The organism is Enterococcus sp. GC34, from assembly GCF_040886645.1.
In the GTDB taxonomy this organism is placed as follows: domain Bacteria; phylum Bacillota; class Bacilli; order Lactobacillales; family Enterococcaceae; genus Enterococcus; species Enterococcus faecalis.
The window spans coordinates 57,672-173,014 of sequence record NZ_JBFOEF010000005.1; the positions used below are offsets into that span (position 1 = coordinate 57,672).

The 115,343-nt window shown below is 37.7% G+C and carries 103 protein-coding genes and 1 other annotated feature (2 of these 104 cut by a window edge); of the genes, 77 read left to right on the forward strand and 26 right to left on the reverse strand.

All coding sequences use genetic code 11. From position 1 onward, the window contains the following. From AB3I72_RS06255 to AB3I72_RS06270, 4 genes are all read left to right on the forward strand, one after another. On the forward strand, positions 1-726 hold the 3' portion of the coding sequence (locus AB3I72_RS06255; protein ID WP_002356031.1) for a PTS mannose/fructose/sorbose transporter subunit IIC. The gene continues 78 nt to the left of window position 1, outside the view; the window shows 726 of its 804 coding nt (coding positions 79-804); its start codon lies off the left edge, out of view; the stop codon is at positions 724-726. Positions 727-748: 22 nt separating this feature from the next. Beyond that, positions 749-1,660 (forward strand): PTS system mannose/fructose/sorbose family transporter subunit IID, encoded by a 912-nt coding sequence (locus tag AB3I72_RS06260; RefSeq protein WP_002356032.1) that lies wholly within the window; start codon positions 749-751, stop codon positions 1,658-1,660. 161 nt (positions 1,661-1,821) lie between these two features. Continuing rightward, positions 1,822-2,199 (forward strand): DUF956 family protein, encoded by a 378-nt coding sequence (locus AB3I72_RS06265; RefSeq protein WP_002356033.1) that lies wholly within the window; start codon positions 1,822-1,824, stop codon positions 2,197-2,199. Positions 2,200-2,465: 266 nt separating this feature from the next. Continuing rightward, complete coding sequence (locus tag AB3I72_RS06270; protein WP_002383513.1) at positions 2,466-2,993, forward strand: HdeD family acid-resistance protein; 528 nt, start codon at positions 2,466-2,468, stop codon at positions 2,991-2,993. A 45-nt stretch (positions 2,994-3,038) separates the two neighbouring features. Here the strand turns inward: AB3I72_RS06270 and AB3I72_RS06275 are convergent, their stop codons facing one another. Next, positions 3,039-3,242, reverse strand: a complete 204-nt coding sequence (locus AB3I72_RS06275; RefSeq protein ID WP_002383512.1) for a hypothetical protein — start codon at positions 3,240-3,242, stop codon at positions 3,039-3,041. Positions 3,243-3,439: 197 nt separating this feature from the next. Between AB3I72_RS06275 and AB3I72_RS06280 the strand changes: the two genes are divergently transcribed. The 5 genes from AB3I72_RS06280 to mprF all read left to right on the forward strand — a co-directional run bounded on the left by AB3I72_RS06280 (position 3,440) and on the right by mprF (position 10,420). Continuing rightward, positions 3,440-4,210: a MurR/RpiR family transcriptional regulator gene (locus tag AB3I72_RS06280; protein WP_368023713.1), complete on the forward strand. Its 771-nt coding sequence runs from the start codon at positions 3,440-3,442 to the stop codon at positions 4,208-4,210. A gap of 148 nt (positions 4,211-4,358) precedes the next feature. Then, positions 4,359-5,927 carry a maltose/glucose-specific PTS transporter subunit IIBC gene (gene malX / locus AB3I72_RS06285; RefSeq protein ID WP_061100803.1) on the forward strand — a complete coding sequence of 523 codons (1,569 nt, stop codon included), beginning with the start codon at positions 4,359-4,361 and terminating at the stop codon, positions 5,925-5,927. Between the two features lie 14 nt (positions 5,928-5,941). Continuing rightward, positions 5,942-7,156: a MalY/PatB family protein gene (locus AB3I72_RS06290; RefSeq protein WP_061100802.1), complete on the forward strand. Its 1,215-nt coding sequence runs from the start codon at positions 5,942-5,944 to the stop codon at positions 7,154-7,156. A 99-nt stretch (positions 7,157-7,255) separates the two neighbouring features. Further along, on the forward strand, positions 7,256-7,636 hold the full coding sequence (locus AB3I72_RS06295) for a RidA family protein (protein ID WP_002356039.1): 381 nt from the start codon (positions 7,256-7,258) through the stop codon (positions 7,634-7,636). Positions 7,637-7,828: 192 nt separating this feature from the next. Continuing rightward, the gene (gene mprF, locus AB3I72_RS06300) at positions 7,829-10,420 is read left to right on the forward strand and encodes a bifunctional lysylphosphatidylglycerol flippase/synthetase MprF (protein WP_368023714.1); all 2,592 of its coding nucleotides are present in this window, start codon (positions 7,829-7,831) and stop codon (positions 10,418-10,420) included. 36 nt (positions 10,421-10,456) lie between these two features. Here the strand turns inward: mprF and AB3I72_RS06305 are convergent, their stop codons facing one another. The 3 genes from AB3I72_RS06305 to AB3I72_RS06315 form a co-directional block, all read right to left on the reverse strand. Then, positions 10,457-13,072 carry a YfhO family protein gene (locus tag AB3I72_RS06305; protein WP_002419443.1) on the reverse strand — a complete coding sequence of 872 codons (2,616 nt, stop codon included), beginning with the start codon at positions 13,070-13,072 and terminating at the stop codon, positions 10,457-10,459. Between the two features lie 543 nt (positions 13,073-13,615). After that, a complete protein-coding gene (locus AB3I72_RS06310) occupies positions 13,616-14,125 on the reverse strand; it encodes a ClbS/DfsB family four-helix bundle protein (protein ID WP_368023716.1) in 510 nt (169 codons plus the stop codon). A 7-nt stretch (positions 14,126-14,132) separates the two neighbouring features. Continuing rightward, positions 14,133-14,600: a VOC family protein gene (locus AB3I72_RS06315; protein WP_002383505.1), complete on the reverse strand. Its 468-nt coding sequence runs from the start codon at positions 14,598-14,600 to the stop codon at positions 14,133-14,135. 64 nt (positions 14,601-14,664) lie between these two features. On the opposite strand from AB3I72_RS06315, the gene AB3I72_RS06320 reads away from it, so the two are divergent. Continuing rightward, on the forward strand, positions 14,665-15,612 hold the full coding sequence (locus tag AB3I72_RS06320; RefSeq protein ID WP_368023718.1) for a helix-turn-helix transcriptional regulator: 948 nt from the start codon (positions 14,665-14,667) through the stop codon (positions 15,610-15,612). A gap of 91 nt (positions 15,613-15,703) precedes the next feature. On the opposite strand, the gene AB3I72_RS06325 is transcribed toward AB3I72_RS06320, so the two are convergent. Further along, a complete protein-coding gene (locus AB3I72_RS06325) occupies positions 15,704-16,957 on the reverse strand; it encodes a glutamate-5-semialdehyde dehydrogenase (protein ID WP_154064106.1) in 1,254 nt (417 codons plus the stop codon). Continuing rightward, positions 16,944-17,759 carry a glutamate 5-kinase gene (proB, locus tag AB3I72_RS06330; RefSeq protein ID WP_002389550.1) on the reverse strand — a complete coding sequence of 272 codons (816 nt, stop codon included), beginning with the start codon at positions 17,757-17,759 and terminating at the stop codon, positions 16,944-16,946. The genes AB3I72_RS06325 and proB overlap by 14 nt, the downstream gene beginning before the upstream one ends. Before the next feature lie 319 nt (positions 17,760-18,078). Here proB and AB3I72_RS06335 point away from each other — a divergent pair, with 319 nt between their 5' ends. From AB3I72_RS06335 to AB3I72_RS06430, 20 genes are all read left to right on the forward strand, one after another. Beyond that, entirely contained in the window at positions 18,079-18,564 is a 486-nt protein-coding gene (locus tag AB3I72_RS06335; protein ID WP_002361472.1) for a dUTP diphosphatase, read from the forward strand. Between the two features lie 78 nt (positions 18,565-18,642). Then, positions 18,643-20,013 carry a DNA repair protein RadA gene (gene radA, locus AB3I72_RS06340; RefSeq protein WP_002356050.1) on the forward strand — a complete coding sequence of 457 codons (1,371 nt, stop codon included), beginning with the start codon at positions 18,643-18,645 and terminating at the stop codon, positions 20,011-20,013. A gap of 100 nt (positions 20,014-20,113) precedes the next feature. Continuing rightward, the gene (locus AB3I72_RS06345; RefSeq protein WP_002383500.1) at positions 20,114-21,259 is read left to right on the forward strand and encodes a PIN/TRAM domain-containing protein; all 1,146 of its coding nucleotides are present in this window, start codon (positions 20,114-20,116) and stop codon (positions 21,257-21,259) included. A gap of 18 nt (positions 21,260-21,277) precedes the next feature. Further along, on the forward strand, positions 21,278-21,751 hold the full coding sequence (ispF, locus tag AB3I72_RS06350; protein ID WP_002367570.1) for a 2-C-methyl-D-erythritol 2,4-cyclodiphosphate synthase: 474 nt from the start codon (positions 21,278-21,280) through the stop codon (positions 21,749-21,751). A 52-nt stretch (positions 21,752-21,803) separates the two neighbouring features. Next, positions 21,804-23,261, forward strand: coding sequence for a glutamate--tRNA ligase (gene gltX, locus AB3I72_RS06355; RefSeq protein ID WP_368023719.1), 1,458 nt, complete (start codon positions 21,804-21,806; stop codon positions 23,259-23,261). Further along, positions 23,260-23,466 (forward strand) — a binding site (T-box leader). It overlaps the preceding gene by 2 nt. A gap of 64 nt (positions 23,467-23,530) precedes the next feature. Continuing rightward, positions 23,531-24,070, forward strand: a complete 540-nt coding sequence (gene epsC, locus AB3I72_RS06360; protein ID WP_002356054.1) for a serine O-acetyltransferase EpsC — start codon at positions 23,531-23,533, stop codon at positions 24,068-24,070. Beyond that, positions 24,063-25,475, forward strand: coding sequence for a cysteine--tRNA ligase (gene cysS, locus AB3I72_RS06365; protein WP_104806410.1), 1,413 nt, complete (start codon positions 24,063-24,065; stop codon positions 25,473-25,475). The genes epsC and cysS overlap by 8 nt, the downstream gene beginning before the upstream one ends. After that, a complete protein-coding gene (locus AB3I72_RS06370; RefSeq protein ID WP_002356056.1) occupies positions 25,472-25,870 on the forward strand; it encodes a Mini-ribonuclease 3 in 399 nt (132 codons plus the stop codon). The genes cysS and AB3I72_RS06370 overlap by 4 nt, the downstream gene beginning before the upstream one ends. Next, a complete protein-coding gene (rlmB, locus tag AB3I72_RS06375) occupies positions 25,860-26,717 on the forward strand; it encodes a 23S rRNA (guanosine(2251)-2'-O)-methyltransferase RlmB (RefSeq protein ID WP_368023720.1) in 858 nt (285 codons plus the stop codon). The genes AB3I72_RS06370 and rlmB overlap by 11 nt, the downstream gene beginning before the upstream one ends. A gap of 14 nt (positions 26,718-26,731) precedes the next feature. Further along, positions 26,732-27,262: an NYN domain-containing protein gene (locus tag AB3I72_RS06380; protein WP_002356058.1), complete on the forward strand. Its 531-nt coding sequence runs from the start codon at positions 26,732-26,734 to the stop codon at positions 27,260-27,262. An 85-nt stretch (positions 27,263-27,347) separates the two neighbouring features. Further along, on the forward strand, positions 27,348-27,914 hold the full coding sequence (locus AB3I72_RS06385) for a sigma-70 family RNA polymerase sigma factor (RefSeq protein ID WP_010816233.1): 567 nt from the start codon (positions 27,348-27,350) through the stop codon (positions 27,912-27,914). A gap of 57 nt (positions 27,915-27,971) precedes the next feature. After that, the gene (locus AB3I72_RS06390) at positions 27,972-28,274 is read left to right on the forward strand and encodes a Veg family protein (RefSeq protein ID WP_025189153.1); all 303 of its coding nucleotides are present in this window, start codon (positions 27,972-27,974) and stop codon (positions 28,272-28,274) included. A 180-nt stretch (positions 28,275-28,454) separates the two neighbouring features. Then, positions 28,455-29,306, forward strand: a complete 852-nt coding sequence (gene ispE, locus AB3I72_RS06395) for a 4-(cytidine 5'-diphospho)-2-C-methyl-D-erythritol kinase (RefSeq protein ID WP_002379846.1) — start codon at positions 28,455-28,457, stop codon at positions 29,304-29,306. Positions 29,307-29,472: 166 nt separating this feature from the next. Next, positions 29,473-30,426 (forward strand): metal ABC transporter substrate-binding protein, encoded by a 954-nt coding sequence (locus AB3I72_RS06400; protein WP_002364579.1) that lies wholly within the window; start codon positions 29,473-29,475, stop codon positions 30,424-30,426. A gap of 25 nt (positions 30,427-30,451) precedes the next feature. Further along, positions 30,452-31,144, forward strand: coding sequence for a metal ABC transporter ATP-binding protein (locus tag AB3I72_RS06405; RefSeq protein WP_002356064.1), 693 nt, complete (start codon positions 30,452-30,454; stop codon positions 31,142-31,144). A gap of 161 nt (positions 31,145-31,305) precedes the next feature. Beyond that, positions 31,306-32,145 carry a metal ABC transporter permease gene (locus AB3I72_RS06410; protein ID WP_002383493.1) on the forward strand — a complete coding sequence of 280 codons (840 nt, stop codon included), beginning with the start codon at positions 31,306-31,308 and terminating at the stop codon, positions 32,143-32,145. Positions 32,146-32,288: 143 nt separating this feature from the next. Next, complete coding sequence (gene purR, locus AB3I72_RS06415; protein ID WP_002381336.1) at positions 32,289-33,110, forward strand: pur operon repressor; 822 nt, start codon at positions 32,289-32,291, stop codon at positions 33,108-33,110. 201 nt (positions 33,111-33,311) lie between these two features. Then, the gene (gene glmU / locus AB3I72_RS06420) at positions 33,312-34,697 is read left to right on the forward strand and encodes a bifunctional UDP-N-acetylglucosamine diphosphorylase/glucosamine-1-phosphate N-acetyltransferase GlmU (RefSeq protein ID WP_368023721.1); all 1,386 of its coding nucleotides are present in this window, start codon (positions 33,312-33,314) and stop codon (positions 34,695-34,697) included. Between the two features lie 440 nt (positions 34,698-35,137). After that, positions 35,138-39,199, forward strand: coding sequence for a 5'-nucleotidase C-terminal domain-containing protein (locus AB3I72_RS06425; RefSeq protein ID WP_368023722.1), 4,062 nt, complete (start codon positions 35,138-35,140; stop codon positions 39,197-39,199). 135 nt (positions 39,200-39,334) lie between these two features. Continuing rightward, positions 39,335-41,014, forward strand: coding sequence for a peptide ABC transporter substrate-binding protein (locus AB3I72_RS06430; protein WP_368023723.1), 1,680 nt, complete (start codon positions 39,335-39,337; stop codon positions 41,012-41,014). 48 nt (positions 41,015-41,062) lie between these two features. On the opposite strand, the gene AB3I72_RS06435 is transcribed toward AB3I72_RS06430, so the two are convergent. Next, positions 41,063-41,287 carry a DUF896 domain-containing protein gene (locus AB3I72_RS06435; RefSeq protein WP_002356070.1) on the reverse strand — a complete coding sequence of 75 codons (225 nt, stop codon included), beginning with the start codon at positions 41,285-41,287 and terminating at the stop codon, positions 41,063-41,065. A gap of 14 nt (positions 41,288-41,301) precedes the next feature. Continuing rightward, entirely contained in the window at positions 41,302-42,288 is a 987-nt protein-coding gene (locus AB3I72_RS06440; RefSeq protein ID WP_368023724.1) for an LLM class flavin-dependent oxidoreductase, read from the reverse strand. 218 nt (positions 42,289-42,506) lie between these two features. On the opposite strand from AB3I72_RS06440, the gene ruvA reads away from it, so the two are divergent. The 5 genes from ruvA to AB3I72_RS06465 all read left to right on the forward strand — a co-directional run bounded on the left by ruvA (position 42,507) and on the right by AB3I72_RS06465 (position 48,973). Then, positions 42,507-43,121 (forward strand): Holliday junction branch migration protein RuvA, encoded by a 615-nt coding sequence (gene ruvA, locus AB3I72_RS06445; protein ID WP_002359241.1) that lies wholly within the window; start codon positions 42,507-42,509, stop codon positions 43,119-43,121. Positions 43,122-43,133: 12 nt separating this feature from the next. Then, on the forward strand, positions 43,134-44,150 hold the full coding sequence (ruvB, locus tag AB3I72_RS06450; RefSeq protein ID WP_002383488.1) for a Holliday junction branch migration DNA helicase RuvB: 1,017 nt from the start codon (positions 43,134-43,136) through the stop codon (positions 44,148-44,150). A gap of 141 nt (positions 44,151-44,291) precedes the next feature. Beyond that, on the forward strand, positions 44,292-44,990 hold the full coding sequence (locus tag AB3I72_RS06455) for an N-acetylmannosamine-6-phosphate 2-epimerase (protein WP_176944773.1): 699 nt from the start codon (positions 44,292-44,294) through the stop codon (positions 44,988-44,990). 178 nt (positions 44,991-45,168) lie between these two features. Further along, positions 45,169-47,508 (forward strand): alpha-glucosidase, encoded by a 2,340-nt coding sequence (gene ygjK / locus AB3I72_RS06460; RefSeq protein ID WP_002408165.1) that lies wholly within the window; start codon positions 45,169-45,171, stop codon positions 47,506-47,508. A gap of 547 nt (positions 47,509-48,055) precedes the next feature. Next, a complete protein-coding gene (locus AB3I72_RS06465; protein ID WP_002367583.1) occupies positions 48,056-48,973 on the forward strand; it encodes a helix-turn-helix transcriptional regulator in 918 nt (305 codons plus the stop codon). A gap of 40 nt (positions 48,974-49,013) precedes the next feature. Here AB3I72_RS06465 and AB3I72_RS06470 read toward each other — a convergent pair whose 3' ends face one another. After that, complete coding sequence (locus AB3I72_RS06470; RefSeq protein ID WP_002356081.1) at positions 49,014-49,667, reverse strand: Crp/Fnr family transcriptional regulator; 654 nt, start codon at positions 49,665-49,667, stop codon at positions 49,014-49,016. 273 nt (positions 49,668-49,940) lie between these two features. Here AB3I72_RS06470 and AB3I72_RS06475 point away from each other — a divergent pair, with 273 nt between their 5' ends. The 8 genes from AB3I72_RS06475 to AB3I72_RS06510 all read left to right on the forward strand — a co-directional run bounded on the left by AB3I72_RS06475 (position 49,941) and on the right by AB3I72_RS06510 (position 54,835). Beyond that, the gene (locus AB3I72_RS06475; protein WP_368023726.1) at positions 49,941-50,834 is read left to right on the forward strand and encodes an SDR family oxidoreductase; all 894 of its coding nucleotides are present in this window, start codon (positions 49,941-49,943) and stop codon (positions 50,832-50,834) included. 12 nt (positions 50,835-50,846) lie between these two features. Further along, the gene (gene amaP / locus AB3I72_RS06480; protein ID WP_176944775.1) at positions 50,847-51,419 is read left to right on the forward strand and encodes an alkaline shock response membrane anchor protein AmaP; all 573 of its coding nucleotides are present in this window, start codon (positions 50,847-50,849) and stop codon (positions 51,417-51,419) included. A gap of 12 nt (positions 51,420-51,431) precedes the next feature. Further along, positions 51,432-51,623, forward strand: a complete 192-nt coding sequence (locus AB3I72_RS06485) for a DUF2273 domain-containing protein (protein ID WP_002356087.1) — start codon at positions 51,432-51,434, stop codon at positions 51,621-51,623. Positions 51,624-51,635: 12 nt separating this feature from the next. After that, positions 51,636-52,148 carry an Asp23/Gls24 family envelope stress response protein gene (locus tag AB3I72_RS06490; RefSeq protein ID WP_002383483.1) on the forward strand — a complete coding sequence of 171 codons (513 nt, stop codon included), beginning with the start codon at positions 51,636-51,638 and terminating at the stop codon, positions 52,146-52,148. A gap of 58 nt (positions 52,149-52,206) precedes the next feature. Further along, complete coding sequence (locus AB3I72_RS06495) at positions 52,207-52,767, forward strand: Asp23/Gls24 family envelope stress response protein (protein WP_002356090.1); 561 nt, start codon at positions 52,207-52,209, stop codon at positions 52,765-52,767. 23 nt (positions 52,768-52,790) lie between these two features. Continuing rightward, a complete protein-coding gene (locus AB3I72_RS06500) occupies positions 52,791-53,033 on the forward strand; it encodes a GlsB/YeaQ/YmgE family stress response membrane protein (protein WP_002356092.1) in 243 nt (80 codons plus the stop codon). A gap of 366 nt (positions 53,034-53,399) precedes the next feature. After that, complete coding sequence (locus AB3I72_RS06505) at positions 53,400-54,635, forward strand: MFS transporter (RefSeq protein ID WP_002356101.1); 1,236 nt, start codon at positions 53,400-53,402, stop codon at positions 54,633-54,635. Between the two features lie 20 nt (positions 54,636-54,655). After that, complete coding sequence (locus AB3I72_RS06510; RefSeq protein ID WP_002381345.1) at positions 54,656-54,835, forward strand: hypothetical protein; 180 nt, start codon at positions 54,656-54,658, stop codon at positions 54,833-54,835. A gap of 355 nt (positions 54,836-55,190) precedes the next feature. Here AB3I72_RS06510 and AB3I72_RS06515 read toward each other — a convergent pair whose 3' ends face one another. Both AB3I72_RS06515 and AB3I72_RS06520 read right to left on the reverse strand, forming a co-directional pair. Further along, a complete protein-coding gene (locus tag AB3I72_RS06515) occupies positions 55,191-56,675 on the reverse strand; it encodes a helix-turn-helix domain-containing protein (RefSeq protein WP_061100790.1) in 1,485 nt (494 codons plus the stop codon). Further along, complete coding sequence (locus tag AB3I72_RS06520; RefSeq protein ID WP_061100789.1) at positions 56,669-58,156, reverse strand: helix-turn-helix domain-containing protein; 1,488 nt, start codon at positions 58,154-58,156, stop codon at positions 56,669-56,671. The genes AB3I72_RS06515 and AB3I72_RS06520 overlap by 7 nt, the downstream gene beginning before the upstream one ends. Before the next feature lie 710 nt (positions 58,157-58,866). Here AB3I72_RS06520 and fss1 point away from each other — a divergent pair. From fss1 to AB3I72_RS06555, 7 genes are all read left to right on the forward strand, one after another. Beyond that, positions 58,867-64,965 carry a fibrinogen-binding MSCRAMM adhesin Fss1 gene (gene fss1 / locus AB3I72_RS06525; protein ID WP_368023728.1) on the forward strand — a complete coding sequence of 2,033 codons (6,099 nt, stop codon included), beginning with the start codon at positions 58,867-58,869 and terminating at the stop codon, positions 64,963-64,965. Between the two features lie 282 nt (positions 64,966-65,247). Next, complete coding sequence (locus AB3I72_RS06530) at positions 65,248-66,162, forward strand: diacylglycerol kinase family protein (protein WP_002407569.1); 915 nt, start codon at positions 65,248-65,250, stop codon at positions 66,160-66,162. 81 nt (positions 66,163-66,243) lie between these two features. After that, on the forward strand, positions 66,244-67,749 hold the full coding sequence (locus AB3I72_RS06535) for a helix-turn-helix domain-containing protein (protein WP_368023730.1): 1,506 nt from the start codon (positions 66,244-66,246) through the stop codon (positions 67,747-67,749). Between the two features lie 340 nt (positions 67,750-68,089). Further along, positions 68,090-68,329: a hypothetical protein gene (locus AB3I72_RS06540; protein WP_279259458.1), complete on the forward strand. Its 240-nt coding sequence runs from the start codon at positions 68,090-68,092 to the stop codon at positions 68,327-68,329. Continuing rightward, a complete protein-coding gene (locus AB3I72_RS06545) occupies positions 68,326-71,421 on the forward strand; it encodes a glycosyl hydrolase family 28-related protein (RefSeq protein ID WP_368023732.1) in 3,096 nt (1,031 codons plus the stop codon). The genes AB3I72_RS06540 and AB3I72_RS06545 overlap by 4 nt, the downstream gene beginning before the upstream one ends. A 176-nt stretch (positions 71,422-71,597) precedes the next feature. Next, a complete protein-coding gene (locus AB3I72_RS06550) occupies positions 71,598-72,359 on the forward strand; it encodes a formate/nitrite transporter family protein (RefSeq protein ID WP_010714980.1) in 762 nt (253 codons plus the stop codon). A gap of 155 nt (positions 72,360-72,514) precedes the next feature. Further along, positions 72,515-73,300, forward strand: a complete 786-nt coding sequence (locus AB3I72_RS06555; protein WP_061100606.1) for a hypothetical protein — start codon at positions 72,515-72,517, stop codon at positions 73,298-73,300. A gap of 58 nt (positions 73,301-73,358) precedes the next feature. Here the strand turns inward: AB3I72_RS06555 and AB3I72_RS06560 are convergent, their stop codons facing one another. Further along, complete coding sequence (locus tag AB3I72_RS06560) at positions 73,359-73,979, reverse strand: transcriptional regulator (RefSeq protein ID WP_002383467.1); 621 nt, start codon at positions 73,977-73,979, stop codon at positions 73,359-73,361. 316 nt (positions 73,980-74,295) lie between these two features. On the opposite strand from AB3I72_RS06560, the gene AB3I72_RS06565 reads away from it, so the two are divergent. Genes AB3I72_RS06565 through serS form a run of 4 tightly spaced genes read left to right on the forward strand, consistent with a single transcriptional unit; the run spans position 74,296 to position 78,290 of the window. Next, positions 74,296-75,402 (forward strand): PTS sugar transporter subunit IIC, encoded by a 1,107-nt coding sequence (locus AB3I72_RS06565; RefSeq protein WP_002383466.1) that lies wholly within the window; start codon positions 74,296-74,298, stop codon positions 75,400-75,402. Further along, positions 75,389-76,084: an L-serine ammonia-lyase, iron-sulfur-dependent subunit beta gene (gene sdaAB, locus AB3I72_RS06570; RefSeq protein WP_368023755.1), complete on the forward strand. Its 696-nt coding sequence runs from the start codon at positions 75,389-75,391 to the stop codon at positions 76,082-76,084. The genes AB3I72_RS06565 and sdaAB overlap by 14 nt, the downstream gene beginning before the upstream one ends. Positions 76,085-76,098: 14 nt before the next feature. After that, on the forward strand, positions 76,099-76,992 hold the full coding sequence (gene sdaAA, locus AB3I72_RS06575) for an L-serine ammonia-lyase, iron-sulfur-dependent, subunit alpha (RefSeq protein ID WP_002356122.1): 894 nt from the start codon (positions 76,099-76,101) through the stop codon (positions 76,990-76,992). A gap of 26 nt (positions 76,993-77,018) precedes the next feature. Further along, positions 77,019-78,290 carry a serine--tRNA ligase gene (gene serS / locus AB3I72_RS06580; protein WP_002361511.1) on the forward strand — a complete coding sequence of 424 codons (1,272 nt, stop codon included), beginning with the start codon at positions 77,019-77,021 and terminating at the stop codon, positions 78,288-78,290. Positions 78,291-78,466: 176 nt separating this feature from the next. Here the strand turns inward: serS and AB3I72_RS06585 are convergent, their stop codons facing one another. Continuing rightward, complete coding sequence (locus tag AB3I72_RS06585) at positions 78,467-79,417, reverse strand: alpha/beta hydrolase (protein WP_061100610.1); 951 nt, start codon at positions 79,415-79,417, stop codon at positions 78,467-78,469. A 212-nt stretch (positions 79,418-79,629) separates the two neighbouring features. Here AB3I72_RS06585 and AB3I72_RS06590 point away from each other — a divergent pair, with 212 nt between their 5' ends. The 5 genes from AB3I72_RS06590 to AB3I72_RS06610 all read left to right on the forward strand — a co-directional run bounded on the left by AB3I72_RS06590 (position 79,630) and on the right by AB3I72_RS06610 (position 83,765). Further along, on the forward strand, positions 79,630-79,779 hold the full coding sequence (locus AB3I72_RS06590) for a hypothetical protein (RefSeq protein WP_002367605.1): 150 nt from the start codon (positions 79,630-79,632) through the stop codon (positions 79,777-79,779). Positions 79,780-79,865: 86 nt separating this feature from the next. After that, the gene (locus AB3I72_RS06595) at positions 79,866-80,327 is read left to right on the forward strand and encodes a hypothetical protein (protein WP_002383461.1); all 462 of its coding nucleotides are present in this window, start codon (positions 79,866-79,868) and stop codon (positions 80,325-80,327) included. 15 nt (positions 80,328-80,342) lie between these two features. Then, positions 80,343-81,020, forward strand: coding sequence for an ABC transporter ATP-binding protein (locus AB3I72_RS06600; protein WP_104806420.1), 678 nt, complete (start codon positions 80,343-80,345; stop codon positions 81,018-81,020). Further along, positions 81,017-81,649: a hypothetical protein gene (locus tag AB3I72_RS06605; RefSeq protein ID WP_256926461.1), complete on the forward strand. Its 633-nt coding sequence runs from the start codon at positions 81,017-81,019 to the stop codon at positions 81,647-81,649. Before AB3I72_RS06600 ends, AB3I72_RS06605 begins: the two co-directional genes overlap by 4 nt. Further along, positions 81,642-83,765, forward strand: a complete 2,124-nt coding sequence (locus AB3I72_RS06610) for a peptidase domain-containing ABC transporter (RefSeq protein ID WP_368023733.1) — start codon at positions 81,642-81,644, stop codon at positions 83,763-83,765. The genes AB3I72_RS06605 and AB3I72_RS06610 overlap by 8 nt, the downstream gene beginning before the upstream one ends. Before the next feature lie 155 nt (positions 83,766-83,920). Here AB3I72_RS06610 and AB3I72_RS06615 read toward each other — a convergent pair whose 3' ends face one another. Continuing rightward, a complete protein-coding gene (locus AB3I72_RS06615) occupies positions 83,921-84,400 on the reverse strand; it encodes an arginine repressor (protein ID WP_002356125.1) in 480 nt (159 codons plus the stop codon). Positions 84,401-84,618: 218 nt separating this feature from the next. Between AB3I72_RS06615 and AB3I72_RS06620 the strand changes: the two genes are divergently transcribed. The 6 genes from AB3I72_RS06620 to AB3I72_RS06645 all read left to right on the forward strand — a co-directional run bounded on the left by AB3I72_RS06620 (position 84,619) and on the right by AB3I72_RS06645 (position 90,956). Next, entirely contained in the window at positions 84,619-85,131 is a 513-nt protein-coding gene (locus tag AB3I72_RS06620) for an arginine repressor (protein ID WP_002383454.1), read from the forward strand. Positions 85,132-85,427: 296 nt separating this feature from the next. Next, positions 85,428-86,654 (forward strand): arginine deiminase, encoded by a 1,227-nt coding sequence (gene arcA, locus AB3I72_RS06625; RefSeq protein WP_002356129.1) that lies wholly within the window; start codon positions 85,428-85,430, stop codon positions 86,652-86,654. 25 nt (positions 86,655-86,679) lie between these two features. Then, positions 86,680-87,702: an ornithine carbamoyltransferase gene (argF, locus tag AB3I72_RS06630; RefSeq protein ID WP_160747730.1), complete on the forward strand. Its 1,023-nt coding sequence runs from the start codon at positions 86,680-86,682 to the stop codon at positions 87,700-87,702. A gap of 105 nt (positions 87,703-87,807) precedes the next feature. Continuing rightward, positions 87,808-88,740, forward strand: coding sequence for a carbamate kinase (gene arcC / locus AB3I72_RS06635; protein ID WP_002356132.1), 933 nt, complete (start codon positions 87,808-87,810; stop codon positions 88,738-88,740). Between the two features lie 24 nt (positions 88,741-88,764). After that, on the forward strand, positions 88,765-89,457 hold the full coding sequence (locus tag AB3I72_RS06640) for a Crp/Fnr family transcriptional regulator (RefSeq protein ID WP_002363490.1): 693 nt from the start codon (positions 88,765-88,767) through the stop codon (positions 89,455-89,457). Between the two features lie 47 nt (positions 89,458-89,504). Next, a complete protein-coding gene (locus AB3I72_RS06645; RefSeq protein WP_002383451.1) occupies positions 89,505-90,956 on the forward strand; it encodes a YfcC family protein in 1,452 nt (483 codons plus the stop codon). A gap of 90 nt (positions 90,957-91,046) precedes the next feature. On the opposite strand, the gene AB3I72_RS06650 is transcribed toward AB3I72_RS06645, so the two are convergent. Beyond that, entirely contained in the window at positions 91,047-91,727 is a 681-nt protein-coding gene (locus tag AB3I72_RS06650; RefSeq protein WP_002414088.1) for a type 1 glutamine amidotransferase domain-containing protein, read from the reverse strand. After that, complete coding sequence (locus AB3I72_RS06655) at positions 91,724-92,059, reverse strand: helix-turn-helix transcriptional regulator (protein WP_002356136.1); 336 nt, start codon at positions 92,057-92,059, stop codon at positions 91,724-91,726. Before AB3I72_RS06655 ends, AB3I72_RS06650 begins: the two co-directional genes overlap by 4 nt. Before the next feature lie 179 nt (positions 92,060-92,238). Between AB3I72_RS06655 and AB3I72_RS06660 the strand changes: the two genes are divergently transcribed. The 3 genes from AB3I72_RS06660 (at position 92,239) to AB3I72_RS06670 (ending at position 97,526) form a co-directional block, all read left to right on the forward strand. Next, positions 92,239-93,255: an NADP-dependent oxidoreductase gene (locus tag AB3I72_RS06660; protein ID WP_061100601.1), complete on the forward strand. Its 1,017-nt coding sequence runs from the start codon at positions 92,239-92,241 to the stop codon at positions 93,253-93,255. Positions 93,256-93,465: 210 nt separating this feature from the next. Then, on the forward strand, positions 93,466-95,973 hold the full coding sequence (locus AB3I72_RS06665; protein ID WP_368023735.1) for a family 20 glycosylhydrolase: 2,508 nt from the start codon (positions 93,466-93,468) through the stop codon (positions 95,971-95,973). 284 nt (positions 95,974-96,257) lie between these two features. Further along, positions 96,258-97,526: a Rid family hydrolase gene (locus AB3I72_RS06670; protein WP_368023736.1), complete on the forward strand. Its 1,269-nt coding sequence runs from the start codon at positions 96,258-96,260 to the stop codon at positions 97,524-97,526. A gap of 49 nt (positions 97,527-97,575) precedes the next feature. On the opposite strand, the gene AB3I72_RS06675 is transcribed toward AB3I72_RS06670, so the two are convergent. From AB3I72_RS06675 to AB3I72_RS06705, 7 genes are all read right to left on the reverse strand, one after another. Further along, on the reverse strand, positions 97,576-98,019 hold the full coding sequence (locus AB3I72_RS06675; protein WP_010816961.1) for a MepB family protein: 444 nt from the start codon (positions 98,017-98,019) through the stop codon (positions 97,576-97,578). Positions 98,020-98,033: 14 nt separating this feature from the next. After that, positions 98,034-98,579: an ATP:cob(I)alamin adenosyltransferase gene (locus AB3I72_RS06680; RefSeq protein ID WP_002385445.1), complete on the reverse strand. Its 546-nt coding sequence runs from the start codon at positions 98,577-98,579 to the stop codon at positions 98,034-98,036. A 166-nt stretch (positions 98,580-98,745) separates the two neighbouring features. Beyond that, positions 98,746-99,123 carry a hypothetical protein gene (locus AB3I72_RS06685; protein ID WP_016618560.1) on the reverse strand — a complete coding sequence of 126 codons (378 nt, stop codon included), beginning with the start codon at positions 99,121-99,123 and terminating at the stop codon, positions 98,746-98,748. A gap of 9 nt (positions 99,124-99,132) precedes the next feature. Beyond that, positions 99,133-101,484: a C39 family peptidase gene (locus AB3I72_RS06690; protein ID WP_104806424.1), complete on the reverse strand. Its 2,352-nt coding sequence runs from the start codon at positions 101,482-101,484 to the stop codon at positions 99,133-99,135. A gap of 102 nt (positions 101,485-101,586) precedes the next feature. Beyond that, positions 101,587-101,916, reverse strand: coding sequence for a hypothetical protein (locus AB3I72_RS06695; protein WP_176944789.1), 330 nt, complete (start codon positions 101,914-101,916; stop codon positions 101,587-101,589). Positions 101,917-102,108: 192 nt separating this feature from the next. After that, positions 102,109-102,573 (reverse strand): site-specific integrase, encoded by a 465-nt coding sequence (locus AB3I72_RS06700; protein ID WP_368023737.1) that lies wholly within the window; start codon positions 102,571-102,573, stop codon positions 102,109-102,111. Positions 102,574-103,049: 476 nt separating this feature from the next. Then, complete coding sequence (locus AB3I72_RS06705) at positions 103,050-103,196, reverse strand: hypothetical protein (RefSeq protein WP_368023738.1); 147 nt, start codon at positions 103,194-103,196, stop codon at positions 103,050-103,052. 269 nt (positions 103,197-103,465) lie between these two features. On the opposite strand from AB3I72_RS06705, the gene AB3I72_RS06710 reads away from it, so the two are divergent. The 7 genes from AB3I72_RS06710 (at position 103,466) to AB3I72_RS06740 (ending at position 110,902) form a co-directional block, all read left to right on the forward strand. Further along, positions 103,466-103,666 (forward strand): hypothetical protein, encoded by a 201-nt coding sequence (locus AB3I72_RS06710; protein ID WP_002396715.1) that lies wholly within the window; start codon positions 103,466-103,468, stop codon positions 103,664-103,666. Between the two features lie 304 nt (positions 103,667-103,970). Next, the gene (locus tag AB3I72_RS06715; RefSeq protein WP_368023740.1) at positions 103,971-106,196 is read left to right on the forward strand and encodes a P-loop NTPase fold protein; all 2,226 of its coding nucleotides are present in this window, start codon (positions 103,971-103,973) and stop codon (positions 106,194-106,196) included. A gap of 89 nt (positions 106,197-106,285) precedes the next feature. Next, positions 106,286-107,704 carry a toll/interleukin-1 receptor domain-containing protein gene (locus AB3I72_RS06720; RefSeq protein ID WP_368023741.1) on the forward strand — a complete coding sequence of 473 codons (1,419 nt, stop codon included), beginning with the start codon at positions 106,286-106,288 and terminating at the stop codon, positions 107,702-107,704. Positions 107,705-107,783: 79 nt separating this feature from the next. Continuing rightward, a complete protein-coding gene (locus AB3I72_RS06725; RefSeq protein ID WP_368023742.1) occupies positions 107,784-108,173 on the forward strand; it encodes a hypothetical protein in 390 nt (129 codons plus the stop codon). Positions 108,174-108,355: 182 nt separating this feature from the next. Continuing rightward, the gene (locus AB3I72_RS06730; protein WP_104671169.1) at positions 108,356-108,976 is read left to right on the forward strand and encodes a hypothetical protein; all 621 of its coding nucleotides are present in this window, start codon (positions 108,356-108,358) and stop codon (positions 108,974-108,976) included. Next, positions 108,976-110,178 carry a hypothetical protein gene (locus AB3I72_RS06735; RefSeq protein WP_368023743.1) on the forward strand — a complete coding sequence of 401 codons (1,203 nt, stop codon included), beginning with the start codon at positions 108,976-108,978 and terminating at the stop codon, positions 110,176-110,178. The genes AB3I72_RS06730 and AB3I72_RS06735 overlap by 1 nt, the downstream gene beginning before the upstream one ends. Next, positions 110,165-110,902 carry a TatD family hydrolase gene (locus AB3I72_RS06740; RefSeq protein WP_025187902.1) on the forward strand — a complete coding sequence of 246 codons (738 nt, stop codon included), beginning with the start codon at positions 110,165-110,167 and terminating at the stop codon, positions 110,900-110,902. The genes AB3I72_RS06735 and AB3I72_RS06740 overlap by 14 nt, the downstream gene beginning before the upstream one ends. 150 nt (positions 110,903-111,052) lie before the next feature. On the opposite strand, the gene guaA is transcribed toward AB3I72_RS06740, so the two are convergent. Then, a complete protein-coding gene (gene guaA / locus AB3I72_RS06745; protein WP_002356158.1) occupies positions 111,053-112,615 on the reverse strand; it encodes a glutamine-hydrolyzing GMP synthase in 1,563 nt (520 codons plus the stop codon). A 193-nt stretch (positions 112,616-112,808) separates the two neighbouring features. Next, positions 112,809-113,732, reverse strand: coding sequence for a type I pantothenate kinase (gene coaA, locus AB3I72_RS06750; RefSeq protein WP_002361524.1), 924 nt, complete (start codon positions 113,730-113,732; stop codon positions 112,809-112,811). Positions 113,733-113,886: 154 nt separating this feature from the next. On the opposite strand from coaA, the gene AB3I72_RS06755 reads away from it, so the two are divergent. Then, positions 113,887-114,474 carry an SGNH/GDSL hydrolase family protein gene (locus AB3I72_RS06755; RefSeq protein ID WP_002383835.1) on the forward strand — a complete coding sequence of 196 codons (588 nt, stop codon included), beginning with the start codon at positions 113,887-113,889 and terminating at the stop codon, positions 114,472-114,474. Positions 114,475-114,488: 14 nt separating this feature from the next. Beyond that, a complete protein-coding gene (locus AB3I72_RS06760) occupies positions 114,489-115,097 on the forward strand; it encodes a class I SAM-dependent methyltransferase (RefSeq protein ID WP_002356162.1) in 609 nt (202 codons plus the stop codon). A gap of 32 nt (positions 115,098-115,129) precedes the next feature. Here AB3I72_RS06760 and add read toward each other — a convergent pair whose 3' ends face one another. Continuing rightward, positions 115,130-115,343, reverse strand: partial view of an adenosine deaminase gene (gene add / locus AB3I72_RS06765; protein ID WP_002361528.1) — the 3' end only. The gene runs 818 nt beyond the window's last position; 214 of the gene's 1,032 nt are visible here — the last part of the coding sequence; the start codon falls outside the window, past its right edge; the stop codon is at positions 115,130-115,132.

The window sequence follows — 115,343 nt, forward strand, 5'->3', positions numbered from 1 at the left end:
TTCCACCAACCGTTAGTAGCATGTACATTAATCGGATTAGTTACTGGTAATTTAGAAGCCGGAATTGTTTTAGGTGGTACTTTACAAATGATCGCGTTAGGTTGGGCGAACATCGGGGCTGCCGTTGCACCGGATGCCGCTTTAGCATCTGTTGCCTCAGCAATTATTTTAGTTTTAGGTGGCCAAGGTGTTAAAGGTGTTCCTTCAGCGATTGCCATCGCAGTTCCTTTAGCGGTTGCAGGTTTGTTCTTAACAATGATCGTTCGGACAGTTGCGGTTCCAATCGTTCACATGATGGATGCGGCTGCTGAAAAAGGCAACATTAAACAAGTTGAAATGTTACACATTTTCGCTGTATGTTTACAAGGTATTCGTATTGCGATTCCAGCAGGTGCGTTACTATTCATTCCTGCTGACACTGTTCGTAATTTCTTAGAATCAATGCCAGCTTGGTTAACTGATGGTATGGCTATCGGTGGTGGTATGGTCGTTGCCGTAGGTTATGCATTAGTAATCAACATGATGGCAACAAAAGAAGTATGGCCATTCTTCATTATCGGTTTCGTAGTCGCAGCGATTTCTCAATTAACATTAATCGCATTAGGTGCTTTAGGTGTCGCTTTAGCTCTTATTTACTTGAACTTATCTAAAATGGGCGGTTCTTCTAACTCAAATGGCGGAGGCAACTCTGGCGACCCATTAGGCGATATTTTAAACGACTACTAATTCTGAAGGAGGAGCAAAGAAAATGGCAGAAAAAATTCAATTAACTAAAAAAGATCGTTTAGCTGTAGCTTGGCGTTCAACATTTATCCAAGGTTCTTGGAACTATGAACGTATGCAAAACGGCGGCTGGGCATTCTCAATGATTCCAGCAATCAAAAAATTATATAAAACGAAAGAAGAACGTTCAGCGGCGTTAAAACGTCACTTAGAATTCTTTAATACACACCCATACATTGCCTCACCAATTCTTGGTGTAACATTAGCTTTGGAAGAAGAACGTGCCAATGGCGCACCAGTTGATGACGTAGCGATTCAAGGGGTTAAAGTTGGGATGATGGGTCCTTTAGCCGGTGTCGGTGACCCAGTTTTCTGGTTTACTGTTCGTCCAATGTTAGGAGCTTTAGGTGCTTCCTTAGCAATGGGTGGTAATATCTTAGGCCCAATCTTATTCTTCGTTGCTTGGAACTTAATTCGTTGGTCATTCATGTGGTATACACAAGAGTTTGGTTACAAAGCAGGTTCTAAAATTACTGATGACCTTTCAGGTGGTTTACTACAAGATATTACAAAAGGTGCTTCTATTTTAGGGATGTTCGTACTGGCCGCATTAGTTCAACGTTGGGTATCGATTAAGTTCTTACCAATTGTCTCACAAGTTAAGTTAGACAAAGGTGCTTATATCGAGTGGGATAAACTTCCTGCTGGCGGTGAAGGAATGCATAAAGCCTTTGAACAAGTGAACCAAGGCTTGGCGCTTTCACCAACGAAAGTTACTACTTTACAAGATAACTTAGATCAATTGATTCCAGGTCTAGCACCATTACTACTTACATTCTTATGTATGTGGTTATTGAAGAAAAAAGTTAGCCCAATCGTTATCATTCTTGGTTTATTCGTAGTCGGCGTAGTCGGCCACTTAATCGGCTTATTATAAGAATGACGAGGTAAGTTTATTACTTCTAATCAAAAAAAGCGGAAGAGAAGTCGAGAAACTTTTCTTCCGCTTTTTTAAACAAAGATGTAATTTTGTTTGTTTCGATCAGGAAAGAAACGTATAATAAAGAGGAATTAGTCGAATGAAATGGAGCAGATAACATGGTACAATCATTAAACACAAAAGTTGATTTAGTTATAGATGCGACGGCATTTACAGGATTAACAGATTATGGACAAATTATGATAGGTGACCGCGGGTTTGAATTTTACCATGCCAAAGATCCACGTAAGTTTATCCAAATTCCGTGGGAAGAAGTCGATTACGTGTTGGCTTCAGTAATGTTCAAAGGAAAATGGATTCCTCGTTATGCGATTCAAACCAAGAAAAATGGGACGTATACGTTTGCTTCAAAAGAGCCGAAGCGAGTGTTACGAGCTATTCGTGAATATGTTGATCCAGATCACATGGTCCAATCTTTGAGTTTCTTTGATGTCATAAAAAGAGGGATCCTCTCGATTGGGAAAAAGAAAAAATAATTTATAACTGTTACTTTTTTATAAACTAGATGAAAAAGTAGCGGTTTTTTTGTGGGATAAATTGACGGAAAGCAATGGTGATGTTACTTTTATTTATACAAAAATGTCTGAATTTTATACAAAAAAAGATAATTAATGTTTTTTTGTTTTTTTAAATATGTTTATTGTAAGAGTGGTTTTTATAAAATATAAAAAATATTTGACAACATATAAAATAGTAGTAACATAATAAGTGTAATAAATTATTTTATAGAGGAGTGAGTGTCATGGAACAACGACAACATCATGGAATAGACTGGGGTTCATTAGTATTAGGAATTCTATTTGTTCTGACTGCATTAATTTCCTTCCAAAATCCTGCCGGTAATTTAATTGCCATTGTGATGGTTTTTGCGATTTTTGCTATTATTAAAGGGATTTTCGAAATTTTTGTACGTAATCGTATGAAAGAATTGCTAGGCTACAAAGCTTATGCACCAATCATCTTAGGGATTATTGATATCCTAATTGGTGTTTACTTATTGTTTAACTTAAATATTGGTGTCGCTGTGTTACCATTTGTTTTTGCAATTTGGTTTTTATTCGACTCAATTTTCGGCTTATTTACTTTAGATTTTGCTAAACGAGTAAGCACAGGTTACTTTTGGTTCACATTAATTGTTGACGTTTTAGGGATTATCTTAGGTGTAATGTTATTATTTAATCCATTGTCTTCAGCATTAACTTTAAGCTTCTTAGTTGGCTTTTACTTTATGATGTTTGGTATTAGCAATATTGTATATGCTTTTAGATAAAAGAAGTAAAAAAACAGGTTTTCCAAAAAGGAAAACCTGTTTTTTTTAATAACGACGGTGGCAGTTACCATTATTTCCCGAAATTGTTCGAACAAGCCACACGATAATCGCTACGGGAACTAAAATTTTTACTGCTAGCCACAATAAGCTTCCCACGATACCGACAACGGCACTAAAGAGTGAACCGACAACTAAAAATAAAAGGACCACTAAAAGAATATTTATAAACATTGGTCGTTGATTATTCATACGTACTACCTCCAAATTTTTCCTGTTTTCTATATACAGAGTATAGCAAGAAAGCGCAACAAGTACCTCCATCGGAAGGCTGATTTTTTTCTCTGGCGAATGATGGAGCCGCTGTTGGTTATTTTGGACTTTCTGATTGAAATAATCAGAATATTCTGGTGTATAATTATAAAAAAGGATTTAAAGTGAGGGATTGGATGTCGACTGAGGGATTAATCGCTTTGTTAGAAAAGAAACGAAATCATTTAAGTAAAATTGAAAATCAAGTACTGGATTATATTTTGACGCATATGACGGAAATTAGTTCACAAACCATTTATGAGGTGGCGCAGGCGTTGTTTGTCTCAACAGCCACTATTTCTCGAACAGCCAAACACTTAGGTTATCGAGGCTTCCAAGAATTAAAATACGCAATCGTCCAATCGGTGCAGAGCGAGAGCACAGAAAGCGATAGTCGTAGTTTTCAAGCTATTACGCAACAGTTGATCGCCAATGTGCAAGACAGTTTTCAACAAATGGATGAAGTCAAAGTCGCGGAAATGCTTAAAATGATTGAGGGTGCGAATACGATTGAAGTGTTCGGTGTTGGTGGCAGTTTTCCTATTTGTACTGATTTTGCACGAAAGCTAACATTTTTAGGAAAAAAAGCCTATGCACGATCTGATTGGGATGAACAAGCGGCAGCAGTTAAGAATCTGGACGGACAGGATTTAGCCATTTTTGTCAGTTATACAGGAGAAACTAAGGGAATTTTAGCGTATGCACGTGTAGCGCAGGAACAGCAAGTGCCGATGATTAGTTTGATTTCGACTAAAGGAAGCACCTTGGAAAAATTGTCGACGACGACGTTATTTGTCAAAGGGACGACACGTTATCATCAGCGCGTGGATTTAAGTTCAAGAATTGCTGTCATTTGTTTGTTCGATACGGTTTTATTAATGTATGCAGAGGCAAAGCAGCCGCGGTAATTTTATGCAACACCATACTAAATGATGTAAGGGGATACAGAAAGAGTGTAGCCTCTTTTCTCTTTGTTTTGGGCTAGTTATAATGAGGGCAATGAATGTAAACGCAATCATTTTTAGTTTTGTAAAGAATGAATGGAGGAGTTAAGAAATGGCAGTAAAGAAAAAGAAAGCGACTTTCTGGGAGTTTTTCCAAGGATTAGGCAAAACGTTTATGTTGCCAGTGGCTTTATTAGCTTTTATGGGGATTTTGTTGGGATTAGGAAGTTCTTTTTCCAGTGAATCTATGATTGAAACAATCCCGTTTTTAGGAAAGCCCGCAGTAAAAATTATTTTCCAATTTATGTCGACAATTGGTGGTTTTGCGTTTGCCTATTTACCTGTCATGTTTGCAATGGCCATTCCGTTGGGGTTAGTTCGGAAAGAAAAGGGTATTGCTGCGTTTTCAGGTTTCGTAGGCTATACGGTGATGAATTTAGCGATTAATTTCTATTTAGTGCAGACGAATCGCCTCGTGGATCCTGAACAGTTACGGGAAGCCGGCCAAGGAATGGTTTTTGGGATTCAAACGATTGAAATGGGCGTTCTTGGTGGAATTATCGCGGGGCTTATTGTCTATAAGTTGCATAATCGATTTTATACGGTGCAACTACCAGATAGTTTTGCCTTCTTTTCTGGCGCACGGTTTGTGCCAATTATTACTTCATTAGTGATGGCATTCGTGGGCTTAGTAATTCCGTTAGTTTGGCCACTTTTCGCGCTAATGATTATGGCGATTGGCCAACTTATCCAACGTTCTGGTATTTTTGGGCCTTTTCTGTTTGGGTCAGGGGAACGTCTACTGTTGCCGTTTGGGTTGCATCATATTTTGGTTTCCATGATTCGTTTTACTGAAGCAGGGGGTTCAGCGGTGGTGGCTGGCAAAGAAGTGTTTGGTGCGTTAAATATTTTCTATGCAGAATTGCAAAATAATTTACCGATTTCACCAAGCGCAACAGCTTTCTTGTCACAAGGGAAAATGCCGACCTTTATTTTTGGCTTACCAGCGGCGGCGCTTGCGATGTATCATACTGCAGCTCCGGCGAATCGACATAAGATTAAAGGCTTACTCCTTTCAGGTGTGATTGCAACGGCTATCACTGGCATTACAGAACCAATTGAATTTTTATTCTTATTTATTAGTCCATTATTATGGCTGTTTCATGTCATTATGACTGGTCTAGGTTTCATGGTAATGGCTTTATTAGGTGTTGTGATTGGGAACACTGATGGCGGGCTACTGGACTTTGTTATTTTTGGCTTGTTACAAGGAACTTATACAAAATGGTGGTGGGTTCTCATTGTCGGCGCTATCTGGTTTGTTGTTTATTATTTCGTCTTTAAAACAGTCATTGTAACCTTTGATTTAAAAACACCTGGACGAGACAAGGTCTTAGATGAGACTGAATATACCGATCAAGAAGTTCAATATAAGAAAACGGGTGGCTATGATGCGCCTGGGATTTTAGCGGCTTTGGGTGGGCAAGAGAATATTCAAGCTATTGATAATTGCATTACGCGTTTACGTTTAGTGTTAGCAGATGCTAATAAAGTAGATGATGAAAAATTAAAGCAATTAGGGGCTTTAGGCGTCGTGCATTTAGATGCGCAGAATGTGCAAGTGATTATCGGAACCAAAGTGACAACGGTCCGTAATCAATTAGAGATGATTTTAGGTTAGAAAAAAGACAGAAGGTGAAGAGTGTGTCGTTTGATAAAGCAATTGATCGACGAGGAACGTATTGTACACAGTGGGATTTTGTAGAAGACCGATTTGGGGAAGCGGACTTGCTTCCCTTCACTATTTCCGATACGGATTTTGCTGTGCCAGAGGCAGTTCTGGCAACATTACAGGAGCGTTTGAACCATCCAGTATTTGGCTATACGAGGTGGAACCATCCGCAATTAAAAGAAGCAATTCAAACGTGGTACCAGACAAGATTCCAGACGAAGATTGAAGAACACTGGATTATGTATACCCCGACCGTTATCTACGGGGTTTCTGCTTTGATTCAATTATTGACTAACGAAGGGGAGGGCATTATTTTACAAACACCTGCATATGATGCATTTTTTAAAGTCATTCAGGAAAATAAGCGGCAAGTAGTGGCGAATGAACTGCTTTATCAAGAGAAGCGCTACAGCATTGATTTTATTGATTTAGAAAAAAAACTAGCGCAACCAGAAAATCGCTGTTTGCTTTTATGTTCCCCGCATAATCCAACAGGACGTGTTTGGGAGCAATGGGAATTAGAGCGAATGGTTTCATTGTGCCAACAGTATGATGTGTTTTTACTTTCTGATGAAATTCATATGGATATCGTTAATAAAGGCCATGTTCATCGACCAATTACGCAATTTGATTATAAAAAATCTGCCATTATTACCAGTGGCACGAAAACCTTTAATTTTCCAGGGCTGATTTTTGCTTACGCCCTAATTCCAGATAACGAATTACGTGACGCTTTTCAGCTCAAATTAAAAAACGCCGATGGTCTATCATCAACAAGTATTTTGGGAATGCTAGCAACCATGACGGCCTATCAAAAATGTGGTACTTGGGTTGACGAGTTGAATGATTATTTAGCGGAGAACCAACGTTACGTGAAAGATTTTTTACAGACATATTTGCCAAAAATTAAAGTGACGGAGCTGGAGGCAACTTATTTAATGTGGTTGGATGTATCAGCGGCAGTTCCAGATGTGGCTCGCTTACAAGAGACTTTAGTTTCTGTGGGGAAAGTCGCTATTATGGACGGCTCGATATATGGTGGTAATGGGCAACGATTTTTACGGTTAAATATTGGCTGTTCGCAAGCAAAACTACACGAGGGACTTGAAAGGATGCGCCAAGGTTTTGAAGCTGTTTTACAAAAGGATGGCACAGCATCAGCGCTTGGAAATAATTGAGAAAAGATAGCATTCCGAAAATGGTTGCAGTACAATGGAAAAATAGAAACAAATAAAATAACAAAAAGTAACAACTTGTCATTTACTGGGGGAAAAGAAATGAAAACAATTAAAACAAAGCAAGCACCACAAGCAATTGGACCATATTCACAAGCAAAAATTGTTAATGGTTTATTGATTACTTCTGGTCAGATTCCACTGGATCCTGAAACAGGCAAGGTGGTTGGGACAACGATTAAAGAACAAACCAATCAAGTACTGAAAAATATTCAAGGGATTTTAACAGAAGCTGGTAGTGATTTTGCTCATGTAGTCAAAACGACATGCTATTTACAAAATATGGCGGATTTCACGGCATTCAATGAAGTCTATGCTGAGTATTTTAGTGCGGAATATCCTGCACGCACAACGATTGAAATCTCTAAATTACCGATGGATGTGTTGGTGGAGATTGAGATTATCGCAGAAGTAGTGGCGTAAAAAATACAGTTAAAAGAGTGAGAAAAAAATCGTCTTAGATTTTTTTCTCACTCTTTTTTTTCAATAAAACAATACGATTCAGCCAAAATGTCTAGCCGTGCTGGAAAATTTTCAGCAAATAGGCTACCATGGAAGAAAATCGATAAAACGAAAGTTAAATGAATAGAAAAGAGATATGAAAGAGGCTATAAGATGAAAAAAAATATTAGCCAACTAACGCAGTGGTTGAAAGAACACAGTTTATTATTGAAACTAATTTTTCTTGGTTCTGTATTAGTTTTCGTGGCTAACCAAGTGACACATATCGCTCAAGGCATGACCTGGGCGGATATTTTTTCCACGATGGAACAACAAAGTACGGGGCGTTTAATTGGTATGGTCTTGGCAGGACTATTAGGGGTTATTCCGATGCTCCTTTATGACTATGTAGTCGTTAAATTATTGGAAAAAGAAGGTAAGCCACCAATGAAACGAATGGATTGGTTAACTTCGGCTTGGGTCACTAATACCATTAATAACTTAGCGGGTTTTGGCGGCGTGGTTGGGGCAACGCTACGGATTAATTTTTACGGAAAAGATGTACCGCGGGGCAAGGTTGTAGCAACGGTCTCAAAAGTTGCTCTGTTCTTGATTTCAGGGTTATCTATTTTATCTTTTGTGGCGTTTGTTGATTTATTTTTTATTCGAACCCAAAATGTTTTTCGTGAATATTGGGTTTGGTTATTATTGGGCAGCCTGATTGCGCCAGCGCTCTGGTTTTTCACGTATTTAAAACGGCGAACATTGTTTAAAACATTTTTTCCAAAAGCGGTGCTCCTTTTATTCGGCGCTTCATTAGGTCAATGGCTAGGTGGGATGTTTGCTTTTTTGATGATAGGTCGCTTGATGCAGGTGCCAGTTTCGATGGTTTCTGTTTACCCAATGTTTGTTATCGCTACGTTGATTGGGATGTTAACTATGGTTCCTGGTGGTATGGGAACGTTTGATGTCTTAATGATTTTGGGCTTATCACAATTAGGGATTGATCGATCACAAGCGGTCGTCTGGTTGTTGTATTATCGTTTGTTTTATTATGTGACGCCTTTTATGACAGGAGTTATTTTGTTCTTGCAACAAGCAGGCATGAAAGTTAATCATTTTTTTGATAATTTACCTCGGTTATTTTCACAAAAAGTGGCGCATTTTATTTTGGTGGCGGCGTTATATTTTGCAGGAATTATGATGGTTCTATTATCGACTGTGACGAATTTGTCGAATGTCAGTCGTTTATTCCAAGTGTTACTTCCCTTTTCTTTTAATTTTTTAGATCAAACATTGAATTTATTTGTAGGATTCTTGTTATTAGGTTTAGCTCGAGGCATTTCTATGAAAGTGAAAAAAGCTTATTGGCCTACAATTATTTTACTAGGATTTTGTATTGTAAATACGGTGGCACGAACGACTTCGTGGCAGTTAATTGCTGTTTATGCCGTTATTTTATTGGCGGTTATTTTGGCTCGTAAAGAATTTTATCGTGAAAAGTTTGTTTATTCATGGGGCGCTTTAACGGTAGATAGTATTTTGTTTGGCTGCTTGTTTATCGGTTATGCGGTTGCTGGTTATTACGCCGCACGACCAGCTGGTGGCAATCAAGTTATCAATCACTTTTTGTTGTTTCCGTCAGATGATGTTTGGTTTAACGGATTGATTGGATTAAGTATTTCCTTGATTGGTTTATTCTTTTTGTATCAATATTTAGCCGAAACAACTGTTACTTTAGGTGAGGGATTTGAGGAAGCGCGGTTGACACGCTTTTTGGAAAAATTTGGTGGCAACGAAGGCAGTCAATTTTTATATTTAAAGGATTATGGTCATTTTTACTACCAAGAAGAAGGCGAAGATCAAGTACTTTTTGGGTTTCAAATGAAGTTTAATAAATGCTTTGTCTTGGCGGATCCGATTGGGCAACGAGAGAAATGGACAGCGGCGACACTGGCGTTTATGGATCAAGCTGATTTGTTAGGTTATCAATTAGTTTTTTATCGTATCTCGGAAGAATATGTTATGAATCTTCACGATTGCGGCTTTGAATTTATGAAAGTTGGGGAAGAAGGCTTGATTCAATTTGATGAGCCGTCAACAGTGAATCAAACAGCCTGGACGGAAACAGTGACTGAAAAAATAGCAGCAGAAGCAGCGGATTTTCAGTTTGAATTTTATCCCGAAACGATTAGTGATGCCTTATATCAAGAGTTAGAACGAGTTTCTGCGGACTGGTCACGGAATCAAAAAGAGCGCTACTTTATTGGTGGACGGTTGGATCCCGAGTACTTGAAATGCAGTAGTGTGGGCTTGGTGAGACAGAAACAAACGGTTATCGGTTTTATTACGGGAAAAGAAATGGAAAAAGGCAAAAGTATTTCGTATGATTTGTTACGTATTCGTTCAGAAGCACCTGCTTTTACTAGAGAATATTTGTTCACTCATTTTATTGAAACCTATCAACAGCAGGGCTATCAATTAATTGATATTGGGATGGCGCCGTTGGCTAACGTAGGGGAGAGCAAGTACTCTTTCTTAAAAGAACGCTTTGTTAATATTTTTTACAAATATAGTTATCAAATTTATGCGTTTCAAGATACACGCAAGCGCAAAGAACAATATGTCACTAGTTGGCAACCACGTTATTTTGCTTATCCTAAGCGGACCAGTGTACTCTTTGCTTTTGTGCAACTTTCCTTGTTGATTACGAAAGGAAGACATCAAAGTGTTTCGCTTGTGGAAGAAGCAATGACTGAAATTTAAAAAAATCACGCGATGACTTAGCCATCGCGTGATTTTTTATTTGTCTTCTTTTTTACGGTTTCGTCTAGCAGGAATCAAGGTTACGTATGCAACGAAACCACCAGTACATAGAACGAATAACACGATGCCAGGAATCAATCCTTCTGGTAAATAAGAGAACTGAATAGTATGGGTTCCAGCGCTGACAGGAACGCTTAGAAAGGCATCTTTAAAGGCTTTTGGGGTAACTTTTTTGCCGTCAATTTTGACACGCCAACCTTTGTCATAAGGAATTGTAGTGACGAGTACTTGATCTTTGTCGGCGGTAAAGGTACCTGAAGCAGAGCGTTTGCCAGTTGTTAAATCAACGCCTTTTTCTTGCACGGCGGAAATGGCTTTTTCAAATGCATTGGTATTTAAGCCAACCACTTGCGGCTGAACAAAACTTACTGCTTTGGTTCCATAAAAACTTACTTTGAAGTTAACAGTTGTATCTTTGGGATAGTAACCTAAATTATAATATTGGCCAGTAATGCCAATTTGTGATTGCTGACTCGAGCCGTTCACGGTGACCGTCGCAGTGGAACTTTCCAATTGAGCAAAATCCGTTGGGAATAAACTCAAATAAGCTTGCGTATTGGCGGGCACATTGACTGTATAAGAAATCTCTTTGGCTACGTTATGTTGTTTCTCCGTAAAAGTTACGCCAGCTGTATTTTGCGTAATTGTCACGTTATTTTGAAGCGTCATCGTTGGTTGATAAAAGGTAAAATACCGTTCATTGGTATTGGCTAAAGCATTTAGTAAATTTGTTTGACTACCTAAATTATCATTGAGAGGTTGCCGGACATTGTAAATCTCTTTGTCTGCTAAAAATCCTAACGGCAAAGCATTTTCGTTACGATAAAGCTGATATTTACCAGCAGCAGCTTGTCGTTCAAAGCCGAATTTCATTGGATTATTTTCAGCAATATTGTATTTAATGCCCATCAAAGCATCCATTAACAAGGTATTATTTTGGTAACGAATATTTAAATTCGTGCCTCGTGAGCGGAAACCTAAGGCGTTTAGGTATGTTGAAGAATGTCGGTTCCGCACGGAAGAAAACATGCTAATGCCACTGTAGCCATAGTTAATGCCGTCATTGGCAGAAACACCATTTAAATTTTCCAAGCGGTAAAAGGTATCATTTTCTTTTTTTGTCTGATCGACTAGATTTTTTAGGTCAGGATAAGGTTCAGAATACAAGCTACGTGATGCGTAGTTCCAATCATCTAAAATACCAGTGACCATCGCCCGTGTGTTAATGATTGCTTCACCAGAAACGAGCAGCAATAACAAAATCACTAAGTATTGCATAGGCGCTTTTTTCAATTGATAAAAAGCAATCCCGAAAAAGTATAATAGCAAAAAAGTTGCCGTTAATACGAAAGAGGTTAAAGTCACATACGTATAACTAGTAGCACCTTTTGTGCCCATTGCAAGAGCAAAAATTGCTAAAAGAATCAAAATCAAGCCGCTTAAGACGCCGAGATCATCCTTTTCAAATTTCTCCCAACCATAACCTGCAAGCAAAATAACTAAGAATGAAAAGAGGAAACTATAGCGGAAAAGAAACATGTTCGGCGCATGCATACCGTGCCAGAATAAATTTAAGGGCGTGATGTAAAAGCTAGCAATCAATAGGACAAACAAACTGCCAAAAAGTAGTTTGTTTTTCAATGGAACTTCTTTCGTAACGAAATAGAAGAGACAAAAAACCAAAGGCAACAACCCAATGTAAATAAAAGGAATGGACCCATATTTGGTTGTATCGTAAACACCAATCATATTTTTCATAATAATATCTAAAAAGGCAGTCGCTTCTGTTTTAAAGGTTGTAATTTCAGAAAGAGTTTCACCATTGGTTCGTAAATCTAAGACAGCAGGTAAGACCATAATCATAGATGCTCCACCAGCTAAAAGAGAAGTAGTAAAATACGCAACGATTCGAGATTTATATCGTTGCCAGTCTGTAAACGTTCGTGCAAAATAGTACAGGAAGGAAAACAACCCAATCATAAAGCCAAAATAATAATTTGTAATGAAAAGCAAGAAATAACTAACAAACAATAATGTCGGTTTTCGTTGGTCCATTAAACGATGAATTCCTAAAATTACGAGTGGCAGATAAATAAAGGCATCCAGCCACATAATTAATTCTGAATGGGCCACAATGAAGGACATTAGCGCATAAGACACACTTAAAGTCACATGGGACCATTTAGGAATCTTAAAGGTTTGTTTTGCCAAGAACCAAAAACTCAAGCCAGCACTCCCAATTTTCAACAACGTTAGGAAATAGAGCGCATCAGGCATGTTTTGATTGTTAAAGAAAAAGACGAGCGGCGTAAATAAGCCACCAAGATAATAGGAAATTAAGGACAAGTAGTTTAGTCCCAAAGAAGCATTCCACGTATAGAAAAGACTTTGTTTTCCATGAAGAACATTGTTAAAGCTTGCGTGAAAATTTGAAAATTGAGAAAAGGCATCGCTGGCTAAAACACTGCGACTACTTCCTGGATAAATCCCAATACTCAAATAGATAATTGCCATAATTAAAAATGGAATGAAGAAACTGGCTAACATATAAGGCCAGTTGTTTTTTAAAAACTGCCTACTTTTATTTTTCATAAATAACCTCACCTGATTTTTCGAAAGTACCTATAGTTTATCATACTCTTTATTTGATGTACCAATAGAAGAAAAACTTTAAAATTTTATTAGGATCCTAAGGGTGGAGTAAAGAAGAATTAGTAGTAAGGGATTGACATTCAAATGCTAAATCACCAGATTAAACAACGAATATTCTCCGAAAAATTGCTGAAAACGCCCTGTGGATAACTTTGTGCATAACTCTGTTGAAAACCACAAAAGAGCTTTTTATCTCGGTTTATCCACAAGGATAAGTTTTCGAGTTGCTAAAAAAAATAGACGCAAGTTCAGAAGTCCTGCTTGCTAAAAGTAAAGGAACCCATAAAGTTGAAAGAAGATGAAAACGTTATTAAAACAACGTTTTCATCTTCTTTTTTCTAGAATTTACAAAGATTTAATGTCGAACAAATAAACACTGTGGAAAAGTTTTTTGGAAAAAACAAGAAATTTCATCCACAAAGTTTTCTGTGGAGAATTTAAAAATGCTTGTCAAGCTTTTTTTGAAAAAATGTGGATAACTTTTTAAAGACACGCTTTTTTCCATTTGCGAATTTGCGTTCGGAAACTAGTAAAAGGGGCAACGCTATTAATGTGAATCCATTTCCAAAGAGGCCATTGTGCTTTGGTGGTCGCCCAAGCCCGTTGTTGAGGTAAAAATAATTCGTCTTCGGAAAGCGAGTCAATCCAATGAAGTAATTTTTCTAAGGTGTCTTGCAACGCAATCAGCTGACTTTCTAAACTCATTTGTCCATAGGTTTGATAAAATGATTGATAGAGAGCGCCCAGTTGATTCCATTTATAACCTTCAGCTGGCGTTTGAACAGTCAGACCACGTTGTTCTTGTTCTTCCCAAGAAAGCAGCAAGTTGAGCCAACCTAATTGATAGGCTAAGTTCTCTGAAGGTGTTTTAGCTACTGTTTCAATTCGGTGATTTTTAAGTGTTTCAGGAATTTCTGCAAATTCAGCTAAATATTTTTGTGAAGCTATTTGAATGGCCTCAATCAAGGCTTCTTTTGATTCATAGGTTCGCATTCTTCGGCTAACGTCCTTTCTTGGTAGGATCTGCTTGTTTTTCATGAGTAATTTGAGTGACTAAACCAAAAGGATCTTTCACAATCGCATAAAATGTTGCAAATTCATTTTCAATTGGTTCTTGGATAATACAGGATTCGGGATGGCACGTAAGTTTTTCAAAAATTGTTTTGGCAGAGTGACGGCTGTCGACGGTTAAGCTGAGGGTCAATTGTTCTGTGGGCGTGGTATTCATTCCTGCAAATAAAGGATTATCAGCTAGTTGTAATTGAAAAGTGTCCATTTGTAAAATCGAGTGAGAAAGCCAGTGTTCTTCGCCAGCGGGAATGGTCAAAGAAGGATTTAAGCGCTCTTTAAATTCTTGATTAGTAATTTTAAAAAGAATATCACCAGCAAAGGCTTCTTGGTAAAACGTCAAGGCTTCCGTTGCTCGTCCATTTAAGACCATAAAAAGGGCAAATTGTGTGTTTTTCATTGTTTGAACCTCCTAAGATTGATAAGATAAGCATAACAACAAAAGGTGTCAAAAAGTGACACCGATGGAGGGAAAAATGAAAAAATCAGAACGTTTAAATCAGGAACTTTTTTTCTTGAGAACCCATCCTCAGTTTAATTTAAATCAGTTAATGAAAACTTTTGGGATTTCTAAAAGCACAGCTTTGCGGGATATTGAAGCTTTGGAAAATTTAGGCGTACCGCTATATGTGGAGAATGGTCGTTATGGTGGTTATCGAGTTTTAAACAAACCGTTGTTGCCGCCGATTTATTTTAATGAAAATGAAGTGTTAGCGATCTTTTTTTCGTTACAATTACTGAAATTAGTCGCAGAGTCACCGTTTGGTCATTCCTATCAGCAAATTAAGCAAAAATTATTGCATTCTTTAGATGAACCAACCCAATTTAAAATCAGTCAAATGAGTAAGGTTGTCTATTACGAAGGAATTGAACAAGTAGAAGCACCAGGCAATTTAGAGCAGCTGTTTCATTGTATTTTGGCGCAACAAGTAATTCAGTTTAACTATACCAGATATGAAGCAACAACGAAAAAAATCTTACCAATCCGGTTAACTATTTTAGAAGGGTATTGGTATTGTTCAGGCTATGATGTGACTAAAAAGGCTTGGCGTACTTACCGCTGTGATTTTATGGAGGCTATTCAGCAGTTAAACCAAACACTGGATTTTACGACTGAAGAACTGAAAGAATCGTATCGCCATCAACAAACGACGGCACGTACGATTCCATTTAAAGCAATCATTACAGAAAAAGGCAAAGAATTTTTTTATAAACATCGCTTTGACAATATTCAGTTGGAAGAAACGCCCACGGAGTGTTTTTTAGTTGGACAGATTCATCCAACAGAAACACAATTTTTAGCCAACTATTTTATGGGCTTTGGTGAAGAAGTGACAATTTTAGAGCCAGTTCAAGTGAAACAAGCGTATGTAGAAAGTATAATGAGGATTCAAAAAAAATATCAAGAATAGATTGTGGGACTGTGAACAATCCCATGTGTAAAAATGCACATTGGAGAGGAGAAAGAAAAACCCTTGATTTTTAAATCAAGGGTTTTTCTTTCTAAGAACGTGCTTGCCCATTTCCATAAATAACATATTTTGTAGAAGTAAGCTCTGCTAGACCCATAGGTCCACGGGCATGTAATTTTTGCGTACTAATGCCGATTTCGGCGCCAAATCCAAATTCAAAACCGTCCGTGAAACGAGTTGAAGCATTCGCATAAACAGCGGCTGCATCCACTTGTTGTAAAAATTGTTGTGTGGCAAAGTAATTATCACTAATAATACTTTCAGAATGTTTTGTATTATAGCGATTAATATGCTGGATGGCTTCGTCTAAAGAATCAACGACTTTCACTGCTAAGATAAAGTCGAGAAATTCCGTTTCCCAATCTTGTTCAGTCGCTGGAATGGCTTCTTCAAAAATTGCTAACGCACGTTCATCTGCCCGAAGTTCCACGTGAAACTCCTTCAAGGCTTTTTCAATTGTTGGTAAAAAGGCTTCAGCCACTTCTTGATGAATTAATAACGTTTCGGCGGCGTTACAGACAGAAGGACGTTGACATTTAGCATTGACAATAATTTCAGTTGCCATTGTTAACTGGGCGTCTTTATCCACGTAAATATGACAATTGCCTGTGCCCGTTTCAATAACAGGAACAGTGGCCGTCGTCAAAACAGTTTTGATTAAGTTGGCGCCACCACGCGGAATGAGGACATCCAAGTAGTCATTTAAGCGCATAAGTTGTTGGGCTGTTTCTCTAGAAGTATCATCAACAAATTGAATGAGATGGGGAGAAATGGCTTCTTGTATTAGCGCTTCTTGTAAAATTGTCACCAATATCTGATTGGAGTGAAACGCTTCTTTTCCGCCTCGAAGAATAACAGCATTTCCCGATTTGAAACAAAGGCTAGCGGCATCTGTTGTCACGTTTGGCCGCGATTCATAAATGATCCCAATAACACCTAAAGGCACGCGTTGTTGCCCAATTAACAGGCCCGCTTCATTGCGCCACATTTTATCTACTTCCCCAATTGGATCGGGTAAAGTAGCGACTTGGCGTATGCCCTCGGCCATCGCTGTGATCCGTTCTTCTGTTAAACGTAAGCGGTCTTGCATTGTTTCAGAAATTCCGTGGGTAGCGGCTTGCTCTAAATCTAATGCATTTGCTTGTAAAATGCGGGGTGCATTGGCTTCAATGGCTGCGGCCATTTTGTTTAACAAAGTATTTTTTTGACGAGTATCCATCAAGCCTAGCGTATAAGAGGCTTCTTTAGCTTGTTGCCCTAGTTGCTTTAAATCAGTCACTTTCATGCCCTCCTTTAATAAATAACGTACCGATATCTTTTCCTTCTAAAATTTCAAAGATGATTTTTGGTTGTTTTCCGTTTGCTAAAATCATCGCCTGTTGATTAGCTAACACACGTTCAGCAGCTTTTAATTTACTAGACATCCCACCAGTGCCAAAGCGGCTCCCCTTGCCACCGGCTAATTGGAACAAGTCTTCATTAATTTCATTTATTTCAGAGAATAACGTGGCTTCTTTGTTGACAGTAGGGTTATCTGAAAAGAAACCATCAATATCTGATAACATAACTAACAAGTCAGCTTGAACAATTTGGCAGACAATGGCTGACAATTGATCGTTATCCCCGAACTTGGTTAAGTGATCCAATTCTTCAATTGCGACAGTATCATTTTCATTGACGATAGGAATAATATTCATTTTTAAGAGTTGTTCAAAAGTATTGGTAACATTATTGCGACTTTCAGGGTATTCAATAACATCACGTGTTAATAAAACTTGTGCCATTTGTTGGCTATAGGTTGAAAACCGCTGATTATAAATGTTCATTAATTCTGCTTGGCCGACTGCAGCGACTGCCTGTTGTTCTGGAATTGTCGTTGGGCGCACAGATAGATTTAATTTATTCAGTCCGACACCAATTGCGCCAGAAGAAACTAAAATAATTTCTTTGCCTTGGTTGCTTAAATCACTCAAAGTAAAGGCTAATTGATCAATTGCTTTTAAGTTAATATTGCCATTGGGATAAATCAGAGAACTGGTTCCGACTTTGATCACAATTCGTTTGGCCTGTTGGAGTTTGTTTCTCATAAGTGCCTCGTTTCTTTTTACAGTAAAATTTGACACTCATTATAACAAAATCAGCGGCTACTAGAAAGTGCTAAATAATGAATAGTAAAGAAAGTTTAATGAAAGTGTGAACTTTTTGAGGGAATCTTGGGACTTTTTGGAATTTGGTCTGTTTATTTTAAGAGAAGATGATAGACTAAAAGAAGGAAAATAAACAAAAATTCTCCTCTTTTTTGCGTAGTCTAGATTAACTGGGTTTTTAGAAATGAGAAACTTACTAAAAACAACCAGAGTATCAGAGATTATGGTAAAATAGGAGTAGTTTAGACAGTAGGGGAGAATGAATATGAAACAACGTGGTTTTGAGATTATTTCTAAGTATCAAGAAGAGGGCTTGAGTGTCCCACAACGAGCAACAAAAGGTGCCGCGGGGTATGATTTTCAAGCAGCCGAAACGGTCGTTGTACCAAGTCTTTGGAAGTTACAACAAGCTGGAGAAAATCCCAAACCAATTTTAGTTAAAACAGGAATTAAGGCGTATATGCCTGATTCTGAATATTTAGAATTGGTGAGTCGTTCTTCGAACCCGCTAAAACGGTTCCTACTTTTAGCGAATGGTGTCGGAGTCATTGACAGTGATTATTATAATAACGAGAATAACGAAGGACATATCATGTTCCAATTTTTAAACTTTGGATATGAAGATGTTGTCATTGAAAAAGGTGAACGAATTGGCCAAGGGATTTTTAAGCCGTTTTTATTAGCGGATGATGACCAAGTCGAGGCAGAAAGAACGGGCGGTTTTGGTTCGTCTGGACAAAAATAAAGCCCATTTTTTCAGTAGGCAACGTTATTCAAACCATTTAATAAATGTTAAAATAAACAACAGATAAGGAGATTCTACATGGCAAAAAAAGCAAAAGTTCAATTTGAATGTCAAAGCTGTGGGTATGTGTCTCCAAAATATCTCGGCCGCTGTCCTAATTGTGGACAATGGAATTCGATGGTGGAAGAGGTTATTCAAGATACTTCTGATCGTCGTGCTAGAGTAAGTTTGACTGGTAAAAAGACACAACCACAACGGCTATCTGAAGTCGTACCTAAAAAAGAGCCGCGTGTAAAAACTGAATTAGTGGAGCTGAATCGGGTTTTAGGTGGTGGCGTTGTCCCAGGTTCGTTAGTTTTAATCGGTGGCGATCCCGGAATTGGTAAGTCAACATTGCTCTTACAAGTATCGCAACAATTAGCAGCCACAGGTGGCACGGTTTTATATGTTTCTGGTGAAGAAAGTGCTGAGCAAATTAAATTGCGAGCGGAGCGTCTAGGCACCGTCAACGAGACATTTTACTTATACGCAGAAACAGATATGCACGAAATATCACGAGCCATTGAAAAATTAGAACCAGATTATGTCATTATTGACTCGATTCAAACAATGACGCAGCCAGATGTTACCAGCGTTGCTGGTAGTGTCAGTCAAGTCCGAGAAACAACTGCCGAATTATTGAAACTGGCAAAAACGAATGGGATTGCCATTTTTATTGTCGGACACGTAACGAAGGAAGGGTCTATCGCAGGGCCACGGATGTTGGAACATATGGTAGACACGGTTCTTTATTTTGAAGGAGATAAGCATCACACCTTTAGAATCTTACGGGCTGTCAAAAATCGGTTTGGCTCAACGAATGAGATTGGTATTTTTGAAATGCAGACACATGGATTGGTTGAAGTTATGAATCCTTCTCAGGTCTTTTTAGAAGAACGTTTAGAAGGAGCCACTGGGTCTTCGATTGTGGTAGCAATGGAAGGTTCACGCCCCATTTTGGTGGAAATCCAAGCGTTAGTTACCCCAACGATGTTTGGCAATGCCAAGCGAACGACCACCGGGTTGGACTTTAATCGCGTTTCTTTAATCATGGCGGTTTTAGAAAAACGGGCAGGCCTTTTATTACAAAACCAGGATGCGTATCTAAAAGCGGCTGGTGGAGTCAAAATTAATGAACCAGCTATTGATTTAGCGTTAGCAATCAGTATTGCTTCTAGCTATAAAGAAAAAGGAACCTCATCTTCAGAATGTTTCATTGGTGAGATTGGTTTAACTGGTGAAATTCGCCGCGTGAATAGTATTGAACAACGAGTGCGTGAAGCGCAAAAACTAGGCTTTACAAAAGTCTATGTCCCTAAAAATAACCTTGGTGGCTGGGAAGCGCCTGAAGGGATTGAAATTATTGGCGTTTCAACAATTGGTGAAACGTTAAGAAAAGTTTTTAAATAATGAAAGTAGAAATAATCCGTTTAGGTTGTTGGTGGCGTATGATTTTTATACGCCCCACAACACTAGACGTCTTTATTAAATAAACGAGGAGGATGGCTATATGCAAAAACGAATCATCACGTTGCTGATGATCATTGCTGGTGCAAGTTTAGGAATTTCTCTTTTCCCAATGGCTTGGGAAATGGCTAAGCAAGGCAATAACAGTTGGTTAAACAATAACTTTACGAACGGATTAATCGGTGCAATTATTTTCTTTATTTTATCTTTAGGGTTAGCAAAGTATATTGTTTCCGCTGTCAAAAAAATCGAAGCAGCTTTAAATGAAATGAGTTTAACCTATTTATTATTTGGAAGTATTGGTGCCATCATTGGTTTAACAATTGGCGTCATTATCTCCATTCCAATGTACAACTTACAAATTCCTGTCGTGAATAGTTTACTGCCAATTCTAGTTATGATTATTCTGGGTTACTTAGGTTTCCGAATGGGAACAACACGGATTGAGGAGTGGAAAAAAGTTTTCACACCTCGCCAAAAGAAAGCAAATACGGAAGACGCCGAAGGACAAATGTTGGAACGTAAAGTGGAAGACAACTTCCATAAATACAAAATTTTAGACACCAGTGTCATCATTGATGGCAGAATCTACGATATCGCGAAAACGGGCTTTTTAGAAGGTGTTTTGCTGATCCCTAACTTTGTTTTGTATGAATTACAATACATTGCTGATTCTGGAGACAGTTTAAAACGGGTGAGAGGTCGTCGTGGCTTAGATATTTTAAATGCTTTACAAAAAGAAGAAGGTATCTCTGTTGAGATGTATGACGGAGATTTCGAGGATATCTCTGAAGTAGACAGTAAATTAATCAAATTAGCAAAATTATTAGATGGCGTGGTTGTGACCAATGACTACAACTTAAACAAAGTCTCTGAATTTCAAAATGTGCCTGTTTTAAACATTAATGCTTTAGCTAATGCTGTGAAACCAGTGGTGATTCCAGGTGAAACGATGAATGTGATGGTTGTAAAAGCCGGAACAGAGCGTCAACAAGGGGTCGCTTACTTAGATGATGGCACAATGGTTGTGGTAGAAGATGGCCAGCATTACATGAATGAGCAAATCGAAGTGGTCGTCACAAGTGCTTTACAAACCGCCGCTGGGCGTATGATTTTTGCCAAACCGGCGCATGCGGGTCGCGGGATTAATGATCGCAAGGATAACCATCCTAAAAACGATAAAAATTAAGCAAAGTGAGGACTTAGTATGATTCGAATCGGTCAAGGTTTTGATGTTCATCAATTAGTTCCGCAACGACCTTTAATTATTGGTGGGGTTACTCTTCCTTATGAAAAAGGTCTGTTAGGTCACTCAGATGCCGATGTTTTAACACATGCAATTATTGATGCAATCCTTGGTGCCGCTGGTCTGGGTGATATTGGGCAACTGTTTCCCGAAACCGATCCGCAGTTCAAAAATGCGAATTCTGTAAACTTATTAAAAAAAGTAAATGAAAAAGTTGGGCGGTCGGGCTTTACTATTGGCAATATTGATTGTACAATTTTAGCGGAAGAGCCAAAGATGAGCCCATACTTGGCAGAGATGAAAAAGAATCTAGCCGCGAGTTGCCACTTAGCGGTCACACAAGTGAACATTAAGGCAACGACCATGGAAACGATGGGCTTTGTTGGTAAAAAAGAAGGAATCGGCGCAATTGCCGTTGCTTTATTGGAAAAATAACTGAAAACGACGTTAAACCGTCTGTTTTTAAAAAATGGAAAGAGGAATGAACATGACGAAAGTTCGTGTGCGTTACGCACCAAGTCCAACTGGACACTTGCACATTGGGAATGCAAGAACAGCATTATTTAACTACTTATTTGCCCGCCACAATGACGGAGAATTTATCATTCGTATCGAGGATACCGACCAAAAACGGAACATCGAAGACGGCGAGAAAAGTCAGTTGGAAAACTTAGCATGGTTAGGGATGGAATGGGATGAATCACCTGCTCATCCGGGAGAATATGGTCCATATCGTCAATCAGAACGTAAAGAAATTTACCAACCATTGATTGATCAATTATTAAGTAGCAATCGTGCGTATAAGTGTTATTGTACGCCAGAAGAATTAGAAGCAGAACGTGAAGCACAACAAGCTCGTGGGGAAATGCCTCACTACGCAGGCACTTGTGCGAATTTGACACCTTCTGAACAAGCAGCCAAAGAAGCGGCTGGTCTAGAACCAGTGATTCGTTTCCGTGTGCCACGTAATACAGAATACAAATTTGATGACATCGTGAAAGGTGAAATTACTTTTGAGTCAGATAACATTGGTGGCGATTTTGTCATCCAAAAACGCGATGGGATGCCAACGTATAACTTTGCCGTTGCAGTAGATGATCACTTAATGAAAATTTCTCATGTTTTACGTGGCGATGATCACATTGCGAACACACCAAAACAATTAATGATTTACGAAGCGTTTGAATGGACACCACCTGTCTTTGGCCATATGACCTTAATCATTAATTCAGAAACTGGCAAAAAATTGAGCAAACGTGATGAAACAATTTTACAATTTATTGAACAATACCGTGAATTAGGTTACTTACCAGAAGCCATGTTCAACTTTATTGCTTTACTAGGATGGTCTCCTGTTGGCGAAGAAGAAATCTTCTCACAAGAAGACTTGATTAAATTGTTTGATGAACAACGCTTAAGCAAGTCACCAGCGGCCTTTGATGCGAAAAAATTAGAATGGATTAACAATCAATACATGAAACAAATGGACTTAAGTGAACTAACAGATATGTGTCTTCCTTATTTAGTCGCTGACGGTCGTGTTGAAGAAAATCCATCTCCTGAAAAAATCGAATGGTTAAAACAATTAGTTAGCTTGTATCAACCACAAATGAGTTATGCAGCTGAAATTGTGGAACTATCAAACTTGTTCTTTAATGAACATCCAGTTTTAGATGATGCTGCGAAAGAATTCTTGCAAGGAGAAACAGTGCCAACTGTGTTACATGCGTTTAAAGAACAATTAGAAGCCTTGGAGGTTTTCGATGTGCCAAGTATTAAAGCAGCGATTAAAGCCGTCCAAAAAGAAACTGGCGTTAAGGGCAAAAACTTGTTTATGCCAATTCGAATTGCTGTTTCTGGACAAATGCATGGTCCTGAATTAGGCGAAACCATCGAGTTATTAGGCAAAGAAAAAGCTTTAGATCATTTAAATAAAGTGTTATAAAAACACAAAGAATAGAAGAAGTAGACAAGCAGATGGATTTCAGAGACGCTGTGGGTGGTGAGAACAGCGAGCATCTTTTGTCGAAATGCATCTATGAGTGGCTTCGGTGAAAAAAGTAACCGAAGACGTCGGCAGGCGTTAACTGTATCGAGGCAAGAGCTAGTTCTTGTGAAGAAAAGTGGAACCACGCATGGGCGTCTTTTAAGCAACGTTTTTTTGTTGCTTAAAAGACGTTTTTTATTTTTGTATAATAGAAAGGAGTTCACCCTATGAGTTGGTTGAAACGTAGCGTCGCAGCTGTTAAAAGAAACGATCCTGCAGCGCGGACTACACTAGAAGTTCTTTTAACGTATCCTGGCTTGCACGCCTTGTTTTGGCATCGCTTGTCTCATTTCTTATATAGGCATCAGTTGTTTTTATTGGCGAAGATTCATGCACAATTTTGGCGTTTCATAACGGGCGTAGAAATTCATCCCGGAGCCACAATTGGTGCGGGAGTTTTTATCGATCACGGCATGGGCATTGTGATTGGGGAAACCGCGGAAATAGAAGAAGATGTTGTTTTGTTTCACGGAGTGACGTTAGGTGGGACCGGTCGTGATACGGGTAAACGCCATCCAACAGTGAAAAAAGGAGCGATGATTTCGGCACGAGCTCAAATTTTAGGGCCAGTTGTGATTGGTGAACGTTCAAAAATTGGGGCAGGTGCTGTTGTTATTTCAGACATCCCAGCAGATGCCACAGCTGTGGGTGTTCCTGCGAAAGTCGTTCGTCTAAATGGAAGAAAGGTGGAAAAAGGGCATGATTAAAATTTATAATACATTGACCAGAGAAAAAGAAGTATTTACGCCAATTGAGGCGCATAAAGTTCGGATGTATGTCTGCGGACCAACCGTGTATAACTATATCCATATCGGTAATGCGCGCAGTGCGATCGCCTTTGATACAATTCGTCGTTATTTTGAATATCGTGGGTATGAAGTGAATTATGTCTCGAATTTTACAGATGTCGATGATAAAATTATCAAGGCAGCCAAAGAATTGAAAATTACTGCGCCGGAAGTGGCGGAGCGTTTTATCAAAGCCTTTGAAGAAGACACGCAAGCATTGAATGTCCAGCCAGCAACGTTACATCCTCGGGTGATGGACCACATGCCTGATATCTTAGCTTTTATCGACGTTTTAATTGAAAAAGGTTTTGCTTATGAGGTCGCAGGTGACGTGTATTATCGCACCCGTAAATTTCCTAATTATGGTAAATTAAGCCATCAATCGATTGATGAATTAGAAGTGGGGGCAAGTCAACGAACTGGCGTTGAACAACAATTAAAAGAAGACCCATTGGATTTTGCTCTTTGGAAAAGTGCCAAAGAAGATGAAATTTCTTGGGATTCTCCTTGGGGGAAAGGACGTCCCGGCTGGCATATTGAATGCTCTGTCATGGCGACAAAACACTTGGGAGAGACGATTGATATTCATGGCGGTGGACAAGATTTAGAATTTCCACATCATGAGAATGAAATTGCACAGAGCGAAGCCAAAACAGGCCATACCTTTGCCAATTACTGGATGCATAACGGCTATGTCACAATTGGTGAAGACGATGAAAAAATGAGTAAATCCCTAGGTAACTTCATTACTGTTCATGAAATGATTCAAAAAGTGGATCCGCAAATTTTACGTTTCTTTATGTCCACCACCCAGTACCGTCGCCCGATTCGTTATAGCGAAAGCACTCTAAAAGAGGCAGCAGCCAATTATCAAAAATTGAAAAATGCGTTTGAAAATTTACGTTTTAGACAAGCAGATGCGGTCGCAAGTTTGCCAGAGGATGAACACTATTTGGCTCAATTAAACGAATTAGAACAACGTTTTATTACGGAAATGGACGATGATTTCAATGCAGCTAACGGGATTACGGTCGTTTATGAATTAGCGAAGATGATGAATCAGTACAGTGAACAAGCGGCAGTTTCGGAACCAATTCTAGTGGCGATGGATAAGCTTTTCAGTGGCTGGTTAGCTATTTTTGGTTTATTCTTTAAAAACGAAGAATTAGTGGATGCACAAGTCGATGCGTTAATTGAAGAACGGAACCAAGCACGGAAAGACCGTGATTTTGCCCGAAGTGATGAAATCCGCGATTTATTAAAAGAACAAGGCATTGTTTTAGAAGATACTCCGCAAGGAACGAGATGGAGAAGAAGTGAATGAGAGATTACAAACAATTAAACGGTTTAGCTTTGGCCTATGTTGGCGATGCGATTTATGAAATTTACATTCGTGATTATTTAGTTTCCTTGGGACAAACGAAACCGAATGTTTTGCATCGCATGGCGACACACTACGTGTCAGCAAAAGCCCAAGCAAGCTTAATGCAAGCGATGTTAGCGGGAGAAATGCTAACGGAGGAAGAAGAAGTGATGTACAAACGCGGTCGGAATGCTAAAAGTCACACCTTTGCTAAAAATGCTGATGTGACGACCTATCGGGTAGCGACCGGTTTCGAATCCTTGATGGGTTATTTACATTTGACACAACAAAAAGAACGTTTAGAAGAATTAATTAACTGGTGTATCAAGAAAGTAGGTGAAACCAATGAAAAATGAAAAATCTCGTCCTTTTAAAAAAGGTAAGAAACGTCCAGAACGTTCAGATAAGCGTTCAAAAGAACGGAACCCACGACCAGCGACAGCAGGTGCTGATGGAACCTCAGAAGAGCTAGCAGATAACTTTGTCTTTGGTTTCCATGCCACTGTTGAGGCGTTGCAGCAAGGACGCGGGAATAAATTGTTTTTACAAGAAGATGCTCGTGGCGAGAAAATTGAGCAATTAAAACAAGCAGCGAAAGAACAGGCTGTTCCAGTCAAATGGGTGCCTAAAGCAAAATTAGATACGATGAGTGATCACGGCGTGCATCAAGGTATGGTTTTAGCAATCACGGCGTATCAATATTTAACTTTAGAAGAATTATTGGAACAAACAAAAGAAAAGACAGAAACACCATTTTTCCTAATTTTAGACAGTCTAGAGGACCCACATAACTTTGGCTCAATTTTGCGAACAGCTGATGCGACAGGCGTGGACGGTATTATCATTCCGAAACATCGTGCAGTGGGAATTACACCAACCGTAACCAAAGCGTCAACAGGGGCCGTGGAACATATTCCAGTGGCTCGTGTAACGAATCTAGCGCAAAGTATTGCAACGCTAAAAGAGAATCAATTTTGGATTTTTGGTACAGATATGTCTGGGACGGATTATCGTCGCTGGTATACACAAGGCGCAATTGCCTTAATCATCGGAAATGAAGGTCGTGGCATGAGTCAAGGTCTTCATAAAGAAGTGGATGAATTATTAACGATTCCAATGACTGGACACGTTCAAAGCTTAAACGCTGGTGTGGCTGCAGGCTTGCTAATGTATGAAGTCTATCGTGGCCGCAACCCATTATAGAAGAAGGCGATTGTATGAAAAAACAATTGTTAATCGTTGATGGCTATAATATGATTGGTGCTTGGCCAGAATTGGTCCAGTTGAAAAAGCAAGAGCGTTTAGAGGATGCGCGTGAACTGCTTCTTAGTCGTCTGTCCAACTATGCCAAATATGAAGGGTTGGAAATCATTGTGGTTTTTGATGCCCAATTAGTCCCAGGTATTCAGCAAACGTACAAAAAGTACCTTTTGACCGTGGTTTTCACCAAAGAAGATGAAACAGCAGATAGTTATATTGAACGTCTAGCTGGTGAAAAAAATGATCGTTTAACGCAAGTAACAGTCGCAACGAGTGATTTGGCTGAACAATGGGTGGTCTTTTCACAAGGTGCATTGCGGACTTCGGCCAATGAACTTTACAAAGCTGTCCAGAAAACAGAAAAGACGATTGCCATTCATGCAACGGATATCCATTTCCAGCAATTTCGTCGAAATTCTCCATGGAACGTGGAGCAGTTATCAAAACTTTCTGAGAAGCTAGAAGAATTGTCTCAAAAAAAAGATTAAACAAATGTTCGCTTAAGTCATAAATTTCTAACATGCTATGCTCTCCTAAATCATTCGATACGTTTATCGAAAAGGAGGGCTTTTTATGTTAGAACAGATTCAGCAAGCATTAGCAGGAGACCAAGAACAATTTCAAGCTTTATATGGGCAATATCAGCCAGTGATTTATAAGTGCATGAAAAAATACTATTTAAAAGATTATGATACTGAGGACTGGCTTCAAGAAGGGCGAATTGTCTTCTTTCGGACGTTAGAACGATTTGATTCAGAAAAACAAGCATCATTAGGAAAGTTTTTTAAACGAAATTTTGAAAATCACGTACATAGCTTAATTCGCCATCAATGCGCCTATAAGCGGCGAACAGATACCTTGTCTATTTCTCTGGAACAACGCTTAGAAAGCACTGGTGAAGAGTTAGTGGACTATTTAGGGACAGCGGCTACCGACCCATTAGGTCAATTAATGATTCAAGAAAAATTGGCAGCTTTTCCGACACGTCTTTCCTCGTTGGAACAACAAATTTTAAACGCATACTTAAAAGGCTACACGTTAGAAGAAATCGCTAAAGTACGTGGGGGAACTTTTTCAGCTGTCCGAAGTGCCTATGATCGTGCCAAAGCAAAAATGAAATATACATTAGAAAATGAATAAAAATTCGACAAAACAGCCGGTTTGTCGAGCAAAAGTAGTTGCAAACAGACTTCTAGTATGATAAACTTGAAATTTTTTAAAAAAAGTGATATAATATTTCTCGAGGTGAATGCAATGCCAACAACGTTATCGTCAATTAAGAAAGATTTGGAAGGCCGTATCGGCAGTGAAATTATGTTAGTTGCTCAGACTGGAAGAAAGCGCCAAACAGAACGTAAAGGAATCTTAACGGAGACTTATCCATCTGTTTTTGTTGTTGACTTGGATCCAGACGAGAACTCATTTGAACGTGTATCTTATAGCTATTCAGATGTTTTAACACGCACCGTTGAAATCGAATTCATCGGTCAAGCCGTATAATTTAGAAAGTCCGCTTAGGAGTGAAGGGAGAGCCCTTCGTTCCTAAGCTCTTTTTAATTTCAGCCATCTGTCGTCAGAGAAAGAGCAATCTTCGGTGTACTTCTTCATGGACATATGATAGAATCTAAAAGATTAAAATGTTGGTAGACAAAAGATTAAGGAAGGTGAATCAGGGAACCGATGGAAATAATCGAACGAGCTCCTGCGAAAATTAATCTTGGGTTAGATGTTCTGCATAAACGTGTGGATGGCTATCATGAAGTTGAATCTATTTTTGCAAGTGTAGATTTAGCCGATCATTTAACTTTTGAAAATCTAGAAGAAGACATCATTCGTATTGAAACGGACAGCTCTTTTTTACCCGTGGATCGACGGAATCATGTCTATCAAGCAGTTGACTTATTAAAGCGTACCTATAATATTCATAAAGGAATTAAAATATATATTGAAAAACGTATCCCCGTGGCAGCTGGTTTAGCAGGTGGTAGCAGTGACTGTGCCGCAGCATTACGAGGCTTGAACAAACTGTGGAATCTGGGGTTGACGATGGACGAACTCTGTGAAATTGGTAGCCAAATTGGTATGGATGTTCCTTATTGTTTAAGGGGCGGAACAGCCTTTGCAAACGGACGTGGGGAGAAAATTGAAACATTACCGACCATGCCTCAATGTTGGATTGTGTTAGTAAAACCAAGAATTAGTGTATCCACTAGTACCGTTTTTAATGATTTAGCGGTAGATGAATTGCACCATCCAGATATTGCTGGACTAAGAATAGCCATCGAAAATGGTGATTATACTGGGATGACCCAGACGGTCGGCAATGCGTTGGAAAGTGTCACGATTGCCAGACATCCGATCGTGCAACAAATCAAGGATCGCATGCTGAAGTACGGCGCTGATGCAGCGTTGATGAGCGGCAGTGGACCGACAGTCTTTGCTTTATGTGAAAAGAAAACACGAGCACAACGGATTTATAATGGACTCAAAGGCTTTTGCGAAGAAGTTTATTTGGTTCGGACATTGAAATAAATAAAAACAACAGAGCGTGGGACAAAAATCCAAAGTGATTTTTGTCCCACGCTCTGTTGTTTTTTTAAATTTATTCCTTGACGTCCCGTGATCCATTTGGTACATTATTCCTGGCAAATCGTAAATATTACGGTTTATAATAGGTAAATCGAAAAGAGGACAGAACATGACGAAAATCTACCGCCGTTTGATAATCGGCGTTACTTTAGCAATCAGTGCTTTTCTTTTAGCTAGCTGTGGGCAAACCACACAATCGCCAAAAGAGAAGAAAGAGCTCACGGTAATGACTACTTTTTATCCGATGTACGATTTCGCAAAACAAGTCGTTGGTGATGAGGGAGAGGTTGAGCTGTTGATTCCAGCTGGAACGGAACCACACGATTATGAACCAAGCGCAAAAGACTTAGCGAAAATTACTGATGCGGATGTCTTTGTTTATAATAGTAAAGAGCTAGAAACTTGGGTTCCGAATGTTATTGAAAACTTGGACACGAAAAAAGTTTCAATCGTGGAAGCCAGTCAATCCATTCAATTGATGCAAGGAACAGAAGAGGAAGAATCTGGCGAAGAAGGTCATGAAGGCCATAACCATTCCCACGAACTGGATCCGCATGTCTGGTTAGATCCCGTGTTAGCGCAAAAAGAAGTAACAGCGATTCGGGATGCGCTTATCAAAAAATATCCTGAGAAAAAAGCCGTATTTGAAAAAAATACCGCTGCTTATTTGGAAAAATTGACTGCGCTAGATAAGGAATACCAAGCTGCGTTTGCAGGCGCTAAAAATCGGACCTTTGTGACGCAACATGCTGCATTTGGCTATTTGGCAAAACAATATGACTTGACCCAAGAACCGATTGCTGGGATTTCTCCAGACCAAGAACCTTCGCCAAGTCGTTTAGCCGAATTAAAAAAATATATTAAAACAAACAATGTTTCTGTGATCTATTTTGAAGCATCGGCTTCTACAAAAGTAGCCAAAACATTGGCAGACGAGACAGGCGTCGAATTAGCTGTATTGAATCCTTTAGAGAGTTTAACTCAAAAAGAACAAGAAGCAGGCGAGAACTACGTGTCTGTCATGAAAGAAAACCTCGCTGCTTTACAAAAAAGCATTCATTAATCTGGCAACAGAAAGGAGCCAACTTATGCATTATATTGAAGTCGAAAATTTAACCTTCTATTATGATGATGAACCTGTTTTAGAAGATGTTTCTTATTATGTTGATCCAGGGGAATTCGTTATTTTAACAGGAGAAAATGGCGCTGCCAAGTCAACGCTGATCAAAAGTACCTTAGGGTTATTAAAACCAACAAGTGGCAAAATTACGGTCGCTAAAAAAAATAGTGCTGGTGAAAAAATCAGCATTGGCTACATTCCACAACAAGTCGCTTCTTTCAATGCGGGCTTTCCTAGCACCGTCATTGAATTAGTACGTTCAGGTCGCTTTCCCAGAAATCGTTGGTTCAAACCGTTGACGAAAAAAGATCATCTTCATGTGGAAAAAGCTTTGAAATCAGTGGACATGTGGGAAATGCGCCACAAACGAATTGGCGAGCTTTCTGGCGGGCAAAAGCAACGAATTAGTTTAGCACGAGTGTTTGCGACTGATCCAGATTTGTTTATTTTAGATGAGCCAACAACAGGTATGGATGAACAATCGCGAAACGAATTTTATCAATTGTTGCAACACAGTGCGCATGAACATGGAAAAGCTATTTTGATGATTACGCATGATCATGAAGATATCAAAACCTATGTAGATCGTCAAATTCGTCTTGTCCGCAAAGAAGATTCGAAATGGCGTTGCTTCCATATGAGTGAAGAATCGTATACGTAAATTTTCCAATAAAACGTTATCTGGCTCGATCATAACGAAAGCCAAGGAACGGCTTAAAGAAATGTTGGAAAAATTTAAAAAATAAGCAGGAATTAAAAAATTAATTCGCTTAAACGTCGCTACAATGGTAGTGTTCATTTTAGCGGTAAGGAGTGAATCGTATGGCAGAAATGCTTTCTTATGCATTTATGCAAAAGGCCTTTTTAGCAGCACTGTTTATCTCAGTGATTGCCCCAATGCTCGGCGTCTTTCTAGTTATTCGCCGACAATCTTTAATGGCAGATACCCTTTCACATGTGTCATTAGCCGGTGTGGCACTAGGCTTCTTTTTTAATTGGAATCCTAATTTAATGACCTTAATTGTCGTGATTGTGGCTGCAATCATTCTAGAATATTTACGAATGATTTATAGCACCTATTCAGAAATTTCGATTGCTATTTTAATGTCAGGCGGTTTGGCTTTGGCGTTAGTTTTAATGAATTTAACAGGAGGCAATTCAGCTGCTAGTATTCAATCGTATTTATTTGGTTCCATCGTCACGATTACGTGGGATCAAGTGGTTATGTTGGCAATTTTATTCGTAGTTTTAGTTCTATTGTTTATGTTATTTAAACGCCCAATGTATGTTTTAACATTTGATGAAGATACTGCTCATGTTGATGGGCTACCTATTCATTGGATGTCGATGCTTTTTAATGTAATTACTGGTGTGGCGATTGCTGTGATGATTCCGATCGCGGGAGCCTTGTTAATTTCAGCAATTATGGTCTTACCAGCTGCGATAGGTATGCGAATTGGTAAAGGCTTCAACACGGTGATTATCATCAGTGTGTTTATGGGCTTGATTGGCATGCTAACAGGGTTGACTAGCTCGTATTATTTGGAAACACCACCGAGTGCAAGTATTACCCTAATTTTTATTGGTTTATTCTTATTAGTCAATATTTATCGCCGAGTGGTTGTCATGGTCCAACGAAAACAAAAAATGCAAAGAAACTAAGGAGAAAAACGAAAGTTTTTCTCCTTTATTTCTTTTTTTTAAAAGAAATGGCGAACTATTTTCAGTTATTTGAAAAAAATCCTCGAATTTTTCGGTTAAACCCCTTATAATAAGGAACGATAGAATGAAAAGGAGTGACGAATTTGAAAATTCGGAGAAGTGAACGATTAATCGATATGACCCAATATCTTTTAGATCATCCCCATACATTGGTTTCTTTGACATATTTTGCTGACCGATACCAATCTGCCAAGTCTTCCATTAGTGAAGATTTAGCAATTGTTAAAAAAACATTTAAAGAACGTGGAACAGGTATTTTAGAAACGATTCCAGGCGCTGCAGGCGGTGTCCGCTTTATCCCTGAAATTCCTTATGAGGAAGCGGAGCAGTTGATTATGGATTTGTGTGATCGTTTGTCAGAACAAGATCGCTTATTACCTGGGGGTTATGTTTATCTTTCAGATTTACTTGGGGAACCGAATTTATTAAGACAAGTGGGCCGGATTATTGCTTCTAAATATTTAGGCAAACAAATTGATGCGGTAATGACCGTTGCGACTAAAGGAGTGCCAATTGCGCAAGCTGTGTCTTATTACTTAAATGTTCCGTTTGTGATTGTTCGTCGCGATTCTAAGATTACTGAAGGTTCAACGGTGAGCGTGAACTATGTATCAGGGTCTTCAGAACGTATCGAAAAAATGGAACTTTCAAAACGCAGCTTAAAACGCGGCTCAAAAGTTTTAGTCGTGGATGACTTCATGAAAGGCGGCGGCACCGTCAATGGTATGAAGAGTATGATTGAAGAATTTGAAGCAGAACTTGTGGGCATTACTGTTTTTGCTGAGTCAAAATTCAATGGCCGTCGTGCAATCGATGACTACACTTCGCTATTATATGTGGAAGATGTGGATACACAAACAAAAACGATTAGCGTAGTCCCAGGAAACTATTTCACAGAGAAATAATTTGAAAAAGAACCTGAAAATGGTCCATTCCATTTTCAGGTTCTTTTTTTCTGTTTTATTCCTTTAAAAAAAGATGAGAAAATAAATTGGTCTACCTTTTAAATGCCTTATTTTGTTGAAAAAGACAAAAGAGTAAGATAAACTAGAAAAGGTATAATGAGGACGATTTAGAAGAAAATCAAACAATTTAGTTAATTTGAGGTGGCAAACGTGGAAAATAGATACGCAATTATTTTAGCAGCTGGTAAAGGAACACGCATGAAATCTAAACTTTATAAAGTATTGCATCCAGTTGCTGGTAAACCAATGGTCGAACATATTTTAGATCAAGTAGAACAAACAGAACCAACAGAAATCGTGACGATCGTTGGACACGGGGCGGAAATGATTAAAAGCCATTTAGGCGAACGTAGTCAATATGCCTTACAAGCTGAACAATTGGGAACTGGGCATGCAGTCATGCAAGCACAAGAGTTATTAGGTGGTAAACAAGGAACAACATTAGTTATTACAGGGGATACGCCGTTATTAACTGCAGAAACCTTGAAAAACTTATTCGATTACCATCAAGGTAAGAATGCAAGTGCGACTATTTTAACAGCGCATGCGGAAGACCCAACAGGCTATGGTCGAATTATTCGTGACCATGTGGGCATTGTTGAACGAATCGTGGAACAAAAAGATGCCAGTGAAGAAGAAGCACGTGTTCAAGAAATTAATACAGGAACCTTCTGTTTTGATAATGAATCATTGTTTGAAGCGTTAGCGAAAACAGATACAAACAATACACAAGGGGAATACTATTTAACAGATATCATTGAAATTTTGAAAAAAGAAGGCAAAGCTGTCGCTGCTTACCAAATGGCAGACTTTGACGAAGCAATGGGTGTAAATGATCGTGTCGCTTTATCCACTGCTAATAAAATTATGCATCGTCGTTTAAATGAAATGCATATGCGAAATGGTGTTACATTTATTGATCCAGATACAACATATATTGATGAAGGCGTGGTAATTGGTTCAGACACAGTCATTGAAGCGGGAGTCACTGTCAAAGGAAAAACAGTGATTGGCGAAGATTGCTTGATTGGCGCACATTCAGAAATCGTTGATAGTCACATCGGCAATCAAGTGGTTGTTAAACAGTCTGTGATTGAAGAAAGTGTGGTTCGCGAGGGGGCTGATGTGGGTCCGTATGCACATTTACGTCCTAAAGCAGATGTGGGGGCAAACGTACACATTGGTAACTTCGTGGAAGTAAAAAATGCAACAATCGATGAAGGCACAAAAGTGGGCCATTTAACATACGTTGGTGATGCAACATTAGGCAAAGATATTAATGTCGGTTGCGGCGTTGTTTTTGTTAATTATGATGGCAAAAATAAACACCAAACAGTCGTGGGTGATCACGCGTTTATTGGCTCTGCAACGAACATTGTTGCGCCAGTCACGATTGGTGATCATGCGGTGACTGCTGCTGGTTCAACTATCACAGAAGATGTCCCTTCAGAAGATTTGGCGATTGCCCGGGCACGTCAAGTGAATAAAGAAGGCTATGCTAAAAAGTTACCTTACATGAAGGATTAACTTCAAATAAAAAAGAACGCTCTTTTGCTTAAGCAAAAGAGCGTTCTTTTTCCTCCTTAAAGACTAGACCAATTGCTGCTAATATTTGTTTAGAGGCATTCAAGGACTAGACCAATGCTGTTTATTCGGTATTTTTAGTTATTTTTTTCAAAAAAATAGTTTTTGTTCTGCTTTTCCAATATAAAAAGACTTTCTTTTTTATAAAGTTCGTGTTTTGGTCAAAATTACTATTTTTTTCACAAACAAATCCGCTATATTGTCCAAAAATAAAAACAATTTACAGGAAAAACATCTTATTTTAACGGAATTTACTGTTTTTTATTTAACGGATATATTATGATAGGAAAAGAAGAGCAGCGTGATGGGGGAAGGCTCTTTTTGTTGTTTGTTACTTTGACAATTGTTTGTTGCAAATGGGTTGAAACACAAGGAGGAAATTTGTGAAAAAGTTGAGCTTTAAAAAAGTGAAGTGGGGCATGCATTTTTTAATGGCTGTTGCGTTGATAGCGCCAAGCGTTACTAGTACGGCATATGCAGTAGAAACAACGAGTCAACAAAGTTCAGAAGCAGTAACAAGTACCACCGATTCAAGTAGAAAACAAGCACCAGTCATCACACAGGAAACAACAGATATCAAACAAGAAGCACCAAATCAGGCTACGAGTGACAGTGTCAAGCAGTCACAAGAAACCACGGCACCAACAGAGACGACGAATTTAGAAACGTCATCTGCTGAAAAAGAAGAAACGAGCACGCCGCAAAAAATAACAATTTTAGGTACGTCAGATGTTCATGGTCAATTATGGAATTGGTCTTATGAAGATGATAAAGAACTACCAGTTGGTTTGTCCCAAGTAAGTACAGTCGTCAACCAAGTCCGGGCACAAAACCCAGCAGGCACCGTTTTAATTGATAATGGCGACAATATTCAAGGCACTATTTTAACAGATGACTTGTATAATAAAGCGCCTTTAGTGAATGAAAAGACCCATCCAATGATCACCGCCATGAATGTGATGAAGTATGATGCAATGGTTTTGGGAAATCATGAGTTTAATTTTGGTTTACCGTTAATCAAAAAAATTCAACAAGAAGCCACTTTTCCAATCTTGTCTGCGAATACCTACAATAAGGAAGATGGTCTTCGTTTTGTTGAAGGGACTACCACGAAGGAGCTTGATCTTAATCAAGATGGGCAGCCAGATTTAAAAGTTGGGATTATTGGCTTAACAATCCCGCACATTCCTTTGTGGGATGGCCCTCGTGTTACTTCGCTTAATTTTTTACCTTTGAAAGAAGAAGCAGAAAAAGCAGTTACTGAGTTGAAAGCTAACGATCAGGCTGACATTATTGTTGCCTCGATTCATGCGGGACAACAAAATAGTGATCCGGCTGCCAGCGCCGACCAAGTAATTGAAAATGTCGCGGGGATTGATGCGTATATTCTGGGTCATGACCACCTTTCTTTTACCAAGCAAGGAGCAGCGCCGAATGGAAAAACTGTACCGGTAGGGGGACCGAAAGATACGGGGACAGAAGTTGTTAAGATTGATCTTTCAGTTGCTAAAAATGCCGATAAGTGGGAAGTGCAAGAAGGTACAGCAACGATTGTACCAACAACGAATGTTCCAGCAGATGAAGCAGTTAAGGCAGCGACAAAAGAATACCATGAGCAAACGCGAGCGTTTATTCAGGAGGAGATTGGCACAGCAACAGCTGATTTTTTACCAAAACAAGAAATTAAAGGAATTCCCGAAGCACAATTACAACCAACAGCGATGATTTCTTTAATTAATAACGTTCAAAAAGAAGTAACAGGCGCACAATTAAGTGCGGCAGCGCTGTTTAAATACGACAGTAAATTACCTGCGGGGAAGATTTCCTATGCCACGATTTTTGATATCTACAAATACCCGAATACCTTAGTGAGTGTTCCCATTAACGGTGAAAACTTACTGAAGTATTTAGAAAAACAAGGGGCGTACTATAACCAAACACAGCCAGATGATTTGACCATTAGTTTTAATCCAAACATTCGTGTATATAACTATGACATGATTTCTGGAGTGGACTACAAGATTGACATTTCAAAACCAGTGGGTGAACGAATTGTAGATGCGAAAATTGACGGCCAACCGTTGGATCCTGCCAAAGAATATACGCTTGCTATGAATAATTATCGTTACGGCGGTTTAGCTAGCCAAGGGATTCAAGTAGGGGAACCTATTAAAAATTCTGATCCAGAAACCTTACGAGGAATGATTGTTGATTATATTAAGAAAAAAGGAACGCTTGATCCAGAACAAGAAATCGAACGAAATTGGTCAATTATTGGGACAAATTTTGATGAAAAATGGCGTGCCAAAGCAATCGAATTAGTGAATGACGGCACTCTTCAAATTCCGACTTCTACTGATGGACGTACACCAAACGCCGCCGCTATTACGAAACAAGATGTCCGTAATGCGGGCTTTGATTTAGATAATGCATATACCATTATGCACACAAATGACGTTCATGGCCGACTAGAAGCAGGGAAAGGCGAATTAGGTATGGCGCGTCTAAAAACCTTTAAAGACCAAGAAAACCCAACCTTGATGGTGGATGCAGGGGATGTTTTCCAAGGATTACCAATCTCCAATTTCTCCAAAGGCGCGGATATGGCCAAAGCCATGAATGAAGTTGGTTATGATGCCATGGCGGTGGGAAATCACGAGTTTGATTTTGGTTTAGAGATTGCACTAGGTTATAAAGACCAACTGAATTTTCCGATTGTATCTAGTAATACGTATTACAGAGATGGCAGTGGACGGGTTTTTGATCCGTATACAATCGTAGAAAAAGCCGGGAAAAAGTTTGCCATTGTAGGTGTGACGACCCCAGAAACAGCAACGAAAACACACCCGAAAAACGTAGAGAAGGTGACATTTAAAGACCCGATTCCAGAAGTAGAAGCGGTGATTAATGAAATTAAAGAGAAGTACGCGGATATTCAAGCTTTCGTGGTTACTGGGCATTTAGGCGTAGATGAAACGACGCCGCATATCTGGCGTGGTGATACGCTAGCAGAAACCCTTAGTCAAACATATCCTGAGTTAGATATTAATGTGATTGATGGACATTCGCATACAGCCGTCGAAAGTGGCAAACGTTATGGCAAAGTGATCTATGCTCAAACAGGTAATTATTTAAATAATGTTGGAATTGTCACAGCACCAGAGAATGAACCAACTAAGAAAGCAGCAAAATTGATTCCAGCAGAAGAGTTGCTAGGATTGCCAGAAAACCCGGCAGTTAAAGCCATCGTTGATGAAGCACGAACGAATTTTAACGCTGAAAATGAAAAAGTAATTGTCGATTATATTCCATTCACATTGGATGGACAACGAGAAAATGTGCGCACACGAGAGACCAACTTAGGGAATTTGATTGGTGATGCGATTATGTCATATGGCCAAGACGCGTTTAGCCAACCTGCTGATTTTGCAGTAACTAATGGTGGCGGCATTCGCGCTGATATTAAGCAAGGACCGATTAAAGTTGGGGATGTCATTGCTGTGTTACCTTTTGGCAATAGCATTGCGCAAATTCAAGTAACCGGTGCTCAAGTTAAAGAAATGTTTGAAATGTCTGTTCGTTCGATTCCACAAAAAGATGAGAATGGCACAATTTTACTAGATGATGCTGGCCAACCAAAACTTGGCGCAAATGGTGGTTTCCTACATGTTTCAAGCTCCATTCGTATCCACTATGATTCCACAAAACCAGGTACTCGCTTGGCTAGTGACGAAGGCAATGAAACAGGACAAACGATTGTCGGTAGTCGCGTATTAGGAATAGAAATTAAAAATCGGCAAACGCAAAAGTTTGAACCATTGGATGAGAAGAAACAATACCGGATGGCTACCAATGATTTCTTAGCTGCTGGTGGTGATGGTTACGATATGCTAGGTGGTGAACGAGAAGAAGGGATTTCACTAGATGCTGTCTTAATTGAATACTTGAAAAGTGCAACCAGCTTGCGGTTGTATCGTGCAGCAACGACGATTGATTTAGCACAATATAAAGAACCATTCCCAGGCGAACGAATTGTTTCTATTTCGGAAGAAGCTTACAAAGAGTTAATCGGTGGAGGAGAGACGCCAAAACCAGATCCAAAACCAGATCCGAAACCAGATCCGAAACCAGATCCGAAACCAGATCCGAAACCAGATCCGAAACCAGATCCAAAACCAGATCCGAAACCAGATCCAAAACCAGATCCAAAACCAGACCCAAAACCAGACCCGAAACCAACACCAGAAACACCAGTAGCAACCAATAAACAAAACCAAGCGGGAGCAAGACAGAGCAATCCATCCGTAACAGAGAAGAAAAAGTATGGCGGCTTTTTACCTAAAACGGGTACAGAACCAGAAACGCTTGCATTATATGGTTTACTGTTCGTTGGACTTTCTTCTTCTGGCTGGTATATTTATAAACGACGTAACAAAGCTAGTTAGTCATTTTTTAAGAACCGTCCTTCGGGATTGGTTCTTTTTTTATTTTAATGCTTGCCATTTGTTTTTAATTTTAGTATTATAAGAATATTCTAAAAATTAAAAAATGAAGAGTTTTTTCTGTGAAGGGAGAAAGGCATGAAAAGTAAACGTATAAAAGGACTTATCGGGTTAAGTTTAACAACGCTATTAGTTTTAGCTGCTTGTGGTGGTGATGGGGGAGCTGGCGCCGAAAAAGCAAAGGGCGGATCAGAGAAAACCGCCGCTAAACAAGAATTTAAAGTAGTGGTTCAACAAGAAATGCCTTCTGCAGATTTATCTTTAGGAACAGATACAATTAGTTTTACGGCACTGAATAATGCGTATGAAGGAATTTATCGTTTAGATGATAAAAGCAAGCCGCAACCAGCAGGGGCTAAAGAAAAAGTGCAAGTCAGTGAAGATGGTCTGACGTACACAGTGAAACTAAGAGAAGAAGCAAAATGGTCCAATGGTGATCCTGTCACAGCTGCCGATTATGTTTTTAGTTGGCAACGTACAGCAGATCCTCAGACTGGCGCTGAGTATGCTTATTTTCTAGAAATGATTGAAAACGGTGCAGATATTGTAGCTGGTAAGAAACCAGTTTCTGAATTAGGCATTAAAGCAAACGGGGATTACGAGCTAGAAATTAAACTGGCAAAACCAACACCATATTTTGATTATTTACTGGCCTTTCCACTATTTTTCCCGCAACATCAAGCAACCGTAGAGAAATATGGCAAAGATTACGCTGCTTCCAGTGAAAAAGCAGTCTATAATGGTCCGTTTGTCTTAGCTAACTTTGAAGGGGCTGGCTCAGATACCAATTGGACTTTGGAAAAAAATGAAAACTATTGGGATAAAGACAATGTCAAATTAGATAAAATCAATTTTGATGTTGTCAAGGAGGCGCCAACTGCCTTGAACTTATTCCAAGATGGTCAAGCAGACGATGTTATTTTAAGTGGCGAATTGGCCCAGCAAATGGCGAAGGATCCAGAATTGGTTATCGAAAAAGAAGCACGAACCAGCTATTTGGAATTTAATCAGCGAGATAAAAATTCACCGTATAATAATGTGAATTTACGCAAAGCAATTTCAGCAGCGATTGATCGCAACGCATTAGTAGATAAAATTTTAGGCGACGGCTCAGTAGTCGCTACCGGCTTAATTCCAGAAGGGATGTCGTATTCGCCGACAGATGACAAAGATTTTGCTGATGAAAATAAAAAAATTGTTGAATATAGCCCAGAAAAAGCAAAAGAATATTGGGCAAAAGCTAAGAAAGAATTGGGCATAACAACACTCAAAATGGATATTGTTGCCGATGATGTCGATTCTACGAAAAAGTTAGCGGAATATATTCAAGGTACGTTAAAGGATACTTTAGAGGGCATTGATGTAACAGTGAGCCCAGTGCCGTTTTCAGTTCGAATTGATCGAGGCAGTCGCGGCGATTTTGAGACAATCTTAGGTGGTTGGGCTGCGGATTACGCAGATCCAAGTAGTTTCTTAGACCTTTTTGTTACTGGTAATAACTATAATCGCGGGCGTTTTTCAAGTAAAGCCTACGATGAGTTGATCGAGGCTTCAGCCACAAGAGATGCTTCAGATCCTGAAAAACGTTGGGAAGACATGGTTAAGGCTGAGAAGTTATTGATTGGTGAAGAGACCGCTTTAGCCCCACTTTATCAAAAGGCGACTGCCCATCTACGCAGTAAAGAAGTAAAAGGTGTCGTTGCGCATGGTGCTGGTGCACAATATGATTATAAGTGGACATATGTAACAGAAGAGTAGTTAAAAAAGAGACACAGAACAAGTCAAATCGACTGTTCTGTGTCTCTTTTAATCAAAATATTTCTGCTGTTCTTCTTTTAATTTTTCTGGGGTTACATCTTCACCAGTAGGATCATAAATAGTGACGCCCATTAATGTTTTATTGAATTGTTCACGAATGGTTCGCAAATATTCTTGTCGCAAATCGACACGAAGAGCTTGTTCTTCAGATGTTAAACCTTGTTCACGCTCTTTTTGTGCAAGCGTATTAATTCTTTTTAAAACCTCTAACATTTCTCATTTCCTTTCTATAATAATTCTTTTGCTAGGCGTTCAAACGATTGAAAGCGCGTTTGTTTGTCATAACCTGGGGTGATTAGCATTGCTTCTGTCAACCCTAGTTCTTCTTGTTGGTGGAAAAACTCCGCAACTTCTTGGCTACTACCAATGACAAAGCGTTGTTTATTCTGTTCTAAAACCAGTTTGTCCATTTCACTGTAAGGGAAAGCTAGGGCTTCTTCTGGCGATAAAAATTTATTTGGAAGCCCATGTTCGGTGGCAAAGATATAATGCTCGAAACTAGCCGCATGGTATTCTGCTTCTTCTTTCGTGTCGGCGGCAAAAGTGAAATACGCAGCGCTCACTTGCGGCTCTTGTTGTTCAGTTACTGGTCGGAAATGCTTGTAATATGCTGACAATACTTCTTTGGGCAAATGTCCATGAATAAACTGAGCAAAGGAAAAATTAATGCCATATTCACCAGCTGAACGTGCGCTTTCTTTACTAGCACCTAGTAACCAGGGTTGTGGTAATAGAACTTCCCGCGGAACAGCTGAAATTTTAGAATATAAATGATCTTCAGGAAATGCCTCTCTTAAAAAGAGTAAAATTTCAGGTGATTTATCAAATTGATCTAGTTGTGGTGGCTGACCATTATTTAACGCCAACGTAGTCAAAGGGCTGCCACCAGGCGAGCGACCCATGCCTAAATCGATTCGATCAGGATATAAAGCTGCTAACGTTTTAAACGTTTCTGCGACTTTAAATGGCGCATAATGCATGGTCATGACGCCACCCGCGCCAACACGAATTTTTTCGGTGGCACTAGCAATATGTGCAACTAAAATTTCTGGCGTTGCACTGGCAAAGGCGTCTGAACCGTGATGTTCGGCATACCAAATTCTTGTGTAGCCAAGTTTTTCCGCTAATTGAGCGAGCTCTTTGGCTTCTTGTAATGTGTCGCTTGCTGATTGATTTTTAGGAACCGTTAATTGATCTAAGATACTTAATTTCATGTATGTAGTCTCCTTTTTGGTTGTTTTTTTGAAGCTACCGCTATTATTACGCAAACATGTCAAAAAAAATAGTACGCACTTTTTAATTCCCTAGTGAGCGAAAAGTAACAAATAGATGTAGCCAAGGTCGATGATAAAAAATTCTCCACTATGGCTTTTTGATGCTTTGTGTTAAAATGGAACATATGTACGCAATCAGCAATTGGAAAGGTGACAACATGTACGAATATATTATTGGAAAAGTAACATTTGTTAGCCCATACTATATTGTCGTTGAAACAAATGGCATTGGCTATCAGATTTCAGTCGATAACCCGTATCGCTATTCAGGAAAAATGGATACGGATATTAAACTATATCTTCACCAAGTCGTGCGGGAAGATGCACAACTTTTATTTGGTTTTGGCAGTTTAGAAGAAAAACAATTGTTCTTAAAATTAATCAGTGTCTCTGGAATTGGCCCTAAAAGTGGCTTAGCTATCATGGCTTCTGTGGCTGATCATGGTGGTTTAATCAATGCAATTGAAGGGGAAGATGTTACATATTTAACGAAGTTCCCAGGTGTTGGCAAGAAAACAGCCCAACAAATGATTTTAGATTTAAAAGGAAAATTAGGCGAATTAGAGTCTTCCGAAGCAGCGGTTGCGGCCATGACCGCAACCGAAGCGGTGACAACAAGCAATCAAGCATTGGCAGAAGCGTTAGAAGCATTAAGTGCCCTAGGCTACAGTGACCGAGAGATTAAGCGTATCACTAAGCAATTGGAAGCGTTAGGTGAGACAACGACAGATGTTTATTTAAGCAATGCGTTAAAATTCATGATGAAACGCTAAGGAGGAATAACGATGACAGAAGAAGAACGGTTGCTTTCAGCTGCAAGTCAAGAAGCAGAAGCTTCAATTGAAAAATCGTTACGTCCACAATTTTTAGCACAATATATTGGTCAAGACAAAGTAAAACAAGAACTAACGATTTATATTGAAGCGGCGAAAAATCGGAATGAAGCGTTGGATCATACCCTTCTTTATGGTCCGCCAGGTTTAGGGAAAACGACAATGGCGATGGTCATCGCCAATGAAATGAATGTGAACATTCGTACCACAAGTGGACCAGCCATCGAACGGGCGGGAGATTTAGTCGCTATTTTGAACGAATTAGAGCCTGGTGATGTGTTATTTATCGATGAAATTCATCGTTTGCCGCGAGTTGTGGAAGAAATGCTGTATTCCGCAATGGAAGATTTTTACATTGATATCATGGTCGGTCAAGGAACCACGGCACATCCCGTTCATTTTCCGTTACCGCCTTTTACTTTAGTGGGCGCTACCACACGGGCAGGGATGCTTTCAGCGCCATTACGAGATCGTTTTGGGATTATTTCTCACATGGAGTATTATCAAGAGCAGGATTTAAAAGAAATCGTTCTCCGTTCCGCAGATATTTTTCAAACGGAGATTTTTGAGGAAGGTGCCTTTGAAATTGCGCGCCGCTCAAGAGGAACCCCCCGAATTGCTAATCGTTTGTTAAAACGTGTCCGTGATTTTGCCCAAGTCCAATCAGATGGCAAAATCGACCGAGCGATTGCAGACAAAGCGTTAACCTTACTGCAAGTGGACCATCAAGGCTTGGATTATGTCGATCAAAAATTGTTGAAAACAATGATTGATTTATACGGCGGCGGTCCGGTTGGTTTAAGTACCTTGTCTGTAAATATCGGTGAAGAAACCGAAACGGTGGAAGATATGTATGAACCCTATCTTATTCAAAAAGGTTTCATTAAACGAACACCACGAGGACGAATTGCAACGCCATTTGCGTATGCACATTTTGGGTATGATTATTTAGAGGGTCATAAAAATTAAAAATAAGTCAAAAGAAAGCAAGCCTTAACCGCTTGCTTTCTTTTGTTTCACGTGAAACGTTTGTTCTTATTTAGAAGAGTGGCATATTTCAGCTGTTGTAGGTATACTGTGTTTGTAATCGCTTTTAAATTGGAGGGATCAATGTTGAATAAAGAAATCAAAGGGGCATTAATTGTTTCTTGCCAAGCGTTGGCAGACGAACCGTTGCATAGTTCTTTTATCATGTCCAAGATGGCTTTGGCCGCTAAACAAGGAGGGGCTAAAGGCATTCGAGCAAATTCTGTGGTAGACATTCGAGCAATCCGGAAAGAGGTTGATTTACCAATCATTGGGATTATTAAACGAGATTATCCTGGCGCAGAAGTATATATTACCGCAACTATGCGTGAGGTAGATGAATTAATGGCTGTTCAGCCAGAAATTATTGCTCTCGATGCAACCCATTCGAAACGACCAAATGGCGAAACGTTAGCCACATTTTTCAAAAAAATAAAAGAAAAGTATCCTAACCAAGAATGGATGGCGGATTGTTCCACACTGGAAGAGATGATTGAAGCGGCGGAGTTAGGTTTTGATTATATTGCCACAACGTTAGTCGGCTATACGCCGCAAAGTGAAAATCAGCGGATTGAACAAAATGATTTTGAACTGTTAAGAGAAGCAAAGAAGCATTTTACTACACCAATCATTGCAGAAGGAATGATTGATACGCCAGCAAAAGTCCAACGTGTTCTGGAGCTAGGTGCTTATAGCGTGGTGGTGGGATCTGTTATTACACGACCGCAAAAAATTACTGAAAAATTTGTAGAAGCTACGAAAATAAAACAGAATCAAGCATAAACTAAATACACTATCGATACACTCGTTATTTTTTGATTAATACACTTCGATACGGTCGCTTTTTTTCTAGAGAAAGTGGAATCTTTCAATAATGAAAAGGGATACACTCCGTTTGGCATAGTCCTTGCTGATAATAAATCAGTGTATAAAGCGCTATCATTTTTATAGGAGGGGTTTTATGAAGGGTTTATCAAAAAAGAAACGGGTGTCTACTTGGTTAGCGTTAGGAATCACCGTAGTCAGCTGTTTTGCGTTAAGCGGGGAAGTGCAAGCAAGTGTTGAAAGAACAAAAGTTGATGAATTTGCAAATGTTTTAGATGTGAGTGCATCACCAACCGAACGGACGAATGGCGTATACGATACCAATTATTTTAATAATTTTTCTGATTTAGGTGCATGGCATGGCTACTATTTACCTGAAAAAAGCAATAAAGAGCTACTGGGTGGTTTTGCAGGGCCATTGATTATTGCGGAAGAATATCCGGTAAACTTGGCGGCAAGTTTAAACAAATTAACGGTCAAAAATAAAAAAACGGGAGAAACCTATGATCTAAGCCAAAGCAACCGTATGGACCTGTCTTATTATCCTGGGCGCCTAGAGCAAACCTATGAATTAGACGATCTAACGATTCATTTAGCTTTAATTTTTGTCAGCAATCGAACGGCGCTTATCCAAACGACGCTTGAAAACACTGGGGAAGAGCCCTTGTCACTTGAAGCAAGCTGGACAGGTGCGGTCTTTGACAAAATTCAAGAGGGAACGGAAACCTTAGATATTGGCACTCGTTTAACTGCTAAAGACAATGATATTCAAGTGAATTTTGGTGAAGTCAGAGAAACGTGGAATTATTTTGCTACGAAAGACACAAAATATACGATTCATCATGCGGATAAAGTTTCAACAAAAATTGATAATCGGAATTATACAGCGACCGCTGAACCAATTGAATTGAAGCCTAAACAAACGTACAACACCTATACGACAGAAAGCTATACTTTTACAAAAGAAGAAGAGGCAAAGGAACAACAACAAGCACCCGAATATACCAAAAATGCGGCGCGCTATTTCAAAGAGAACAAGCAAAGATGGCAAGGATATCTAGATAAAACGTTTGATCAAAAGAAAACAGCAGAATTTCCTGAATATCAAAATGCGCTAGTCAAATCGATTGAAACGATTAATACCAATTGGCGAAGTGCGGCAGGTGCCTTTAAGCATGACGGGATTGTTCCGTCCATGTCTTATAAATGGTTTATTGGTATGTGGGCTTGGGATTCGTGGAAAGCGGATGTAGCAACGGCTGATTTTAATCCTGAGTTAGCTAAAAATAATATGCGGGCCTTGTTTGATTATCAAATTCAAAAAGATGATACCGTACGTCCACAAGATGCAGGAGCGATCATTGATGCTGTCTTTTACAATCAAGACAGTGCGCGTGGTGGTGAAGGTGGCAACTGGAATGAACGAAATTCTAAACCACCATTGGCTGCATGGGCAGTTTGGCATATTTATCAAGAAACCAAAGATAAGGAATTTTTAAAAGAAATGTATCCCAAACTTGTGGCTTATCACAATTGGTGGTATACCAACCGAGACCACAATAAAAATGGGATAGCAGAATATGGAAGCATGGTCAGTGATGCCCACTGGCAAAAAGACGACAAGGATCAAATCATTAAAGATAAAAATGGCCAACCTAAAGTGGACGATGATGCTGTTATTGAAGCAGCCGCGTGGGAAAGTGGCATGGATAACGCTACACGGTTTGACAAAGAAGGTGTGGGCAAAGGCGATGACGGAGTTAAAGTTTTTGAAAATAAAAATAAAGGAAAAGTAGTGGGGTATTCGATTAATCAAGAATCAGTGGATTTGAATGCGTATCTCTACGCTGAAAAGGGCTATTTAGCTTCGATAGCAGAAGAACTAGGCAAAAAAGAGGACTATAAGAACTATCAAAAAGAAGCGAAGAAACTAAAAAAATATATTCAAGAAAATATGTTTGATGAAAAAACGGGCTTCTTCTATGACTTACAAATAAATGAAGACGGCTCGAAAACAAAATTGTTAGTCAATCGTGGCAAAGGAACAGAAGGCTGGTTGCCGCTTTGGGCAAAAGTAGCGACCAAAGAACAGGCGGCGGCAGTTAAGAAAAACATGATGAATCAAGAAATGTTCAATACCTTTATGCCATTCCCAACGGCATCCAAAGACAATGAAAAATTTGCTGCAACGAAATATTGGCGAGGACCAGTTTGGCTTGATCAAGCCTTGTTTGGTGTAGAAGCTCTTCAGAACTATGACTATACAAAAGAAGCAAAAGAAATGACACAAAAACTCTTCTTACATGCCGAAGGATTGATGGGAGAAGGCCCTATTCATGAAAATTATGATCCACTGACAGGGAAGGGCTTAAGTACGAAAAACTTTAGTTGGTCAGCAGCAGCGTACTATTTACTGTATAAAAACACCTTATTAAGTAATAACCCCACAACGCAAACCGCTTTTGAGATAAAATAGAAAAACAGCTCTTGAGAAAATATCACTCAAGAGCTGTTTTTTTCTTCACTTGCTACAATCTGTTTCCTTCTGATTTAATTAAATGTAATTTATTTGTTTTAATAAATATATTTGATTTAATTAAAGAAAATATCCGAAAATAAAAAAATATGTATTTTTATTAAAAATGTTATTTAATAAAAATGAAATAGATATTCAAGGAAATTGATTGTACAATGGTTAGTGAAGAGTGGGTTTAACGAAATAGTGTAATAAGGAATAAGCTGATATTAAAACCAAACATATGCGACACCTCCTTCTCTGTTAGTTCTATTGAATTCTATTATAGAACATTTCTTTTGGTTTTTTCAAGGGAAGTTAAGTATATAAGCTTTTATGATTATCAAAATATTACAATATTATAATCGTAAAAATAATATAAACAAATATTTCAAAAGAATTATTAATGGTTATGCCAGTTTTTTTAAGCTATATAGACATTTTTTGGATTTTTATGTTAATAAAAAAATAATGCTTAATATTAATTTTGTTATAGGAGGAGGATATTATGGATGTACTAGGTGCTCTAAAATATTTTAGAAAAAAGAAAAAAATTGCTCAGAAAGATGTTTTGCCAAAAAAGGGGAAACAAACCTATCGAAGAATCGAAATTGGTGAAGCCAAGCTAAGTTACGAGGATTTAATGACGGCGTTGCAGTCACTGGGGATTACCTTTAATGAATTTTTTTTTATGGTATCTGATACGAGAATCATGGCTTCTTCAGAAGTCAAACATCAAATTGAATGTTGTCAAATGGGGTTGAACAATACAAGTGAAAAAAAGAATCTGATTCATTATTTTTATCAATTAGAGCGCAATCCTCATAAAAATGCGTTGGAAATGTCTATTTACACAGATATTAAATTAACGTTTAGTAATGATTGGGAGGAAATTCCAGAATTTGATGAAACCGATCGAATGGTAATTCTCGCGCTTATCTCTAGCAAAAGCTACTATACATACTACGATTATCAAATGGTGACTAATCCTGCCGCCTTGTTTTCTGAAAATGAAGTCCTTCAGATTCTTGAGCAGATGTTTCCTGTCAAAGATGCTGAATTACGTGATACCCAAACACTAAATGTTGCCTATGGTTTTTACCTAAATATCATTACTGGGGAACTTTATAAGAAAAATTATGCGAAAGCTCGGGAATATTTAGCGCTAGTGAGTGTTACCACGATTCCTGCTGAAATTTACTATATTCATTTTAACTTACGTTATTTAAAAAATCTTACGTATTATCTGTACACTGGCAAAATGAGATATTATAAAGAAGTAATCGCCGTTATTGATATGATTGAAAGCTTTGGCGATGTACGTTTGGCGGAAGGCATGAAAAAAGAAATGCTTCAGCTGACGGCTGGTCGGACATTTAATTTAGAAAAAGGTCAGTTTCCATTGAATATTGTCACTGAAAAATAAAAAGCACCCCCGCAAGGTCAAACTTGCGGGGGTGCTGATGTTAAACAATAATGTTATCTCTAATCATATCTAAATCTTTAATCAAAATTTTGCGGTTACGTAGTTCAATTGCCCCTAACTCTTTTAGTTGCTGCATCATCCGGTTAACGCTACTAGCAGAAGTTATCCCACAAAAATGCGCAATTTCTTCATTGGTCACCACGAAATCAATTAAAATACCTTCCTCTGTTTCTACGCCAAATGAATCGTACATTTCATAGATTTGTGTACAAACGGCCCCAAATTTGCCATTCATTAACATTTGCTGCATCTTTTTCATGGAATGCATTAAACGGTCCCGATAGTATTCTTTGACATACATTTGCAAGTCTTTACTATTATTGATATCCCGCCAAAATTGAACACGGTCGATTTGATAAAGTTCTGCTTGTGGAGATTCGATGCGAATATTAAAAGGTGCATCAATAAATTCTGAATATTCATCACGTAGCAATGAAACAATTTCCAAATTGTTGATATAACGTAAATTAAATTCACGACCGTCTTTGGAAATAACGCTAGTTTTGATGATGCCACTTTTTAAAATATAGGCATAACGATCTTGCAGTCCTTCATAAGTTAAATAATTTTTCTTCTTTTTTACAACGACTCGAAAAGAATGTTCATCTAAGTAGTCTTGTAAAACATTTCTCATTGGCGGTAACTCCTCAATTATCTCTAAATATTTTTGTTTTTGCCTGTTGGGCTTCCTTCTTATTTAAGCGAATTGGACATCATATGTCAATAACAAATGTTGATAAAAAAGGTCAATTAAACGCTATTTTGAAAAATAAAATCAGCTTTTAGATAATTTTGCCAAAAATTTCGCTTAATGAGTATTAAAAATATTTTTTTTATTTTATGTGCTCAAATATTTTTCAAAAAGAAAAAATTGTATTAAGGTAATAGTAGAAAGGGAGGAGATTTAATGACAGAACCAAACTTAAAAGACCCAAGAAAGTTATTTTATAGTGATGGATTTCCGCAACAAGATCAAGAAACTCCCGCATTACAGGACAAAATGGTCCCTAAACCAGATTGTGGGGAAGACAGCTATGTCGGAAATCACAAATTAGAAAATCGTCGGGTATTAATTACAGGCGGTGATTCTGGGATTGGACGAGCGGCGGCGATTGCTTTTGCTCGCGAAGGTGCAGATATTGCCTTACATTTTTTCCCAGGTGAAGAAAAAGACGCCGAAGAAGTGGCGCACTATATACGAGAAGCTGGCCGAAAAGTCTTTCTTTTGCCAGCAGATTTAAGAGATAAACAGGCACCTGAAGAATTGGTTGCACAAGCTCGTGAATCTTTAGGCGGCTTGGATACCCTCGTTTTAAATGCAGCCCAACAAATTTCCTGTGCTGCTATTGAAGAATTGCCAATGGAACAAGTGATAGACACTTTCCATGTCAATATTATTGCGATGTTTGGCATTGTCAAAGCAGCAGTGCCTCACTTACCTGCCGGAAGTAGCATCGTGACAACGACTTCCGTCCAAGCCTTTAATCCAAGTGAGCATTTGTTGGATTATGCAGCAACGAAGGCATCAATTGCCAACTTTACCGTTGGTTTAGCAAAACAACTGGCACCAAAAGGCATTCGGGTAAATGGCGTGGCTCCAGGACCAATCTGGACACCGTTACAGTTAAATCATGGACAACCAATTGAAGAGTTGCCAGAATTTGGCCAACATTCTTTACTGGAACGTGCGGGTCAGCCTGCTGAATTAGCCCCTGTTTATGTTTTCTTGGCGTCCAATGATGCAAGTTATGTTACGGCTCAAGTTTATGGCGTAACTGGTGGAGAAGCAATTAATCTTTAGGAGGGATGTTCCGTGAATAAAGTTGTTAAAATACTTTTGCTTCTAGGTTCACTGATTTTAATGGCATTATTTGGCGCGGTGGCCATCACCACTTGGTCAGCCGATACAGCTTGGCAACCACCAGATAATGTCCAATGGTTCTTGCAAGACAACGAGTACGCACGTCAAGCAATCTTTTGGGTAGCGCTAGTTTTACTAGGAATTATGCTCTTTCTCTTTTTATTCATTCTTTTATTCCCAAGAAGAAAAGGCACGTTTGAATTAAAAGAAGAGCAAGGAAAGTTAGTGTTACACCGTAAAGCCATCGAAGGATTTGTACGCTCTAGCTTGCAAGACAGTGACTTTCTGGAAGCACCAACCATTCGTGTAAAGGCGACAAAACGGCGCATTAAGGTCAATGTCAAAGGCACACTGAAACGAACGGCAGATTTAATTGGAAAAACAGAAGCTTGGTCAAAAACAATGGAAGAACGGCTTGCTCGTTTGGTGGGAACTGGTCACAAGATTACGATTGATGTTCATTTTGAAGATATTCAATCAATGAAACGACCACAACAACAGCAAACACAAGCACGTGTGGAGTAGGAGGGATGTACAATGGTTGAATGGATAAAACAATATGCCGTTCCGTTAATTGGTGGCCTAGTCGGCTTGGTTTTTGCAATCTTGTTTCTGTCAATCGGCTTCTTTAAAACATTGTTAGTAGTACTCCTGACAGGACTAGGTATTTGGCTAGGTTTGTATTTGGAACAGACAGGCATTGTCAAAAATTATTTTCATCATAAATAGGAGGTTTTGGCTATGGAAAATGCAAATGTATCGATTGTTAAAGGTGAGTTGACGTTTGAGGATAAAGTAATCCAAAAAATTATTGGCATTGCTTTGGAAGAAGTCGACGGTTTGTTAACTGTGGACGGTGGTTTTTTCTCGAATTTACGAGATAAAATGATTAATAGTGAAGATGTTACAACAGGCATTCACACCGAGGTCGGCAAAAAACAAGTCGCAGTGGATATGGACATTGTAGCCGAATATGGGAAAGATATCGAGACCATTTATGATCAAATGAAAGAGGTTATTACTCGTGAAGTCCAACAAATGACTCACTTGGAAGTAATCGAAGTCAATGTCAACGTAGTAGATATCAAAACACAAGCAGAGTACCAAGAAGAAAGTGAAACAGTCCAAGATAAACTTGGCAACGCCGCTGAAGCGACAGGTAGTTTTATGTCAAAACAAACCAACAAAGCCAAACATGCGGTAACTAAAGGCAAGACAAAAGTCAAAGAAAACACGGCACCTCGTGTTCAATAATTGGTTATTATTTTATTAAAAATAAAGCAATAATAGAAGAAACTAGGAGGAATGAACCATGAGTAACGAAAAATTCAATAATGTACCAAAACCAGCAGGAAACGGACCACACACACCAGAAGATCATGCAATCAAAGGTGAATTAACATTTGAAGATAAAGTCGTTCAAAAAATTATCGGTTTAGCCTTAGAAAATGTCGATGGTCTATTAACAGTCGATGGCGGCTTTTTCTCAAATATTGCTGAAAAATTAGTAAACACAGATAACGTCACAGCTGGTATTGATACCGAAGTTGGTAAAAAACAAGTCGCAGTGGATATGGATATCGTGGTAGAATACGGCAAAGATATTCAAGACATTTACGAAAAAATGAAAGAATTAATCAGCCGTGAAGTGAAAAAAATGACCCACTTAGATGTGATTGAAGTGAATGTTAACGTAGTCGATATCAAATCAAAAGAAGAATACGAAGAAGATAGCGAAACGGTTCAAGATAAAGTCACAGGCGCTGCCAAAAGTACCGGTGAATTTGCTTCTGAACAAACAGAAAAAGCAAAAAAAGCTGTGAATAAAGGAACAGAACAAGTCAAAGAAAATATGGAACCACGTGTAGAATAAACAGTTAAAGGGAGGAAACAATCATGGGCTTTATTTGGGCATTAATTGTCGGTGGTGTCATTGGGGCAATCGCTGGAGCAATTACTAAAAAAGGATCATCAATGGGCATTATTGCCAATATCATTGCAGGGTTAGTTGGTTCAACAATTGGTCAAGCCATTTTAGGCACATGGGGACCAAGCTTAGCTGGGATGGCTATTGTGCCATCGATTATCGGGGCAGTGATTTTAGTTGCCATCGTTTCATGGATTTTAGGACGAAAATAGAGAAAGTTTAAAAAAATAGGGCATAAGTCGTTTCGACTTATGCCCTATTTTTCTTTTTCTATGTATGAGGAAGTATCATATGAAAAGTAAATTTTGAGCAATTAGTCAAGAGCTTATTTTAATTAAAATCATTAGTCATTTTGGCTTTTCAACAAAATTCAACAACATTTGTTGAAGTTATTTGTAGATAACGTTTATCATTCACAAATTTACATTTTTTTGTAACGGATATCTCGTATAGTAATAACTGCAAATGAATTTCAGAAAATTTTTTGATAAGTCATCAAAGTGAGGGGATAGCGGTCTTTTATTGAAAAATAGCAACACAAAATAAACAGAACAAAAGAGAGAGGAATTCAAAGAATTATGACAGAACAAACACCAACAAAGCTTTTGAATAAAGGCTTTATCAGCATTACAGTGATTAATTTCATTGTCTATCTTGTTTATTATTTGTTAATGGTTATTATTGCGGTGATTGCGCAAGATAGCTTACACGCTACTTTAGGTCAAGCGGGTTTGGCCTCAGGAATTTACATCATCGGGACATTGCTTGCACGACTTTTCATGGGAAAACTCCTTGAACTGATTGGGCGCAAACAAGTCTTACGTTATGGGGCTTTGTTTTATCTTTTAACGACTGTTGCGTATATGTATATGCCAAGCATGGGTATTCTTTATTTGGTCCGTTTTTTAAATGGGTTTGGTTACGGAACCGTTTCGACAGCGACCAACGCAATTGTTACCGCCTATATCCCTAAAAATAAAAAAGGGGAAGGGATCAATTATTATGGGTTGAGTACTAGTTTAGCAGCCGGCATTGGGCCATTTATTGGGATGTTATTGTTAAATGTTTCCAACTTCCATGTCATTATTAACTTTTCAATTATTTTAATTTTGTTAACAACCATTGCTTGCTTCATTTTCCCAGTGAAAAATATTGAGTTAACACCTGAACATCGTGAAGCTTTATCTAAATGGAACTTTGATAGTTTTGTTGAAAAGAAAGTTTTATTTATTACATTTATCGCCTTTTTAATGGGTCTTGCTTATTCAAGTGTCTTATCTTTCTTATCTTCTTATGTCAAAGTAATCGATTTAGTTGACGTCAGCACTTTCTTCTTTATCGTCTATGCAGTCGTGATTACCTTAACACGTCCATCGACAGGTCGGATTTTCGATGTCAAAGGTGAACGCTACGTCATGTATCCGAGCTACATTTTCTTAACACTAGGCTTATTCTTATTAAGTATGACTACGTCTGGTTGGATGTTATTAGTCTCAGGTGGGTTAATTGGCTTAGGTTATGGTACCTTCATGTCAAATGGCCAAGCGGTTTGTCTTCAAGAAAGCCCAAGTCCTCACCGTATCGGGATTGCTTTATCGACTTATTTCATCGGTTTAGACCTTGGATTAGGGGTTGGTCCGTACGTTTTAGGTGAATTACGTAACTTTATGTCATTCCAACAAATGTACTTCTTAGCAGGCTGTATCCCAATCGTTTGTACCATTTTATATATGGTCTTCCACAAAGCTAAAAATGATGCCAAAGATTTGTCTCTTGAAACGATTGAAGAGATTGAACACGGCTCAGAACTATAAATGGACAAGGAGTGATTTCAATGCCTAACGATGAACGGATTTTAAACGTTTTACAACAAACACTAACGGAAATTCAACGCATGAACACGCGTTTAGCTAAAATTGAAACAGAGTTAGCCGATGTCGATCAACATCACGCGACTTTGGATCATTACTTGCAAGAGCTAGAATTGGTGACAGAAAATAACAACGTCATGTAAAATGAGTAGTTAGTAAATGAACGTTCCACGCTTCGTTATCACTGGAGTGGAACATTGAAAATTTTCGAAAAAACGCCAAAAGGTAGCAGTTTTTCTGCTACCTTTTGACGTTTTTTGTAATTTAAGGGAAATAAGCAAGAAGAGCGTGGGACAAAAATCACTTTGGATTTTTGCTCCATGCTCAAAAACTGATAAACGGCGGGAACAGAAGCAACTCCTTCGGAAATAAGCCGAAATTCTCCAAAAATTAAAGAACAATTTTCGGAAATTCCTTCTTATTTCTCGGAGCTAAACACTTCTGTCCAGACCTCCTCTTGCTTATTTTTAACACTTAAAATGTTTCACGTGAAAACTTTTAAAAGTGGCGTGGACTTTGTTTGGTGACAATTTGTGTATTTAAATTTTCTAAGCTTTGCGCTAGTTCACCAATGCTAGCGGAAAAATCAACATAATAAGTGGGAACCGTTGATTTGATACTAATTTCTGAAAAGATATCTGTAATAATTACATCGAAAGGCTTTTCTGGTGAAGCGACAAAAATTAATTTTTTATCCACGGCTTTACTTAGTTTTTCGTAAAGGGTATCTAAAATTAAGTTACTTTGGTTGGTCCGTACTAAGACACGAATCGGTGGTAAAGATTTCGTTTTCAGTGTACAAAAAAGAATGAACAAGCAGTCAACTAACAATTTTTCATTGCCCATCAATGTTGGAAGCATTTCAATTGTAAGTCGCTTCACATCTTTGTAGAGACTTGGGTTTTTTTGAAGTGCTTCTTTTAAAAAGCTTTCTTGCACAAATGGATTGGCAATCGTGACAAAGGTCTTAAAAAAGACGCTTAAATTTTGGATAGAAGTATATAGATAAAGATACTCGTGAAATGTCAATTTAATTTGATAAAAAGACGTCAGTTGATAAATGATCTCTTTAATGGGCGAGCCTAATAGCTGGACCATATGCATGCGTGCTGCAGGAATTTCCAAGACATCTTGTGTGGCGTAGCTGACACTAATCGTCAATAAGAAAAAGGCAAAAAGGCCTTCTTTTTGTATAAATTTTGTTGGAACTTGGTGTAAAGCTTCTTCTTTAAAAAATAATTCAAATTCATTCAGATTAACAAAGGGATTAACAATCGCTTCTTCCTCCACGAAAGTTTCTTTGATAAAAAAGCCCTCTTTCCAACGCGCTAAAATCACCGCAGAAAAAATCAAGTCTTTTGTAAAATCTTGTGTTGTATTGAAGGAAACAGAATGTTTTAAACGTCGAAAGAGACTATGGACTTCTTTTTTAGTGATCGTGTGCAACGGCCAATCCCCTTCAGAGTAATTGTTCCAAAAAAGCATCATAAAGAAAATCCGGATATCTTTTTCTTTGCCCACCAACACATTGGTACGTTTTAAATTGATTTCAATCTGATATTTTTGGAGCCATTGGTTTAATTGTCCAATTTTTCGCGTAAAGGTTGATGAAGAAATTTCTAGGACTTTTTCAAAATGTTTGCTATCAATTGCATTATGATTAAAGGCATAGGTCAACACTTGATAGGCGAAACTTTTTTTGACAAAGTAGGGCATCAAGAACGATAGTTGGAAATAGGGTGCAAACCAAAATGTGATTTCTTTGGCGTTTGCCGACAAAGAAAATAAGTTTTCCCAATCGTTCTTTTCAATTTCTGCTTGGAGCAAAGCCACGGACTGTAGAATGGTAGTTTGTTGCATTTTTAATTGGGTGGCTAAAGTAGAAATCGCCAATGTTTGTTCTTCTGCTTCACGACGTTCGAGTAACTCTTCTAAAAGAGCAAAACTTTTACGATAAGGTACATCAAGTAACTCTGTTAACATCCGATTCCCTCCAAACTATTTTCCCCACGTAATTTGGCAAAATAAATTTTGCGAACTACTTGTTTTAGGTTATAGTACTCGTCTAAATAAGGAACAGGATGCCAATAAAAGGTTTTACTGGCATGGAAAAGTGGATTGTTTTTGTCGGTAATGACTAAGTCAGGCACTTCTTGAATATGATTGACGAATTTCAAAGGAACATCACAATAATTATTGATTTCCTTTGCTAACCAATTTTCTTGTATTTGATTAATAGATGAATGAAGCAAAATTTTAACCGGAATTTGTTTGTTTAATAAAACACTCCGAATAATTAAAAAAATGGTTTCTTTAAATAACGCATCTAGTGGGTGCTCTTTGTCAAAAGGCAAACGCTTTAAGAAATAGTTAGTTGTTCGTGAAACGTTTGGGTATTGCTTTTCATACAAAGAGACATTAGCAATCTCGTAACTCAACTCCTCTTCCACAGGAAAATGGATGAGCCGCTCACTGGCATTGGATAAATTAACCAATAAAAAGACAACTTCTATTGCACTTAAATCCAACTGTAATTGCGTACATTTTTCAAAAATCCAAGTGACGTGGGGACTGTTATCCATTCCCATGATTGCTAAGTTGGCAAAGTTAATGGTTCCCATTTGTTCAAGCGAGTACATCGTTAATGTACTGAAAAAATCATAATAGAAACGAATTTCGGCCCGCCAAGTATCGGGTTCTTTTTGTTCATCAATAAAACAATCATTCACTAATAATTGAAATTCTGAATAAGGAAAGGCTAAATTGATTGCAGCAATTTCAGGATAATCAGTGATTGTAAAATCAGATTGGTAACGGAGTAAGCCTATGGACATAATTAATTTTAATTTGCGTAAATCTGTATATGTAAAGTAAGGATAACGGTTTTTGATGATTTCAATGAAGTTCTGCAATTGCGCTTGATTGGTTTTAGATAAAAAAGGGACGAGAGACGTTCCTGAAATGAAAAACAGAGAGTAAAAGAAACTGCGAAAATCTTTTTCAGCACCACAAATTTTTTCTCGTCTTTTTAAGTTTAAATAACAATTGAATCTAGCTAGATGATTGTTTAAACGGTCACTGACTTGTTTAAAAATAGAAAAGTTAATGAAATGCTCTTCACAAAAATCTTTGGCTGAGGTGTAACGTTTTAAAAGTAAATCTAAGGCTAACATATAGGTTAATGACCCGCGGACCACGGCTTCTTTCATTAACTCAATCGGGATATTTTCATCGGCGACTAATTCTATGGACTGTTGATTATTAATAATGCGAATATGTACATTTTCATGTGTATTGACTCGAGAAATTAATAAAGTTAATTGATTCAATAAATTGTTGATATTGTAATGGGAAAATTCATATTTTCGCCGGAGTACTTGCATGGGGACTTTTTCTTTACTGTCATACAAGTATTCAATTAGGGAAAGTAACTGAATTTCCTGTTTGGTTAATAAGTTATGCATAATAACCACCTTTCTAATTGGTTACGCTTGTTTGATTTTTCAGATAATACAGATAAAACATTCTTTTCTAAGCGACATTCGACAATAGTCAGTGAAAGAACTAGTTGTTCTTATGCTACTGTATCTATTCTTAAAAATCAAGAAAAACTGAATGTGTCAAATAGAAGAAAAAGCGGAGAAAAAATGGTAGAGCAAATAATTATTAAGAAAAACAAATGATTTATATAAAACATTTAAATAACAAAAATGACAATTTGAGTCTGTTGATTTTTTAGCTTAAATAGCTTATACAAATAGGCTTTTTTGTCTGGTTAGTTCTTATGAAAAAAATTAAAAAAAACGGTATAGTGGAAGAAGGAATAGTAAAAATAAGAAAGGATAAGGACGTGTTTTCATAAAGATGAAAAGGGTTTCTGGGATTTCATCAACTTTTTCTATTTGGAGGAGAAGTTGTTGATAATTTTTGCTGAAAAATCTCGTTATACTCTTCTTATTCTTATAGAAGAGTCTATAGGAAAAAGCAGAAAATGAATCCGCATTCGAAGTAAGAGTGCGTTTTGAGGAGATAAAAAGAAAAGGTGTGTTGGCTGTCTGTTTTAGTAAGGAAGAAAGACAACAGAAGAGCACTCACTTATTTGGTTTAAAATAAAAAATTGGTACGAAGTGAACGTTCTCTTCTATGTGTCGTTAGTAGAGGAAGGATGAAAGAAATGAGAAAGAATGGTCCAATGGTAAACCGTTGGCTCTACGGGTTGATGTGTTTGTTACTTGTTCTAAATTATGGCACACCACTCATGGCTTTGGCGGAAGAGGCTAACAGCGATGGCCAGCTAACGTTAGGAGAAGTGAAGCAAACCAGCCAACAAGAAATGACCTTAGCGCTTCAAGGAAAAGCACAACCAGTAACACAAGAGGTTGTAGTGCATTATAGTGCCAATGTGTCAATCAAAGCTGCACATTGGGCAGCGCCCAATAATACGCGCAAGATTCAAGTGGATGACCAGAAGAAACAGATTCAAATTGAATTGAATCAGCAAGCGTTAGCAGATACGTTAGTCTTAACGTTGAACCCTACAGCTACAGAAGATGTGACGTTTTCTTATGGACAACAACAACGAGCGTTGACGTTAAATATCGGTACTGATCCGACAGAATCAACGGCAATCACGAGTTCGCCAGCCGCATCAGCGAATGAAGGTTCAACAGAAGAAGCATCTACAAACTCCTCTGTTCCTCGTTCGTCCGAAGAAACTGTCGCCAGCACGACAAAAGCGACAGAAAGTAAAACAACTGAATCGACAACTGTCAAACCACGTGTAGCAGGACCAACAGATATCAGTGACTATTTTACAGGTGATGAAACAACGATTATCGATAATTTTGAGGATCCGATTTATTTAAATCCTGATGGCACACCAGCAACACCGCCGTATAAAGAAGATGTGACCATTCATTGGAACTTTAACTGGTCGATTCCAGAAGATGTGCGGGAACAAATGAAAGCAGGCGATTACTTCGAGTTTCAATTACCTGGCAATTTGAAACCTAATAAACCAGGTTCAGGTGATTTAGTTGATGCAGAAGGCAATGTCTATGGAACCTACACAATTAGTGAAGATGGTACGGTTCGTTTTACCTTTAATGAGCGAATCACGTCTGAAAGTGACATTCATGGGGACTTTTCTTTAGATACTCATTTGAATGATTCAGATGGGCGGGGCCCAGGAGATTGGGTGATTGATATTCCTACACAAGAAGATTTGCCGCCTGTAGTGATTCCGATTGTCCCAGATACCGAACAACAAATTGATAAACAAGGCCATTTTGATCGAACGCCCAATCCTAGTGCGATTACTTGGACGGTAGATATCAATCAAGCGATGAAAGATCAAACAAATCCAACTGTGACGGAAACATGGCCAACAGGGAATACCTTTAAGTCAGTGAAAGTCTATGAGTTAGTGATGAATCTTGATGGAACAATTAAAGAAGTGGGTCGCGAACTTAGTCCAGATGAATATACCGTTGATAAAAATGGCAATGTGACGATTAAAGGTGACACCAACAAAGCGTACCGTCTTGAGTACCAAACGACGATTGACGAGGCGGTTATTCTAGATGGCGGCGGCGATGTGCCTTTTAAAAATCACGCGACGTTAACAAGTGATAATAATCCAAATGGGTTAGATGCTGAAGCAACCGTTACCGCCACATATGGCAAAATGTTAGACAAGCGCAATATAGATTACGATGAAACCAATCAAGAATTCACTTGGGAAATTAACTACAACTATGGCGAACAAACCATTCCAAAAGACCAAGCAGTCATTACAGACACAATGGGCGATAATTTAACTTTTGAACCAGATTCTTTACATTTATATTCAGTGACGTTTGATGACAAAGGAAATGAAGTCGTTGGCGCAGAACTTGTGGAAGGAAAAGATTACAAAGTGGTAATTAACGATGATGGCTCCTTTGTGATTGACTTTTTGCATGATGTGACTGGCGCAGTCAAGATTGATTATAAAACCAAAGTTGATGGAATTGTCGAAGGCGATGTTGCCGTGAATAATCGTGTGGATATCGGCACTGGTCAGCATTCAGAAGGTGATGGCACAGCCAATCAACAAAATATTATTAAAAACACTGGTGCAGTGGATTATCAAAATTCAACGATTGGTTGGACGTTAGCTGTGAATCAAAATAATTATTTGATGGAAAATGCCGTGATTACGGACACATACGAACCAGTTCCTGGCTTAACCATGGTACCCAATTCGTTGGTTGTTAAAGATACAACCACTGGTGCTCAGTTGACTTTAGGTAAAGATTACATGGTAGAAATAACTCGTAATGCAGAAGGTGAAACAGGCTTTAAGTTAAGTTTCATGGGGGCGTATGCCAAAACAAGTGATGCCTTTTACGTAACCTATAATACCTTTTTCGATGTTACCGAGTTAGATGCTAACAATCCTGCATTGGACCATTACCGAAATACCGCTGCCATTGATTGGATGGATGAAGCAGGAAACAATCATCACTCAGAGGATAATAAACCGTTTAAACCTTTACCTGCTTTTGATTTAAATGCGCAAAAAAGTGGTGTTTACAATGCCGTCACTAAAGAAATCACTTGGACGATTGCGGTGAATTTAAGTAATAACCGTTTAGTCGACGCCTTTTTGACGGATCCAATTTTAGCCAATCAAACCTATTTGGCTGGGAGCTTGAAAGTCTATGAAGGCAATACAAAGCCAGATGGTTCGGTTGAAAAAGTGAAACCAACGCAACCGTTGACGGATATCAAAATGGAAGAACCAAGCGAGAAAAACAAAAATACTTGGCGTGTTGACTTTCCTAATGATAGTCGTACGTATGTGATTGAATTTAAGACGTCTGTTGATGAAAAAGTTATCGAAGGTTCGGCTAGCTATGACAATACCGCATCTTATACAAACCAAGGTTCTTCACGTGATGTGACAGGAAAAGTTTCCATTCAACATGGTGGCGAATCAGTGAAAAAAGGTGGCGAATACCACAAAGATGATCCAGATCATGTGTACTGGCATGTAATGATCAATGGCGCCCAATCGGTTTTAGACGATGTGGTTATCACTGATACACCCTCACCAAACCAAGTGTTAGATCCCGAGTCATTGGTGATTTACGGTACCAACGTAACAGAAGATGGAACTATTACGCCAGATAAATCTGTTATTTTAGAAGAAGGAAAAGATTACACACTGGAAGTTACCACCGATAATGAAACAGGACAACAAAAAATTGTCGTTAAAATGGCCCATATTGAAGCACCTTATTATATGGAATATCGTAGTTTAGTGACTTCTTCAGCGGCGGGGAGTACAGACACGGTATCCAACCAAGTGTCAATTACTGGAAATGGTTCAGAAGTCGTTCATGGAGATGACAATGGCGATGTGGTCGTTGACATCGATCACAGTGGCGGGCATGCCACAGGGACCAAAGGCAAAATTCAGCTGAAGAAAACAGCCATGGATGGGACGACTATTTTAGCAGGCGCCCATTTCCAAATTTGGGACCAAGCTAAAACACAAGTCCTACGTGAAGGTACAGTAGATCCCACCGGGGTTATCACATTTGGTGGGTTGCCACAAGGGCAATACATTTTGGTGGAGACAAAAGCACCAGAAGGCTATACAGTTTCGGACGAATTAGCTAAAGGTCAAGTCATCACTATTGATGAAGAAACTTCAGCAGATGGTGCACAACCAACTATTATTAAAAACGATGTCAATAAAGTAATTTTAGAAAAAACAGATGAGAAGGGCAAAAAATTAGTCAATGCACGCTTTAAATTAGAGCATGCCGTAACCACGCCGTTTACTCATTGGGAAGAAGTTCCCCTTGCGCCGGATCGAACCAACGCAAATGGCCAGTTAGAGGTGGTTAGTTTAAAACCAGGGCTTTATCAGTTCACAGAAATCGAAGCACCGACAGGCTATCTTTTAGACACTACACCAAAACGATTCATCGTGACACAAAATACGAGTGGACAAATTCATGATGTTCATGTCAAAATGCTTAATTACCAAGGGTCTGCTGAGCTAATTAAAAAAGATCAAGCAGGTAATCCATTGGCAGATGCTGAATTTTCGGTCCTTGATGCCACAGGACAAGTGGTTCGGGAACACTTAGTTTCGGATGCAGACGGAAAAGTCACAGTGACGGATTTAGCCCCAGGCAAATATCAATTTGTGGAAACCAAAGCGCCAGTAGGGTACCTTTTAAACACTGAACCAAGTACTTTCACGATTGCAGCAAGCGATCGGGGCAAACCAGCAACAGTTATAGCAACGGCTAACTTTGTTAACTATCAAGGTGCAGCTAAATTAATCAAAAAAGATGTGAAGGGACACTTGTTAAGTGGTGCGACATTTAAAGTGCTCGATGCGAAGGGAGAAACGATTCAAACAGGCTTGACGACAAATAATCAAGGGGAAATTGTTGCAGAGCACTTAGCCCCAGGTAAATATCGCTTTGTAGAAACCAAAGCACCAACAGGCTATTTATTAAATACCACGCCAGTCCCATTTGAAATTGCTGAGAAAAATGCTGGTAAACCAGCGGTCGTGGTTGCTAGTGACAACTTTGTGAACTACAAAGGGGCTTTTCAAATTGTGAAAACGAATAGCGCAGACCAACCATTAGCAGGCGCTGTTTTTGAATTATATGATCACAATAAACAATCATTAGGGATTACAGCAACGAGTGGCAAAGATGGCAAAATTATCTTTAGAGACTTGGCGCCAGGTACCTATTATTACAAAGAAATCAAAGCACCCAAATTACCAGATGGCTCAGAGTATATTATTTATCCTGAATTAGTAAAAGTAGAAATTCGTGGTGATTTCAAAGGTGATCCGGAGATCTTCCAATTAGGGGCCTTCGCCAATTTCAAAGGATGTGCTGTCTTTAAGAAAATCGATGCCAATGCGAACCCACTTCCAGGAACGATTTTTAAATTGTATCGAATCGAAAATGGGGAAAAAATCTTTGAAAGAGAAGTAACTGCTGAAAAAGATGGTTCATTGGCTATGGACGATTTAGGCGCTGGTAGCTATGAATTAGATGAAATAGATGCAACGGATGGCTATATCGTCAATAAACAACCCATTTATTTTGTAGTGAAGAAGAATTCAAATGATAAACAACCACTAGATGAGTTAGAGTTTGTAAATTATCAAGCGGAAGTAACGGGACGTAAAGTCAACGAGCAAGGTCAAACCTTAGCGGGTGCAGTTTTTGCAATTTACAACGCCGATGAGCAGAATCAGCCCCAAGGTTCACCGATAACATTCTTGAATCGTGCAGGAGAAAAAGTTTCTGAAATAACAACGGATAAGACTGGCGAAATTTACGCTAAAGGGCTGAATGAAGGGCATTACGTTTTAGTGGAAACGAAAGCACCAACAGGCTATCTGTTAGACACAACGCCACATCCATTTGATGTAACCGCCCAATTAGGAAAAGAGCAGCCAATTGCTTTAGGCGATCTTATCAATTATCAAGGAACTGCTCAATTAACCAAAGAAAACGAAACAGGTGAAGCATTGGCTGGTGCGGTGTTTAAGGTCATTGATGAAGCAGGGCAAACCGTGTCTGGACAAACCAATCTGATGTCCGACAAGCAAGGCAAAGTCATTGCGAAAGACTTAGCACCGGGAACGTATCGTTTTGTGGAGACACAAGCGCCAACTGGCTATCTTCTTAATGAAACGCCAAGCGCAAGCTTTACGATTGCGAAAGACAACCAAGGCAAACCAGCCACTGTGGTACTTAAAGCACCTTTTATTAATTACCAAGGTGCTGCCAAGCTGGTGAAAATTGACCAGCAAAAGAATGCCTTAGCAGGCGCTGAATTTAAAGTGACGGATGCAGAGACAGGGAAAACTGTCGCTCGTTCATTACGTTCTGACAACCAAGGGTTAGTTCAAGTGAACCACTTACAACCAGGAAAGTATACCTTTGTGGAAACAAAAGCACCGGATGGTTACCAACTGTCTAAGCAAGCTGTCGCATTTACTATTGCAGCAACAGCGAAAGACAAACCTGAACTCGTGGATGCGGGCACGTTTGTTAACGAGAAACAACCTGTATCCAAAAAAACAAAACCAAATCAGCCAACAACGAAACATGCAGCTAGAGAGACAGGTTGGCTTGGTTTACCGAAAACCAACACACAAGTCAATTACTTCTTTGTCTTTATCGGCCTCCTGTTGGTCGGTTTGGCAAGTTGGCTCTTTTATAAAAAGAGCAAGAAATAAGCAAAAGCCATAAAAAAACAGAGAGTGGGTCATCCGTCGAAAGGACGGATGGCCTATTTTTTTCCATCTTAAGCTAATCAACTGAACAAAAGTAGCTCCTGCTTATTGACATTCTCATGTAAGCCTTCATCGCAGTTTAGCCTTTGAACAGAACTTACTGGGTTCTTGGAGATAACCGCTTGTGCCTCAGCCTTTGTTTTTCGATGCTATCTTTAGGTATTTTGGCTAAAATATTGTACACTTTACATGTGCAAGAAATTTAGTTAGAGATATGAGGATAGAATGATGAAAAAGATGATGGTTTTATACAACGAAACTTCAGGAAGTAGTGAAAGTAAAGAGATTGCAGAACGCTTTAAAAAAGCTGCAGAAGCGAAAGGGGAAGCGGTTATTTTGCAACCTTCCAATCCAGACATTGATCCTGAAGAAATGCGGAAAAATGCCAAAGAAAATCAAGTGGGTGTCTTGGTCGTCATTGGTGGTGACGGGACCATTCATCATGCCGTTCAAAATTTTAAAGACACCATTCGTGACTATCAAATAGGGATTATTCCAGGTGGAACAGTCAATAATTTTGCACGTGTGTTAAGTATTCCTTTGAAAGAAGAAGACGCCTTTGAGACCATTTTGGCAGGACAGACCACGCCAGTTGACTTTGGGATGGTAAATCAAGATGTGATGATTTCGACCTTAACGATTGGACTATTAGCGGACACAGCAGCAAATGTGACCCAACAGGAGAAACAAAAATATGGTCCTTTAGCCTTTACAAAGCAATTTTTCCGCTTATTAATGAAAAAGAAAAAGTACAAACTAAAAATTGATGGCGATGAAAGACGTTGGCATGGCAAAGCCCAATTATTAACGATGACCATGACGAATTCTGCTGGCGGCTTTACCAATTTCGATGCCAATGCCACGCCAGATGACGGCGAAGTGCACATTATCATTTTGCCTAAGTTAGTTTTTTACAAGTTTGTCTATTATTTACCTAAAATTATCAGAGGACAATTAAATGAAATTCCTGGTGTCGTGTATTTCTCTGGAAGTCAATTTAAAATTAGTGGCGAAAAAGACAAGAAAGTTCAAACACGAACAGATGGCGACCCTACCGATGATTTACCGATTAAAGTAACGGTGGAAGCTGGGGGACTCAACGTGTTTGTTCCTGAAACGTCCACATCTACGAAAGAATAAAAGAAACAACTGTTATTTTTTCGTGGAATAGATTTCTCATTTTGTGTACAATAGAACAGAAGAGAGGCAGTTGAGTGAACAGTGAAATGGGATGAATATGTTGATATATTCGATACAGATGTCGTTTCTAAAATTATTATTTTAAGAAACTTGCCAATTAATGAAGGCTGGATTGACATCAATGAGTTAGCAGAAGAATTACAATTAAACAAAAAATCAGTCAAAAAATACGTAGAGCTTCTAAAAGATGACATTACGTACTATGCCGTAGATAATGATGCTTCTTTGGCTTTTGAAAAAGGGCATGGCTATCGCTTGAACTTGGCGTCCAGCCAAGCTTTCCAGAAACTTTATACAGCAATTTTTCGGGATAGTTTAACTTATCAAGTAATGGAAGATTTATTCTGGGGTCGATTTAATGGGATTGTGCCAGCGACAGCAAAATATCATACCAGTGATGCCACGATTCGGCGCTTACTCAAAGGGTTTACAGAAATTTTAGCGCCATTGGGTTTAGTGATTAATAAAAGCACCTGGAAAATTGAAGGCAATGAAGCGTATTTGCGCCATTTTGCTTACACTATTTTTATGGACTTAATCCGTGATACGTGGCCTTTTGACTATATACAAGAAACGGAAGTCGCACAAACCGTCCAAAAAATGATGGCTTTTTTCAACGTAGAAGTTGCGGAAACGGTGTTACGCCGAGTTAAGTATATGGTCGCTATCTCAAAAGTCCGGAGTGCGCAAGGTGCTGAATACCGACCTTCAGCTGAGCAAGAAACTTATTTAGAAGGAAATAAACATTACCAAGCCTTTATAGAAGAGATGACAGCTACAACCCTTTTCCTTAATAAAAACGATTTAACTTTTGTGTACTTTTTCTTGTTAGCCAATGACCAATTTTATCAAGACGAAGCCACTGCACAAGCTATTTTAGCGCATTTTGATGAGACTGAAGCGCCTGTTTATATGTTGACTCATTTAGTCCAACATTTCTTATTAGAAGAAATACAAATGACGCCGCAATTGGAAAAAATTCGTCCGCAAATTTTTTATTATTTGTTTGCTACACATTTATTTGCCGAACTTTACTATGTCCAAAATGTGAAAATGTATAATGTCTTTTGGAATAAAGTCAAAGAAAAATATCCGGTTCTTTTAGAAGAATTAAGCAAAGGCTTAAATCAACTTTACGAACAAACAGGCAATGAATTATTTACAAATAAAGAATTTTTGGCTTTGCGTTATTCTAGTGTTTTGGCGCTTTCTAATGATTTAATTCATCGCGAACAAAAAATTGTTTTAGGGTTAAAATCAGGCTTGCCAGTACTGGAAGAAGAACGGGTGAAACTTTCGATTGAAAATAATTTTCGTCGGTTTTATGCATTGGAAGTTTTACGATACAGTGAAGCAAGCAAAGAAGACTGGCAAAATATTGATTTACTATTAGTGACTTCTTTGACAGATGTGGAAACGGGGCATCCAGAGATCTTTTTACTTTCAAGTGAGTTAACGTTTGAGCAATATAATCGTTTGAACCAAAAAATAGTAAAAATTAACGAAAAAAGAACTAGGTCACTTTAATAAAAAATCAAAAAAATGGGCTTTTTTGATGCATATGTCCGATAAATTGTAAAAAAATTTTTTTGAAAAGTAAAAAAAGACAAAGAGAAAACGTCAATAGATAGGTGTTAATCACCTATCTATTGACGTTTTCTCGCTATTTTTTAATAAATCCTGCACGGGTTTCTTTGGAAATCATATCGAAAAGGCACTTTTTTTGTTTTTTTTATCGTAAATAGTAGGTTATTAACCCTTGATAGTAAAGGAACTGTTACTTTTTTTAACAGGTGGTTAAAAAATATTGAGGTTTCTCACAAGGATTTTTCTATATAATAGAAGGAGCAAAGAAAGGCGGGATGAGATGAAAAAACGGATGGAACAAATTGAAGAAATTTTAGGTTGTGAAGAAAATAGTGCAGGCGTCCGATTAAAGGAATTGGTTGAAGCTTTAGAATTGGAAGTCACGAATCAAAATTTGTTAAAAGTAACAAGTGTTTTACATATGAATCCAAGATTTAAAAAAATTTATGTATACGAAGACAGTCGTGTCATTACGCTGTATCAACTTTTACAAAATAAGCCGTTGGAAGTAACGGAATGAAAAGAGGGAAACACATGAAGAAAACAATGCTCATTCTTCTATTTGGTTTATTAACAGTGGCTGGTCTACCAATGGTGACCGAAGCGGTTGAGCCAGTTAACGCAACAGATGCAACAATTTTTGGCGCACAAGCGATGGTGCCTAATAGTGCGGAGGATCAAACAGATAAGTTACAGGTATTGCTGAGTCAGACAGCAAAGCAAGGACAGGCATTATTTTTACCACAGGGAAGTTATGCTCTGTCAAAAGATATTGCGATTTCTTCAAATTATCAATTAATTGGCGATACAACAGGAGCCACTATCTTACATAATGCTACAGGTGCCCCGATTCAGCTGACAGATACAACTTATGGAACGAAAACTAATGTACGACTTCAAAATATTGCCTTTGATGGAATTAATGTGACTTTGAAATTAACGAATCAATTAATCCTAGCAAACAATATTTTTTATAATCCATTAAAAGGATTCGTAGTCAATTTAAATGCAGATATTGGCGTTAAAATTTCAGGTAATATTTTTATGCGAGACACAGCACATATGCAGCCAGGAATTGATTTTAACCGAGCGATTTATATTGGTGGCTATTCAACGCCAAGTCGCTTCCAGTATATGTCAGATGTAGACATCGTAGACAATTTATTTGGGTTAAAAGTGACGGAATTAGATGCGATTAAAAGTACCAGTCGTTCAGACTTAGCAGCGACTATTACACGTTTGCAAGCAGCCATTGAAGCAGGTGCTATTTCAGTACCTAATGAACAAAATTATCTATCAACAGGGGTTAATTCTTATAGTATGTTGAAGGATGTAACTGTTCAACATAATTTTTTCTATTCACCCTATGACAACGAAAACTTAAACGGCTTAGGTGGCGATCATGCGATTTATTTCCGTGGTGCCCAAAATATCACGGTGGTGGGGAATCATTTACGTGGGCTACAAAATGGTCCTGCTGGCGGATTTAAGTTTAAATCAGGTCGTAATATTACGATTATGAATAATTATTTGCGAAATACAGGTCTCATTATGTATGGAACACCAGAGATTGGTTTGGCAGAAACGCAAGCAGAGGGAGCTATTTCAGAATTATCCAACTGGTTAGTGGCTAACAACATTTTTGATTGGAAGTATTGGGACAATCAGTATGCAATTGGAATGGAGTACAATCGTCATACGGGAAATAACAATGTGTTCAATGGCGTATTTATCAACAATCAGTTTGTTAACTACCATAATATTCCGCAAAACCGACGTCGGGAATTGTTAATCGCTAGTGGCGGTGGTTTCCGACCAGAAACGAGTTTTGTGAAAGACAATACTCGAGATGATGGCCTTAAAAACGGCCAATTATTAGTAGAAAATTGGACAGAGGCGGACTATCGCTTAATGCCAGCAACATGGGAATCGTTGATTTCACCAACACTTTATGAGCAATATAAAAATACGCCAATTCCGGTTAGAAATACTTTAGCAACTCCTGTGGCCACAACGATTGTGCAAGGACAATCAATCGATCCGCAGCAACTGGTTGCTAATACAAATGATGCGGATGAAGCAGTCCCAACTGCTAAAATCGTCAATCCAGAGGTTTTAAATGAAATCGGCCAACAAAAAGTGACTGTTCAATTAACTTACGAAACAGGTTCATTGGTAACAGTGAACGTACCGGTGACGGTAGAGGCCCCTGTAAAAAAGCTTGATTTGTCCCGACTACAAACCGTTTATGCTTCAATTGGTGAAGCAAACCAATATACGGTTTACTCTTGGCAGTTATTCACTGCCATTGGGCCTAAAACGATTGTTCCTTCCTATTATCAGCAGGCGACACAATTGTTAGCAGAAGGTCAGGTGAGTGGGGACAAAACCCAAGAACAAGTGGATCAGTTAACAAGTAATTTGCAATCTGCAATGAAAGTATTAGTCAAAAAAGCCGATATCACGCTAGAGCGTGCAGAAGCAGAAAAGGAACTTGCGAGCGTTCACAAATTAGACGAATCTGTATATACCACAGATTCTTGGCAAGCCATGCAAGAAGCCTTAATAGATACAACAATTGGGGAAGAAAGTCCTAAACAGTTACAAAAATTGCTTGCTTGGTCAGATGAAGAATTATTGGAGCCAACACTTGGTGGCTTTAAAACGCCCGTAGATGCGCAAAAGCGTATTAATCAATTAACACAAACCATAAAAACGGCGTTACTTCTGTTAGTTGAAAAATCAACAGAAACAACTAGTAACACAAGCGAAAGCAACACTCCAGGCACAACAAGTGAAAGCAGTAGTACAAGCGAAAGTAGTACTCCAGGCACAACAAGTGAGAGCAGTAATACAAGCGAAAGTAGCACTCCAGGCACGACAAGTGAAAGCAGTAGTACAAGCGAAAGTAGTACTCCAGGCACAACAAGTGAAAGCAGTAGTACAAGCGAAAGCAGCACTCCAGGCACGACAAGTGAAAGCAGTAGTACAAGCGAAAGTAGTACTCCAGGCACAACCAGCGAAACCAGTAATACAAGCGAAAGCAGCACGCCAAGCACGTCAAGTGAGAGCGGTAGCACGAGTGAAAGCAGCACGCCAAGCACGTCAAGTGAGAGCGGTAGCACGAGTGAAAGCAGCACGCCAAGCATGTCAAGTGAGAGCGGTAGTATAAGTGAAAGCAGTGCTTCAATTACGCCAAGTGAACCAAGCAATACAAATGAAAGTAACACTTCAAGTACGACCAGCGCAACCAACAGTACAAGTGAGAGTAGCACCCCAAGCACTGTAAACGCAAACAGCCAAAACAAAGGCGAAAACTCTGTCATTTACGCGGAAGAGTCTAATCAAGATCCTAATGCCTCTCAAAGTAATTCAAAGACCTCTGTCAAGGCTAGTCAAACAAAGGAATCCACAGCAGGAAACCAAGCAACTAAACAGATACAAACGAAACAAGATTCGTCAGGAACAGTTAAAAAAGCGGATAATACGACTAAAATTGCCAAGAAAAAATTTCCCAAAACAGGGGAACAATCTTCAGCAGTTGGGGGCTTCCTAGGCCTGAGCTTTTTATCGTTAGCCATAGCAACCTATTGTTTTAAAGTGAAAAGATAACTCTTTAAAAACGGATAAGTAAACATCCTGAAACAAAAAATAGGACTTGTTTCAGGATGTTTTTATATAAAATTAAAAGAACTACAGTTTTTAGTGAAAAAATACACAAAAGTACTTGAATTTCTGTGATATAAGGGTAAAGTAAAGGAGGACAAAAAACAAAGGAAGTGAAATATTTGTATACACCAGATGAAATTTTAAGTATCAGTATTGAAAATGGTCAGAAAAAAATTCAAAAGCCTTTGGTAGCAAAACTCATTTTAGGATTTATCGGCGGTGCCATGATTTCCCTCGGCTATTTGGCTTATGTGCGTGTTTCCGCCTCTATTCCAGCAGATTTAGCCAGTGTTCAAGCTTTAGTGGGAGCTGCGGTTTTCCCAATTGGTCTAATTGTTATTTTAATGGCTGGTGGTGAGTTAATCACAGGAAATATGATGGCGGTGAGTACGGCTTGGTTTGCTAAAAAGGTTTCTTTCAGAGAATTAATCGTGAACTGGGTCACAATCACATTGGCAAATATAGTTGGTGCCCTATTTGTTGCCTATTTTTTTGGCCATTATTTAGGTTTAACCAGTAGCGGCGCCTATTTAAATCAGGTTCTTTCTCTTGCAGAACATAAAGTTGCAGCAACTTGGCTTCAAGCAATTATTTCAGGTATTGGCTGTAACTGGTTCGTAGGGCTGGCCTTATGGCTTTGTTATGGTGCGAAAGATGCAGCGGGGAAACTATTAGGCATCTGGTTTCCAGTAATGATTTTTGTTGCAATTGGCTTTCAGCATAGTGTGGCGAATGCATTCATCATTCCAGCCGCAATTTTTGAAGGCGGCGTTCAGTGGGGGGATTTTTTCCGTAATTTTATTTTTGTTTATTTAGGTAATATCATTGGTGGCGCTATTTTTGTTTCTGGCTTTTACTATTTAAGCTATCGCAAACATTAAATCCATTTAGCAGATAAAAACCTACACAAAGGCTAAATGCCTTTGTGCAGGTTTTTTCTTTTTAAACAAAAAGGAAAACGGTTGAAAAATTATTGCTAGATTTTTAAAACAATGTTACATTAATGTTACAAAAAGATTTCTGGAGGTAACGAAAAATGAAAAAAATTGTTTTGTTCAGTATGTTAACGTTCAGTGTATTGTCTTTAAGTTTAGCAGGATGTGGAAACAAAAAAACAGCAAGCACAAATGATTCTAAGCCAAAGCAAGAAACAAAGAAAGCCACGCAGAAATCATCTAGCCAACAAGAAATGAAAAATAGTCATTCGTCTGTCGCGGGTCAAAATTCTAATGTGACAGGGGAAAATCCGTCAGAAAATGCCGCGCAGCCTTCTGCAGGAACTGATGGAACGAATGAAGTCCCTCAAAACCAAGCACCTGATACAAACATTACAATTACCAATGTTGTTTTCAATCCTGAAAGAAATGAAATTAATGGTACTACATTACCTAATGCAACCATTACAGCAACGGTAGTAGGTGATGCTTCTGCACAAGCAGGTGTTTTTTATGCGGATGCCAATGGCAATTTTACAGTAATTAGTCCCAGAGCGGGAGCGACTACTCAATTAATCGCAACCGTTGATCAACGGAATAGTGCACCTGTCCAAATTGACATTCCAAGTTCAGGACAAGAAGCAGCGCTTTCTTTTAGCAATATTACGATTGATCCGAAACAAGGGACAATTTCTGGTAAAACAGCACCGAATGCAACTATTTTAGTGTCACGTGCAGATGATGCGCGGGTGATTTTAGCAAGTTTTACTGCGGATGCCCAAGGGAATTTCACAGCCAGTAATTTAGTTCCCGGCACAAAAAATCGCTTAGATGTTACGTTAAATGGAGAAATAGGGACACCTTACTTGTTTGATTTACCAAATTAAAATAGAAGAGAAGTGATCAAAGCCACCAACGCTAGTTAGCGTTGGTGGCTTTGATGGTTTAAGCTTCTTCTTTTTTATGATTGCGGATATGTAAATAGATGGTATTTTTTGAAATACCTAATCGATCGGCAATCTTTATGACAGAATCTTTGAGATTGAAAATTCCTTGATCATATAAACGAATAACAATTTCTTTATTTTGATTCAAATGTGATACATTTGGATCGCTTTCTACTGCTTGTTTTACTTTTGTCAGTGAAGTAGTGATTAATTCGTCAATATTGTCAGAAAAATGTTCAGAATTTTTAAGCTCTTGGGACATATCATTTTGTTGTCCTGAAGGTAATAAGTCTTGCAAGTAATCAATTAATGGCATTTCTAAATGCATATTGATACAGATCAATCCAATAATACGATCATTTTCACCGATAACTGGAATGGTGGAAGATTTTAAAATAACCCCTTTTTGATTTTTATTGTAGTAGGGTTTCACAGCGTAATCATGTTCCGACTCTACTTGACTTAACATTTTTAACGCCATATCAGTAATGGGGGCACCTTCCTTGCGGTTACTGAAATGGCCATTGATGACTTTGATAGCTGAACTTTCCAAATTTTCTAAACTATGAAGAATGACTTCATGGGTACTACCAAAGAAGTTCCCTAATCCATCAAGCATTAAGGCATGTGAATGTAAGATTTGTTTATCTACTTCACTTAAACGTAAATATGACTCCAAGTGATATCCTCCCCTACACTGAAATTAATTTTAGTGTAATACTTTTTTAATGGAAAAGCAATAAGATTCTTTACGTTAAAAAAATACATTGACTAAACTTTTGTTTAGTCGTATACTCTGAATGTGGAATGAAATTTTTATCACTCGTTGTACTTTAGTTCATCGGAATGATCGCTCATTCTTTCACTTGTTGAGCAATAAAAATTTTATTCAGGAGTACCATCCGTTATAAAAAAATATAGTTGGAGGCAAAAAAATGAAAACGTTATCAGGAATCTTGATGTTAGTCTTAGTTTTATGTGGCATGTCCCTATTCTCTTTTAAAGCACCGCGAGGGAAAAAATCTTTAAGTGCTTTGTCTGGTGCAGCTTGTGCCACCTTTCTACCAGAGGCGTTTTTGCGGTATGCAGTAGGCGGCGTTTTTCATTTAGATTATGTGTCGCAAATTGGTGAAACTATGGGTAGTCTAGGTGGTTTAGCAGCTGGAGCTCTTGTGCCGCTGGCTTTCGGTATTAGTCCAGTTTTTTCAATTATTTTAGGTCTGTCATTGATTAAAGTCAGCTTGTTACCAGCTTTTATTACCGCGTATCTTTTATCTTTTGTTGTTGAGCAGATGCAAAAACGTATTCCAGAAGGGATTGACTTATTAGTCGTTATTTTAGTCATTCCAGTCGCTGCTTCGTTAGTTGCTGGTTTTATTCAACCCGTTGTATTAGGTGTCCTAGAAGTTATTGGGGGCACGATTTTAAGTGCAGTAGATGGCAATCCATATGTGATGGGCGCAATTTTAGGTGCTATTATCCCGATTGTTGGTATGACACCGTTAAGTTCAATGGTTTTAACTGCCTTGATTGGTTTGACTGGTGTACCAATGGCTGTCGGTGCATTGACTTGTTACGGCAGTTCCATTGTCAATGCGGCGCTATTTAAAAAGTTAAAACTAGGCACAGCTTCAACCCCATTAGCTGTGGCAATTGAGCCATTAACACAAGTCGATATCATCAGTTCAAATCCAATACCTATTTACGCAACGAATTTATTTTCAGGAATGGTTAGTGGTATTGTAGTGACTTTCTTTGGCTTAAAAGTACCTGTGACAGGAATGGCAACGCCGTGGGCTGGTTTACTTGTGACATTAGGTAACAATGCCATTCAAACGACTTTACTAGCAGTAGCGATTATCACAGTGGTCAGTCTGATGTTTGGATTTTTAGGTGCGCTGGTCTTTAAACGTTACAGAATTGAAGCGGTGGATAATACACCAGAATTTGAAGGAACGACGGAAGTAACCAGTGAGAAAGAAAAAGAAGCAGTAAAAACCAAAGGAGGAGTTACGTATGAACACAGCTATGGCCATCAATAAACCTAAAAAAGTGAACAAAGTAATGAACTACAAAAGTTGTTTTGACATTATCGGTCCTATTATGATTGGTCCATCTAGTTCGCATACAGCTGGAGCATTAGCGATTGGCTTAGCGGCAAGAAAGTTATTCGGCGGAACGCCAGAAAAAATTGTGATTAAATACTATGAATCTTTTGCAGACACGCATAAAGGACATGGGACTGATTTTGCAATTATTGGTGGAATTCTTGGACTAACAGCAGATGATGCCAACGTAACACAATCCATTGAACTTGCGGAAGAACAAGGAATCGAGATTCAATTTTTAGAAATGAGTGAAGAAAGTCCAGTGAAGCATGCTAATACAGCATGTGTGACACTCAGTGATGCAACGCACGAAATCCATTTAACAGGAATTTCTGTAGGTGGCGGCACTATCGAGGTGAAATACATTGAATTAGACGGTTTCAATGTCCAACTACATGGTCCTTTACCTATTTTGTTAGTCATTAATCAAGACGAGCAGGCGATACAAGCTTTTAAAGATACGTTACAAAAAAATAATATTCAAGTGAATGCTGTGTCTCGTTATGTGGAAGGGGATCAAATTTTATTCATCTTTGACTTAGATTCGGCACCAATTTCCTCGGTGAAAGAACAACTGTTTTCACTAGATGACACATCGAAAATAATCTTATTATGATAGGAGTTTGACATATGTACCTTTCGATTGAAGAATTTATCGATAAAGCTGAAAAAACAGGGAAAAAAATCTCTGATTTGATGATTGAGCAAGAAATGGAGCGTAGCCAAAAAAGCTATGAAGAAATTTGGACACAGATGGGTCAAAATTTGGATGTCATGGATGCTGCTGTCAAACGCTCACAAGAAGGAGCAGGCGTTTTTTCTCCTACTGGGTTAACGGGCGGTGATGCGGCGCGTTTAAAAAAATACCGCGCAGCTGGCAAAACGTTATCAGGTGATTTAATGATGTCTGCAGTTCAAGCCGCACTAGGTACTAATGAAGTCAATGCAGCAATGGGCGTTGTTTGCGCAACGCCAACTGCTGGTGCAAGTGGCACCTTACCAGGGGTTTTAACAGCGATTAAAAATACCTTGAATTTAACGCGTGATCAACAAATTCGTTTCTTGTTTACCAGTTCTTTATTTGGGATGGTCACAGCCAACAATGCGATGATTGCTGGTGCAGTTGGTGGATGTCAAGCCGAAGTAGGCAGTGCTTCAGCGATGGCCGCCGCCGCAGCTGTTGAAGCGGCTGGCGGAACACCACGCCAATCTTCTGAAGCTTTTGCTATGGCTTTAGGGAATCTATTAGGTTTAGTTTGTGACCCAGTGGCTGGGTTAGTCGAAATTCCTTGTGTCAAACGAAATACAGTAGGTGCAGGCAATGCGTTAATCGCTGCAGATATGGCTTTAGCTGGAATTGTAAATAAAATACCAGCAGATGAAGTGGTGGAAGCCATGAATAAAGTCGGCCGTCAATTACCACGAGAATTGAGAGAAACGGGGTTAGGTGGCTTAGCTGGCACAGCGACTGGCCAACGAATGAAGAATGAAATTTTTGAAAAAGTAAAATTCACCATTGTTTAAAATTTAATCATGAAGAGGGAAATAAGATGCTGGATATGAAAAAAATTCGTCAAAATGTAGAAGTGGTACAGAAAAAGTTAAAAACACGTGGTGTGGACGAGGAAGTTTTATTACGCTTTTTGGCTTTAGATGAAGAACGGAGAGCGTTACTTGTTAAAGTTGAAGAATTGAAAAAACACCGTAATCAGGTATCAGGAGAAATTGCACAATTAAAGCGTGCACAAAAAGATGCTTCACAACAATTGCTAAATATGCAAGAAGTTAGCGAGCAAATTAAAGTTTTAGACCAAGAAGTTGTTCATTTGCAAGAACAATGCACAGCCATTGCAGAACGTCTGCCTAACTTACCTCATGAGAGCGTGCCTGTTGGCGCAGACGAAGCCGCCAACGTAGAAGTTCGGCGGTGGAGTACGCCGAAAACTTTTTCATTTGAACCGAAACCACATTGGGAAATCGGTGAAGCCTTAGGAATTTTAGATTTTGAAAGAGGCGCGAAAGTATCTGGTAGTCGTTTTCTTTATTACAAAGGCTTAGGGGCTCGTTTAGAACGAGCGGTCTATAATTTTATGTTAGATCAACATGTTAATGAACATGGTTATACCGAAGTGATTCCTCCTTATTTGGTCAATAGCAAAGCAATGTTTGGCACCGGTCAGTTTCCTAAGTTCAAAGAAGATGTTTTCCAAGTTGCAGAAAGTGATTTGACGCTGATCCCCACAGCGGAAGTCCCGTTAACTAACTACTATAATAATGAAATTTTAGAGGCGCAAGAGTTACCGATTTATTTTACTGCTTTAAGTCCTTCTTTTCGCTCGGAAGCGGGTAGCGCAGGCCGTGATACCCGAGGATTAATTCGTTTACACCAGTTCCATAAAGTAGAAATGGTTAAATTTAGTGATGCAGAACACTCCTATGAAGAATTAGAAAAAATGACCAATAATGCTGGAGACATTTTAGAAAAATTGGGTCTCCCTTATCGAGTGATTACTCTTTCGACAGGTGATATGGGCTTCTCGGCAGCGAAAACCTATGATTTAGAAGTTTGGATTCCGGCACAGAAAACGTATCGAGAAATTAGTTCTTGTTCAAACTGTGAAGACTTCCAAGCACGTCGGGCGTTGATTCGTTATCGTGATAAAACAGGTCATGTTCAATATGCCCATACTCTTAATGGGTCAGGACTTGCTGTTGGTCGAACAGTGGCGGCCATTTTGGAAAATTATCAAAATGAAGATGGCACCGTAACGATTCCAGAAGTTCTACGTCCTTATATGGGTGGTTTAACGAAAATAGATTAAAAAGAGCGTGGGACAAAAATCACTTTGGATTTTTGCTCCACGCTCAAAAACTGATAAACGGCGGGAACAGAAGCAACTCCTTCGGAAATAAGCCGGAATTCTCCAAAAATTAAAGAACAATTTTCGGAAATTCCTTCTTATTTCTCGGAGTTAAACGCTTCTGTCCCGACCTCTTTTTAATTCGTTAAATCCGTTAACCAATGCCCAATTTCTTGAAAAACTGTTGCTTTTTCCGTTTCTAATAAAATTTCATGACGCAATGTGGGAAATAGTCGTAACGTCACGTGCTGAAAACCTGCATGCTTTAATTGCTTTTGAATTTTCGCTGGCCCCTTGCTGAAATCACCAACTGGGTCTTCAGCGCCACTAATGATTAAAATAGGCAATTCTTTTGGGATCGCTTGGTACCAATTCCTTTGATTGGCTCGTTTAACAAGTGAAAAAAGGGTAGCAAAGCCATTGTTGGTAAATACGAAGCCCATTAATGGGTCATTTTCATAGTCAGCCACATTGGCTTGATTTTTAGAAAGCCAATTAAAGGAACTTGCTTCAGGAAATTTTTTGCTAAAAGAACCAAATGCCAGCTTATCAATGAACGGAGCTGTTTTTTTCGGCTGTTTCTCGGCCATTTTTTTAATAAAAGGCAATGCTGCGGTTAAAGGTAACGGACTTGTTCCAGTGCCCATGAAAATGACTCCTTGCATAGTCACAGGATAGTCTTGCAGATAGTTGCGCAAGGCGAAAGACCCCATGCTGTGACCCATCATAAAATAGGGCAATTGTGGATAGCGATTCACAGCCCATTGTTTCACTTGATGAATATCTGTAACGACATTTTCAGGCCCTTGTTCTCCAAAAAAACCATAGATCGGTGCGCTTGGTTGTACAGATTCGCCATGACCTAGATGATCATGACCAATTACGGCAAACCCTAATTGATTTAAAAAACGAGCAAATTCATCATAACGTTGGATATGCTCTGCCATGCCGTGAATCAATTGAACTACGGCTTTGGGTGAAGGACAGGGCCAATGACGTACATTGAGCTGAGTTTGTTGATCGTTTGAAGTGAGTATGAATTGTTCAGTCATAAGAAACCCTTTCTTTGCTTTTTGATTATTATACAAAAAAAAGACGGTGTTCAAAAGAAAAACTCATTATTTTATTAGAATAAAATTACATTACAGCTTTTATTCTTTAATAACTAAATGCAAAGGTTGACCAAAAAATAACTTTATATACAAGCTTTTGGACAAGCAATGTTTTTTAATATTAAAACAATTGACATTGTTTTCTAATTATAATATATTTGTTTTATAATTTAGAAAGGAGTGATAAAATGAAAAAGATTAACGAAACGGTTGCAAGAGAAGTTAAAGCTGGTTTTCATTGGCATTGTTGGTTGTGTAATGCAGGTGGTGGAAGTAAAGCAGGTTACTTAAGACATGTGCAAGTATATAACCATATTTTTGTTTCATATTGGAGATAAAATGTTGTCTTTTCAAAAGAATACAGTTTTAGTCAACAAAAATTGTATTCTTTTGAAGTTGCACAGATAATATGAGGATTGTACGAATGAAAAATATGAAGGTATTATACAATATCTTAGCTTTGTTAGTTATTACAGGATGTGCTACACCTGAGTCTCTAGTGCATAAGCAAGATGATGACTCGGCTATCGATGTGGTTGAAACGTATTCAGAAGCAGAACAAATAGCCTTTCCCTATTATTATGTTCAGTTAGTTGAAGTGAGTAGATTAAAAAAGGAAGCTAACAATAGTATAAAATTAACACTTAATTTATTGAATGATGGAGTTCCTCAGAATACACAGATAAAAGATATATTTTCAGTTAAGGCTTTACAAGGTGAAGTTAATTTGAAAAATTTATCCACTAAAATTGAGGGAGATAAATTTTTAAAAACGAGCACAGTAGTTGTTGAATTTCTGTTAGTATCTGATGAAGAAGTAATATTTGAATTTACTTCCACATACAAAGAACAAATAAAAAAACATTATAGCGTATTTTTAGAATGAATTGCAGGTTAGATAATGAATATTAAGTTGATAGATGTAAAAGTACTGACTCAAAAAAATTTTTTTCTTTATCAAATTGATTTTGTTGAATTCTCTAGCAAAGAAGTCTCTTTTATTATAGGAAAAAGCGGCGTAGGTAAATCAACGCTTTTAAACATACTCGCAGGTGAACATCCGTATTTTACGGGAGAATTTGTTCTAGATGAAAAAAAAGTCTGTTTAGATACGAGGAAAAAATTGATATCGTATAGGCGGAGCATAGGTTATGTTCACCAAAATTTTCAACTAATTGAATGGTTAAGTGCGTATGAAAATATTGCTTATCCCTTAAAAATCAAAAAAATTCCTAGTCAGATTATCAAAAAACAGGTCGAGAAACTAGCTGTGGAGTTAAAAATTACAGAGTTACTACACACGAGAATCTCTCTTCTTTCAGGAGGAGAGAAACAACGGGTTGCTATTGCTAGGGCAATTATAAAAAATCCTGAACTTATTTTGGCAGATGAACCTACAGGAAATTTAGATCCAGATACATCAAAAAAAATAATGAATATTTTATACCGTGTAAGTAATAAGTATAATATCCCTCTAATCGTGGTTACACATGACTATGATCAGATTCCATCAATAAAGAAGAAGATTTACGAAATAACAGAAAAAAAATTGAATGAAGTTATAGAGGTGGAGAATTGACTATAAATAGGTCTAATTACTTATTAAAAATAAAATCAATCAGTAAATATTTCTATTTTTCAATGTTTATTAACTTATGGATTACTGTGTTTGCCCGATTATATTTTTATGTCTATTTATTTAAAAAGAGCCAAGAAAAGGATGCTCAAAACATCTCTCCAATTTTCCATTTGTTTAATAATGATACTTCAGAAGAATTAATTTTCTTGTTAGCAATGCTGGAAGTGAGTTTGTTAGTATTAATAATTGCATTATTTTTATTTTTTATTTTTTACATTGTTATGCAATTAAAGAGACGATTCTTGTTGTCACAACAAGAACTACAGATAAAAACATCCCTTGGATGTAGTCCGCTACAATTGACTAAAGAGTTTTGTTTAAAATTATTAACAGGTACATGGATAGGAAGTGGTATAGGGATATCTATAACAAGTATTTCATATTTCTATCTGTATGACTTTTTAATCGATACTCGTGCTCAAGTTTTTTTAATTACTCCTTTCAATTTTTTCTTATTTTATGATTTGAAACTATTTTTAGGGGTACTTATTTTTTGTGGAATTCAATTTATTTTTGTATATCAAAAAGTAATATCTAAATATTTCAAAATAGGGGGAAGATATGTTTAAAAGGATAAGACAAACAGAAATAAAGGATTGTGGACCAGCTTGTTTAGCAACCATCGTAAACCTTTCTGGTGGGAAGCTATCTCTGGTGACAGCTAAAGAATTAACAAAAACAAGTGAATCTGGGACTACGATTCAAGGAATACTGGATGGATCAAGGAAATTAAACTTAAATCCTGAAGGGCTTGAAGGTAATTGGGCTGAATTAATTGAAGGTATACAAAATAATGAAATACATCTGCCTTTTATAGCACATATCATTACAAAATCAGGTTTAGCTCATTTTGTAGTAGTGGAAGCTATAAATAAAAAGCATATCAAAATCTTTGACCCAGCTCTGGGGATTTTAAAACAAGAATTAAAAGATTTTCAATCTACTTGGACAGGAAGAATAGTGAACTTTGATATAGATAAAATAAAAAATTCTGTTCCTAAGATGAAAAATCATAATTTTTATTATGAGAGCTTAAAGCAAGAAAAAGGAACCTTGAGCATTGTTTTATTTTTTTCAATCATAATGGCATTAATTTCTTTTATAGGAAGCTTCTCTTACCAAAAATTTATAGATACTTTTATATTACAGACAGAAAAAAGCGTGCAGAAAATACATACATATAACTTTTTTGAAAAAATCTATCTAAATATACTTGATAATTTTAATTATTTATTTATGGCTATCATTTTGTTATATCTATTTCAATGGATTTTAGGAATAGTACGTACGTTGTTTATAGCTAAAATGTCAAAGCGTATGAATGATAGCTTGTTCTCAGTTTTTTTGAATAAGCTTATAAATATGGAGATAGTTAACTTAAAAAGTAAAAACAGTGGAGAAGTGCTGACAAGATATAATATAGCTACACAAGTACAATCAATATTGACTAGACTAGTACTATCGCTGTTTTTGGAATTTTTTATAGCATTAGCAGGTGGAGCTATCTTATTTGTTATAAGTAAGGAACTTTTTAGTATTACCTTAGGAATATTTTTTAGTTATTTATTAATTACTATATTGTTTATTAAGCCTTTAAATAAAGTTAATACTAAAATTATAGACATAAATTCAAGAACAATTACTTCATTAAATGAGATTTTAAATGGATATGAGACAGTTAAAGTTTTTCAATTAGAAAATTTTTTTACTAGAAAATTTTTAAAAAATGCAAAAAAACTGACTTATCAAGAAAAAATTAGTGTAATTTATCAGAACGTACAATCTAGTATCATTATTTTGATCGAATCAGTAGGCACACTTTGTGTATTATGGCAAGGGGGGATATTAGTAATTAATGGAGGTATAAGTATTGGGCTACTAATAGCCTATATATCACTGATAACTTATTTTACTTCACCAGTAAAAAACATCATTGAATATCAAAAAGAGATACAAAACGTAGTTGTTATGGTTAGAAAGTTAAATGATATCATTCATGTGACAAAAGAAGAAACTGAATCTATCGCAAAACAAATAGACTTCAATAATTCAAAAAAATTATCTGTAAAGAAACTTCGATTTTCATACGGAGCCACTTCTTATGTTTTGAAAGATTTTTCAGAAGAATTTTATTTTGGAAAAACATATGGTATCTACGGTAAAAATGGCAGTGGCAAAAGCACTTTAAGTAATATCTTAGCATCACTTTATAAACCAGACCAAGGACATATATACCTTGGTAACAACGATATTTTCAATAATATAAGTTCCTATAGAAAAGACGTTATCCAGATAACGAGCAGACCGTTTATAATGGCTGGAACAGTAAAAGAAAATCTGTTCTTAGAAGCTGATTCATTTGATGATGAATATATTTATGATATTTTAAAAAATATAGGATTGGAAGAAGTAATAAATTCCTTTCCTTTAGGATTAGATACAGTAATAGCAGAGGGTGGAATTAATTTATCAAGTGGACAAAAACAAAAAATAAATTTGGCTAGAGCATTGTTAAGGAAGCCAAAAATACTTATTTTAGATGAGGCCATGAGTAATTTGGATCAGAGCAGTAAAAGGAAAATATTAGAATATATCAGAGATACATTACCAAAGAGTTTAAGGATATATATAGCTCATGACGAAAAATCTTTAGATTTTGTGGATGAGAAAATTATATTGAATTGAACTGTTTAATTTTATGTAAATAGTTATCTGATAATTAGTAGTAAGAGATTCAATGAAATAATTGTATCTCCAGAGGAAAGTATCCTCTGGAGATTTTTATCTTTAATAAAAATAGCAATGATGTCAAAAAATAGTCGATTTTACTAAGTGATGAATTATGGGTGGTACAAATACTGCTGGAAATAGTTGTTAACTTCAAGGGCATCTTCTTTATTTTTTGAAAGAATTAAGATAGTATCATCCCCAGCGATGCAGCCCAAGATATGAGGGTTGTGGATACGTATGCGATCAATTAAAACCCCGATGGCTTGCCCGTTGCCAGGTAAGACGGTTAAAAGATTTGTGAACTCTATTTGTGTTAAAGAAACACCAGTTTCAATAATAATGTCAACAAGACGTTCTTCATCTGTTTTATATTTTGGACGAAGGGCGGAATTATTCAAGATACGATAATAGGCTTCTCCTTGACCATTGTCTACTTTGTTTAAATTCAGCTCACGAATGTCACGAGAAATAGTTGCTTGTGTGGTGTGAATATTTTCTTTTTCCAATAATGCTAGTAATTCACTTTGTGTATGGATTTCATTTTCTGTGACCAATCGCTTAATCATCGTTTGGCGTTTTAATCGGTTCATTACTTTCCTCCAGTTCAGTTAATCATGCAAAAAAACATCATTGCTGTTATTTAAAACGGTGCCAGTAATTCCCTAAAATCACTGTACAACGTTTTACTAAATTGTGCAAGTCTCACTTTTTTAAATGAGAAATATCCGACAAAATCAATGAGAACCTTTTAGCTAAACGACCCTTTTTATATTCTAATTAGAGAGATTCTGCTAGTATTGCTTTGTAAATGTCTGGAGGAAGGGTGTTATTTGTGAATAAGCAAACACGCCAAAGTTTGATTAAAAAAATCATTCAAACAACTGTAATTCATAGTCAAAATGAGTTGTTAAGAGAATTAAAAAAGCGCGAGATAAATGTCGCACAAGCAACGATTTCACGGGATTTATGGGAATTAAAAGTCGTCAAAGCATTAGATGAGTCTGGCGAGATGCGGTTAACGATTTTTGAACAATTCACTTCTTTAGAAGAACGAAAAAAAGAACAGTTGATACAAGCAATTCGTGAGGTAGTGACCAAAGTTGAACGTGTCGCCTTTTTACTAGTGGTTCATACATTACCAGACAACGCAACATTGTTTTCAGCTGTACTTGATGAAGTGTCTTTGTGTGAAAAGAAATGTTCTGTCGCTGGCTTCGACACTGTTATTATTGTTTCATCATCCGAGGAAAAAGCACAAGAACTAGAGCAGTATTTTCAACAATTTATTCAGCCAACACCTTTGTCAAAAAGTAACGCATAAAAGGAAGGGAGCCAGAAGTCGTTTTGACTTCTGGCTCCCTTCCTTTTGCCTCTATAAGATTATAACTTTATGAAGTGTGTGGAGAAATAATTTTTTTTGAATAAATGCATTTTTTTTTATTTAATTATGCATTATTTTTTTAGAATATCTATGAAAGCGCATTCTTTTAGGCTGGAAATATGCATAAGAAAGAATACCGTTGTATATTTGGTATTTTGTTTGGCAAATGGCTCACGTCCTAGGTTAATCAGGTCTGTTATTCTGTGTTTGTAATTAAGTTGAGGAGGTTATTTCACATGAGTCATCCAATTAATGTATTTTCTGAAATCGGGAAATTGAAAACAGTGATGTTACATCGTCCAGGTAAGGAATTAGAAAATTTAATGCCAGATTATCTGGAGAGATTGTTGTTTGATGATATTCCGTTTTTAGAAAAAGCACAAGCAGAACATGATGCATTTGCAGAGTTGTTACGATCAAAAGATATCGAAGTGGTCTATTTAGAGGACTTAGCTGCTGAAGCGTTGATTAATGAAGAGGTCCGCCGACAATTTATTGACCAATTCTTAGAAGAAGCCAATATTCGCAGCGAATCAGCAAAAGAAAAAGTTAGAGAGTTAATGTTAGAAATTGACGACAACGAAGAACTTATTCAAAAAGCGATTGCAGGCATTCAAAAACAAGAATTACCTAAATATGAGCAAGAATTTTTAACAGATATGGTTGAAGCGGATTATCCATTCATTATTGATCCAATGCCTAACTTATACTTCACACGTGATAACTTTGCGACAATGGGGCACGGGATTTCTTTAAATCATATGTATTCAGTAACTCGACAACGGGAAACCATTTTTGGGCAATACATTTTTGATTATCATCCTCGTTTTGCTGGAAAAGAGGTTCCTAGAGTCTATGATCGTTCAGAATCAACCAGAATTGAAGGTGGCGATGAATTAATTCTTTCAAAAGAAGTGGTGGCCATTGGGATTTCTCAAAGAACGGATGCCGCGTCAATTGAAAAAATTGCGAGAAATATTTTTGAACAAAAATTAGGGTTCAAAAATATCTTGGCTTTTGATATCGGTGAACATCGTAAATTCATGCATTTAGATACCGTTTTTACCATGATTGACTATGATAAATTTACGATTCATCCAGAAATCGAAGGCGGCTTGGTTGTTTACTCGATCACTGAAAAAGCAGATGGAGACATCCAAATTACAAAAGAAAAAGATACATTAGATAACATTTTATGCAAATACTTGCATTTAGACAATGTTCAATTAATCCGTTGCGGCGCTGGGAATTTAACCGCAGCAGCCCGTGAACAATGGAACGACGGTTCAAATACATTAGCAATTGCCCCTGGGGAAGTTGTTGTTTACGATCGGAATACGATTACGAATAAAGCGCTAGAAGAAGCAGGCGTGAAATTGAATTACATTCCAGGAAGTGAACTAGTACGTGGCCGTGGTGGCCCTCGTTGTATGAGTATGCCACTTTACCGTGAAGATCTTTAAAAAACACCCAAAAATAGGAGGAATCATCATGAATTCAGTATTTCAAGGACGTAGTTTATTAGCAGAAAAAGATTTTACAAGAGCAGAATTAGAGTATTTGGTAGACTTCAGTATTCACTTAAAAGAATTGAAGAAAAAAGGGATTCCACATCACTATTTAGAAGGAAAAAATATCGCTCTTTTATTTGAAAAAACTTCGACACGGACACGCTCTGCATTTACTACAGCAGCGATTGATTTAGGGGCACATCCTGAGTATTTAGGCGCCAACGATATTCAATTAGGTAAAAAAGAATCTGTTGAAGATACAGCGATTGTTTTAGGTAGTATGTTTGACGGGATTGAGTTCCGTGGGTTTAGTCAAGAAGTAGTGGAAGATTTAGCGAAATATTCTGGTGTTCCTGTTTGGAATGGTTTAACGGATCAATGGCATCCAACACAAATGATTGCGGACTTTATGACAGTGAAAGAAAACTTTGGTCGTTTAGAAGGAATCACTTTAGTATATGTCGGCGATGGCCGTAACAACATGGCAAACAGCTTGTTAGTGACAGGTGCTATTTTAGGCGTAAATGTTCGCATTTGTGCACCAAAAGAATTGTTCCCTTCTGATGAAGTCGTTAATTATGCAAAAGAATTTGCGAAAGAATCTGGTGCAGAATTAATGATTACAGACGACGTTGCTAAAGGTGTTAAAGGAGCCAACGTGTTATATACAGACGTTTGGGTGTCTATGGGTGAAGAAGATAAATTTGAAGAACGTGTCAATCTGTTGAAACCTTATCAAATTAATATGGCTATGTTAGAAAAAACCGAAAACATGGATGGCGATTTAATCGTATTACACTGTTTGCCAGCCTTTCATGATACGAAAACACAATACGGTGAAATGGTTGCTGAAAAATTTGGCATTACTGAAATGGAAATTACGGATGAAGTCTTCCGCAGTAAATATGGTCGTCAATTTGAAGAAGCAGAAAACAGAATGCATTCCATTAAAGCAATCATGGCAGCTACTTTAGGCAACTTATTCATTCCTCGTGTGTAGGAAGCAACTGAAAAAACATTGAAAAAAGAATAGTCGTTTCGCCCTTTAAGAGTTTCTTTTGAAGGGCGGCCTATTCTTTATTATGATAGGAAAGAAGGATTTGTAATGGGGAAAAAAATGGTCGTTGCACTAGGCGGAAATGCCATCCTTTCAAATGATGCTAGCGCACACGCACAACAGCAAGCATTAGTTCAAACATCTGCCTATTTAGTTCATTTAATTAAACAAGGGCATCGGTTGATTGTTTCACATGGCAATGGTCCACAAGTCGGAAATCTATTATTGCAACAACAAGCAGCTGATTCTGAAAAAAATCCAGCGATGCCGCTAGATACGTGTGTTGCTATGACACAAGGAAGTATCGGCTACTGGTTGTCCAATGCGCTTAATCAAGAATTAAACAAAGCAGGAATCAAGAAACAAGTGGCTACTGTTTTAACACAGGTGGTCGTAGATCCAGCAGATGAGGCATTCAAAAATCCAACAAAACCGATCGGTCCATTTTTAACAGAAGCTGAAGCCAAAGAAGCAATGCAAGCAGGTGCTATTTTTAAAGAAGATGCAGGACGTGGCTGGCGCAAAGTCGTTCCAAGTCCTAAGCCAATTGATATCCACGAGGCTGAGACTATTAATACCTTAATAAAAAATGATATAATTACCATTTCATGTGGTGGTGGCGGCATCCCTGTCGTAGGACAAGAATTAAAAGGTGTCGAAGCAGTAATCGATAAAGATTTTGCTTCTGAAAAACTAGCAGAATTAGTGGATGCGGATGCACTAGTTATTTTAACTGGCGTGGATTATGTGTGCATTAATTATGGCAAACCAGATGAAAAACAATTAACCAATGTCACTGTAGCAGAGTTGGAAGAATACAAACAAGCGGGTCATTTTGCACCAGGTAGTATGTTACCGAAAATTGAAGCCGCCATTCAGTTTGTAGAAAGCCAACCCAATAAACAAGCAATTATCACTTCTTTGGAAAACTTAGGAAGTATGAGCGGCGATGAAATCGTAGGAACGGTTGTGACAAAATAAAGTATAGTATTTAGGAGAATTAAGATGATGATAGAGAAAATAATCACTAAAAATAATCAAGATTTTCAATACTTTTCTGAATCAGAACTAACAGAATTGCGCAACGAGAGTTTCGTTCGCTCCTATAAAAAAGGCCAAGTCCTTTTTTATCCAGGTGATCCGAGAAATCATTTGATTTTATTGGTTTCGGGTGTCATTAAAATTGAAAAAAATGATCGCAGTGGTAATTTTTCCTATCTGCATTTTATGAAAAAGCAGGCTCTTTTTCCGAGAATCGGACTGTTTCAAGATGAGGTTCATTACGACTCCGCGATTGCCTATACGGATATTGAGGTTGTGTTTGTGCCAGTTAAACTGTTTGAGCGTTTTCTCCAAAATAATCCCCAGCAATTGATTCATTGGATTCAAGAACAATCGGTCCTTTTAAAAGAAAGCATGATCAAAATCCAAAAAGGAACAACCAATGATGCATGTGAACGGATTGTGACATCACTGGCGATGTTATTAAATGATTTAGGAGAACGAATTGACAACAGAGAGCGCGTTGCAATTGCTTGTCCAATTACCATTAATGACATTGCACGGATGAGTGGAACTACGCGGGAAACAGCAAGCAGTGTTATGAAAAAATTAGTCCAAATGAACCGTATTAGCTACAGTCATAAATTCTTAACTTTTCTAGATACGCCATTCTTTATTGATCGATTGAGTAATTAATCATAGAGAAGGGAGATACAGGAAAGTAGGTTCCTGTATAAAAGGATATGGCAGAAAAAAAGAAGAAAAACAAAAAACAGCTTTCGTCTTTTAGTATTTTATTTATTATCTTAATTGTTTTAGGTATCGTAACGGTCTTGCTAAATGGCCAGCCATTTACCCCAAGAGAAATTGATGGCAAAATGGTTGACCACGTGGTAGGGGCCAAATTATCGGATATTATCATGGCTCCATTCAATGGGTTTAAAGATGCCATTGAAATTAATATTTTTATTTTAGTACTCGGTGGCTTTTTAAATATTGTGACGCAAACTGGGGCTCTTGAAGCAGGGATTCAATCAGTCGTTAAAAAGTTAAAAGGGAACGAATTGAAAATCATTCCGATTTTAATGATTTTATTTTCTATTGGTGGGTCGACTTATGGAATGGCAGAAGAAACAATTCCTTTTTATGGTTTATTGAGTGCCACCATGGTCGCCGCTGGTTTTGATACGTTTGTCGCAGTGGGGACTGTGCTATTGGGTGCAGGATCAGGTGTTATCGGTTCAACGGTTAACCCTTTCTCCACAGGGGTAGCGATGGATGCGTTACGAGGTATTGGCATTCAGCCGAATACAGGAATTATTTTAATTGTCGGTGCTATTTTGTGGGCGGCCTCTACCAGCTATTCTATTTTCATTGTGATGCGTTATGCAAAAAAAGTGAAGGCTGACAAAGGTTCAACAATTTTATCTTTACAAGAACAAGAGGATATGGAAAAAACGTATGGACAAGCAGCGTCGAAAGAAATGCCATTTACGAATCGTCATAAAAAAATCTTAATGGTATTCGCTTTCTGTTTTGTCGTTATGATTGTTTCCTTAATTCCATGGAACGACTTTGGAGTGACGATTTTCAAAGGCTGGACGTCTGTTTTAACAGGCAACAGTTTCGGTGACTGGTACTTTGGCGACTTAGCGATGTGGTTCTTCCTTTTAGGGATCATTGCTGCCTTGATTGGTCGCTTTACTGAAAAAGAAACCATTGAAGCATTTATCGACGGTGCCAAAGATATGTTATCCGTTGTTTTAATCATTGTAGTTGCTCGCGGGGCATCTGTTTTGATGTCTAAAACGTATTTAGATTCATTTATCCTTGATAAAGCGGCAGGCTTATTACAAGGACTCTCCCCAGTTTTATTTGTCATCGGTGCCTTTGTTTTATACTTAGGTTTATCTTTCCTAATTCCTTCAACTTCTGGTTTAGCGTACGTTTCTATTCCTGTAATGGGTGCGTTAGCTAAAAACATTGGTTTAAGTCCAGAAGTGATGGTTATGATTTTTGCTTCAGGTTGTGGCTTGATTAATTTGATCACGCCAACATCTGGTGTTGTAATGGGTGGTTTGGAAATTTCCAAAGTTCAATATGCCACTTGGACAAAATTCATGGCCAAACCAATGATTGTCTTAGGCTTAATTAACCTAATTATCTTAATTGGCGCGATGTTACTCTTTAGCTAATCAAAAATTTTTTATGTTAGGGCTTCGGCTTTCGGAAAAAAGAAGAAGCAATGAAACAACAGCGACTACCTAAAAGTAGTCGCTGTTGTTTCATTTTGATAATTGTTGAATTAACAATTTTGCGACAGCGCGGACAGAAAAAGGATTTTGCCCAGTGATTATACGGCCATCTTGATACGCAAATTCTTTATAGGGACGCTTTTTCGCAAAAGTAGCACCATGTTCTTTGGCAATTGTTTCGTTTAAGAAAGGAACAACTGCTTTTTTCATGGCTAAAATTTCTTCTGCAGTAGTGAAGCCAGTAATGGTTTTATCTGCAATCAAATAATTTCCTGACGCATCTTTGACATTTAAAAGACCAGCAATTCCGTGACAAACAGAAGTTAGGTATTTACCCTGTTCGTAAAGGCTACGAGTGATTGCTTGCAACTGAGGGTTATCAGGAAAGTCCCACATAACGCCATGACCTCCTGTAAAGTAAATTGCTGCGTATTCATCTGGCTCAATTTCTTCAAGAGAGAGGGAATGCGCTAGCGCTCGTTCTTGAAAATCTGCACTTTCATAAACCGCCATAATGGATGAATCTACATATTTCATACTCCGGGGATCCAAAGGGACATAGCCTCCTTGGGGACTAACATAGTCAACTGAAAATCCTGCTTTGGTTACTTCTTCCACGAACTCCGTGGCTTCACCTAGCCAGAGGCCAGTCGGTTCTTCGGTGCCGTGATAACGGGAAACGTTTGTGAGGACCACGAGAATTTTTTTCATGCTTGCTTCCTCCCTGGCATAATCGACGTAATGTGGGTCAATAGTTGTTGGAGTTGCTCAATTTTGGTGGTATCGTGAGAAAGTGAGTAATAATTTTTAGTTCCTTCACTGCGACAATCAATTAATTTGGCTTGTTTCAAAATTTTTAAGTGGTGAGAAACAGCGGGGCGTGAGAGCTGTGTCGCCTCTGTTAACTCAGTGACACGACGGCCAACACAGGCTTGGTCTTCTAACAGTGCAATAATAATTGCTTGGCGTTTTTCATCACCCAATGCGATTAAAAAATCACTAAGCGCAGTAAATTCTGTTTGAATTTCTTCTAATTCTTTCATATTTTTCCGCCTCTTTGGTTCGTATTTTTAAACGATTAAACCATTTTTCGTGTTTTTTGTCAATAAAATACGCTGAGGGCTGAAACTTGACGTGGATTCCATTCTTCGTTAAGATACTAATTGATTAAAGGTTTAAACTTTTAAACCGATAAAAGAGATAGAAAGAGAGGAAAGATTCAATGATGAAAGCCGCTTTAATTCATAAATACGGACAAAAAGAATTAGCAATCGAGGAGGTGCCCTTACCCACCATTCATGACAATGATGTTTTGGTCAAAATTATCGCTGCCAGTATCAACCCGATTGATTTAAAAACAAAAGATGGCAAAGTAAAGATGCTTTTAAATTATCAAATGCCACTGATTTTAGGCAGTGATTTTGCTGGGATTGTTGTCTCTGTTGGAAAAAATGTTCAAAATTTTAGGCTGGGCGATGCAGTTTACGGACGAGTACCCAAAAATCGCGTGGGAACTTTTGCTGAATATATTGCAGTGGATCAAGCGGCTGTAGCTATGAAGCCGAAAAATTTAACGTTTGAAGAAGCTGTGGCCATTCCGTTAGTCGGTTTGACAAGTTATCAAGCGCTACATGATATTATGAATGTACAGCCAGGCCAGAAAGTCCTGATTCAAGCAGGTTCAGGAGGGATTGGAACCATTGCGATTCAATTAGCAAAACTAGCGGGCGCTTACGTTGCCACCACCACGAGTAGTAAAAATAAAGAATGGGTTCAAGTGTTGGGAGCAGATGAAGTGATTGACTATCGGACACAAAATTTTGAAGAAGTTTTATCCGACTACGATTATGTGTTTGATACAATGGGGGGGACAATCTTAGAAAAAGCTTTTTCAGTGGTTAAACCTCAGGGAAAAGTCGTTACATTGTCAGGCATTCCCAACGAACGTTTTGCTAAAGAGTATGGCTTGCCGCTTTGGAAGCAATGGGCCTTTAAAATAGCTACTCGCAAGATTCATCGATTGGAGCAAGCCACAGATGTTAGTTATCATTTTTTGTTTATGCGTCCCGATGGAGAGCAATTAGCTTTACTCACTGAGTTCATTGAACAGGGAAAATTACAGCCGATAATTGACCGAGTCGTTCCTTTTAGTCAAATTCAAGAAGCGGTGGATTATTCACTGACAGGGCGAGCACAAGGGAAAATTGTTGTGAAAATCGCCGATGTTGATCATGACTAAGTAAAGGAGACTTGCAAGAAAAATAGGCCTATTTTTCTTGCAAGTCTCAAAGTTTACCATTTAAACGCCGCCTAACGAAAGTGATTTTAGGCGGGAAAAGATTTTTATAGAAAATCCTCATTTTTCCAGTTTCTATTTTGCAAATTCGTTATTTTTTGTTATTCTATTGATGGTTGTGTATGCGCTTTCTTTTTGGGCGGATACACAAAAATGAACGGAGTGCAGAAAGGAATGGTGTTCAAAGTGGGGAACAATTTATCGACAAGAAGAGGAGAAAACAGAGAAACAATTGTCAGTTGGCTAGGTCTTTCGTTATTGGTTGGCTTGGCGTTTATCTTATTTAGTCTGTTTCATCAACCAATGATCAGCCAAGCCAATGAGCCTACCCAAGAGAAACATTTTATGGTTTATTATCGGGCTTGGCGTGACAAAACGATGCAAGGGGTTAATACAACATTGCCAGATGAAAATTGGCTAACGATGCACGATATTCCTTATGGTATTGACATTGTGAATGTCTTTAGTTATGTGCCAAAAGGACAAGAAGCACTTGCACAGCCATTTTATGATACGTTAAAAAATGAGTATGCGCCAGCATTACATGCACGAGGTGTTCGTTTAGTTCGAGGGATTGATTACAGCGAGCTATTAAAAGTTCCTTATGCAGGAACAACGCCTACAGAAGCAGAATTTGATGCTTATGCGAAAGAGTTGCTAACCAAATTTGTTGATGATTTAGGAATTGATGGGTTAGATATTGACATGGAAACTCGTCCAAGTGAAAAAGATATTGTTTTATCTAATGGGGTCATTCGTGCATTATCAAAATACATTGGACCGAAGTCGGGAACGGATCGTCCATTTTTGTATGATACCAATGCAGAATATTTACCACCTTTACAAGATGTCAGTGACTGTTTCGATTTTCTCGCGTATCAACAGTATGGCAGCGATGACCAACGCACGCAACGAGCATTAAATAATTTAAGTCCGGTTCTCAATGGGGAACGATTTGTTCCAGGATTAACTTTCCCAGAAGAGCAAGATCGCAACCGCTGGTATGACACAAAAGAGCCATATATGGAAAGTAACATGTATAAAGTAGCTCGTTATTCTTATGAAAATAATTTAGGGGGCATGTTCCTCTATGCCTTAGATCGCGATGGTCGCACCTATAATGAAGACGATTTAAATCAGATAAAACCTTCTAATTTACTTTGGACAAAAACGGCCATTGCAGAGAGTAAAGGCGTTTCTCTTGGAGAGATGAAAGCGGCTGCGCAACACTATTTAAAACGAATTAGCTACGCCAACACAGACCTTGAAGCACAAAATAAAGCCGCAGAAGCAGTGACACAAGCAACAACGCTTTATGATGTGAATAAAGCTATTTTAGGTGGCGATTATGGCCAAGGGATTTCAAATACCTATGATGCTGAATTAGAAAAAGGCCTGTTAGCCATTGACTTAACCACTTTATATCGTACGTTGGATCAAGCAGTTACAGCCATTGAAAAGGCAGAAAACTATACACCAGAAACGATTCAAGCACTACAAACAACAAAAGAGACAGTCGCAACAGAACTTGCGGGAAAAACGTATACAGCCGCGCAAGTGACTACTTGGCAAACGGAGGTCCAAACAGCTTTGGATAATTTAAAAGAGAAACAAACACAACCTTTAAAAAGTGTCTTCTCCATTGATGCGGGAAGAAAATATTTTTCCGTGGAACAACTGGAAGAATTAGTGGCCAAAGCCAGTCAAAATGGGTACACAGATGTCCAATTAATTTTAGGAAATGATGGTTTACGGTTTATCTTGGATGATATGTCGGTCAATGTGAATGGTAAAAAATACAACCACAACCGGGTTTCAAAAGCAATCCAACGAGGCAACAACGCGTATTACAATGATCCTAATGGCAACGCGTTAACACAAAAAGAAATGGATCGGTTGTTGGCTTTTGCGAAAGCGCGCAACATCAACATCATTCCCGTGATTAACAGTCCAGGACATATGGATGCCTTGTTAGTGGCTATGGAAAAACTAGCGATTAAAAATCCCGCTTTTGATGGCTCAAAACGCACAGTAGATTTAGGAAACCAAAAGGCAGTGAATTTCACAAGGGCGATTATCAGTAAGTACGTGGCTTATTTTTCCGCGCATAGTGAAATTTTCAATTTTGGTGGCGATGAGTATGCAAATGATGTCGACACAGGCGGTTGGGCGAAACTGCAATCTTCTGGGCGCTACAAGGATTTTGTCGCTTATGCGAATGATTTAGCTAAAATAATTAAAGATGCGGGCATGCAGCCAATGAGCTTCAATGATGGCATTTATTACAACAGCGACGATTCTTTCGGTACATTTGACCCAGAGATTATTATTTCTTATTGGACAGCCGGTTGGAGCGGATATGACGTAGCCAAACCTGAGTACTTTGTTCAAAAAGGACACAAAATTTTTAATACCAATGATGCGTGGTATTGGGTCGCTGGCAATGTTGATTCTGGCATTTATCAATATGACGATGCTTTAGCAAATATGTCGAAAAAAGCATTTACAGATGTGCCAGCAGGTAGCCCAAATCTTCCAATTATTGGAAGTATTCAATGTGTTTGGTATGATGACCCTCGTCGTGACTATGATTTTGAACGAATTTATACGCTAATGGATACGTTCTCGGAAAATTATCGTGAGTATATGGTGGTTAAATAAAACTAGTTAAAGCTAACGAGTTATCTATAAAGACTGGCACGAATCAAGCTTGATTCGTGCCAGTCTTCTTTAACGGAAGAAGATTTGTTTGAGTGCCAACAATCAATTTAGGAATGCCTTATTGAAATGTTCCTGTTCTTATTGTAGACTGAAAGAAGTGGTGGTGGAAAGCTATCACCATTAATAGAAAAGCAGGAAAATAAAAAGGAGCTTGTTGGAAGTTTAATGTTTGAAAATGTAAGCGGAATCATTTTTGTTGGAATGCTAAAAAAGGGAGTAGAGTTATGAGTAATGAAAATATCGTCTTAGCAAGAAATACAGAGCGTGCACCAAAGCAGCCTCTCGCAGCCCAAACAGTCGCATTTTCCCACTATAATCATTTGTCGGCACAGTTACCTATTGAGCCAACCTCTGGACAATTGGTAGAAGGTGGCATTCGGGCCCAAGCGACACAATGTTTGAAAAATATCCAAGCGGTTGTTGAAAGTATCAACCATGTGATGAGTGACATTGTCAGAATGACCATTTTTGTCAAAGATATGCGGGATGTTGCCGCAGTTGAGGAGGTCTATGCGGCCTTTTTTACCCATTATTATCCAGCTAAAACAGTGGTCGCCGTCGCAGATTTGCCGTTAGGCGCTTCTGTTCAAATGGAGGCACTTGTTTCAAATGGGGAAGGAACTATCCCTAATGCACCTCAAGCTGGGGATTTAATTAAATTAACAAATCAGACTGTTCAGGCACCAATTGATGCTCTAGCCAGTCAAACGGTCGCGTTTTCTCACTATAACAATCTGTCTGCACAATTGCCTATAGATCCTCAAACGGGCAGAGTTGTGGTTGGCTGTGTTAAAACGCAAACAAAACAATGTTTGAAAAACATAAAAGCCATTTTAACCAGTATTGATGTGCCTTTTGATGATATTGTGAAGGTCAACATTTATTTAAAAGATTTATCTAAGCTGGAAGCTGTCAATCAAGTATATGCCGCTTTTTTCCCGGATTCAGGAATTGCGCGCACGGTCAATTATATGCCAGCACGAACAGTGATTGCTGTTGCTGATTTACCAATGGGCGCGGCGGTTCAAATAGAAGCGGTGGTTTCTCATGGGGATGGTACGCCACCACAAGCGATTGAAGATCGACATGGATTAATTATTGAAGCAAATAATACAGATCACGCACCGAAGTGTCCATTTTCGACACAAACTGTTGCTTTTTCTCATTACAACCATCTATCAGCTCAGCTACCATTAGACCCTAAAACAAATACGTTAGTCGCTGGCGGAATCAAGGAACAAACGACGCAATGTTTAGAAAACATCAAAGCGATTATTGAAAGTGTGGATCACAGCTTAGCTGATCTGGTGAAAGTGAACATTTTTGTGAAAGAGATTGAAGAGCTGGCGGCAGTAGATGACGTCTACCAAACGTACTTCCCTGAAGGCACGCCTGCAAGAAGAGTGATTGGTGTGACGGATTTACTAAAAGGTGCTCAGATTCAAATCGAAGCGATTGCTGGGAACGCAGAAGGTACGCCACCAATTGGTTAAACAGTAGAAGAAACAAACGTCAGCTGGCTTCTGAAGCCAGCTGACGTTTTTAGTATTTAGATAAATCAGTAAAGTAAGCTAGTTGCCATTTTTGTGTTTTTTTCGCGGTTTGATTAAGGTTTTGGCACCAAGAAGGATAAAAACGGGCTGCCATTTTGCCTTTTTGTTGGTGCGTTTTGAGAATTTTTTGTTGGATTAAACATTCTTTCGGCAGAAGAAAGAGACCTTGCTTTTCTTGATCAGAAATGACAATTGCTAACATTTCAGGGGCTTCCGTTGCATCAAAGGCTTCGTTCTGATTTTGTTGATTTTTTTCCCAGAAGGCTACAAAATAGCCTTCTTTTTTCGGCGTTTTTTTGGCTAAGCGACTGCGGATAAGTTGTTGCGATTCATTAACTTGGCATAAAAAGCCTTCATATTCGGCATTTTGTTGTTCTTCGGAAAGCAGCGTGATCGCGCCCACTGCTTTTTCAAGTATCGGTAATGAATTCATCATCTTCCTCCAAATTAAATAGAATAGTTGCGAGAAACAAAGGGGACTTCTTCACCATTTTCGAGCTGATTTAGATACAAAGCTAACATGAAAAAGTAACCTGAGAGTAAGTTGACTACATCATACAGCTGCGGATCAATTTTTTTACCACCATAGTCCATGCGATAAAGTAAACGAACAATATCTTTGGCTTTGGCTCTTAAAATGTGTGCATAAGAGGAACAGATTGTGCCCATCGGCAAAACAAAAGGACGATTTTCTTCGTATGTCAGTTCATTCATAGCATTGACACGTTCCAAAAGCCAGGCTATTTCTTCCTCTGTGACTGTTAATTTTGTTCGGGTCGTTGGATTGACATGGTAGATTAACTCGCAAATTTTAGCCAGTTCTTCTGTTAGTGCAGGCTGTTCAGGGACGTCTAATTGTTGCACATATCCTCGTAGAAGACCTGTCATCGAGGCCAATTCATCAGTCATTAATTCAAAATCACATCGTAAATCTTCTGGTTTAGAAGATAGATACGGGTACGCTTCATACGGACTGCGGTACATTTTTTCCATTCAATTTCCCTACTTTCTAAAAATAAAAAGCGCTCAAAAAGAATGCACGAAAGCCAATCTTTTTGAGCGCCATTGCTCGACTGTTTACAGTACACCATTGTACTTGCTAAGGTAATCATAGCCAAGAGTGAAGGGAGAGTCAAGGGGGAATGAATATGAGATAACTCTATTGATTTATTTTTTGTTTAATATAATCAATGACATCTTTCTTTTGTTCTTTAGCCTCTGATATATATTCCTTTAGTTCTTTATCCGTAATTGTTGAACTGTTAATTCCTTGTTCATACAATTGTCGTCTAGTTTTTGAAACATCATCTGTTGGATTCAATTCTCTATTCTTTAAATTCTCGGTTGTTTCAATTGTTATAGATGATGTAGAAGTTGGTGTTGTGTCCGGATTACTACTATCTTTTTTAGAAGACTGGGTAGTTTGCTGTTTAGTTGATACTTCAGTAGATGAAGCGTCGCTATTTTTTTCTCCAGTATTATTACTACATGCCGTTAAAAATAAGGCTAACAATAGTACAATAAGTTTTTTTTTCATTATATCCTCCTATAAAATAACGAAACATGGTCGGCCTTCTGTCCAATCAATTGGATCATTTGACGGGGTATTCCAAAGTGCTTGTGTTGACACCCAACCTGAGTAAAACTGGCGACCGTATGGATCATAGGTTAAAGTGTAACCATTTTTGTACTCATGAACGACAATAGCATGTCCAATCCCAACATTTTGATATAAAATAACGGGATATCCTTCAGAAAGATAGGCGTTTAATGTAGCTACATCATTAATAACTTTGATCGAACGGCCATATGATTGAGCTGTTATCACTAAATCAGTTGCAGAAGCGCCAAAGTATCTTTGATTTAACCCACCATAAGAAGCCATTCTTGTTGCAACATTGACAGGATTTACATTATAACCGTAAGAGCCTCTTAAAATCATAGATAAACTTGTTGGAACACATCCTGCTGCGCCAATGGTATAGTTTCCGATATAAGTATTAATCCATTGCGGGTCACGCTGAGAATAATAATAAGGTTTTTTCTTTAATCTTTCTGCACGTAATCTGTTTGCTATCTCTGCTGGTGTGCGGGCTTCATCGCCAACTAAAAAGGCTTTTCCAGATCCTTTAGGAGCAGTTTCACCTTTTCTAACTATTTTGATTTGAATAGCTTCCAAATGTTTAGAGGCAGCTTGACTTCCAGCTGCGGCACCATTAGCTGCCCAATTCAACCAACCTTTATCTTGGATATGGACACGGTAATAGACATCATAATATCTTGAAACATCACCGGACAGTTTAATTTTAATGGCTTCTAATTGTAAATTTTTTCCAGTTGTGCCAGACAATGCCCCATTAGCTTTATAAGCTTGCCATCCGATATTTTGGATGTGCGTAGAGTATTCTATATTTCCAGCTAGAGCAGCATCACTCAGGTTGATTTTGATTGCTTCCAGTTGTAAATTTTTCCCACTTGTACCAGCCATTGCCCCGTTCGTGACAACCCCTTGCCAACCAATATTTTGCACGTGTGTTTGATAGTTGACAGTTGGTTTGATTTCATCTGGACGTTTTGCTTCATTTCCAACTAAAAAGGCTTTTCCATTTCCTTTAGGAGCAGTTTCGCCCTTTCTAACTACTTTAATTTGGATAGCTTCTAAATGTTTAGATGCAGCTTGACTTCCAGCTGGGGCGCCATTAGCTGCCCAATTTAACCAACCTTTATCTTGGATATGGACACGGTAATAGACATCATAATATCTTGAAACATCACCGGACAGTTTAATTTTAATGGCTTCTAATTGTAAATTTTTTCCAGTTGTGCCAGATAATGCCCCATTGGCTTTATAATCTTGCCATCCGATATTTTGGATGTGCGTAGAGTATTCTATGTTTCCAGCTAGACCAGCATCACTCAAGTTGATTTTGATTGCTTCCAGTTGTAAATTTTTCCCACTTGTACCAGCTATTTCACCATTCTTGACAAACCCTTGCCATCCGATTTCTTGCACGTGTGTTTGATAATTGACAGTTGGTTTGATTTCATCTGGACGTTTTGCTTCATTTCCAATTAAAAAGGCTTTTCCAGATCCTTCAGGTGCCGCTTCGCCCTTCTTCACTAATTTAATTTGAATGGCTTCTAATCTTTTAGCGGCGCTTTGACTACCTGCGGACTCACTGTTTTTTGCCCAATTCAACCAACCTTTATCTTCTATATGCACACGATAATAAACATCATATGCGTTAGCTATTTCTCCAGTTAAGCGAATTTGAATCGCTTCGAGCCGCAAAGACTTTCCGCTTGTACCAGACAATTGATTATCTTTCACATATCCTTGCCACCCAATTTCTTGGACATGTGTTCTATATTCTACAGATCCAGCCAAATCTGAATTTGAAATATTCATTTTAATTCCTTCAAGACGTAAAGAGCGTCTGCTAGTCCCAGAAATTTCCCCGTTTTTGACAACCCCTTGCCATCCGATGTCTTGAATATGTGTCTGATAATTAATATCAGGAACTTTTTCTTCTGCTTTTGCCGGTGCTATAGGTGTGTCCTCATTACTTTGTGATGTTTCCAAAGTAGTTTCAGTATCGTCGCTACTATTTTCTGTATCATTAACAGTTGTTACTTCTGATGTAGAAACTTCAGTGGTGGAATCGGAGGTTGAGGAAGTGGAAGTTGTTTCTGTTTCCTCTTGAGAATTTATGATGCTTGGGTTCATTTCTTCAGTGACACCGCTACTCATTTGTCGCTCCGTTAGAGATGTTTCTGAAGCCACCGTTTCTTCAGTAATTCCCTTAGAGCGTTCCAAAGCGTAAGCAGAAATAGGGGTAACGAGAAATCCCGACAACAAAACCGCTAACATAGAACTAGTTATAACACTTTTTTTCATTAATTTACTCCTTCATAGATTATTTATTATTTATAGTATACGACAACGTCAAAGGCCAAACAAGAACGTCTTGTTTTTATAAGAACAGTAGTGGAAAAATGTCTATAAAATGACTGAAAAAATTACCAGAAATAAACCAATCAATAAACTGACCAGACCAGAGATTTGACCCAATCGTTGTTGGGTAGAAGAAGGTTGATCGGTAACAGTGAGCAAACTTGAGAAAAAGTTCATTTTTTTCACGAGTATTAAATACGCAACAATAAGCAAAAGAATACCCGAAAAAAGGTACGAAAGGGGCTCAGAAATAAATTTTTGGGCACGAAGTAAAAAAATTCCTATGAAGAGGACAACAAAACCATACTTAAGAAAAGTTTTTTTTGACATGTTGAAATCGCTTCCTTTTAATTGATGAATTTTATTAATAGCCACTATTCTTATGATTAAATTATAGGACTTTGAGGGCGGTGGAGCAAAGGAAAAATGGAGAATGGTGGGAGGAAAGTGGTAGGGTTATATTTTTACTGCCTAATTTCCATTAAAATTTGGTATTTTCGCTTCCTTTGCAAAAGTAATTTGGATGTTTCCTGTCATTTGTTCAGCAATTCCCTCATCATTACGACTTCAGAGATGTGCGTAGTGTTTTACCGTAATCTCGGGGCTAGAATGAGCTAGCTGTTGAGATATGACTAGAATATCTGCATTGAACTCATTGATTAAGTAACTGACGTGAGAATGTCGTGATCCCTTTCCTTGAATTATAGGAACTTTAGCTAATTTGGCATAGCGCTGAATAATTCGCTGGACAGTTGAACGATAGAGCGGGAGGTCAGTATAGCTAAGAATAAATTTTTCTACACCATGATTCTTTTGAACAACTTTCCATTCTTTTAGCACTTCAATTGTATCATCGTCTAAAGAAATGATTCGCAGACCACTTTCAGTTTTTGTGTAGGATTTCCGAATAAGATTGTTTTGATTTGTCATTTTCAAGGTGTGATGAACTCTCAACTTTTTGCGTTTGAAGTCCATATCATTCCAATTAAGTGCTAACCCTTCACTGTCTAGAATACCTGTAATATAGTACAACCCAAATCATCTGAAACGCATATGCTCATAGAAATCCTCTTTGTATATGACGGATAATACTTTTCGAATTCTTTTTTTGTCCAATATGCTACAATTGATTTTACTTTAGAGATTTCTTTTGTTTAGAGATATTTTGAGTGAAAAACTCTAATAAAACAGCGTAATCTAATGACTTGCTTTAGTCCGCATCCATGTACTACGTTGGACAGATGATTTATAATGCGGAATAGAGGACGAATATTGCCATTGTTGGCTTTGTTTATGGGCTGTTTATTATCCCGGTTCTGCCAATTTTTTCGTTTAATTGTTGCACACTCATCACACAACTTAACTTTGTATCTTTTATCGTATTTAAAATCATTTCTATTTTAATTATTCCTCTAACTATTCTGTGGTTATTGAATGTGATGGAGTTACTAGGGGCAAGGCTTGCACTGTGTAAGTATGTACATAGTTGTTATTCAAACCATGGTGCTTCATAGAAATGAGGGATTTCCTTTTTTTCTGCTAGATAAAATTTTAGCGATTCCCTGACCTTTACCATATGAACGTTTAGGTATATCTGCAAAATCAGACATTAAATATTTTCGCTCATCAGCTTCATTATCAGCACCGCCCAACATAATAACGCCATCTGATCAGTTAGCTCGAGCTAATGACGGAAGAAAACCGTCTTTTGTCGCAAATTGAGAAATAGCAATGATATGGATTCCAGCACGACCACCAGTTGTAGTCAACTTGTTTATCGCAGTTTCCCAACGCTATCACAATTGAAGTGAGGTTTTGAAAACTAAATCAAAAAGCAAGTTCGTAAAGATTGCATCTTTACAATCTGCACCTCAGCTCGAAACAAAAGGAGTGGTCAAATATGACTTAACTTGTGACGGAAAAAATGATGATGGGGTATGATGGAAAAAGAATTGGTGGTAGTGGTTATTGGATATATCTAACTAATTTAAAAGCTTGGAATGAAGGGTATGTAGTTGATGTATATCTTCACTTCCCATTTTCTGATGAAGATTTAGAACAAGCATATAAACAAATTTTAGTTGGAAATGAATTTGTAGATGAGTTGGGCAATTCTTACGAATAATATTGTATCACTGATTATGACACGGCATTTTTTGTAATGGAATATGACTTTCCTAAATCTTTAGCAGAAAGGTATGATGGTTTAGAAGAATATATGAGTTATCCAAATGAAGTTATTCGAGTGATTGCAGAAAATAGAGGTGTTGAGTTAAATATTATTGAATTGTATAAGAAACATTTATGAATGATTAACAAATGAATACTCTTTGGGCTATCTGTTAAATATTTCTGAAATTATACAGATAATTGGTATAATAGTAGAGACGAAATATAATAATTAAATTACGGAATATGGAGGAAAGTAAATGTTAAACTCGGACGTTCCAATTAAATCATTAGATGAAGATTTATTAGGTCGGAAAAATTTTGCTGCACAGCTAGCACAATCAATTGTTAAGTATGATCAAATTGATAGTTTTAATATTGGTCTTTATGGTGAGTGGGGGTCTGGAAAAACCTCTACAATAAACATGATAGAAGAAAATTTATTGAAATTAACCAAAGAAGATATGCATCAGCCGATAATTTTGAGGTTCAATCCGTGGATGTTTACTGATCCTAACCAGTTGATTAGCCAATTTTTTAGCCAACTATCAAGCACTTTTAAATTACAAGACTCAAAAAAAATTGGAGAAAATTTGCAACTTTTTGGAGAAGCGATTGAGCTGACATCAGTAATTCCTATAATAGGAACTGCTGGTAGCATATTATCCAAAATAACAAAGTCCTTTGGGAAAAAAATATCTGGTGACGCAGATAAGAAGTTTGCAAATCTTCAAGCAATAAAAGATTCACTTGTAGAGGAATTAAAAGAATCTAACTCAAAAGTAGTTATATTTATCGATGATATTGATAGATTATCAAATACGGAAATTCAATCAGTTTTCAAACTAGTTAAATCTATTGCTGATTTTCCAAATACAATATACTTGTTAGCTTTTGACTACGATATTGTAACTAGTGCGCTTGGAGAAGTGCAAAATAATAATGGTGAAGCCTATTTAGAAAAAATAGTTCAAATTCCATTTCACTTGCCTGTTATAAATGAAACAAAGCTTACACATCTGTTTCTAAGTCAATTGGAATTAACGCTAAAAAGTATACCTGAAAGCCAATTTGATAAAAATGATTGGTCAATACTATTTAATGATGGAATTAGAACTAAACTTAAAAGTATGCGAGATGTAGCAAGGCTAAATAATACAATAAGTTTAAAGTATTCATTTTTACAAAATGAAATCAACATAGTTGATTTTTTAGGAATAACTACTTTACAAGTTTTTGAACCTAAGATATATTCTTTCTTATCTTTTTATAAAGAAGAATTATGTGGTAATTTTACTACATTTACTTCAGTTGGATATTCATCTGCTGAGGCTCAAAAAGACGAACTTAAAAGCATTTGTGATAACCTAATAGATGAATTATCTGAAAAGAATAAAGCTAGCGTTTTGAGTATTTTGTCAATATTGTTCCCTAAAATTAGAGAAACGTATAAGAAACAATCGATATCATACCCATCTTCGAATAAAAGCGGACGTATTTTTGACAAAAATTTTTTTGATAGATACTTTTCTCTTAGCTTAGACGAGGGTCTGTCTTTGTCACAAGTTGACCATTTAATATTTAGTGCTTCTGAAAATAGTTTAAAAGATATTATTATGAATATTGATGCAAATAGAAAAACTAATCTACTGTTGGATCACATTAATTCATTCTTTATAGAATTAAAGGAAAAAAATGATACTAATGAAAGATTTGGTTTGCTAGTAAAAAACATTCTGCAAATATGGTACTCATTGACTGATCCAGATAAGGATAGTTTTTTTTCTTTTCCTTGGGAATGGAGATTAAGGAATTTAGTTCAAACTTTTCTTCAAATATACTCAAATGAAGAAGTAAGGAAAAAATATGTAGAAATGTTTTTTGAAGATGATTATATAGCTTTAGGTGTAAAATCTAGTATACTTTTAATGTTGGAAAACGAACATAACAGATATTTAGAGGATGGGAAAGAAAAAGAAATTGATTATTATCAAATATCTCTCGAGCATTTGATAGAGATGGAGAATTTAATTTTTGAACAGATATTAAATTCGGATATTTATGAGATAATTAATGATAAATACTTCATGTATATTAAATATTTGTTAGAGAAATCAGATGAAGAAGAAACGAGAAAGTTTTTTAATAGTTTAATCTCAAGGTTGAAAGAAACAAAATTAGATACAGCCAAGTTAATTTCTTTATTAATTGGTCATGGTAAAGCTTCTAGCAATTTTGTTTATGATACGTGGAATGTTGATTATGAATATATAAGTAAATATTTTGATATCGAAAATACCATTGTTCTCATGGATAATTTCATGAAAGAAACAGATTTTTCTAAACTTTCGTTGAATCAGCAAGAAGATATTATTGCATTCATCATATACAAAAATGTTAAGGATCAGTATATGAGAACAAGTGTGACAAAAGTTTTAATTGATGAATATGCTAAAGAAAATCAAATACTCTTAAATGTATTGTGAGCTGAGATTGGAAGTATTTTGAATAGAAAATTATATTTAAGAGTTGTATATCTTATTATTGATTAAACAATGTAAAGGGGAAGAGGATTTTGGAAATACTTGAAACGAAAAAAGTTTTTATATCATATAGTTGGACGAGTGATGAGCACAAACAAAAAGTTTTAGATTTGGCGAAATCTCTAATGGGTTCTGGAGTGGATGTAGTTTTAGACGTCTGGGATTTAAAAGTAGGACAGGATAAGTACGATTTTATGGAACAGATGGTAAAGGATGATTCTATTAACCGAGTATTAATAATCTCAGATAAATTGTATACTGAAAAAGCTGATGATAGGGAAGGTGGGGTAGGTACAGAAACTCAAATTATTACCCCGTCTTTATATGATGATTTGGGAAAAAATCGATTTATTCCTATCGTTTTTGAAAGGGATTTAGAAACGGGAAAAGAGTTTCTTCCTCTATATGCCAAAAGTAGAATGTATATTGATTTATCAAGTGAAACTACTTATCAAGAGAATTTTGAAAAGTTATTAAGAGAAATCTTCGAAAAACCTGATTTAAGAAAGCCAGCAATAGGTAAAATACCTTCTTTTCTATTAGAGGAAGCTGTAGATACTTTTGAGGTTGAAAGAAAGGCAGAATTGGTAGAAAAAGCTCTTGATAAATCTAGTCACCGACTATCTTTTGCTATTAAGGATTATTTTGATTTCTTTCTGGATGATTTAGATAAGCTAACTGTTATACAAAATGAAAATGAAGAACCCGATGAAGCGGCTATTAGAATGATCCATGAGTCACTCCCGTTCAGGAAATCTTTTACGAGAGTAATTAATATTTTGGTTCAAGATACGCAGACTACAAGTGAGTTTTTGGTAGATTTTTTTACAGAATTTAACAATAAAATTTATCAAATTTCTAGAAAAGAGTCTAATGATAGTTTGAGCCCAGAATCTATAAGGTTTTTACTTATAGAAATATTTATTATCGCTAATTCTGTTTCAGCAAAATTCAAAAGATGGGATATAATGTTTGCCTTGATTAATCATCTTTATTATGATGAATCCAGTTGTCGAGATGTCTCTTTCGTTACTTTTAGACATCCAACAAGTTTTATTTTTAGTGGGAAAATTGAAAAAGAGAGTAACAGAATATCCATCACAGCAGATTTAATTAAAGAAAGATCAACTGAAAAAGAGTTTAAAGATATAGTTGAGATGGATATATTTCTTAATTACATCAGTAGAATTAATCCTATTGTTAACTATAATTCATGGTTTCCGCTAACATACATTTATAAAGAAAGATTAAACAGTCGACTAAATATCGTCAACTCGATGAAATCAAAAAAATATTTAAATGAGATTCTCCCTATTCTTGGGGTAAATGAAACTACTTTGAAAGAAAAAATCAAAAAAATCCAACCTTCGCATGGCTACAGTAATTCTTGGGAATCAATTCCGTCATTTGAAGATTTCATTTCATTAGAGGAAATCGGTTCATTACCATAATCTTTTCAGGGGAATTCTAAAATAATTTTTATATTAAATCGTAGTAAATTTATCAAGAATATCAAAAGGAGATGATTGAGTGTTTGATTATAACACCTACTTACAAAAAAATGATTCAATATCTTTCGAAGAAGCATTAGAAATTTACAGCTCTATTTTTAATGTATTAGAATGCAAAGATGAGTATTTACATGAGTTATGGAAAGAAGTCATAGATTCAGCTTTAGTCTATTCTAATATGAGAACTAGCTGGAATTACTTTTCTAGGGAAGAAAAACAGGAGAAGGATAAATTAAGAACCAGCTACCACAATACATTTATGATCAATCTAAAAGCATTCCAAAAGTTAGCTGAGCAATTAGAACTAAATACTAGTTGGATAGAAAAATTAGGTTCGTCAGAAGATAGAAAACGTTTAGGGGATTTTGCAGGGTATATTCTGTGTCTTGAAAATATTAGAGCTAAGTGAAGAAGACAATTATAAACTTAGAGGGGTATATTATTCATAGCATTCAAATATTTTGTAACAAAAAAATTTAAATGGTATGAATAATACAAAAGAGCTGTATAATTGTTTTAAGATGAAGAAAATGTCGTTTTATATAATAATCAAACAATAACTTTTTTTAACTGTGAGAATGGAGAGATTTTATGGGAACCAATAAAGCTAGAATTGATAAATCCATTAAAAAGATTCTTGAAGGAAAGACTATCGATGAGGCTAAATTAAGTATGCCAGAAATAACGAGCACAATGAAAAGTAATTTTATTGGTAAAGAAGTTTCTGAACAAGCCTATCAGAGTATTGTCGGTGTTGTAGGTGGAAAGCTTTCAAAGTTTTATGCATTAGACGAAGATGAGTATGAAGAAATAGCAAATGATATTCTTAAACGAGAACAATGGGTAAATGAAGTAATGGAACTAGTTGAAGACGACAATAATACTGAAATGTCTGAGATCTTGTTAAAAGCTCTACGAATTGCTTTAGGAGAGACTGTCAAAGAGGAAAAAGGTGAAACTTATTTTGTAGAAAAATTGTTATATCAAATTGTATTTCTATCTTTAGAAAACACAATGCAAGGGGCCCTAGAAAGCTTGGAAGATGGGATAACTATTCCGCAGATTAGAAAAGAATTCATTAAACCTCTTGCTGATAAGTTATTTGAAGATGATATGAGAGAGAATATTTCAAAATTGGTTGAAGGAAAGATAACTTTAGCTATAGTAAATGAACAAATTACAGATAAGCTAAAAAACTTTGGTGGTTTTTAATGGAAACAAATCTTCATTTTCAAACTTTTATAAACGAAGCTACAGATTATCCTTATATGAGTGAAGATGAGCGTTGTAAAGCTTGTGATGTGGTTAATGTAATGCTCGCAGCATTTCATGGAGATATTTCTACAAGCGGAAACGCTAATAATAAAAATCCTAGGAAGATATCTGTATCAGCAAAAGTATATGATGTTGAAAGTTGGAATCAGTCCAGTGAAAAGTTGATAGAACTACTTAATTGGGTATCAGGAGACTTATTTAGTGTTTCTTTTGAAAAGAATGAAGAAATATTTGATACTTTTCTTTTAGAAATTCCTAGTTCTCAAAAACAGTGTATTACACTTTTTTCAGGAGGATTAGATTCTCTTGCAGGGGCTTACTACAATTTTTCAAACAATATTTCAAGTGACTATGTAGGATACGTTAATAAATCAGAGGAGAGAACACATCAAGTTCAGCTACAGGCTTTTTATAGCCAGATTTTCTCTGCTGGTGGAAGTGAGGTTGATATTAGGAATAAATATCAACAGTCAAAAAAATTTTATTTTCAATCTACACGGTCACTGCTATATCTTTCTCTAGCTATTTCTAGAGCAATATCTAATTCTACAAATGAGATTAGAATGTATGAGAATGGAATATTATCTTTGAATCCGGAATTCGGAAGGTACACAACAAAAACTACTCATCCTAAGACAATATTTCTTTATAATGAACTTCTTACAGCTATGGGTTATGATATTCGAATCCTAAATAAATTTGAGTATCAAACAAAAGGTGAAGTCATAGCAAATATGGATATGGCTTTTAAATCGGAAATACGGAATACGTTTACTTGTGGAAGAAGTAGAGCTGGAAAAGATTACAATCATAATGGACAATGTGGTACGTGTATTCCATGTATATTAAGAAAAATATCTTTGGCAGCATACAATAATGAACCTTTTGATACAGAATATTTCGTTGGGTATAAAAATGTAACTTCTGCACCAAAGAACTATTTGACGGATTACATCAATAATGTGGGATATTTTGAAGCATATGTTGAGGCTATTAAAAATGATGAAATATTCGGAGAAATATCAAATAACAAGCCAAAATTTCATAAAGATAAAAGTTACTTACAAAAACAAAAAGTAATGTTTGATAAATTTGTTTTTGAGTATGAAAGGTTTATTGAAAAATATGGGATACGTTGATCTGCATGTTCACATTGATTTTTATTCAAAACCATTAGAGTTAGCTAAAGAATATGAAAAATTGGAAATATATGCTATTTTTGTTACTTACTTACCAGAAATATTCTTGAAAACTCGATATGAATATGAGAATTATAAATATGTACGAATGGCATTGGGATTTCATCCAGATATGGTAGGAGAGTATGTTTTTGATAAGAATGAGTTTGAAAAAGGTTTGAAATACACGAGGTATATAGGAGAAGTAGGTCTTGATTTTTCTGGATCAAATCAGCAATTCAAAAAAGATCAAATTGAAATATTTCAGCAAATAACTAGCCCTAATTACAACAAAGGTAATATTTATTCGATTCATTCTAGAAAAGCAGAAGCAGAAGTTCTTGCGATACTTAAGAAAAATAATGTGAAAAGTGCAATTTTTCATTGGTATACTGGCGGAAAGAAAGTGTTGAAAGATATTGCTGAATCAGGGTACTTCTTTTCTGTAAATCATAAAATGCTCACGTCAAAAAATGGAATGGAAATTATTCGAAGTATTCCCAAATCACAATTATTATTTGAAACTGATGGACCTTTTGCAAGAAAAGATAAAAAAATCGTCTATCCGAGAGATTTAAAAGAAATTTATGAGGATTTTGAGAAGGTCATCCCAGATTTTGAAAAACTAGTTTTTTCTAATTTTAAAAGGTTGTTGTTTCAAAAAGATATCGATAAAATTAAATAAAGTAGGTTCACAAAAAAATAAACCCCTGTCAAGCGTTATCCTGACAGGGGTTTTTGGTAGGAAACCATATCATTTTAATGAAAATCAAGCATTTTAAAAGTTGAAAAACGTTGATTTATCGGCTTTCCCCATCCATATTATGTTGGCTCTTTATTCCCACTCCACAGTTGCAGGTGGTTTTGAAGTAATATCGTACACGATACGGTTTACATGTGCAACTTCGTTCACGATGCGCACAGAGATTTTTTGTAAAACATCCCAAGGGATACGAGCAAAGTCAGCGGTCATGCCGTCGATAGAAGTCACAGCACGGATACCGACTGTGTAATCGTAGGTACGGCCGTCACCCATAACGCCTACTGAACGGATGCCAGGTAAGACAGTAAAGTACTGCCAAATGTCACGATCTAAGCCAGCTGCTGCGATTTCTTCACGTAGGATAGCATCTGAATCACGAACAATTTGTAATTTATCTTCTGTAATTTCACCAAGCACACGAATACCTAATCCTGGTCCTGGGAATGGTTGGCGCCAAACGATTGCATCAGGCATGCCAAGTTCAGTTCCTAAGGCACGAACTTCGTCTTTGAATAATGTATTTAAAGGTTCAATTAATTCAAATTGCATGTCTTCAGGAAGACCACCAACGTTGTGATGTGATTTAATTGTTTGCGCAGTTTCTGTACCAGATTCGATGACGTCTGTGTAAAGAGTTCCTTGTGCTAGGAATGAAACGCCTTCTTCCCCAGCAAGTTTAGTTGCTTCGTCATCAAAAACATACACAAATTCGTTACCGATGATTTTACGTTTTTGTTCAGGGTCAGAAACGCCTGCTAATTTGCTTAAGAAGCGTTCTTTTGCATCTACTTTAATAATGTTTAAGCCAAATTTACCGCCTAAACTTTCCATTACTTGTTCCGCTTCACCTTTACGTAATAATCCATGGTCAACGAAGATACAAGTTAATTGGTCGCCAATAGCTTTTTGTAAAAGCACGCCGACAACACTTGAGTCAACGCCACCTGATAAACCAAGTAAGACTTTTTTATCGCCTACTTGTTCACGAATTTTAGCGACTTCCATATCGATGAAGTTTTCCATGCTCCAGTCACCAGTACAGCCACACACATCAAAAGCAAAGTGACGTAATAAGTCGTTACCATATTCTGAATGACGAACTTCTGGGTGAAATTGTACGCCGTAGAATTTGCGGTTGGCATCTTCGATAGAAGCGATTGGACAGTCGTTGCTTGTCCCAACTTTTTCGAATCCAGGAGCGATTTCTGTTACTAAATCACCGTGGCTCATCCAAACGGTTTGTTTCGCAGGTGTTCCTTGGAATAATGTCGCATCACCAAGGATTTCTAATTCTGCTTTTCCGTATTCACGGTTTGCGGCAGGTTCTACTTTTCCGCCTAAGTTATGAGTCATTAATTGCATACCGTAGCAGATGCCAAGAATGGGAATTCCTAACTCATAAATTTCTGGATCAATGCTAAAAGCATCTTTGTCATACACGCTGTTTGGTCCACCTGAGAAGATGATTCCTTTAGGCGCGATTTTGCGAATTTCTTCTGCCGTAGTTCGGTGGCTTAATAACTCAGAGAATACGCCAAATTCACGAATACGACGAGTAATCAATTGGTTAAACTGACTACCAAAGTCTAAAACAATAATTTTTTCGACAGATGTCAAATCGGCAACGTTAGTCACGTCTATTACCCCTTATCCATTTAAATTTATCTAAAGAAAAGGCGGTTAAAAAGTGGTTCACTTTTGTTCCGTACTCTTCTTTGTCTAGCTATACTTATTAAAACATTTTACTCCTTGAAAGTCATGCATTCTGCTGAAAATTTTCAAGGATATTTCTACAAAAGATACAGGATATTTCTTAGCTCGTCAACCCTTAATATTTACGTAGATAGATTTGGTCAATCAAATGATTTTCCGTTTTATGCAAAATAATGTCCGCACGTCCGCGCGTTGGCAAGATATATTCCTCCAAGTTCGGCAAGTTCACGGTTTTCCAAACATTCCGTGCCATGGCGAAAGCATCTTCTCGTTTGCCAATTGCATATTGGTAATAATAATTATTAGGATCTAAGAAAGCCGTATCTAATAAGGCCCCAAAACGCTCTAGGTACCATTTTTCAATTAAGGCTGGATCGGCATCCACAAAAATAGAAAAATCAAAAAAATCACTCACATAAATTTGTTGATTGGCGGGTAACTGTAAGGTGTTAATGCCTTCAACAATCAGAATATCTGGTTGTTGAATCAACTCATATTCGCCTTCGATAACATCGTAGACACTGTGAGAATAGACGGGTGCTTTAATTTCGTCTTTGCCGCTTTTGACTTCGTTTAAGAAATTAATTAGCTTTTCCATGTCATAACTTTCAGGAAACCCTTTTCGGTCCATCATTCCCTGTTCTTCTAACACTTTATTGGGATACAAAAATCCATCCGTTGTAATGAGTTGAACGTTTCTTCGTTTAAACGTTCGGGCCAGAATTCTTTGCAAAAGACGAGCGGTGGTGCTTTTACCAACGGCGACACTGCCGGCAATTCCAATGATGAATGGTGGTACAGAGACATATTCATGTAGGAATAATCCTTTGCTAAGTGTTAGCGATTCAAATTCTTTCATGTACAAATGAATAAGATGCGTTAAGGGTACATAAATTTCTTGTACATCTTTTAGTGAAATTTGGTCGTTCACACTTTTAATGTTATCCAATTCTGCTTCGGTTAACGGTGCTTTGCCGTCATGATAAAACCCATGCCATTCTTCTCTGGAAATTGGGTAGTAATTCATTTTATCGTCCATTGTTCCTCCACCAAACCCTGTTCAATCTTTGTACATTTTACCATAATTTCACAAGGGAAACACAGGATTTTACAAAAGAATTCCCTTCTTCGCCAATTTATGATGAAAATGGTATCATGAAAAGAGAAAACTGTTAGAAAAGAGGGGAAAAGCCATGAGAAAAATTGTATTATTTGGTGATAGCATTACTGCTGGTTATTTAGAGGAAGCCGTCTCACCTGTTCTTGTTGACTTAGTGAAACGGGATATTGCTGCGATGGGTCTAGAAGAAGTGGCTGTTATTAATGCTGGAATGCCTGGCGATACAACAGAGGATGGTTTAAAACGATTAAATAAAGAAGTACTAATTGAGAAACCTGATGAGGTGGTGATTTTCTTTGGCGCCAATGATGCGTCACTGGATCGAAATATAACAGTAGCCACGTTTAGAGAAAACCTTGAAACAATGATTCACGAAATTGGTTCAGAAAAGGTGATTTTAATTACACCACCATATGCGGATAGTGGCAGACGTCCAGAACGTCCACAGACGCGTATCAAGGAATTGGTCAAGGTTGCACAAGAAGTCGGAGCGGCACATAACTTGCCAGTTATTGATTTGTATAAAGCGATGACTGTTTATCCTGGAACGGATGAATTTTTACAAGCGGATGGTTTGCATTTTTCACAAGTGGGCTATGAATTATTAGGTGCCTTGATTGTTCGAGAAATAAAAGGTAGACTAAAACCAAAACAAGCATAGATAGGAAGAACAAAATGGCGAATCATTATTATACAGAAAATCCAGAATTAGCACATGATTTAGAAAGCTGGTCTTTTCCATTACGTGGTCGGACCTTTCAGTTTACGACCGATAGTGGGGTCTTCTCAAGAGGAACAGTGGATTATGGTTCTCGTGTGTTGATTGATGCCTTTGAATGGGAAAATTTACCAGCAGGCCGTTTGTTAGATGTTGGTTGTGGCTATGGACCAATTGGGTTGTCCTTAGCAGCGGCGACTGGTCGACTGGTGGAAATGGTGGATGTCAACCAACGGGCAGTTGGGCTAGCTCAAATGAACGCCCAACGCAACCAAATTACTACTGTGGATATCCATTCTTCCAATGTGTATGAAACCTTAAACGAAACGACCTACGCGGCGATTGTTAGCAATCCGCCCATTCGTGCAGGCAAAAAAGTTGTCCATGGCATTTTAACAGGGGCTTTTCCGTTGTTGAAAGTTGGTGGCACACTAACGGTGGTTATTCAAAAGAAACAAGGTGCACCTAGTGCAGAGAAGAAAATGGCTGAAGTATTTGGCAATGTTGAAATTGTGACAAAAGACAAAGGCTATTATATTTTACGAAGTGTTAAAGAAGCAGAGTAAAAAAGAACCGCCACTTTAGTGGAGGTTCTTTTTTAGAATAGATATGCTTGATCAATTTTTTGGTTCAACAGTTTTTTTTCGTCTGGCGATAAAAAAGCACCTGCAAGCGCATTTTTAGTGAGTTGCTTCATTTCGTCATAACTTAATTGATACCAAGTGGCCAATTTCATGAATTCTTTCGTTAACGTAGTATCTGAAACAGTGCGATTATCGGTATTGATGCAGACGGCTAAGCCAGCCTCTATA

Coding starts and splice junctions, on each gene's coding strand:
- AB3I72_RS06260 (WP_002356032.1), top strand. CDS start 749: ATGGCAGAAAAAATTCAATTAACTAAAAAAGATCGTTTAGCTGTAGCT.
- AB3I72_RS06265 (WP_002356033.1), top strand. CDS start 1,822: ATGGTACAATCATTAAACACAAAAGTTGATTTAGTTATAGATGCGACG.
- AB3I72_RS06270 (WP_002383513.1), top strand. CDS start 2,466: ATGGAACAACGACAACATCATGGAATAGACTGGGGTTCATTAGTATTA.
- AB3I72_RS06275 (WP_002383512.1), bottom strand. CDS start 3,242: ATGAATAATCAACGACCAATGTTTATAAATATTCTTTTAGTGGTCCTT.
- AB3I72_RS06280 (WP_368023713.1), top strand. CDS start 3,440: ATGTCGACTGAGGGATTAATCGCTTTGTTAGAAAAGAAACGAAATCAT.
- malX (WP_061100803.1), top strand. CDS start 4,359: ATGGCAGTAAAGAAAAAGAAAGCGACTTTCTGGGAGTTTTTCCAAGGA.
- AB3I72_RS06295 (WP_002356039.1), top strand. CDS start 7,256: ATGAAAACAATTAAAACAAAGCAAGCACCACAAGCAATTGGACCATAT.
- mprF (WP_368023714.1), top strand. CDS start 7,829: ATGAAAAAAAATATTAGCCAACTAACGCAGTGGTTGAAAGAACACAGT.
- AB3I72_RS06305 (WP_002419443.1), bottom strand. CDS start 13,072: ATGAAAAATAAAAGTAGGCAGTTTTTAAAAAACAACTGGCCTTATATG.
- AB3I72_RS06310 (WP_368023716.1), bottom strand. CDS start 14,125: ATGCGAACCTATGAATCAAAAGAAGCCTTGATTGAGGCCATTCAAATA.
- AB3I72_RS06315 (WP_002383505.1), bottom strand. CDS start 14,600: ATGAAAAACACACAATTTGCCCTTTTTATGGTCTTAAATGGACGAGCA.
- AB3I72_RS06320 (WP_368023718.1), top strand. CDS start 14,665: ATGGAGGGAAAAATGAAAAAATCAGAACGTTTAAATCAGGAACTTTTT.
- AB3I72_RS06325 (WP_154064106.1), bottom strand. CDS start 16,957: ATGAAAGTGACTGATTTAAAGCAACTAGGGCAACAAGCTAAAGAAGCC.
- proB (WP_002389550.1), bottom strand. CDS start 17,759: ATGAGAAACAAACTCCAACAGGCCAAACGAATTGTGATCAAAGTCGGA.
- AB3I72_RS06335 (WP_002361472.1), top strand. CDS start 18,079: ATGAATATGAAACAACGTGGTTTTGAGATTATTTCTAAGTATCAAGAA.
- radA (WP_002356050.1), top strand. CDS start 18,643: ATGGCAAAAAAAGCAAAAGTTCAATTTGAATGTCAAAGCTGTGGGTAT.
- AB3I72_RS06345 (WP_002383500.1), top strand. CDS start 20,114: ATGCAAAAACGAATCATCACGTTGCTGATGATCATTGCTGGTGCAAGT.
- ispF (WP_002367570.1), top strand. CDS start 21,278: ATGATTCGAATCGGTCAAGGTTTTGATGTTCATCAATTAGTTCCGCAA.
- gltX (WP_368023719.1), top strand. CDS start 21,804: ATGACGAAAGTTCGTGTGCGTTACGCACCAAGTCCAACTGGACACTTG.
- epsC (WP_002356054.1), top strand. CDS start 23,531: ATGAGTTGGTTGAAACGTAGCGTCGCAGCTGTTAAAAGAAACGATCCT.
- cysS (WP_104806410.1), top strand. CDS start 24,063: ATGATTAAAATTTATAATACATTGACCAGAGAAAAAGAAGTATTTACG.
- AB3I72_RS06370 (WP_002356056.1), top strand. CDS start 25,472: ATGAGAGATTACAAACAATTAAACGGTTTAGCTTTGGCCTATGTTGGC.
- rlmB (WP_368023720.1), top strand. CDS start 25,860: ATGAAAAATGAAAAATCTCGTCCTTTTAAAAAAGGTAAGAAACGTCCA.
- AB3I72_RS06380 (WP_002356058.1), top strand. CDS start 26,732: ATGAAAAAACAATTGTTAATCGTTGATGGCTATAATATGATTGGTGCT.
- AB3I72_RS06385 (WP_010816233.1), top strand. CDS start 27,348: ATGTTAGAACAGATTCAGCAAGCATTAGCAGGAGACCAAGAACAATTT.
- AB3I72_RS06390 (WP_025189153.1), top strand. CDS start 27,972: ATGATAAACTTGAAATTTTTTAAAAAAAGTGATATAATATTTCTCGAG.
- ispE (WP_002379846.1), top strand. CDS start 28,455: ATGGAAATAATCGAACGAGCTCCTGCGAAAATTAATCTTGGGTTAGAT.
- AB3I72_RS06400 (WP_002364579.1), top strand. CDS start 29,473: ATGACGAAAATCTACCGCCGTTTGATAATCGGCGTTACTTTAGCAATC.
- AB3I72_RS06405 (WP_002356064.1), top strand. CDS start 30,452: ATGCATTATATTGAAGTCGAAAATTTAACCTTCTATTATGATGATGAA.
- AB3I72_RS06410 (WP_002383493.1), top strand. CDS start 31,306: ATGGCAGAAATGCTTTCTTATGCATTTATGCAAAAGGCCTTTTTAGCA.
- AB3I72_RS06430 (WP_368023723.1), top strand. CDS start 39,335: ATGAAAAGTAAACGTATAAAAGGACTTATCGGGTTAAGTTTAACAACG.
- AB3I72_RS06435 (WP_002356070.1), bottom strand. CDS start 41,287: ATGTTAGAGGTTTTAAAAAGAATTAATACGCTTGCACAAAAAGAGCGT.
- AB3I72_RS06440 (WP_368023724.1), bottom strand. CDS start 42,288: ATGAAATTAAGTATCTTAGATCAATTAACGGTTCCTAAAAATCAATCA.
- ruvA (WP_002359241.1), top strand. CDS start 42,507: ATGTACGAATATATTATTGGAAAAGTAACATTTGTTAGCCCATACTAT.
- ruvB (WP_002383488.1), top strand. CDS start 43,134: ATGACAGAAGAAGAACGGTTGCTTTCAGCTGCAAGTCAAGAAGCAGAA.
- AB3I72_RS06455 (WP_176944773.1), top strand. CDS start 44,292: ATGTTGAATAAAGAAATCAAAGGGGCATTAATTGTTTCTTGCCAAGCG.
- ygjK (WP_002408165.1), top strand. CDS start 45,169: ATGAAGGGTTTATCAAAAAAGAAACGGGTGTCTACTTGGTTAGCGTTA.
- AB3I72_RS06465 (WP_002367583.1), top strand. CDS start 48,056: ATGGATGTACTAGGTGCTCTAAAATATTTTAGAAAAAAGAAAAAAATT.
- AB3I72_RS06470 (WP_002356081.1), bottom strand. CDS start 49,667: ATGAGAAATGTTTTACAAGACTACTTAGATGAACATTCTTTTCGAGTC.
- AB3I72_RS06475 (WP_368023726.1), top strand. CDS start 49,941: ATGACAGAACCAAACTTAAAAGACCCAAGAAAGTTATTTTATAGTGAT.
- AB3I72_RS06485 (WP_002356087.1), top strand. CDS start 51,432: ATGGTTGAATGGATAAAACAATATGCCGTTCCGTTAATTGGTGGCCTA.
- AB3I72_RS06490 (WP_002383483.1), top strand. CDS start 51,636: ATGGAAAATGCAAATGTATCGATTGTTAAAGGTGAGTTGACGTTTGAG.
- AB3I72_RS06495 (WP_002356090.1), top strand. CDS start 52,207: ATGAGTAACGAAAAATTCAATAATGTACCAAAACCAGCAGGAAACGGA.
- AB3I72_RS06500 (WP_002356092.1), top strand. CDS start 52,791: ATGGGCTTTATTTGGGCATTAATTGTCGGTGGTGTCATTGGGGCAATC.
- AB3I72_RS06505 (WP_002356101.1), top strand. CDS start 53,400: ATGACAGAACAAACACCAACAAAGCTTTTGAATAAAGGCTTTATCAGC.
- AB3I72_RS06510 (WP_002381345.1), top strand. CDS start 54,656: ATGCCTAACGATGAACGGATTTTAAACGTTTTACAACAAACACTAACG.
- AB3I72_RS06515 (WP_061100790.1), bottom strand. CDS start 56,675: ATGTTAACAGAGTTACTTGATGTACCTTATCGTAAAAGTTTTGCTCTT.
- AB3I72_RS06520 (WP_061100789.1), bottom strand. CDS start 58,156: ATGCATAACTTATTAACCAAACAGGAAATTCAGTTACTTTCCCTAATT.
- fss1 (WP_368023728.1), top strand. CDS start 58,867: ATGAGAAAGAATGGTCCAATGGTAAACCGTTGGCTCTACGGGTTGATG.
- AB3I72_RS06530 (WP_002407569.1), top strand. CDS start 65,248: ATGATGAAAAAGATGATGGTTTTATACAACGAAACTTCAGGAAGTAGT.
- AB3I72_RS06540 (WP_279259458.1), top strand. CDS start 68,090: ATGAAAAAACGGATGGAACAAATTGAAGAAATTTTAGGTTGTGAAGAA.
- AB3I72_RS06545 (WP_368023732.1), top strand. CDS start 68,326: ATGAAAAGAGGGAAACACATGAAGAAAACAATGCTCATTCTTCTATTT.
- AB3I72_RS06555 (WP_061100606.1), top strand. CDS start 72,515: ATGAAAAAAATTGTTTTGTTCAGTATGTTAACGTTCAGTGTATTGTCT.
- AB3I72_RS06560 (WP_002383467.1), bottom strand. CDS start 73,979: ATGCTTGATGGATTAGGGAACTTCTTTGGTAGTACCCATGAAGTCATT.
- AB3I72_RS06565 (WP_002383466.1), top strand. CDS start 74,296: ATGAAAACGTTATCAGGAATCTTGATGTTAGTCTTAGTTTTATGTGGC.
- sdaAB (WP_368023755.1), top strand. CDS start 75,389: ATGGCCATCAATAAACCTAAAAAAGTGAACAAAGTAATGAACTACAAA.
- sdaAA (WP_002356122.1), top strand. CDS start 76,099: ATGTACCTTTCGATTGAAGAATTTATCGATAAAGCTGAAAAAACAGGG.
- serS (WP_002361511.1), top strand. CDS start 77,019: ATGCTGGATATGAAAAAAATTCGTCAAAATGTAGAAGTGGTACAGAAA.
- AB3I72_RS06590 (WP_002367605.1), top strand. CDS start 79,630: ATGAAAAAGATTAACGAAACGGTTGCAAGAGAAGTTAAAGCTGGTTTT.
- AB3I72_RS06595 (WP_002383461.1), top strand. CDS start 79,866: ATGAAAAATATGAAGGTATTATACAATATCTTAGCTTTGTTAGTTATT.
- AB3I72_RS06600 (WP_104806420.1), top strand. CDS start 80,343: ATGAATATTAAGTTGATAGATGTAAAAGTACTGACTCAAAAAAATTTT.
- AB3I72_RS06610 (WP_368023733.1), top strand. CDS start 81,642: ATGTTTAAAAGGATAAGACAAACAGAAATAAAGGATTGTGGACCAGCT.
- AB3I72_RS06615 (WP_002356125.1), bottom strand. CDS start 84,400: ATGAACCGATTAAAACGCCAAACGATGATTAAGCGATTGGTCACAGAA.
- AB3I72_RS06620 (WP_002383454.1), top strand. CDS start 84,619: ATGTCTGGAGGAAGGGTGTTATTTGTGAATAAGCAAACACGCCAAAGT.
- arcA (WP_002356129.1), top strand. CDS start 85,428: ATGAGTCATCCAATTAATGTATTTTCTGAAATCGGGAAATTGAAAACA.
- arcC (WP_002356132.1), top strand. CDS start 87,808: ATGGGGAAAAAAATGGTCGTTGCACTAGGCGGAAATGCCATCCTTTCA.
- AB3I72_RS06640 (WP_002363490.1), top strand. CDS start 88,765: ATGATGATAGAGAAAATAATCACTAAAAATAATCAAGATTTTCAATAC.
- AB3I72_RS06645 (WP_002383451.1), top strand. CDS start 89,505: ATGGCAGAAAAAAAGAAGAAAAACAAAAAACAGCTTTCGTCTTTTAGT.
- AB3I72_RS06650 (WP_002414088.1), bottom strand. CDS start 91,727: ATGAAAAAAATTCTCGTGGTCCTCACAAACGTTTCCCGTTATCACGGC.
- AB3I72_RS06655 (WP_002356136.1), bottom strand. CDS start 92,059: ATGAAAGAATTAGAAGAAATTCAAACAGAATTTACTGCGCTTAGTGAT.
- AB3I72_RS06660 (WP_061100601.1), top strand. CDS start 92,239: ATGATGAAAGCCGCTTTAATTCATAAATACGGACAAAAAGAATTAGCA.
- AB3I72_RS06665 (WP_368023735.1), top strand. CDS start 93,466: ATGAACGGAGTGCAGAAAGGAATGGTGTTCAAAGTGGGGAACAATTTA.
- AB3I72_RS06670 (WP_368023736.1), top strand. CDS start 96,258: ATGAGTAATGAAAATATCGTCTTAGCAAGAAATACAGAGCGTGCACCA.
- AB3I72_RS06675 (WP_010816961.1), bottom strand. CDS start 98,019: ATGAATTCATTACCGATACTTGAAAAAGCAGTGGGCGCGATCACGCTG.
- AB3I72_RS06680 (WP_002385445.1), bottom strand. CDS start 98,579: ATGGAAAAAATGTACCGCAGTCCGTATGAAGCGTACCCGTATCTATCT.
- AB3I72_RS06685 (WP_016618560.1), bottom strand. CDS start 99,123: ATGAAAAAAAAACTTATTGTACTATTGTTAGCCTTATTTTTAACGGCA.
- AB3I72_RS06690 (WP_104806424.1), bottom strand. CDS start 101,484: ATGAAAAAAAGTGTTATAACTAGTTCTATGTTAGCGGTTTTGTTGTCG.
- AB3I72_RS06705 (WP_368023738.1), bottom strand. CDS start 103,196: ATGTTGGGCGGTGCTGATAATGAAGCTGATGAGCGAAAATATTTAATG.
- AB3I72_RS06710 (WP_002396715.1), top strand. CDS start 103,466: ATGATGATGGGGTATGATGGAAAAAGAATTGGTGGTAGTGGTTATTGG.
- AB3I72_RS06715 (WP_368023740.1), top strand. CDS start 103,971: ATGTTAAACTCGGACGTTCCAATTAAATCATTAGATGAAGATTTATTA.
- AB3I72_RS06730 (WP_104671169.1), top strand. CDS start 108,356: ATGGGAACCAATAAAGCTAGAATTGATAAATCCATTAAAAAGATTCTT.
- AB3I72_RS06735 (WP_368023743.1), top strand. CDS start 108,976: ATGGAAACAAATCTTCATTTTCAAACTTTTATAAACGAAGCTACAGAT.
- AB3I72_RS06740 (WP_025187902.1), top strand. CDS start 110,165: ATGGGATACGTTGATCTGCATGTTCACATTGATTTTTATTCAAAACCA.
- coaA (WP_002361524.1), bottom strand. CDS start 113,732: ATGGACGATAAAATGAATTACTACCCAATTTCCAGAGAAGAATGGCAT.
- AB3I72_RS06755 (WP_002383835.1), top strand. CDS start 113,887: ATGAGAAAAATTGTATTATTTGGTGATAGCATTACTGCTGGTTATTTA.
- AB3I72_RS06760 (WP_002356162.1), top strand. CDS start 114,489: ATGGCGAATCATTATTATACAGAAAATCCAGAATTAGCACATGATTTA.